Annotated in this window: 102 protein-coding genes and 1 riboswitch (1 of these 103 cut by a window edge); of the genes, 44 read left to right on the plus strand and 58 right to left on the minus strand. The window is 71.5% G+C overall.

Annotated features, from left to right (window positions below; translation table 11 throughout):
• Positions 1–394 precede the first annotated feature (394 nt).
• The 3 genes from ACIQPT_RS16050 to thyX all read right to left on the minus strand — a co-directional run bounded on the left by ACIQPT_RS16050 (position 395) and on the right by thyX (position 4,000).
• On the minus strand, positions 395–2,080 hold the full coding sequence (locus ACIQPT_RS16050) for a ribonuclease J (RefSeq protein WP_032792692.1): 1,686 nt from the start codon (positions 2,078–2,080) through the stop codon (positions 395–397).
• 130 nt (positions 2,081–2,210) lie between these two features.
• On the minus strand, positions 2,211–3,110 hold the full coding sequence (gene dapA / locus ACIQPT_RS16055; protein WP_030589914.1) for a 4-hydroxy-tetrahydrodipicolinate synthase: 900 nt from the start codon (positions 3,108–3,110) through the stop codon (positions 2,211–2,213).
• 152 nt (positions 3,111–3,262) lie between these two features.
• Positions 3,263–4,000 (minus strand): FAD-dependent thymidylate synthase, encoded by a 738-nt coding sequence (thyX, locus tag ACIQPT_RS16060; protein ID WP_401156375.1) that lies wholly within the window; start codon positions 3,998–4,000, stop codon positions 3,263–3,265.
• 196 nt (positions 4,001–4,196) lie between these two features.
• On the opposite strand from thyX, the gene ACIQPT_RS16065 reads away from it, so the two are divergent.
• Together ACIQPT_RS16065 and ACIQPT_RS16070 are read left to right on the plus strand one after the other, a co-directional pair.
• Positions 4,197–4,436: a hypothetical protein gene (locus ACIQPT_RS16065; protein ID WP_401156377.1), complete on the plus strand. Its 240-nt coding sequence runs from the start codon at positions 4,197–4,199 to the stop codon at positions 4,434–4,436.
• 94 nt (positions 4,437–4,530) lie between these two features.
• On the plus strand, positions 4,531–5,082 hold the full coding sequence (locus ACIQPT_RS16070) for a hypothetical protein (RefSeq protein ID WP_401156378.1): 552 nt from the start codon (positions 4,531–4,533) through the stop codon (positions 5,080–5,082).
• Between the two features lie 85 nt (positions 5,083–5,167).
• Here ACIQPT_RS16070 and ACIQPT_RS16075 read toward each other — a convergent pair whose 3' ends face one another.
• From ACIQPT_RS16075 to eccD, 6 genes are all read right to left on the minus strand, one after another.
• Positions 5,168–5,620: a hypothetical protein gene (locus ACIQPT_RS16075; RefSeq protein WP_401156379.1), complete on the minus strand. Its 453-nt coding sequence runs from the start codon at positions 5,618–5,620 to the stop codon at positions 5,168–5,170.
• A gap of 11 nt (positions 5,621–5,631) precedes the next feature.
• The gene (gene dapB / locus ACIQPT_RS16080; protein ID WP_401156380.1) at positions 5,632–6,384 is read right to left on the minus strand and encodes a 4-hydroxy-tetrahydrodipicolinate reductase; all 753 of its coding nucleotides are present in this window, start codon (positions 6,382–6,384) and stop codon (positions 5,632–5,634) included.
• 25 nt (positions 6,385–6,409) lie between these two features.
• Entirely contained in the window at positions 6,410–7,789 is a 1,380-nt protein-coding gene (locus ACIQPT_RS16085; RefSeq protein WP_401156381.1) for a M16 family metallopeptidase, read from the minus strand.
• Complete coding sequence (locus ACIQPT_RS16090) at positions 7,786–9,999, minus strand: polyribonucleotide nucleotidyltransferase (protein ID WP_069756832.1); 2,214 nt, start codon at positions 9,997–9,999, stop codon at positions 7,786–7,788. Before ACIQPT_RS16090 ends, ACIQPT_RS16085 begins: the two co-directional genes overlap by 4 nt.
• A 309-nt stretch (positions 10,000–10,308) precedes the next feature.
• Complete coding sequence (gene rpsO, locus ACIQPT_RS16095; RefSeq protein WP_003965855.1) at positions 10,309–10,599, minus strand: 30S ribosomal protein S15; 291 nt, start codon at positions 10,597–10,599, stop codon at positions 10,309–10,311.
• Between the two features lie 209 nt (positions 10,600–10,808).
• Positions 10,809–12,281: a type VII secretion integral membrane protein EccD gene (gene eccD / locus ACIQPT_RS16100; RefSeq protein ID WP_401156384.1), complete on the minus strand. Its 1,473-nt coding sequence runs from the start codon at positions 12,279–12,281 to the stop codon at positions 10,809–10,811.
• Positions 12,282–12,467: 186 nt separating this feature from the next.
• On the opposite strand from eccD, the gene eccCa reads away from it, so the two are divergent.
• The 6 genes from eccCa to ACIQPT_RS16130 all read left to right on the plus strand — a co-directional run bounded on the left by eccCa (position 12,468) and on the right by ACIQPT_RS16130 (position 19,720).
• Positions 12,468–16,433 (plus strand): type VII secretion protein EccCa, encoded by a 3,966-nt coding sequence (gene eccCa / locus ACIQPT_RS16105; RefSeq protein WP_401156385.1) that lies wholly within the window; start codon positions 12,468–12,470, stop codon positions 16,431–16,433.
• A gap of 115 nt (positions 16,434–16,548) precedes the next feature.
• Complete coding sequence (locus tag ACIQPT_RS16110; RefSeq protein WP_401156386.1) at positions 16,549–17,001, plus strand: hypothetical protein; 453 nt, start codon at positions 16,549–16,551, stop codon at positions 16,999–17,001.
• Between the two features lie 75 nt (positions 17,002–17,076).
• Entirely contained in the window at positions 17,077–17,757 is a 681-nt protein-coding gene (locus tag ACIQPT_RS16115) for a hypothetical protein (protein WP_401156387.1), read from the plus strand.
• A 21-nt stretch (positions 17,758–17,778) separates the two neighbouring features.
• Positions 17,779–18,768 carry a hypothetical protein gene (locus ACIQPT_RS16120; RefSeq protein WP_401156389.1) on the plus strand — a complete coding sequence of 330 codons (990 nt, stop codon included), beginning with the start codon at positions 17,779–17,781 and terminating at the stop codon, positions 18,766–18,768.
• 231 nt (positions 18,769–18,999) lie between these two features.
• Positions 19,000–19,347, plus strand: coding sequence for a hypothetical protein (locus ACIQPT_RS16125; protein WP_401156390.1), 348 nt, complete (start codon positions 19,000–19,002; stop codon positions 19,345–19,347).
• 139 nt (positions 19,348–19,486) lie between these two features.
• Positions 19,487–19,720: a DUF397 domain-containing protein gene (locus ACIQPT_RS16130; RefSeq protein ID WP_401156392.1), complete on the plus strand. Its 234-nt coding sequence runs from the start codon at positions 19,487–19,489 to the stop codon at positions 19,718–19,720.
• Positions 19,721–19,802: 82 nt separating this feature from the next.
• On the opposite strand, the gene ACIQPT_RS16135 is transcribed toward ACIQPT_RS16130, so the two are convergent.
• The 4 genes from ACIQPT_RS16135 to eccB form a co-directional block, all read right to left on the minus strand.
• Positions 19,803–20,111 (minus strand): WXG100 family type VII secretion target, encoded by a 309-nt coding sequence (locus tag ACIQPT_RS16135; RefSeq protein ID WP_401156394.1) that lies wholly within the window; start codon positions 20,109–20,111, stop codon positions 19,803–19,805.
• Positions 20,112–20,156: 45 nt separating this feature from the next.
• Complete coding sequence (locus ACIQPT_RS16140) at positions 20,157–20,495, minus strand: hypothetical protein (RefSeq protein ID WP_401156395.1); 339 nt, start codon at positions 20,493–20,495, stop codon at positions 20,157–20,159.
• Positions 20,496–20,752: 257 nt separating this feature from the next.
• Positions 20,753–21,982, minus strand: coding sequence for a type VII secretion-associated serine protease mycosin (mycP, locus tag ACIQPT_RS16145; protein WP_401156397.1), 1,230 nt, complete (start codon positions 21,980–21,982; stop codon positions 20,753–20,755).
• Positions 21,983–22,038: 56 nt separating this feature from the next.
• Positions 22,039–23,586 (minus strand): type VII secretion protein EccB, encoded by a 1,548-nt coding sequence (eccB, locus tag ACIQPT_RS16150; protein WP_401156399.1) that lies wholly within the window; start codon positions 23,584–23,586, stop codon positions 22,039–22,041.
• A gap of 227 nt (positions 23,587–23,813) precedes the next feature.
• Between eccB and eccE the strand changes: the two genes are divergently transcribed.
• From eccE to ACIQPT_RS16190, 8 genes are all read left to right on the plus strand, one after another.
• Positions 23,814–25,175 (plus strand): type VII secretion protein EccE, encoded by a 1,362-nt coding sequence (eccE, locus tag ACIQPT_RS16155; protein ID WP_401156400.1) that lies wholly within the window; start codon positions 23,814–23,816, stop codon positions 25,173–25,175.
• Between the two features lie 88 nt (positions 25,176–25,263).
• A complete protein-coding gene (locus ACIQPT_RS16160; RefSeq protein ID WP_401156401.1) occupies positions 25,264–26,001 on the plus strand; it encodes a hypothetical protein in 738 nt (245 codons plus the stop codon).
• Between the two features lie 341 nt (positions 26,002–26,342).
• Entirely contained in the window at positions 26,343–29,399 is a 3,057-nt protein-coding gene (locus ACIQPT_RS16165; protein WP_401156402.1) for an SCO5717 family growth-regulating ATPase, read from the plus strand.
• 196 nt (positions 29,400–29,595) lie between these two features.
• Positions 29,596–31,473, plus strand: coding sequence for an ABC transporter substrate-binding protein (locus tag ACIQPT_RS16170; RefSeq protein WP_401156404.1), 1,878 nt, complete (start codon positions 29,596–29,598; stop codon positions 31,471–31,473).
• A gap of 3 nt (positions 31,474–31,476) precedes the next feature.
• Entirely contained in the window at positions 31,477–32,568 is a 1,092-nt protein-coding gene (locus ACIQPT_RS16175; protein ID WP_401156405.1) for an ABC transporter permease, read from the plus strand.
• Positions 32,565–33,506 carry an ABC transporter permease gene (locus tag ACIQPT_RS16180; RefSeq protein ID WP_401156407.1) on the plus strand — a complete coding sequence of 314 codons (942 nt, stop codon included), beginning with the start codon at positions 32,565–32,567 and terminating at the stop codon, positions 33,504–33,506. The genes ACIQPT_RS16175 and ACIQPT_RS16180 overlap by 4 nt, the downstream gene beginning before the upstream one ends.
• On the plus strand, positions 33,503–34,582 hold the full coding sequence (locus ACIQPT_RS16185) for an ABC transporter ATP-binding protein (RefSeq protein ID WP_401156408.1): 1,080 nt from the start codon (positions 33,503–33,505) through the stop codon (positions 34,580–34,582). The genes ACIQPT_RS16180 and ACIQPT_RS16185 overlap by 4 nt, the downstream gene beginning before the upstream one ends.
• Entirely contained in the window at positions 34,579–35,619 is a 1,041-nt protein-coding gene (locus ACIQPT_RS16190) for an oligopeptide/dipeptide ABC transporter ATP-binding protein (protein ID WP_401156409.1), read from the plus strand. The genes ACIQPT_RS16185 and ACIQPT_RS16190 overlap by 4 nt, the downstream gene beginning before the upstream one ends.
• 148 nt (positions 35,620–35,767) lie before the next feature.
• Here ACIQPT_RS16190 and ACIQPT_RS16195 read toward each other — a convergent pair whose 3' ends face one another.
• The 12 genes from ACIQPT_RS16195 to rimP form a co-directional block, all read right to left on the minus strand.
• Positions 35,768–36,505, minus strand: coding sequence for a VOC family protein (locus ACIQPT_RS16195; RefSeq protein WP_401156411.1), 738 nt, complete (start codon positions 36,503–36,505; stop codon positions 35,768–35,770).
• A gap of 32 nt (positions 36,506–36,537) precedes the next feature.
• Complete coding sequence (locus tag ACIQPT_RS16200) at positions 36,538–37,104, minus strand: dihydrofolate reductase family protein (protein ID WP_401156413.1); 567 nt, start codon at positions 37,102–37,104, stop codon at positions 36,538–36,540.
• A gap of 92 nt (positions 37,105–37,196) precedes the next feature.
• Positions 37,197–38,309: an XdhC family protein gene (locus tag ACIQPT_RS16205; RefSeq protein ID WP_401156414.1), complete on the minus strand. Its 1,113-nt coding sequence runs from the start codon at positions 38,307–38,309 to the stop codon at positions 37,197–37,199.
• Positions 38,310–38,390: 81 nt separating this feature from the next.
• Entirely contained in the window at positions 38,391–39,347 is a 957-nt protein-coding gene (locus ACIQPT_RS16210) for a bifunctional riboflavin kinase/FAD synthetase (protein ID WP_401156415.1), read from the minus strand.
• Between the two features lie 43 nt (positions 39,348–39,390).
• On the minus strand, positions 39,391–42,936 hold the full coding sequence (locus ACIQPT_RS16215) for a trypsin-like peptidase domain-containing protein (protein ID WP_401156416.1): 3,546 nt from the start codon (positions 42,934–42,936) through the stop codon (positions 39,391–39,393).
• A gap of 223 nt (positions 42,937–43,159) precedes the next feature.
• Positions 43,160–44,059 (minus strand): tRNA pseudouridine(55) synthase TruB, encoded by a 900-nt coding sequence (truB, locus tag ACIQPT_RS16220; RefSeq protein WP_401156418.1) that lies wholly within the window; start codon positions 44,057–44,059, stop codon positions 43,160–43,162.
• Complete coding sequence (gene rbfA / locus ACIQPT_RS16225) at positions 44,056–44,538, minus strand: 30S ribosome-binding factor RbfA (RefSeq protein ID WP_401156419.1); 483 nt, start codon at positions 44,536–44,538, stop codon at positions 44,056–44,058. The genes truB and rbfA overlap by 4 nt, the downstream gene beginning before the upstream one ends.
• Before the next feature lie 36 nt (positions 44,539–44,574).
• Positions 44,575–44,868: a DUF503 domain-containing protein gene (locus tag ACIQPT_RS16230; RefSeq protein WP_401156420.1), complete on the minus strand. Its 294-nt coding sequence runs from the start codon at positions 44,866–44,868 to the stop codon at positions 44,575–44,577.
• A 184-nt stretch (positions 44,869–45,052) separates the two neighbouring features.
• The gene (infB, locus tag ACIQPT_RS16235; protein ID WP_401156422.1) at positions 45,053–48,199 is read right to left on the minus strand and encodes a translation initiation factor IF-2; all 3,147 of its coding nucleotides are present in this window, start codon (positions 48,197–48,199) and stop codon (positions 45,053–45,055) included.
• 140 nt (positions 48,200–48,339) lie between these two features.
• Positions 48,340–48,627: a YlxR family protein gene (locus ACIQPT_RS16240; protein ID WP_401156424.1), complete on the minus strand. Its 288-nt coding sequence runs from the start codon at positions 48,625–48,627 to the stop codon at positions 48,340–48,342.
• 113 nt (positions 48,628–48,740) lie between these two features.
• Positions 48,741–49,781: a transcription termination factor NusA gene (nusA, locus tag ACIQPT_RS16245; RefSeq protein WP_030629635.1), complete on the minus strand. Its 1,041-nt coding sequence runs from the start codon at positions 49,779–49,781 to the stop codon at positions 48,741–48,743.
• 2 nt (positions 49,782–49,783) lie between these two features.
• Positions 49,784–50,287: a ribosome maturation factor RimP gene (gene rimP, locus ACIQPT_RS16250; RefSeq protein WP_401156426.1), complete on the minus strand. Its 504-nt coding sequence runs from the start codon at positions 50,285–50,287 to the stop codon at positions 49,784–49,786.
• A 176-nt stretch (positions 50,288–50,463) separates the two neighbouring features.
• Between rimP and ACIQPT_RS16255 the strand changes: the two genes are divergently transcribed.
• From ACIQPT_RS16255 to ACIQPT_RS16265, 3 genes are read left to right on the plus strand one after another with little or no spacing between them, the layout of a single operon-like run.
• Complete coding sequence (locus ACIQPT_RS16255; protein ID WP_401156427.1) at positions 50,464–51,024, plus strand: hypothetical protein; 561 nt, start codon at positions 50,464–50,466, stop codon at positions 51,022–51,024.
• Positions 51,021–51,545, plus strand: coding sequence for a ferritin-like domain-containing protein (locus ACIQPT_RS16260; protein WP_401156428.1), 525 nt, complete (start codon positions 51,021–51,023; stop codon positions 51,543–51,545). Before ACIQPT_RS16255 ends, ACIQPT_RS16260 begins: the two co-directional genes overlap by 4 nt.
• A gap of 31 nt (positions 51,546–51,576) precedes the next feature.
• Complete coding sequence (locus tag ACIQPT_RS16265) at positions 51,577–52,491, plus strand: aminoglycoside phosphotransferase family protein (RefSeq protein ID WP_401156430.1); 915 nt, start codon at positions 51,577–51,579, stop codon at positions 52,489–52,491.
• Positions 52,492–52,551: 60 nt separating this feature from the next.
• Here ACIQPT_RS16265 and ACIQPT_RS16270 read toward each other — a convergent pair whose 3' ends face one another.
• From ACIQPT_RS16270 to aroA, 7 genes are all read right to left on the minus strand, one after another.
• Positions 52,552–54,255 carry a proline--tRNA ligase gene (locus ACIQPT_RS16270; RefSeq protein ID WP_401156432.1) on the minus strand — a complete coding sequence of 568 codons (1,704 nt, stop codon included), beginning with the start codon at positions 54,253–54,255 and terminating at the stop codon, positions 52,552–52,554.
• Positions 54,256–54,335: 80 nt separating this feature from the next.
• A complete protein-coding gene (locus ACIQPT_RS16275) occupies positions 54,336–54,905 on the minus strand; it encodes a GNAT family N-acetyltransferase (protein WP_401156434.1) in 570 nt (189 codons plus the stop codon).
• Positions 54,906–54,966: 61 nt separating this feature from the next.
• Positions 54,967–55,809 (minus strand): GNAT family N-acetyltransferase, encoded by an 843-nt coding sequence (locus ACIQPT_RS16280; RefSeq protein ID WP_401156707.1) that lies wholly within the window; start codon positions 55,807–55,809, stop codon positions 54,967–54,969.
• A gap of 155 nt (positions 55,810–55,964) precedes the next feature.
• Positions 55,965–57,122, minus strand: coding sequence for a flavodoxin-dependent (E)-4-hydroxy-3-methylbut-2-enyl-diphosphate synthase (gene ispG, locus ACIQPT_RS16285; protein WP_401156435.1), 1,158 nt, complete (start codon positions 57,120–57,122; stop codon positions 55,965–55,967).
• A 223-nt stretch (positions 57,123–57,345) separates the two neighbouring features.
• A complete protein-coding gene (locus ACIQPT_RS16290) occupies positions 57,346–58,656 on the minus strand; it encodes a M50 family metallopeptidase (protein WP_401156437.1) in 1,311 nt (436 codons plus the stop codon).
• Positions 58,653–59,906 (minus strand): 1-deoxy-D-xylulose-5-phosphate reductoisomerase, encoded by a 1,254-nt coding sequence (gene dxr / locus ACIQPT_RS16295; RefSeq protein WP_401156438.1) that lies wholly within the window; start codon positions 59,904–59,906, stop codon positions 58,653–58,655. Before dxr ends, ACIQPT_RS16290 begins: the two co-directional genes overlap by 4 nt.
• 72 nt (positions 59,907–59,978) lie before the next feature.
• Positions 59,979–61,220, minus strand: coding sequence for a 3-phosphoshikimate 1-carboxyvinyltransferase (gene aroA / locus ACIQPT_RS16300; protein WP_401156440.1), 1,242 nt, complete (start codon positions 61,218–61,220; stop codon positions 59,979–59,981).
• A gap of 183 nt (positions 61,221–61,403) precedes the next feature.
• Between aroA and ACIQPT_RS16305 the strand changes: the two genes are divergently transcribed.
• Positions 61,404–61,970, plus strand: coding sequence for an O-methyltransferase (locus ACIQPT_RS16305; protein WP_401156709.1), 567 nt, complete (start codon positions 61,404–61,406; stop codon positions 61,968–61,970).
• A 150-nt stretch (positions 61,971–62,120) separates the two neighbouring features.
• On the opposite strand, the gene ACIQPT_RS16310 is transcribed toward ACIQPT_RS16305, so the two are convergent.
• The 6 genes from ACIQPT_RS16310 to ACIQPT_RS16335 all read right to left on the minus strand — a co-directional run bounded on the left by ACIQPT_RS16310 (position 62,121) and on the right by ACIQPT_RS16335 (position 71,859).
• Entirely contained in the window at positions 62,121–64,076 is a 1,956-nt protein-coding gene (locus ACIQPT_RS16310; RefSeq protein ID WP_401156442.1) for an acyl-CoA dehydrogenase family protein, read from the minus strand.
• Positions 64,077–64,318: 242 nt separating this feature from the next.
• Positions 64,319–65,764: an aldehyde dehydrogenase family protein gene (locus ACIQPT_RS16315; RefSeq protein WP_401156444.1), complete on the minus strand. Its 1,446-nt coding sequence runs from the start codon at positions 65,762–65,764 to the stop codon at positions 64,319–64,321.
• A 106-nt stretch (positions 65,765–65,870) separates the two neighbouring features.
• On the minus strand, positions 65,871–67,094 hold the full coding sequence (locus ACIQPT_RS16320; RefSeq protein WP_401156446.1) for an MFS transporter: 1,224 nt from the start codon (positions 67,092–67,094) through the stop codon (positions 65,871–65,873).
• Positions 67,095–67,187: 93 nt separating this feature from the next.
• Positions 67,188–67,784 carry a TetR/AcrR family transcriptional regulator gene (locus ACIQPT_RS16325; RefSeq protein WP_401156447.1) on the minus strand — a complete coding sequence of 199 codons (597 nt, stop codon included), beginning with the start codon at positions 67,782–67,784 and terminating at the stop codon, positions 67,188–67,190.
• Between the two features lie 55 nt (positions 67,785–67,839).
• Positions 67,840–69,414, minus strand: coding sequence for a PucR family transcriptional regulator (locus ACIQPT_RS16330; protein WP_401156449.1), 1,575 nt, complete (start codon positions 69,412–69,414; stop codon positions 67,840–67,842).
• A gap of 171 nt (positions 69,415–69,585) precedes the next feature.
• On the minus strand, positions 69,586–71,859 hold the full coding sequence (locus ACIQPT_RS16335; RefSeq protein WP_401156711.1) for an ATP/GTP-binding protein: 2,274 nt from the start codon (positions 71,857–71,859) through the stop codon (positions 69,586–69,588).
• A gap of 945 nt (positions 71,860–72,804) precedes the next feature.
• Between ACIQPT_RS16335 and gabT the strand changes: the two genes are divergently transcribed.
• Both gabT and ACIQPT_RS16345 read left to right on the plus strand, forming a co-directional pair.
• Entirely contained in the window at positions 72,805–74,145 is a 1,341-nt protein-coding gene (gene gabT / locus ACIQPT_RS16340; protein ID WP_401156451.1) for a 4-aminobutyrate--2-oxoglutarate transaminase, read from the plus strand.
• 159 nt (positions 74,146–74,304) lie between these two features.
• Entirely contained in the window at positions 74,305–75,153 is an 849-nt protein-coding gene (locus tag ACIQPT_RS16345; protein WP_401156453.1) for a phosphatase PAP2 family protein, read from the plus strand.
• Here ACIQPT_RS16345 and ACIQPT_RS16350 read toward each other — a convergent pair.
• The 8 genes from ACIQPT_RS16350 to ACIQPT_RS16385 all read right to left on the minus strand — a co-directional run bounded on the left by ACIQPT_RS16350 (position 75,104) and on the right by ACIQPT_RS16385 (position 84,884).
• Positions 75,104–76,930, minus strand: a complete 1,827-nt coding sequence (locus ACIQPT_RS16350) for a chitinase (protein WP_401156455.1) — start codon at positions 76,928–76,930, stop codon at positions 75,104–75,106. The genes ACIQPT_RS16345 and ACIQPT_RS16350 overlap by 50 nt on opposite strands.
• An 89-nt stretch (positions 76,931–77,019) precedes the next feature.
• Complete coding sequence (locus tag ACIQPT_RS16355; protein WP_401156456.1) at positions 77,020–77,493, minus strand: hypothetical protein; 474 nt, start codon at positions 77,491–77,493, stop codon at positions 77,020–77,022.
• Positions 77,494–77,640: 147 nt separating this feature from the next.
• Positions 77,641–79,056, minus strand: coding sequence for an NAD(P)/FAD-dependent oxidoreductase (locus ACIQPT_RS16360; RefSeq protein ID WP_401156458.1), 1,416 nt, complete (start codon positions 79,054–79,056; stop codon positions 77,641–77,643).
• A gap of 23 nt (positions 79,057–79,079) precedes the next feature.
• Positions 79,080–79,883, minus strand: coding sequence for an ABC transporter permease (locus ACIQPT_RS16365; protein ID WP_401156460.1), 804 nt, complete (start codon positions 79,881–79,883; stop codon positions 79,080–79,082).
• On the minus strand, positions 79,883–80,824 hold the full coding sequence (locus ACIQPT_RS16370) for an ABC transporter permease (protein WP_401156461.1): 942 nt from the start codon (positions 80,822–80,824) through the stop codon (positions 79,883–79,885). The genes ACIQPT_RS16365 and ACIQPT_RS16370 overlap by 1 nt, the downstream gene beginning before the upstream one ends.
• A complete protein-coding gene (locus ACIQPT_RS16375; protein ID WP_401156462.1) occupies positions 80,821–81,975 on the minus strand; it encodes an ABC transporter ATP-binding protein in 1,155 nt (384 codons plus the stop codon). The genes ACIQPT_RS16370 and ACIQPT_RS16375 overlap by 4 nt, the downstream gene beginning before the upstream one ends.
• Before the next feature lie 73 nt (positions 81,976–82,048).
• A complete protein-coding gene (locus tag ACIQPT_RS16380) occupies positions 82,049–83,296 on the minus strand; it encodes a PotD/PotF family extracellular solute-binding protein (RefSeq protein WP_401156464.1) in 1,248 nt (415 codons plus the stop codon).
• Positions 83,297–83,369: 73 nt separating this feature from the next.
• Entirely contained in the window at positions 83,370–84,884 is a 1,515-nt protein-coding gene (locus ACIQPT_RS16385; protein ID WP_401156466.1) for a gamma-aminobutyraldehyde dehydrogenase, read from the minus strand.
• A 206-nt stretch (positions 84,885–85,090) separates the two neighbouring features.
• Here ACIQPT_RS16385 and ACIQPT_RS16390 point away from each other — a divergent pair, with 206 nt between their 5' ends.
• Positions 85,091–85,648 (plus strand): NADAR family protein, encoded by a 558-nt coding sequence (locus tag ACIQPT_RS16390; protein WP_401156468.1) that lies wholly within the window; start codon positions 85,091–85,093, stop codon positions 85,646–85,648.
• Between the two features lie 94 nt (positions 85,649–85,742).
• Here the strand turns inward: ACIQPT_RS16390 and ACIQPT_RS16395 are convergent, their stop codons facing one another.
• The gene (locus tag ACIQPT_RS16395; protein WP_401156470.1) at positions 85,743–86,471 is read right to left on the minus strand and encodes a DUF4190 domain-containing protein; all 729 of its coding nucleotides are present in this window, start codon (positions 86,469–86,471) and stop codon (positions 85,743–85,745) included.
• 121 nt (positions 86,472–86,592) lie between these two features.
• Here ACIQPT_RS16395 and ACIQPT_RS16400 point away from each other — a divergent pair, with 121 nt between their 5' ends.
• From ACIQPT_RS16400 to ACIQPT_RS16410, 3 genes are all read left to right on the plus strand, one after another.
• Positions 86,593–87,627 (plus strand): adenosine deaminase, encoded by a 1,035-nt coding sequence (locus ACIQPT_RS16400; RefSeq protein ID WP_401156471.1) that lies wholly within the window; start codon positions 86,593–86,595, stop codon positions 87,625–87,627.
• A gap of 22 nt (positions 87,628–87,649) precedes the next feature.
• Positions 87,650–88,363, plus strand: a complete 714-nt coding sequence (locus ACIQPT_RS16405) for a glycerophosphodiester phosphodiesterase (protein ID WP_401156473.1) — start codon at positions 87,650–87,652, stop codon at positions 88,361–88,363.
• A gap of 83 nt (positions 88,364–88,446) precedes the next feature.
• Positions 88,447–89,244 (plus strand): SAM-dependent methyltransferase, encoded by a 798-nt coding sequence (locus ACIQPT_RS16410; protein WP_401156475.1) that lies wholly within the window; start codon positions 88,447–88,449, stop codon positions 89,242–89,244.
• A 25-nt stretch (positions 89,245–89,269) separates the two neighbouring features.
• Here the strand turns inward: ACIQPT_RS16410 and ACIQPT_RS16415 are convergent, their stop codons facing one another.
• The 3 genes from ACIQPT_RS16415 to ACIQPT_RS16425 form a co-directional block, all read right to left on the minus strand.
• On the minus strand, positions 89,270–89,812 hold the full coding sequence (locus ACIQPT_RS16415) for a hypothetical protein (protein ID WP_401156477.1): 543 nt from the start codon (positions 89,810–89,812) through the stop codon (positions 89,270–89,272).
• Positions 89,813–89,866: 54 nt separating this feature from the next.
• Complete coding sequence (locus tag ACIQPT_RS16420) at positions 89,867–91,030, minus strand: spermidine/putrescine ABC transporter substrate-binding protein (RefSeq protein ID WP_401156478.1); 1,164 nt, start codon at positions 91,028–91,030, stop codon at positions 89,867–89,869.
• Between the two features lie 171 nt (positions 91,031–91,201).
• Positions 91,202–92,641, minus strand: a complete 1,440-nt coding sequence (locus ACIQPT_RS16425; RefSeq protein WP_401156480.1) for a gamma-aminobutyraldehyde dehydrogenase — start codon at positions 92,639–92,641, stop codon at positions 91,202–91,204.
• Positions 92,642–92,818: 177 nt separating this feature from the next.
• On the opposite strand from ACIQPT_RS16425, the gene ACIQPT_RS16430 reads away from it, so the two are divergent.
• From ACIQPT_RS16430 to ACIQPT_RS16445, 4 genes are all read left to right on the plus strand, one after another.
• Positions 92,819–93,310, plus strand: coding sequence for an Lrp/AsnC family transcriptional regulator (locus ACIQPT_RS16430; protein WP_007452460.1), 492 nt, complete (start codon positions 92,819–92,821; stop codon positions 93,308–93,310).
• Positions 93,295–94,674 (plus strand): aspartate aminotransferase family protein, encoded by a 1,380-nt coding sequence (locus tag ACIQPT_RS16435; protein WP_401156483.1) that lies wholly within the window; start codon positions 93,295–93,297, stop codon positions 94,672–94,674. The genes ACIQPT_RS16430 and ACIQPT_RS16435 overlap by 16 nt, the downstream gene beginning before the upstream one ends.
• 215 nt (positions 94,675–94,889) lie before the next feature.
• Positions 94,890–95,627 (plus strand): ABC transporter ATP-binding protein, encoded by a 738-nt coding sequence (locus ACIQPT_RS16440; RefSeq protein WP_401156485.1) that lies wholly within the window; start codon positions 94,890–94,892, stop codon positions 95,625–95,627.
• On the plus strand, positions 95,609–96,766 hold the full coding sequence (locus tag ACIQPT_RS16445) for a hypothetical protein (protein ID WP_401156487.1): 1,158 nt from the start codon (positions 95,609–95,611) through the stop codon (positions 96,764–96,766). The genes ACIQPT_RS16440 and ACIQPT_RS16445 overlap by 19 nt, the downstream gene beginning before the upstream one ends.
• Before the next feature lie 10 nt (positions 96,767–96,776).
• On the opposite strand, the gene ACIQPT_RS16450 is transcribed toward ACIQPT_RS16445, so the two are convergent.
• The 3 genes from ACIQPT_RS16450 to ACIQPT_RS16460 all read right to left on the minus strand — a co-directional run bounded on the left by ACIQPT_RS16450 (position 96,777) and on the right by ACIQPT_RS16460 (position 99,929).
• Positions 96,777–97,232 (minus strand): SRPBCC domain-containing protein, encoded by a 456-nt coding sequence (locus tag ACIQPT_RS16450; protein WP_401156489.1) that lies wholly within the window; start codon positions 97,230–97,232, stop codon positions 96,777–96,779.
• 139 nt (positions 97,233–97,371) lie between these two features.
• On the minus strand, positions 97,372–98,556 hold the full coding sequence (locus ACIQPT_RS16455; RefSeq protein ID WP_401156713.1) for a glycosyltransferase family 4 protein: 1,185 nt from the start codon (positions 98,554–98,556) through the stop codon (positions 97,372–97,374).
• Positions 98,553–99,929 (minus strand): hypothetical protein, encoded by a 1,377-nt coding sequence (locus tag ACIQPT_RS16460; RefSeq protein WP_401156490.1) that lies wholly within the window; start codon positions 99,927–99,929, stop codon positions 98,553–98,555. The genes ACIQPT_RS16455 and ACIQPT_RS16460 overlap by 4 nt, the downstream gene beginning before the upstream one ends.
• Before the next feature lie 142 nt (positions 99,930–100,071).
• On the opposite strand from ACIQPT_RS16460, the gene ACIQPT_RS16465 reads away from it, so the two are divergent.
• Positions 100,072–101,358 (plus strand): sensor histidine kinase, encoded by a 1,287-nt coding sequence (locus ACIQPT_RS16465; RefSeq protein WP_401156492.1) that lies wholly within the window; start codon positions 100,072–100,074, stop codon positions 101,356–101,358.
• Positions 101,352–102,020 (plus strand): response regulator, encoded by a 669-nt coding sequence (locus ACIQPT_RS16470; RefSeq protein WP_401156494.1) that lies wholly within the window; start codon positions 101,352–101,354, stop codon positions 102,018–102,020. Before ACIQPT_RS16465 ends, ACIQPT_RS16470 begins: the two co-directional genes overlap by 7 nt.
• Here the strand turns inward: ACIQPT_RS16470 and ACIQPT_RS16475 are convergent.
• The 5 genes from ACIQPT_RS16475 to ACIQPT_RS16495 all read right to left on the minus strand — a co-directional run bounded on the left by ACIQPT_RS16475 (position 102,009) and on the right by ACIQPT_RS16495 (position 108,288).
• Positions 102,009–103,085, minus strand: coding sequence for an ABC transporter ATP-binding protein (locus tag ACIQPT_RS16475; protein ID WP_401156495.1), 1,077 nt, complete (start codon positions 103,083–103,085; stop codon positions 102,009–102,011). The genes ACIQPT_RS16470 and ACIQPT_RS16475 overlap by 12 nt on opposite strands.
• 23 nt (positions 103,086–103,108) lie before the next feature.
• Positions 103,109–104,725, minus strand: coding sequence for an ABC transporter permease (locus tag ACIQPT_RS16480; RefSeq protein ID WP_401156715.1), 1,617 nt, complete (start codon positions 104,723–104,725; stop codon positions 103,109–103,111).
• Between the two features lie 83 nt (positions 104,726–104,808).
• Positions 104,809–105,906, minus strand: coding sequence for a thiamine ABC transporter substrate binding subunit (locus tag ACIQPT_RS16485; protein ID WP_401156497.1), 1,098 nt, complete (start codon positions 105,904–105,906; stop codon positions 104,809–104,811).
• A gap of 81 nt (positions 105,907–105,987) precedes the next feature.
• Positions 105,988–106,104: riboswitch (TPP riboswitch) on the minus strand.
• Positions 106,105–106,188: 84 nt separating this feature from the next.
• Positions 106,189–107,295 carry a 23S rRNA (adenine(2503)-C(2))-methyltransferase RlmN gene (rlmN, locus tag ACIQPT_RS16490; protein ID WP_401156498.1) on the minus strand — a complete coding sequence of 369 codons (1,107 nt, stop codon included), beginning with the start codon at positions 107,293–107,295 and terminating at the stop codon, positions 106,189–106,191.
• A 171-nt stretch (positions 107,296–107,466) separates the two neighbouring features.
• Entirely contained in the window at positions 107,467–108,288 is an 822-nt protein-coding gene (locus ACIQPT_RS16495) for a class I SAM-dependent methyltransferase (RefSeq protein ID WP_401156500.1), read from the minus strand.
• Positions 108,289–108,344: 56 nt separating this feature from the next.
• On the opposite strand from ACIQPT_RS16495, the gene ACIQPT_RS16500 reads away from it, so the two are divergent.
• The 12 genes from ACIQPT_RS16500 to ACIQPT_RS16555 form a co-directional block, all read left to right on the plus strand.
• The gene (locus ACIQPT_RS16500; RefSeq protein ID WP_401156502.1) at positions 108,345–109,061 is read left to right on the plus strand and encodes a GntR family transcriptional regulator; all 717 of its coding nucleotides are present in this window, start codon (positions 108,345–108,347) and stop codon (positions 109,059–109,061) included.
• Positions 109,062–109,612: 551 nt separating this feature from the next.
• Positions 109,613–110,059 (plus strand): protein kilB, encoded by a 447-nt coding sequence (locus ACIQPT_RS16505; protein WP_401156504.1) that lies wholly within the window; start codon positions 109,613–109,615, stop codon positions 110,057–110,059.
• A 94-nt stretch (positions 110,060–110,153) separates the two neighbouring features.
• On the plus strand, positions 110,154–110,426 hold the full coding sequence (locus tag ACIQPT_RS16510; RefSeq protein WP_401156506.1) for a DUF6284 family protein: 273 nt from the start codon (positions 110,154–110,156) through the stop codon (positions 110,424–110,426).
• Entirely contained in the window at positions 110,426–110,851 is a 426-nt protein-coding gene (locus tag ACIQPT_RS16515; RefSeq protein ID WP_401156508.1) for a hypothetical protein, read from the plus strand. The genes ACIQPT_RS16510 and ACIQPT_RS16515 overlap by 1 nt, the downstream gene beginning before the upstream one ends.
• Complete coding sequence (locus tag ACIQPT_RS16520) at positions 110,848–111,708, plus strand: DUF2637 domain-containing protein (protein WP_401156509.1); 861 nt, start codon at positions 110,848–110,850, stop codon at positions 111,706–111,708. Before ACIQPT_RS16515 ends, ACIQPT_RS16520 begins: the two co-directional genes overlap by 4 nt.
• Positions 111,708–112,031, plus strand: coding sequence for an RRQRL motif-containing zinc-binding protein (locus ACIQPT_RS16525; RefSeq protein WP_401156511.1), 324 nt, complete (start codon positions 111,708–111,710; stop codon positions 112,029–112,031). Before ACIQPT_RS16520 ends, ACIQPT_RS16525 begins: the two co-directional genes overlap by 1 nt.
• Positions 112,032–112,042: 11 nt before the next feature.
• Positions 112,043–112,267: a hypothetical protein gene (locus ACIQPT_RS16530; RefSeq protein WP_401156513.1), complete on the plus strand. Its 225-nt coding sequence runs from the start codon at positions 112,043–112,045 to the stop codon at positions 112,265–112,267.
• 14 nt (positions 112,268–112,281) lie between these two features.
• Positions 112,282–112,632, plus strand: a complete 351-nt coding sequence (locus tag ACIQPT_RS16535; protein ID WP_401156515.1) for a DUF6251 family protein — start codon at positions 112,282–112,284, stop codon at positions 112,630–112,632.
• Between the two features lie 3 nt (positions 112,633–112,635).
• Entirely contained in the window at positions 112,636–112,782 is a 147-nt protein-coding gene (locus ACIQPT_RS16540) for a hypothetical protein (protein WP_401156517.1), read from the plus strand.
• An 8-nt stretch (positions 112,783–112,790) separates the two neighbouring features.
• Positions 112,791–112,979, plus strand: a complete 189-nt coding sequence (locus ACIQPT_RS16545; RefSeq protein ID WP_401156518.1) for a hypothetical protein — start codon at positions 112,791–112,793, stop codon at positions 112,977–112,979.
• Between the two features lie 78 nt (positions 112,980–113,057).
• Positions 113,058–113,402, plus strand: a complete 345-nt coding sequence (locus ACIQPT_RS16550; protein WP_401156520.1) for a hypothetical protein — start codon at positions 113,058–113,060, stop codon at positions 113,400–113,402.
• 117 nt (positions 113,403–113,519) lie between these two features.
• A protein-coding gene (locus ACIQPT_RS16555; protein WP_401156716.1) for an FtsK/SpoIIIE domain-containing protein crosses the window boundary here: on the plus strand, positions 113,520–114,214 show its 5' end (the start). It continues 1,447 nt past the right edge of the window; the window shows 695 of its 2,142 coding nt (coding positions 1–695); the start codon lies at positions 113,520–113,522; its stop codon lies off the right edge, out of view.

The raw sequence follows: 114,214 nt of genomic DNA on the forward strand, positions 1-114,214 counted from the left end.
GTCCCGTTTCACCGGGGCCCTCCGGGCGCTTCCCTTCGTTCTTGCGTTTCCGACTCTATCAGACTCTTTCGTGTCCGATTCCCGGTCGAAGCGGGGTGCTTTCCAGGTTCTTCGCTTTCGCGTTTTCCCTTTCCGGCGGTTCCAACTTTACCAGACTCTTTTTCGTTCCGTTTCCGGTCCGAATTCGATTTCCGGTGGCCTGTGGAGTGGCCTTGCCTTTCGGCGGATCCGACTTTATCAGAGATTCTGAGTCGGAATTCCCGCCCCATCCGGGAGTCTTCAGGCGCACGAGTGCGCGCGGTGCTTCCCGTTCAGGCGGAGACGTAAACGTACTGGAGCGGGGCTCCCCGATGCAAATCGGGGGCCCCGCTCCAGGTCAGGCGGTCGGGAGGGGTCAGACCTCGACGACGACCGGAAGGATCATCGGGCGCCGGCGGTAGGTGTCGGACACCCACTTGCCGACGACGCGGCGAACCATCTGCTGGAGCTGGTGGGGCTCCATCACGCCGTCCTGGGCCGACTTGTCCAGGGCTTCCTGGATCTTCGGCGTGACCGCGACGAAGGCGCTGTCGTCGATGCCGGAGCCCCGGGCCTGGATGTGGGGGCCGCCCACGATCTTGCCGGAGGAGCTGTCGACCACGATGAAGACCGAGATGATGCCCTCGTCGCCGAGAATGCGGCGGTCCTTGAGGGAGGTCTCGGTGACGTCGCCGACGGAGAGGCCGTCGACGTAGACGTAACCCGCCTGGACCTTGCCGACGATCTTGGCCTTGCCGTCGATGAGGTCGACGACCACACCGTCCTCGGCGATGACGATGTGGTCCTTCGGCACGCCGGTGAGGGCGCCCAGTTCGGCGTTGGCGCGCAGGTGGCGCCATTCGCCGTGGACCGGCATCAGGTTCTTCGGCTTGCAGATGTTGTAGAAGTACAGCAGCTCGCCGGCCGAGGCGTGGCCCGAGACGTGGACCTTGGCGTTGCCCTTGTGGACGACGTTGGCGCCCCAGCGGGTCAGGCCGTTGATCACGCGGTAGACCGCGTTCTCGTTGCCGGGGATGAGGGACGACGCCAGGATCACCGTGTCGCCGGGAACGATCCGGATCTGGTGGTCGCGGTTGGCCATCCGGGAGAGGGCGGCCATCGGCTCGCCCTGCGAACCCGTGCAGACCAGCACGACCTCGTCGTCCGGGAGGTCGTCGAGGGTCTTGACGTCGACGACCAGTCCGGCGGGAACCTTCAGGTAGCCCAGGTCACGGGCGATGCCCATGTTGCGGACCATCGAGCGGCCGACGAAGGCGACCCTGCGGCCGTACTCGTGGGCGGCGTCCAGGATCTGCTGGATGCGGTGCACATGGCTGGCGAAGCTCGCCACGATGATGCGCTTCTGGGCGTTCGCGAAGACCGTGCGCAGGACGTTGGAGATGTCCCGCTCCGGCGGTACGAAGCCGGGAACCTCGGCGTTCGTGGAGTCGGAGAGGAGGAGGTCGATGCCCTCCTCGCTCAGCCGGGCGAACGCGTGCAGGTCGGTGAGACGGCCGTCCAGCGGAAGCTGGTCCATCTTGAAGTCACCGGTGGCCACGGCCATGCCCGCAGGGGTGCGGATGGCGACGGCCAGCGCGTCCGGGATCGAGTGGTTGACCGCGATGAACTCGCAGTCGAAGACGCCGATGCGCTCGCGCTGTCCCTCGGTGACCTCGAGGGTGTACGGACGGATCCGGTGCTCCTGGAGCTTCGCCTCGATGAGCGCGAGGGTCAGCTTCGAGCCGATGAGGGGGATGTCCGGCTTCAGGCGCAGCAGGTACGGGACACCACCGATGTGGTCCTCGTGGCCGTGCGTGAGGACGATGCCCTCGATGTCGTCCAGGCGGTCCCGGATCGTGGTGAAGTCCGGCAGGATCAGGTCGATGCCCGGCTGCTCCTCCTCCGGGAAGAGGACGCCACAGTCGACGATGAGCAGGCGGCCGCCGTACTCGAAGACCGTCATGTTGCGGCCGATCTCACCGAGGCCGCCGAGCGGGGTGACCCGCAGGGCGCCCTTCGGGAGCTTCGGCGGGGTACCGAGTTCAGGATGCGGATGACTCAAAAGACTCTCCTTACCACGCACGCCACGTACCGCTGAGGCACGTGGCGCGCATGTCATTCGTGCACTTGCTGTTGTCTTGGGGTGGTGCTCCATGCGAGTCGCCTCGCGTGTTCAGTTGTGAAGTCTGTGCTCAGAGCTGTACCCCGCCGGCGGCGAGATCGATCTTGAGCTGGGCCGTCTCCTGGGCGCTGAGCTCCACCAGCGGCAGGCGCAGCGGTCCGGCCGGGAGGCCCTGGAGGGTCAGGGCGGCCTTCGTGGTGATGACGCCCTGGGTGCGGAACATGCCGGTGAAGACCGGGAGCAGCTTCTGGTGGATCTCGGTGGCCTTCTGGACGTCGCCGCTCAGGTGCGCCTCGATCAGGGCCCGCAGGTCCGGGGTGACCATATGGCCGACCACGGAGACGAAGCCGACCGCGCCGACCGAGAGGAGCGGCAGGTTCAGCATGTCGTCGCCGGAGTACCAGGCGAGGCCCGACTCGGCGATGGCCCAGCTGGCGCGGCCCAGGTCTCCCTTGGCGTCCTTGTTCGCGACGATCCGCGGGTGGTCGGCCAGCCGGACGAGTGTCTCCGTGTCGATCGGCACCCCGCTGCGGCCGGGGATGTCGTACAGCATCACGGGCAGGCCGGTGGAGTCGGCGATGGCCGTGAAGTGCCGGAGCAGGCCCTCCTGCGGCGGCTTGTTGTAGTACGGCGTGACGGCGAGCAGGCCGTGGGCGCCGGTGCGCTCGGCCGTCCGGGCGAGCTCGACGCTGTGGCGGGTGTCGTTGGTGCCGATGCCGGCGACGACGTGCGCCCGGTCGCCGACCGCTTCGAGCACCGCCCGTACGAGCTGGTCCTTCTCCGTGTCACTGGTGGTCGGGGACTCACCGGTGGTGCCGTTGACGATCAGGCCGTCATTGCCTGCGTCCACCAGGTGGGCGGCGAGCCGCTGGGCGCCGTCGAGGTCGAGAGCGCCGTCCGCCGTGAAGGGCGTGACCATAGCGGTGAGGACCCGCCCGAAGGGGGTCTGCGGAGTGGAGATCGGAGCCATGGGTAACACGCTACTCGCTGCTCAGCGCGCGGGGTCCCCTCGGGGGGACGGGGAAGAGGAGCCCGGCACTGCCTGCTCGGGGGTTCAAGCAGTGCCGGGTCCGTTTGATCAGCCTAGATGAACTTCTCGAACCGCCGCAATACGGACACCGCCTACGGGGCTACGCGTCCATTTTTGTTGAAGGCCGCATGAGTGAGTGGCATGAGCCGCTCCCAGTGGGCTTCCATCTGCTCGCCGACCATCTCGATCTCGCGCTGCGGGAAGGACGGGACCGTCGCCAGCTCGTGCTGGGTGCGCAGGCCGAGGAAGTGCATCAGGGAGCGTGCGTTGCAGGTGGCGTACATCGAGGAGAACAGGCCGACCGGCAGGACCGCGCGGGCGACCTCGCGGGCCACGCCCTCCGCCAGCATCTCCTGGTAGGCCGCGTAGGAGGCCCGGTAGGACTCCTCCATGGCGCGGGTGGTGACGTCGTACTGCTCCTCGGTGCCCTCGACGAAGACGTACTTGCCGGGGCGGCCCTGCTGGACCAGCTTGCGGGAGGTCCCGGGGACGTAGAAGACCGGCTCCAGCTCCCTGTAGCGGCCCGATTCCTCGTTGTACGACCAGCCGACGCGGTGCCGCATGAACTCGCGGAACACGAAGATCGGGGCGCTGATGAAGAACGTCATCGAGTTGTGCTCGAACGGGCTGCCGTGCCGGTCCCGCATGAGGTAGTTGATGAGCCCCTTGGAGCGCTCGGGGTCCTTGGTGACCTCTTCGAGCGACTGCTCGCCGGCCGTGGAGACCCGGGCGGCGAACAGCACGTCCGCGTCGCGCGCGTCGCTCTTCACCAGCTCGACGGTGACGTCACTGCGGAAGTGGGGCTTTGCGGGTTCGGGGGTGTCGGTCACCGACAGGGGTCCTTCCAGGGGCTTCGCTCGGGCGGCGACCACTTTACGGGCCGAAGGACCGTGCATGTACGTCGCGGTCCCGGGCAGCCGTTCGTGGAGTTCCCCCAACAAGTACGGCGATTCGGGCACCGATTCGGGCTGTCGTACGTCTGACTCAATAGCAGCACCCGTCATGCAGATCAAGGAGAGTTTCCTCATGTTCCGCCGGCGTGAAGCCGTCCCGTTCTCGTTCGTCGCCGAGTCCGACCGATTCCGCAGTAATGTCACTCCCCCTCCCTCCGCGCGCGTCACCGTTCCCGAGCTGCTGGGGCGGTCCCTCGTCGGGCTGACCGTGGTCGCCGGTCTCGTGGGCTCCCTGCTGCTGGGGCTCCCGGCTCTCGACGCCGAGCAGTCCCCCGCGCACGGCAAGCAGTCCGAAGCGTCGCAGGGCCGCTGACTCGTACGGACCCCCTGGGGTGGTCGGGCCGGTGGCACCCTCGGTAGCCTCACCGGGCACAGCAATCGAGCGTGCTTGTGAGTGAGGATGAGTCGTGCCCCTGCCCTTTCTGACGGCCGACCGCGCATTCGACGCGAGCGCGGAGGACGTCGCGCTGCCGTTCGACGACCACGACAGCTGGCGGCGGCCCTACCGCCCCGGCCCGTGGCGGGTCGCGGCGGCGGCCACCCTGTTGTTGCTGGCCTCGTTCGTTCTGCTCGCGGCCATGATCATCGGTGTGGCCGGAGCGCCTTCGGGCGCCACCGTGTGTCTCGCCCTGGCCGGCGCCGTCATCGCCGCCGCCCTGCGGCTGCTGCGGGTCGGCGCGTGGGTCAGCCGCCACGGTGTGCGGCGCGTCGCCTTCTTCCGGACCACCACGGTGGCCTGGAGCGGCACGTCGGCGGTGCGTACGGTCCAGCAGCCCGTGAAGTGGATGGGCCTTCCCCGTACGGTCCAGGGCCAGGCGCTCGTCGTGGTCCGGCGGAGCGGTGAGACGCTGCCGCCGCTGGCCACCGACCACAACGCGGACTTCCTCGGGCGTGAGGAAGCGTTTGAGCGGGCCACGGATGCGGTGGAGGCCTGGGCGGACGAGTATCGGCAGGGGTGAGTTGCTGCCTGCCGTCGCCTGTACGTGAGTGAGCCCGGACCCATGTGGGTGCCGGGCTCACTTGCGTGCGGGTTGAAAGATGTCCTCAAACGCCGGACGGGCTTGATTGGTGCAGGGCGATTGCCCTCTGCATCGCCTTGCGGGCTCTCGGGGTGTCTCTCGCGTCCTGGTAGGCGACCGCCAGCCTGAACCAGGTGCGCCAGTCGTCCGGGGCGTCCTCGGTCTCCTCGCGGCGCTGGGTGAAGACCGCGTCGGCGGCGTCCCGGTCGATTCGGCCGGACGGCGTGCGGGCCAGGTCGTCGACCGGCAGGCCGCCCTCCGCGTCCAGCTCGGCCGCCAGCGCGTTGGCGCGGCGGACGAACTGGGTGTTCTTCCAGAGGAACCAGACGCCGATCACCGGCAGGATCAGCACGGCGACGCCGAACGTGACGGTGATCAGCGTGCCGTGCCGGATGAGCATCAGTCCTCGGCTGCCGACCAGGACGAAGTAGAAGACCAGGACGGCGGCCGTGACGAAGTAGGTGATCTTTGCGCGCATGGTGGGCTCAGTCAGTTCAGGTCGAGGAAGTGTTCCAGGCCGAACGTGAGGCCGGGAGTGGTCACCACGCGGCGGACCCCGAGCAGGATGCCCGGCATGAAGCTGCTGTGGTGGAGGGAGTCGTGGCGGATGGTGAGGGTCTCGCCCTCGCCGCCGAGGAGCACTTCCTGGTGGGCCAGCAGGCCGCGGAGGCGGATCGCGTGGACCGGGACGCCGTCGACGTCCGCGCCGCGCGCGCCGTCCAGGGCGGTGGTGGTGGCGTCCGGCTGGGGTGCGCTGCCCGCCTTGGCGCGGGCCGCCGCGATGAGCTGGGCGGTGCGGGTGGCGGTGCCGGAGGGGGCGTCGACCTTGTTGGGGTGGTGCAGTTCGACGACCTCGACGGACTCGAAGTAGCGGGCGGCCTGTTCCGCGAACTTCATGGTCAGGACGGCGCCGATGGAGAAGTTCGGGGCGATCAGGACGCCCGTCCCCGGGGAGTCGTCCAGCCAGGTGGTCAGCTGCGCGAGCCGTTCGTCGGTCCAGCCCGTGGTGCCGACGACGGCGTGGATGCCGTGCCGGACGCAGAAGTCGAGGTTGTCCATCACCGATGCGGGAGTGGTCAGCTCGACGACGGCCTGGGCGCCCGCGTCGGTGAGGGTCTCCAGCTGGTCTCCCCGGCCCAGGGCCGCCACCAGCTCCAGGTCGTCGGCGGCCTCGATCGCCCGTACGGCCTCGGAGCCGATGCGGCCCTTCGCACCGAGAACGGCTACGCGCAGCTTGCTCATTGTGATTCCTTGAGGGATTAAGGGATTAGGAGACCGCTTCGTCGAGGCGGTCCGCCTGCTTGTCCTTGAGCGGGCCGATGACCGAGAGCGAGGGGCGGTGGGTGAGGAGTTCGCCCGCCACCTCCCGTACGTCGTCGGGGGTGACCTCCGCGATGCGGGCCAGCATGTCGTCGACCGACATCTGCTCGCCCCAGCACAGCTCGCTCTTGCCGATACGGTTCATCAGCGCGCCGGTGTCCTCCAGGCCGAGGACGGTGGACCCGGAGAGCTGCCCGATGGCGCGGGCGACCTCGTCGTCGTCCAGACCGTGGGTGGCGACCCGGTCCAGTTCGTCGCGGCAGATCTTCAGGACGTCGTGGACCTGGCTGGGCCGGCAGCCCGCGTACACCCCGAAGAGGCCGCAGTCGGCGAAGCCGGAGGTGTACGAGTACACGCTGTAGGCCAGGCCGCGCTTCTCCCGGACCTCCTGGAAGAGGCGGGAGCTCATACCGCCGCCGAGGGCCGTGTTGAGGACGCCGAGGGCCCAGCGGCGCTCATCCGTGCGGGCGAGGCCGGGCATGCCGAGGACCACATGGGCCTGCTCGGTCTTGCGGTTCAGCAGCTCCACCTTGCCCGCGGTGCGCAGGGTGCGGGAGCCCTCGCGGGGCGCCATGGGCACCGCGTCCGTACGGGAGAGGGCGCCGGCCTTCTCGAAGGCCTTGCGGACCTGGCGTACGACCGTGGCGTGGTCGACGTTGCCCGCGGCGGCGACGACCAGGTGCGTGGGGTCGTAGTGCTTCTTGTAGAAGCGGGCGATCTGGCCCCGGTTCAGTGCGTTGATCGTGTCGACGGTGCCGAGGACCGGGCGGCCGAGGGGGGTGTCGCCGAGCATGGTGTGCGCGAACAGGTCGTGCACGCAGTCGCCCGGGTCGTCCTCGGTCATCGCGATCTCTTCGAGGATGACGCCGCGCTCGGCGTCGACGTCCTCGGAGGCGATCAGCGAGCCGGTCAGCATGTCGCAGACGACGTCGATGGCCAGCGGCAGGTCGGTGTCCAGGACCCGCGCGTAGTAGCAGGTGTACTCCTTCGCCGTGAAGGCGTTCATCTCGCCGCCGACCGCGTCGATCGCGGAGGAGATGTCGAGGGCGGTGCGCTTCGCGGTGCCCTTGAAGAGGAGGTGTTCGAGGTAGTGGGTCGCGCCGTTCAGGGTGGGCGTCTCGTCGCGGGAACCGACGTTGGCCCAGATGCCGAAGGTGGCGGACCGGACGGAGGGCAGGGTCTCGGTGACGATCCGCAGACCGCCGGGGAGGACGGTCCGGCGGACCGTTCCGATGCCGTTGCTGCCCTTGAGAAGCGTTTGGGTACGGGCGACGGCCCGCGCCTCCGAGGAGGTGCGGGCCGTCGTCGCGGAACTACGGGACGTCACTTGTCGGTGTCGTCCTTCTTCTCGTCCTCTTCACCCTCGACGACCGGGATCAGGGAGAGCTTGCCGCGGGAGTCGATCTCGGCGATCTCGACCTGGACCTTGGCGCCGACCGCGAGCACGTCCTCGACGTTCTCCACGCGCTTGCCACCGGCGAGCTTGCGGATCTGCGAGATGTGCAGCAGGCCGTCCTTGCCCGGCATGAGCGAGACGAACGCACCGAAGGTGGTGGTCTTGACGACCGTACCCAGGTAGCGCTCGCCGACCTCCGGCATGGTCGGGTTGGCGATCGCGTTGATCGTGGCGCGGGCTGCCTCGGCCTGCGAACCCTGCTGGGCACCGATGTAGATGGTGCCGTCGTCCTCGATCGTGATGTCGGCGCCGGTGTCCTCCTGGATCTGGTTGATCATCTTGCCCTTGGGGCCGATGACCTCACCGATCTTGTCCACCGGGATCTTGACGGTGATGATCCGCGGGGCGTTCGGGGACATCTCGTCCGGGACGTCGATGGCCTCGTTCATGACGTCCAGGATGTGCAGACGCGCGTCACGGGCCTGCTTCAGCGCGGCGGCCAGGACCGAGGCGGGGATGCCGTCGAGCTTGGTGTCGAGCTGGAGCGCGGTCACGAACTGCTTCGTGCCGGCGACCTTGAAGTCCATGTCGCCGAAGGCGTCCTCCGCACCGAGGATGTCGGTGAGGGCGACGTAGTGGGTCTTGCCGTCGATCTCCTGCGAGATCAGGCCCATGGCGATACCGGCGACGGCGGCCTTGAGGGGCACACCGGCGTTCAGCAGCGACATGGTGGAGGCGCAGACCGAGCCCATGGACGTCGAGCCGTTGGAGCCCAGCGCCTCGGAGACCTGGCGGATCGCGTAGGGGAACTCCTCGCGCGACGGCAGCACCGGCACGATGGCGCGCTCGGCGAGCGCTCCGTGGCCGATCTCGCGGCGCTTGGGCGAGCCCACGCGGCCGGTCTCGCCGACGGAGTACGGCGGGAAGTTGTAGTTGTGCATGTAGCGCTTGCGGGTCACCGGGGAGAGGGTGTCCAGCTGCTGCTCCATCCGGAGCATGTTGAGGGTGGTGACGCCCAGGATCTGGGTCTCGCCACGCTCGAACAGCGCCGAGCCGTGCACGCGCGGGATGGCCTCGACCTCGGCGGCGAGCGTACGGATGTCCGTGACGCCACGGCCGTCGATGCGGACCTTGTCCTTGATGACGCGCTCGCGGACCAGCTTCTTGGTCAGCGCGCGGTACGCGGCGGAGATTTCCTTCTCGCGGCCCTCGAAGGCCGGGAGCAGCTTCTCGGCGGCGATCTCCTTGACGCGGTCCAGCTCGGCCTCGCGGTCCTGCTTGCCGGCGATGGTGAGCGCCTGCGTCAGCTCGGAGGTGACGGCCTTGGAGAGCGCCTCGAAGACGTCGTCCTGGTAGTCCAGGAAGACCGGGAACTCGCCGACCGGCTTGGCGGCCTTGGAGGCGAGGTCGGACTGGGCCTTGCAGAGCGCCTTGATGAAGGGCTTCGCGGCGTCCAGACCAGCGGCGACGATCTCCTCGGTGGGAGCCTCGGCGCCGTCCTTGACGAGCTGGATGGTCTTCTCGGTGGCCTCGGCCTCGACCATCATGATCGCGACGTCGCCGTCCTCCAGGACGCGACCGGCGACGACCATGTCGAAGACGGCGTCCTCGAGCTCGGTGTGCGTCGGGAACGCGACCCACTGGCCCTTGATCAGGGCGACGCGGGTGGCGCCGATCGGGCCGGAGAAGGGCAGGCCCGCCAGGATGGTGGAGCAGGAGGCGGCGTTGATCGCGACCACGTCGTACAGGTGGTCGGGGTTGAGCGCCATGATCGTCTCGACGATCTGGATCTCGTTGCGCAGGCCCTTCTTGAAGGAGGGGCGCAGCGGGCGGTCGATCAGGCGGCAGGTGAGGATCGCGTCCTCGGAGGGCCGGCCCTCACGACGGAAGAAGGAGCCGGGGATCTTGCCGGCCGCGTACTGCCGCTCCTCGACGTCCACCGTGAGGGGGAAGAAGTCGAGGTTGTCCTTGGGCCGCTTGGAAGCGGTGGTGGCCGACAGCACCATGGTGTCGTCGTCCAGATACGCGACGGCGGAGCCGGCGGCCTGCTTGGCCAGGCGGCCCGTCTCGAAGCGGATGGTGCGGGTGCCGAAGGTTCCGTTGTCGATAACGGCCTCGGCGTAGTGGGTCTCGTTCTCCACTAGTGATTTCTCCATACTCGTCGTCTTTCGTCCTCCCGCCCGTGTGGCGGGGGACGGTGCGGGAGAGGCGCACCGTGGATGCGGGCCGGTCTTCGATCGAAGCTCCCGGGCATGTTCCCGGGGGCCACTACCGAGGACCGGCGGCGGCGTCGTCGCGCCTCTCCCTCGTCCTGCGTGTCGTGCGTGTTCGTCGCACTGGTCGTGCGGGTGTCGCTACACCCAGGTTACTGAGCTTGACACCGGTCGTGCACGTACGGCAAAGGGAGCGGTCCCCTCAAACGCGGGAACCGCTCCCTTTCCACAGCGTTCTTACTTGGCGCCGCCGGCCGCGCCACGGCGGATGCCGAGGCGGTCGACGAGCGCACGGAAGCGCTGGATGTCCTTCTTGGCCAGGTACTGCAGGAGGCGGCGACGCTGGCCGACCAGGATCAGCAGACCACGACGGGAGTGGTGGTCGTGCTTGTGCGTCTTGAGGTGCTCCGTCAGGTCCGAGATCCGGCGGGAGAGCATGGCGACCTGGACCTCGGGGGATCCGGTGTCACCCTCCTTCTGGGCGAACTCGGACATGATCTGCTTCTTCGTAGCGGCGTCGAGCGGCACGCGTACTCCTCTTGATGTTCGAAGCGCCCACAAGTGCCCCTGGTCTTGATCTCAGGGGAGCTTCCGTGACTCGGAGGCGAAGGTCCGATGAGCGCAGCCCCCAGGATGATCCGAGGACGCGTACACAAACGGCCACTGGACAGAGTACCAGCCATTCGGGTCACGCCCCGCCGGTGGCCGGGCGTGACGGGCCGGCGATCCGGCGACGGTCAGCTGGTGAGGGCGCGGGCCCGGACGAAGACGTCGAGGACCGCCAGGCAGAGCGGGACCAGCGAGAGCAGCACCACGCTCTCGGTCAGGTCGAGGAGGCGGCCCCAGAACGGCGAGAGCCCCTTGCGCGGGATGACCAGGCCGATCGCGGTGAGCAGGGCGGCTCCGGCGGCGACGGCGGCGGAGAGCCAGATCGTACGGATGTCCAGGGCGCCGCGGTCGCCGTAGCGGACCAGCTCGTGGACGAGGTCGGTCGGCGGGTTCAGGGAGAGGCCGAGGACGAGGAGTCCGATGGCCCCGATGCCGGCCACCAGGACGCAGGCGACCTGGGAGGTGTAGCGGAAGAGCCGGGCGCGCAGCAGCATGGCGAGGCCCGCGGTCAGGGCGAGGACCTGGCCCCAGATGTTGTCGGAGAAGCCGAGGACGGCGGCCGAGCCGACGACCACGGCCGCGCAGCCGCCGACGAGGCCGAGGAGCATCTCGTGGCCGCGGCGGGCCTGGGCGGCGATGCGGTCGGCGTCGACGGGCTCCGGGTCGCCCTCGGGCGTGTCCGGGGCGGTGTCGTCGTAGCCGGCCGGAGCGGTGCGCGGCGAGGCGTAGCCGATGGGCAGGCGCGCGAAGCGTGCGGAGAGGCCGGGCAGGAAGGCGACGAGGCCGAGGGCGACGGGCGCGCAGACGGCGGCGGCCTCGGTGGCGGAGGCCTCGGTGAGGATCGCGACGAAGGTGGCGAGCGTGCCGACGGTGGCCAGGAAGGTGGTCGCGACGAAGGGCGCGTCGCCGCTGGGGGTCAGGGCGACCAGGACCACCGAGGCGATGAGCACGGCGACGCAGCCGAGCAGGAACTGCAGGCGGCCGGGCCCCTGGCCGGCGTCCGGGCCGATGATTCCGGAGCCGGCGATGAGGACGAGCGGGAGGGCGCCGAGGCCGAGGGCGACGGCGGTGGAGCGGTCGCCGTAGACCCGGGCGCGCACTCCGGCGAAGGCGGTGAGGAGCAGCCCGGCGGATCCCGCGATGATGCCGGGCAGGCTGTGCATGTCGTGGCGCACCGGGTCGGCGAACCAGATCACGAAGGCCATCAGGACGAGCAGCAGGACGCCGCCGACCAGGCCCGCGCCGCGCAGGAGTTCGTCGCTCCACAGGTGGCGGTCGCGGGTGACGGCGGAGGCGACGGCGTCGGAGACGTCGTCGAAGACCGCGGGCGGCAGCGACTGGGCGAAGGGGCGCAGGCTGAGGATCTCGCCGTCGAGGACCTGCTGGGCGCCGAGGGTGCGGGCGCTGTCGAGGACCGTGCCGTCGCGGCGGACGAGGTGGTAGCCGGTCGGTGTTCCGGCGGCCTGGGTCTGGCCCGTGAGACGCAGGATCTCGGGGTAGACGTCGGCGACGGCGATGTCCTCGGGCAGGGCGACGTCGATCCGGCTGTCGGGTGCCACGACGGTGACGCGGCAGAAGCCCGTCGCTGCGGTCGTACTCACGTGTCTGGTCCCCCTGATTCGCGGTTGCGCACGGTGCGCGCGCCACCCTACCGGGAGGGGGCCGGACGACCTGCAAGTAGGATCGCCGTCGCGCGCACGGAAGTTGTGCGCGCACGCAGCCACGGGGGCGTCGGTGCGGATCAAGACCGGCCTTCCGCCCGTCCGTATCGAGGGATTGATGTTCCGGTGAGCCAGATCGTCGTGAAACGACCTCCGCGGTCCCTGCCGCCGGAAGTACCGGCGGACGAGTTGACGTTGGAGGCCCCTCCGGAGCTGCCGCGCGGGCAGCAGGAGGGCATGCTGATGCAGATCCTGCCGGTGCTCGGCATGGGTTCGTCGGTGGTCTTCTTCTTCTCGCCGCAGGCCCCTCCGTTCATGCGGATCATGGGTGTTCTGATGCTCGTCTCGACGGTCGGCATGGTGGTCGCCCAGCTTGTCCGGTATCGCCGCGGTACGCAGGGGCAAATGGCAGATGTCCGCCGTGACTACCTCAAGTACCTGGCGCAGACGCGGCGCACGGTCCGGCGGACGGCGCGCAAGCAGCGCGATGTGCAGTTGTATCTGCATCCGTCCCCGGAGCAGTTGTGGTCGGTGGTGGCGGAGGGCTCGCGGCTCTGGGAGCGGCGCGTGGGCGACAAGGACTTCGCTCAGGTGCGGATCGGCCTCGGTGCGCAGCAGTTGTCGACGCCGCTGATCGCTCCGGACACCGCGCCGGTGGACGAGCTGGAGCCGATGTGCGCCGGTGCGATGCAGAAGTTCCTGGCGGTGAACGGTTCGCTGGACGGGCTGCCGATGGCGGTCTCGATGCGGGCCTTCTACCACGTGACGGTCTCCGGTCATCCGGAGGCGGCGCAGTCCACGGCGCGTTCGATGGTGGCGCAGCTGGTGACGCTGCACTCCCCCGAAGACCTGATGGTCGCGGTGGTGGCGGCCCCGGGTGCGGTGGATCGCTGGGACTGGACGAAGTGGCTGCCGCACACGCAGGTGCCGGGACAGATCGACGGGGCCGGTACGAAGCGGCTGTTCGGCGACGACCTCGGCGAGCTGGAGCAGCTGCTGGCGGGCCGTCTGGAGGGCCGGCCGCGGTTCGGGCGGGAGAGTCAGCCGGTGCTGGACCAGCCGCACGTCGTGGTGGTCCTGGACGGCGGGATGGTGCCGCCGGACTCGCTGTTCGCGGCGGCCGAGGGGCTGCAGGGCGTGACCATCGTCGAGGTGGTCTCCGGGGATCTGGACGAGCAGCGCGGCGGTCTGTCGGTGGTGGTGCGGCCGGGGCTGCTGCGACTGGAGTCGGGGGCGGGTCTGGCGTACGAGGGAGTGCCGGACACGATGTCGCTGCCGGCCGCCGAGGCTCTGGCGAGGCAGTTGGCGCCGCTGCGGACGGGCGGGGGCGACGACGACGAACCGCTGCTGGCGAACCTGGACTTCACGGATCTGCTGAATCTGGGTGATGCCGGTTCGGTCGATGTGGCGCGTACCTGGCGGCCCCGGTCGGTGTCGGAGCGGCTGCGGGTGCCGATCGGGGTCGGCGAGGGCGGTGCGCCGGTGATGCTGGACCTCAAGGAGGCCGCGCAGGAGGGCATGGGGCCGCACGGGCTGTGTGTCGGCGCGACGGGTTCCGGCAAGTCGGAGCTGCTGCGGACGCTGGTGCTGGGTCTCGCGGTGACGCACTCGTCGGAGACGCTGAACTTCGTGCTCGCGGACTTCAAGGGTGGTGCGACGTTCGCCGGGATGTCGCAGATGCCGCACGTGGCGGCGGTCATCACGAACCTGGCGGACGACCTGACGCTGGTGGACCGGATGGGCGACGCGATCCGCGGTGAGCTCCAGCGGCGGCAGGAGCTGCTGCGGTCGGCGGGCAACTACGCCAACATCCACGACTACGAGAAGGCGCGGGCCGCGGGTGCGGCGCTGGAGCCGCTGGCCTCGCTGGTGCTGGTGATCGACGAGTTCTCCGAGCTCCTCACCGCCAAGCCGGACTTCATCGACATGTTCATCCAGATCGGCCGGATCGGCCGTTCGCTGGGGGTGCATCTGCTGCTGGCCTCGCAGCGTCTGGAGGAGGGCAAGCTGCGCGGTCTGGACACCTATCTGTCGTACCGGATCGGTCTGCGGACCTTCTCGGCGTCGGAGTCGCGTACGGCGCTGGGTGTGCCGGACGCGTACCACCTGCCGTCGGTGCCGGGCTCGGGCTATCTCAAGTTCGGTACGGACGAGATGACCCGCTTCAAGGCGGCGTACGTGTCGGGGACGTACCGCACGGGCGGTGCGGACCTGTCGGTGGGGCAGCTGTCGGTCGACCGGCGGCCCGCGGTGTTCTCGGCCGCGCCGGTCCCGGTGGTGTACCGGGCGCCGGATCCCGAGCTGCTTGCCGCGGAGGCGGCGCGGGCGCAGGCGGAGGACGACGCGCTGGCGGACACGGTGCTCGATGTGATCGTGCGGCGGCTGGAGGGCCAGGGGGTGCCGGCGCATCAGGTGTGGCTGCCGCCGCTGGACCGGGCGCCGACCCTGGACCAGCTGCTGCCGGGGCTCGCGCCGACGGCGGACCGCGGGTTCACCTCGACCGAGTACGCGCGTCCGGGCGGGCTGGTCGTGCCGATGGGCCTGATCGACAAGCCGTTCGAGCAGCGGCGTGAGGTGCTGTACCGGGACTTCTCCGGTGCGGCCGGTCATCTGCTGATCGTGGGTGGTCCGCAGTCCGGCAAGTCGACGCTGACGCGGGCGCTGATCTCGTCGTTCGCGCTCACGCACACCTCGGACGAGGTGCAGTTCTACGGGCTGGACTTCGGTGGTGGCGGCATGGTCTCGCTGGAAGGGCTGCCGCATGTCGGCGGGATGGCCTCGCGGCTGGATCCGGAGCGGGTGCGGCGTACGGTCGCCGAGGTCGTCGGGATCCTGAACCGGCGTGAGGAGTTCTTCCGCGCCAACTCCATCGACTCCATGACCACCTACCGGCGCAGGCGTGCGCGCGGCGAGCTGCCCGGCGAGGCGTGGGGCGACGTCTTCCTGGTGATCGACGGCTGGAGCGCGTTCAAGACCGAGTACGAGATGCTGGAGGAGGTCGTCACCGATCTCGCCTCGCGCGGACTCGGTTACGGCATCCACCTGGTCGTCACGGCCGCCCGGTACATGGAGATGCGTGCGGCGCTGAAGGACCAGATGCTGGGCCGGCTGGAGCTGCGTCTCGGTGACACCATGGACTCCGAGTTCGACCGCAAGGTCGCGGCGAACGTCCCGGCCGGTGTGCCGGGCCGCGGTCAGGTGGCGGAGAAGCTGCACTTCATGGGTGCGCTGCCGCGCATCGACTCGGTGAGCGATGTGGCGGACCTCTCGGACGGTACGGCGGCGTTCGTCTCCACGGTGCAGTCCGCCTGGTCGGGTCCGTCGGCGCCGGCCGTACGGCTGCTGCCGCGCAGGCTGGACGCGGACCAGTTGCCGAAGGGGTTCGAGTTCCCGGAGCGGGGCATCGCGATCGGCATCGACGAGACGGCGCTGGAGCCGGTGTTCGTCGACTTCGAGACGGATCCGTTCTTCCTGATCTTCGGCGACAGCGAGTCGGGGAAGACGAACCTGCTGCGGCTGATCGCCAAGCAGATCGCGGAGCGCTACTCCCCCGACGAGGCGAAGCTGGTCGTCGGCGACTACCGCCGGGCGTTGCTGGGCGCGCTGCCGGAGCAGTATCTGCTGGAGTACGCGCCGATGGCGAGCTCGATGCAGATGCACATGGAGGCGCTGGCGGGGGTGTTCTCCCGGCGGCAGCCGCCCACGGACGTGACGCCGCAGCAGCTGCGCGACCGCAGCTGGTGGACCGGTCCGCAGATCTTCATCATCGTGGACGACTACGACCTGGTGGCGACGAACGCGGGCAACCCGCTGGCGGCGCTCGCGGAGTATCTGCCGTTCGCCCGGGACACCGGGGTGCGGTTCATCATCGCGCGCAGCTCCGCGGGTGCGTCGCGAGCGATGTACGAGGGGTTCATGCAGCGCATCAAGGAGCTGGGGGCGCAGGGCGTGGTGCTGTCCGGCGACCCGAACGAGGGCGAGCTCATCGGCCCGGTCCGCGGCCACGTGATGCCGCCGGGGCGCGGGTACTTCGTCTCGCGGCGGCGCGGGGCGCCGATGGTGCAGATCGGGCGGCTTCCGGAACAGCACTGAGACAACACCGAGACCTCGGGCCGTACACCGAAGCGATGTACTGGTGCCCGAAGGATGATCCATCGGTGCGTACGAAGGGCCGCACCGGCCATGATCGGCGGATACGGGGAATGTGATGGGTTTCGACGAGGAGTGGGCGCAGCTGCGGGCCGAGGCCACGCAGCGGCAGGCGACGAGCATGCAGCTCAACGGGGTTCCGGACGATTCCGGTCCCGGCGGGAACAACGTCCTGGCTTCGACGCCGCGGGAGAAGGCCGCGGCGGCCAAAACGATCCGCGAGGATCTGTTGGGCGACACCTCCGAGGCCATGAACAAGGCGGACGAGTCGTCGAAGGCGGCAGCCAGGGAGTTCGCCGACTGGGCCACGGGGCCGGCCATCAAGAAGCTGGACGAGACCTGGGACAAGCAGGTGACGACCTTGATGAACCGGCTCCGGGGCGAGAGCGACGGTCTGAGCGGGACGGCGAAGAACTTCGCCGGGCTCGAACTGGACATCAAGTCCCAGTTCTCTCCGCTGCTCATATCCCGGTACGGCGCGGGAACTTCGGTCGGCGACGGACAGAACTAGGTACCAGGGGCGCGATGCCGCTGCCCCTTCGCCCTCTCCTCCCCGTACGCGCAGGACGAAAGGTCCCACCCAGCCATGGAACGAACACGACTCCGGCGCGGCGGCACGCTGAGTGTGCTGCTCGCGGCGGCTCTGCTGACCGGTTGCCAGCAGGACGGCAGCGACGATGCATCCGGCGCGGCGGCGGACGGGACCGTGAGCGTGTCCGCTCTGCGAGCGGCGACCGACGAGGTCGGGCCGGACGGAGCGGACAAGTGTCCTCTGCCGTACGACATCTCCGAGGCGGCGAAGAAGGCCGGACTGTCCGGAAAGGCCGGCGTCGGCGCCGCTCCCGGCGAGGAGTCGGACGACCCCGCTGTCACCGCCGAGTCCAAGTGGGCCGTGGACGGGCCGGCCGGCTTCGCGAACCATCCCGGAGCGCTGGTCAGCTGTCGGTTCCATGTCGGCGGCGAGACCGTCGAGGTCCATACGGTCGCCACGGAGTCACGGTCGGCCGAGACCGTGCTGATGCCGGTGATGATGGCCGCCGGCAAGCTCTCGCTCGACGACAGCACGTCGTACCTGGAACGGACGACGTCCGCCGCGCCGGGTGAGGCGGTGGCCACCGAGAACGGCGGCTGCGTGACCGTACGCGTGGATCCGGCCGACGACGGCGATGCCTCGCTGGTGGTGACGGCCGGCGAAGGCGACAGCGCCGGGCCCGGCCGCGAGAAGCTCACCGGCCTCGCGCTGGCTCTGCACGCTCAGCTCGGCTGAACTCGCATGTCCGGAGCGGCCATGAAACCTTCGCTCAGTCGCAGACGCATCCACACCGTGCTCGCCGGTCTCACCGCCCTTGTGCTGGCGACGGGTGTATGGCGTCTCGTCGAAGGTGGTGACGCCACCTCGGACTGCGGGTCCCTGGCCCGGAGCCCAGCCATGGTCTCCGCACTCGGACCGGGCCACTCCGGGGATATGACGTGCCCGGAGTTGGGCGACGCGGTGAAGTCGGCCACTACGGGTGACAGCTCCGGGCCTCGGCCCGAAGAGCGGGCCAATGCTATGAAGAAGGTCTTCAACGCGGTCAGCGACAGCGTTGAGGTCGGCCGTGGTCTTCCCGCTGAAATTCGTCGGCCCCTCGCCGAAGCCCTGGCGGGCTATACGGATGACCTCCAAGAAGTCCTGGACGGTACGAACTCGCGCTACCACGACGCCGGGGGCCCCTCCGGGGCCGTGTGGAAGGGAACGGACGGGTTCCACGTCTCCGTGTACAAGACGTCGCTGGTCCCCGTACTGCGAGCTCTGTCGGAAAGCCCCGAGGCGTACGCCGTGCTGCGCAATGCCCAGACCGACTGGGGAGCACGCACGCTCGCAGCGGCCCCGGCGGATTCGTCCGATGCCGCTCTGATGACGCTTGTCACGGTGAACGCCGCCGCGCTGGGCACGTATGACGGCATCGCGGCGGACATCGTCCGGGCGAAGAAGGGAACGTCGGGCGAGGAGTGGGCGGACACCGTCTACGGGTCCCTGCGCGAGCCGTCGCGCTTCCTGCCCCGTGCCGTGCCGTCCACCGCGGTGTCCGACGAGATCACCAGGGGCTGGCGCGAGACTCTCTCCACCGTCCCGGACAACGAACGGATCGATCACCTGAAGAAGCAGGGCACCCACACGTGCGGGGCGTGGAGCGACGCCCACGAGTTCACGGCGGAGAAGCGGGCCGCTTGTGTCTCCGACTGCCGTGGGCGGGCGGAGGGCTCCTACCAGGACGTGGTTCGGAGTCTGTCCTGACAACCGCTGTCGGGCCGATGGCCGACAGGACACGAGCGGGCAGGACAGGGAACGGGTGAAGGAATGGGGTTCTTGAACCGCTCAAGGAGGCAATCGCATCCCAGGATCTTCGTCGCCGGGTGTGCGGTACTGGCCGTGGCGGCAGGCGGGCTCTGGTTGTTCCTCGACCGGGGGCTCGGCGGTGACGCGTCCGGCTGTGGGGAGTTGGGCCGGGCGACGAAGGAGCCGGCCGTGCCTGCCTCCTCCGGGGACGGGCACACCCGGGAAGCCGCCGCCGCGATGAAGAACATCCTGCTGGCCGTGGACGACGACATCCGGCGCAGGGAGCAGCTGGGTGTCGACGCGGCCTTGCGTCAGCCCCTGGCGGAGTCGCTCGCCGCGTACGGGGACGTCAACGTGATGCTCACCAATCCGACGGACTCCGTCCATGTGCGGGAGAGTCTCTCCTCCCGCGGGCCGTGGGAAGCGGAGGACGGCTTTCACGTGGCGGTGAACGACGACTCGCTCGTGCGGGTGATCAGGGCCGTGTCCGTGGACCCTGCGGCGTACGCGACGGTCCGCACCGCGCAGACCTCCTGAGTGCTGCGCGCGGTGTGACCTGCCGTACGGGGCCCGGCCGGCCGGGCGATGGCTGATCCCCACCCCCGCGCGCCGGGGACGGAGATAATCTGCAACGGGGCGATGAGCACGTTCCCGCAGCGCGAGAGAGAGGCAACTGATGGGCACCCAGCAGGAGAAGGACGAGCTGTACGCACTCGACATCTCGGGGGTGGAGTGGCTGAGCGCCCCCGGGACGGAAGAGGCGGAGGAGCGGGTGGAGATCGCTCATCTGCCGGGTGGTGCCGTGGCGATGCGGTCCTCGCTGGATCCGGACACCGTGCTGCGCTACACGGAGGCCGAGTGGACCGCCTTCGTGCTGGGGGCGCGGGACGGGGAGTTCGACCTGACGTAGCCCGTGCGGCACGCGAGAGGGGCACGCTCACGGTGGAGCGTGCCCCTCTCTGCCGTCCGCACGCGGTGGTGCGAAGGGTGGTTCAGAACGCCTCGGTGAACAGGCGCGAGGACTTGACGTCCGTGGAGCGGTAGCTGTCCTTGCCGCTCTCGACGATCTGGGCGACCATCTTCAGGCGCCTGTGCATGTCGTCGGCACGCTTCCTGTACTTGCCCTGGAGGATGACGTACTCGGCGTGTGCCTCACCGTCCCAGGTGCTGGTGACGACCTTGAGGGCGGCATCCATCGCGTCCAGGTCCTTGCCGATGTTGCCCGAGACTAGGCGGATGCGGTTCGCCATCTCCTGGACGGTGTCGTACCTGACCTTCGTGTTGCCCGGGTCTCCGGCCATCAGTGATCTCCCGTGTGTGAAGTGGTATGGGTGTGGTGGGACGGCTCAGATGCCGTTGAGCGCGGAGCTGTTCTTGGCCTTGTTGAACGCCGCGTAGACCTCTTCGTCATTGGCGTTGCTGAGGTTCTTGGTCTGGCTCACGGCCTCCAGGAGCACCTTGAGAAGGCGCCGGATGACGTCGTGGTCCTCGTTGAGCTGGATCTGCGCGGACGCGAATCCCGCGGCTCCGACACCCGTCCAGCCCGCACTGACGGTGGCGAGGATGTCGGCGAGTTCCCGTGACTGCCGGGACACGGCGGTGGCCGTCTCGATGATCGAGTTCTTCGCCGAGATGATCTTGTCGTCGGCCAGTCCGAAGTTGGCCGAGGGGTTGGGCGTGCTCATCCGAGGTCCTCTCTCTCACTTTCCGGACCTGTCCGCGCGACGCGGGCAGGTTCTCTGTCCCCCGTGTGATCCGGATCAGGAGTGGGGTTCAGGCAGGTCCCTGAGGTGCGTGGCGGTGTTCCCACGCCCTGGACTTCGGACTCGGCCACTTCTCGTTCCCCCATCACACACGTGAAGTCTGCTACCACCCTAGCCACTTCGGCATCTCACCCCAACTGCGGTTTATCGGGAGAGAGCTTCCTCACCCGTCGCCCTTCTCAGCGCACGGCGCGTCGTCGCCGGACATCACGGATGACGGTCGCGGTGCCCGCGACGACGGAGACGAGGACGGCCGCGAGGGCGAGCGCGTAGGTGGCGTAGCGCTCGCTGCGCTCCTGCGAGGTCTCGGACATCGCCAGGTGGGCGGGCTCGGGGGCCGGGGCCTTCGGCATGGGCGGATCGGGCTTCGGCGCGGGCTGCGGGACGTCGTCCTTGCCGCCCGCGAGGGCGCGGACCGGGTCGACGACGCCCCATCCGACGAACGCGTCATGGCCGGTGATGGAGCGTTCGGCGGTCTGCTCGATCCGCGCGATGATCTCGGCGGGCTTCCAGGCCGGGTACTTGGCGACGAGGAGGGCGGCGACCCCGGCGACGTACGGGGCGGAGAAGCTGGTGCCGTTGTCGCTGCACTGTCCGAAGCCCGGGACGGTGGAGATGATGTCGACGCCCGGTGCGGCGACCCCGACGAACTCGCCGGCCTGCGAGAAGGCCGCCCGCTCGTTGTTGCGGTCGGAGGAGGCGACGGCGAGGACCCCGTCGAAGGCCGCCGGATAGGTGTTCTTCCGCTTGCCGTCCATGCCGTCGTTGCCCGCGGACGCGACGACCACGATGCCGGCCTGGATCGCCCGTGCCACGGCCCTGCCGAGCGCGGAGTCGGGGGTCAGCGGTTTGGTGGTGTCCTGGGAGATGTTGATGACGTCGGCCTTCTTGGCGATCGCGTGGTCGATCGCGGTGGCCATGGTGGTGTCCTTGCCGCTGTTCTTCTCGTCGTTCTGCCGGATCGGGATGATGGTGGCCTCGGGGGCCAGGCCCACGAATCCGGTGCCCTTGGCGGGGCGTGCGGCGATGATGCCGGCGACCTTCGTGCCGTGGCCGATCGCGTCGCCCGTGCCGTCCGCCTTGCCGCCCTTGAGGAGGTTGCGTCCGGCGCTGGTGTCGACGGCGGGCTTGAGCTGCGGATTGGTGTTGTCCACGCCGGTGTCGATGACGGCGACCCGGACGCCCTTGCCCTTGGTGTCCTGCCACAGTTCGTCGAGCAGGACGCGCTGGAGCGACCAGGGGCGTCCCTCGAACTGCTTCTTCATGGGAAAGGTGCACTCGCCGCTGCCGTTGATCCCGAGGTCCCCGGAACCGGGCCCTTCGGCGGCGTAGGCGGCGTGCGGCACGGCCAGGACCGCCAGTGCGGCGGCCGCCACCACCGGCAGCCGTGCGGTCTTCCGGTCCAACATCTGTTCCTCTCCCCCGGGTTGTACGGTCTCGCGCATCGGGCCGGCCGGACGGCCGGTCAGGATCCCTGCGGCTGGCGGGCGCTGTTGGTGTCGAGCCGGGGGCCCTTGGACAGCCAGTCGGACCACTCGATCGGTACGAGCGAGGGCGTCACCTTCTCGTAGCCGAGCCGGATCTGGGCCTGGCTGGGCTCGGGCCGGCCGTCCTGGGTCTTCTGGCCTCCGGTGCCGATGTCGGAGCGCTCGGCGTCGCTGTCGCCGTTGGCCTGCACGGCGTACCGCAGCCCGGTGTCGGTGACCAGGAACAGCGAGCCGTCCGGGCGGGTCTGCCCGGTCCGCATCTGGGTGTAGAGGAGTCCGCTGCCGGGGGTGACGTAGGTGCTGGTGCCGCCGGCGCTGATGTCGGCGGGGTACGTCGCGCCCGCCCAGGTGGTGAGCGTGGTGCGCCCCCGGTCGTCCACCTTGGTGAGGACGTTGCAGACCGTGTCCCGGCTGCCGTTGCCCCCGGTCGAGTTGACCTGGGTCGCCTTCCGCTCGGGCCAGCGCTCGCCCTGCCCGGCGAACGGCTGCCCGTCGGGGATGAAGTCCTGGAGGCCCACGGCGCGGGCCTCGCTGTTCAGGTTCAGCTCGGCGGTCTGCGGCGAGTTGATGAGCAGCCAGGCGGTGAACTCGGAGATGGGCTGGGCCTTGTCCTCCAGGACCACGTAGTGCTGGGTACCTTCTCCGGTACGGGTCTTCAGCACCATGCCGACCTTGTTCTCGTCGGCGGAGAGCTGCCCCTGGACACCCGCGGGCACACCGACCGTGCCGGGGATCCGCGGGAAGGCGACGGGGCTGCCCTCGTGGAGCGTCGCGAGCCAGTCGTCGGTGACGGGCTGCGGCGTGCGGCTGCCGACCAGCGCGTTGGTGAGCATGCCGTTGTCGGCTGCGGTCTCGTTCACCAGATACTTGGTGCCGGTCGCGTCGACGAGGTAGCGGGCCTTGCCCTTCTGCCCCTGGACGTACAGCACCTGACCGCCGCTGAGCTGCTTCGTGCCTTCGGTGAGCTTGTTGTCGCGGCCCGCGAGGACGAAGGCCGCCTTCTGCACGGTGTTGCCCTTGCCGCCCGGCTGTACGCAGACGGCCCAGCGCTTGCCGGTGCCGGCGTCGGTCGACTCCGGCAGCCGGTCCGGCGCGTACGGAATGCCGAGGATCGGGCCGCGCGGCGGCTTGCCGGCGTCCAGGATGTTGTCGGCGACCTGGATGACGCCGAACTCCTGCGGGGTGAGCAGAAGCCGGGCCGAGGCGAGGTTGAGCACGGGGTGGAGGAGGTTCTTGCGGTCCTTGCCCTTGCCGGTGGGGAGCACCACGTAACGGGTGGTGGAGTCCTTGCCGACGATCACCTTGGAGCCGGGCTTGTCCCAGTCCTTGGGAGCGGTGGGCTTGAACATGCCCCAGGCGCCGAATCCCGCCAGCACCAGCGCACCGACGATCAGGCTGGGAACGACGGCCCGCAGCGGCCGGGGAGCGCCCTCCTCGGTACCGGTGGCCGACGGTTGGAGGAATGCGGCGACCGTGCGCTTCTTCGCAAAGGTGTACGCGTTGAGCTCATCCCGCCGTGATGCCATGAGTCTGTCTGTCTCCCGTGTCTCCCCGCGCGGCCCGGGAGCGGGCGATGCCTGCGCTCCCGTGCCGGACCCCGGATGCCGGATCCTGCTGCCGGACCGGCCCCCTACTATGCCTGCTGACGCCGGGCCCCGGTGGGCCGGGTAGGGTGATCCAGCCCCCAAGCCCCCGGCGGGGCAGGGGCGATCGGGTTGACTTGGGGCCTTACGAACGGGGGAATGCCGGAATGATGGCTTCCGCAACGCGGACACGTCAGGCCGGGCACGGGGCCTCCTCGGGGGTCCGGGGAGCAGGGGGGCCACCGGCGCGACGCCGGGGTTCCCGCTCCGCCGCCCGGGGCCCGTCGGGTACTCCGGCCCGGACCGGCGGACCGGCCGCCCCCCGGCTGAACGGACGTGCCGGACAGTTCGGTTCGTTCCGATTGCAACAGCTCGTACTCATCGAAATCGCCGCCGGTCTGCTGCTCACCGCCTGGGTGATCGATCCGCTGCTGCTCGCCCCGGCCGGGGTGATCGCGGCGGTGCTGGTGCTGCTGGCCGTGGTCCGCAGGCACCGCCGGTCGCTGCCGGAGTGGCTGAGCACGGTCATCGCGCTGCGGGCCCGCACCCGCCGGGCGGCCGGGTCGACGCTGCCTCCGGACACCGAGCCGGGGCTCGCGCCGGCCGTCGAGTGCGATCCGGCGCTGCGCACGCGTTCCTTCAGCGACGGCGACCGGCGGCCGGTCGGGATCGTCGGCGACGGTACGTTCGTCACGACGGTCGTGCAGGTCGAGTCGGACGCCACCGCTCTGCGGCCCGACCGCTCGGCCCATCCCCTGCCGTTGACGCTGATCCGGGACGTGCTGGAGGTCGACGGCATCCGGCTGGAGTCCGCACAGATCGTCCAGCACACCCAGCCCGCCCCCGCACCGCACCTCCCGCCGCAGTCCGTCGCGGCGCGCAACTACGCGCCGTTGCAGGCCCAGACCGGTTCCCCGGCGCTGCGGATCACCTGGATCGCCCTGAAGGTCGACCCGGAGCTCTGCCCGGAGGCCGTGGCGGCACGCGGCGGGGGCATCGTCGGCGCTCAGAAGTGCGCGGTACGGGTGGCGGACCAGCTGGCGAGCCGGCTCACCGGCGCGGGGTTCCGGGCGACGGTGCTCACCGAGCAGGAGCTGACGTCCGCCATCGCCACGTCGGCCTGCGTCAGCCCGATGGCGATGACGCATGCCAGCCGCGCCGAGACGCCCGGCCGGCGGACCCAGGAGACGGCGCGCACCTGGCGCTGCGACGACCGGCGGCACACCACCTACTGGGTGGCGCGCTGGCCGCAGTTGGGCGGCGGCGGTGCGTCGATGCCGCAGCTCGTGGCGCTGCTCACCTCACTCCCGGCGCTGGCCACCACCTTCAGCCTGACGCTCGCGCAGGGCGACCGCTCCGAGGTCTCGGTCACCGGTCACGTCCGGATCACCGGCCGCAGCGACGAGGAACTCCTGGCCGCACGCCATGAGTTGGAGCGCACCGCACGCGGCGTGAAGACGGCCCTGGTGCGGCTGGACCGCGAACAGCTGCCCGGCGTCCTCGCCACGCTGCCGCTGGGCGGAACCCGCTGATGCCGGCGGAGAAGCAGCCGGAGAGGCACGCGGAGAAGACGGAGAAGCACGCGGTCATGGTCACCGGGACGTACGGGAGCAGGTACTGATGTCCACTCCGACGAGGCCCGCCCAGCCGGGCAGCCGTGCCCGGCGCGGTTTCGGGCTGATCGGCCCCCGCCGCGGCCGCCACACGATCTCCCTCGACGAGCTGGCCTCGCTGGGGCTGCCGGTCGGCGACGACGGCACGGTGATCGGGGTCGACGCCGAGGGCCGCCCCGCGGTCCTCGGTATCAACCGGCCCACCCCGTACGAGGTGACCCTGATCGGCGGCATGTGGACCGCGCAGGTCCTGGCGCTGCGCGCCGCCGCGACCGGGGCCCGGATCGCGGTGGAGACGGGCCGGGCCCAGGCCTGGACCTCGCTCGCGCAGGCGGCGGGCGGCGGGCAGCCGTGCATCTCGCTGCACGACGTCGGCCGGGTGCCGCCGCAGGGTGCGTCCGCCGGTTCGCCGGTGGTCGTCGTCCGCGACTGCGGGATGCGACCGCCGCGCGGCCGGGTGGTGTCGGGGCCGTGGCAGTCCGTGGTGACGCTGCTCCCCTATCTCAGCCCGGTGGCTCCGCGGCTGATGAAGAAGTCGGCGCTGGTCGGCATCCAGCGGGTGTCACCGGACGAGGCGGCGCAGATCGGCCGCATCATGAACCTCTCGCCCGCCGAGGCCCAGGCGCTGTCCACCCTGGCCGACGGCGTCACCCTGTGGTGCACGGACCGGGACCGCCAGTTCGTGATGACCGAGGCCACGGACGCCGAATCAGGGCTGCTGGGCACCGCACGCCGGATGGACTGAGCGGGCGCGCGCCTCCGATCCGGCCCGGAGGCACTCATCCCCGACCTGATCGACTTGTGCGGGTCCTGTGGGGAACTTTGCGCACACGTGCCGCTCTTGGCCCGTTCTCGTACCGCTCCCTGTTCGCTCCTGGTCGGCCGGTGACGTAACGGACAGGTTGAGCGATGCCGAACGCCCTGCCTGAGTTCCCCGGATGGCGATTAGGGTGGGTGGGGCGCGGCACAGGAACCTGCGAGCAGGTGATGCGCGTCGCAAGGGGGAGAGCCGGGCGGACCGGACATCGGGAACGGTCGCCCCCACCCACCACGGCACAAGGGTGCTCGACCACACCAGGAGGCAAAGTGAACGGCGATCGGGACGAGATCCGCGGCGGATGGGACCTGCCCGTCGACGAGTCGTCCGACGCGGATCCCGCCGAGATGACGGGTGAGTTCACCATCGACTACACCCCTCCCGCCTGGTACACGCAGAACGCGGCGGGGGACTCGTCGGGGGGAGCGGGCTCGCACCTCGCGCCCCCTCCGCCGCCGGTCGGGGCGCCCGTCTCCGCGCCGGACCTGTCGGCGGCGCCCGGCGGCTTCGACCCCAACTGGGCGCCGGCACCGGCCGAGCCCGCCGCCCCCGCGGCTCCGGAGGCTCCGGCCTCCCCCGCCGGGCCGGAGACGCCGCACGCGCAGACGCCGCACGCGCAGACTTCGGCCGCGCAGACCCCGGACGCTCCGGCCGCTCCGGCCGCTCCTGTCGCCGAGACCGGGGACGCCGGTCCGTTCGGCGGCGGCGATGTGGAGAGCGGCGCGACGATGCGGTTCTCGCCCGCCGCGCTCAAGCGGGAGATCGCGGAGCGCGAGGCGGAAGCCGCAGAGGGATCCGGGGCCGCTTCCGGATCCGGATCCGAATCCGGGGCTGCCGCGGAAGGCGCATCCGATGCCGCGGTGAAGGACAAGGACGACGAGAAGGCCGATGCCTCCGTCTCCGGGACGGACTCCGAGGACGCGTCCCCGTCCGGTGCGTCCGGTACATCCGGTACGCCCTCCGAGTCGCCTGCCGCTCTTCCCTCGCCCAGCGACACGGACTCCGCGGACGACGGGGCGAGCACCGCCGAGGCCCCGGGCCCCGTTGACGTACCCGCCGTCGACGCCGTCGCGGACGCGGGTCCCCAGGGCGCCACGCCCCAGGACGCGCCGCCGCCCACCGCCGACGCCCCGCAGGCCGCCGCCGCACCGGTGCCGTGGTCGCCGCCCGCACAGGGTGGCGCGCTGCCGCCGCTGCCGCCCGCCTTCCAGCCGGCCGCCCCGGCGCCTTCCGCGCCGCAGCCCGCGGCGCAGTGGCCCGGCTCCGCCCCGGCCGACGAGGCGCCCGGCGGCTACGGCTTCCCGCAGGCGGCCCAAGCGCCTCAGGCACCTCAGCCGCCCCAGGCCCCCCAGCCGCCGCACCAGCAGCAGCCGTACCCCGGTCAGCCCGGTCAGCAGCCCGGCCCCGGCGCACCGCTGCCGCCGCAGGCCCACCCCCAGGCCCCCCAGGGCGCGGGCGGTTACGGCTTCCCGCCGCAGGGCGGCTACGGCTTCCCGCAGACCGGCCGGCCGGGGCAGCCGGGGCAGCCGGGGCAGGTCCCCCACCAGCCGGGGCAGGCCCCCAACGCGCCCCAGCCCAACGCGCCCTTCCCGGCCCAGGGCACCCCGAACCTCCCCGCCCCCGTCGCCCCGCAGCAGCCGGAGGCGTACGGGCAGCAGCAGCCCCAGGCCCAGCCCCAGGCCCAGCCACCGCACCAGCAACCCCCGCAGCATGCTGTCGACCCGCGTACGGGCGGAGCCTGGCCCACCCCGGTCGCGCACGACCAGCGCGAGCGGTCGGTGCCCGGTGCCCCGCTCGGGTACACCGCGGCCGTCGAGCTCTCCTCCGACCGGCTCGTGCGGGGCAAGCAGAAGGCCAAGAGCAGCCGTAACCCCTCCGCCGCCTCCCGGTTCAAGCTGGGCGGCAAGAAGGAGGAGGCCGAGCGGCTGCGCAAGCTGGAGCTGATCCGCACCCCGGTGCTCTCCTGCTACCGGATCGCCGTCATCAGCCTCAAGGGCGGTGTCGGCAAGACCACCACGACGACCGCGCTGGGTTCGACGCTGGCCACCGAGCGGCAGGACAAGATCCTCGCCATCGACGCCAACCCGGACGCGGGCACGCTGGGCCGGCGGGTGCGCCGCGAGACCGGGGCGACCATCCGCGACCTGGTCCAGGCGATCCCGTACCTCAACTCGTACATGGACATCCGGCGGTTCACCTCGCAGGCGTCCTCCGGTCTGGAGATCATCGCCAACGACGTGGACCCGGCGGTCTCCACGACGTTCAACGACGAGGACTACCGGCGCGCGATCGAGGTGCTCGGGAAGCAGTACCCGATCATCCTCACCGACTCGGGCACCGGGCTGCTCTACAGCGCGATGCGCGGGGTCCTAGACCTCGCCGACCAGCTGATCATCATCTCGACGCCCTCGGTCGACGGCGCGTCCAGCGCCTCCACGACGCTGGACTGGCTCTCGGCGCACGGGTACGCGGACCTGGTGCAGCGTTCGCTCACCGTCATCTCCGGCGTCCGCGAGACCGGCAAGATGATCAAGGTGGACGACATCGTCCAGCACTTCGAGACGCGGTGCCGCGGCGTCGTCGTCGTGCCGTTCGACGAGCACCTGGCGGCGGGCGCCGAGGTCGACCTCGACATGATGCGGCCCAAGACCCGTGAGGCGTACTTCCACCTCTCGGCGCTGGTGGCCGAGGACTTCGCGCGGGCCCAGCAGCAGCAGGGGCTGTGGACGGCGGACGGCCAGAACCCGCCTCCGCAGTACGCCCCGCCGATGCCCGGTCAGCAGGGATACCCGGGACCGGGCCAGCAGGCGCCGGGCCAGCCGATGCCGGGACAGCCGGCGCAGGGACAGCCCGGCGGCCCCGGTCAGCCCGGAGCAGGACAGCAGGCTCCCGGTCAGCAGATCCCCGGACAGCCGATGCCCGGTCAGCAGCCGTACGCACCCCAGCAGCCCGGCCCCGGCCAGCCCTATCCGCCGCAGCAGCACCCCGGCCAGCCGCAGTCGTACGCCCAGCAGCCCCACGGGGGACAGCAGCCCTACGGCGGACAGCCGCCGTACGGGGGATATCAGGCGGCCGGTCAGCCGGGTGCTCCGCAGGCCCCCTACCCCCCGCAGGCGGCCCCGGGCGGACCGCAGAACGGGTGGCAGCAGGCTCCGCCGCCGCAGGCCGGGCCGGGTGCGCCCGGGGGCGGTGCGCCGCAGCAGGGGCAGCCGGAACAGCAGGGCGGGCAGGGCAACCCGGCAGGCCAGCCCGATCTGCACGGGCCGGTGCCTCCGGCCGGCTGGCAGCAGACGCCTCCGCAGCCGCCGCCGGCACCTCAGCAGTAGGACATAAGAGGTTTAGACCAATGAGGGCTCGCACCGTTCAGGCGGTGCGAGCCCTTCCGTATTCCCGCAGCCCACACACGGTTTGACACACCGTTGACGAGCCTCGACCACCGCTGATAAACCTTCGCTTCACCAACTGGCGAACCAGAGATCTACCCGCCTTCTCCCAGCGAGTGATGACGTGAGGTCCCCGTCCATGGTCACAAGAGTCCCCACCCGCTCCTCCCGGCCACGCCGACGTCTGCGCCTCCTGCTGGCCTCCGGCGCCGCCGCCCTGGCGCTCACCGCCGGGTCCGTCGTGCCCGGCAACCTGCTCGCGCCCGCGCCCTCCGAGGCCCGCGCCGACGACGGGAAGACGACGCTCACGGTCGCCGTCGCGCAGAGCGTCGACTCGCTCAGCCCGTTCCTCGCGCAGCGGCTGGTCAGCACGAGCATCCACCGGCTGATGTACGACTACCTCACCAACTACGACGCCAAGGACAACAAGGCGATCCCGGGCCTCGCCACCGCGTGGGAGCCCTCCGCCGACAAGCTGACATGGACGTACACGATCCGGTCGGACTCGAAGTGGTCCGACGGGCAGCAGGCCACCGCCGAGGACGCGGCCTGGACGTTCAACACGATGATGACCGACGAGGGCGCCGCGACCTCCAACGGCAGCTTCGTCGGCAACTTCGAGACGGTGACCGCGCCCAGCAAGGACAAGCTGGTCATCAAGCTCAAGGAGCCGCAGGCCACGATGGCCGCGCTCGATGTGCCGATCGTCCCGAAGCACCTCTGGGACAAGGTCGACGACTTCTCGAAGTTCAACAACGACAAGGAGTTCCCCATCGTGGGGAACGGTCCGTTCATCCTGACGGACTACAAGGTCGACAGCTATGTGAAGCTCAAGGCCAACAAGGACTTCTGGCGCGGGTCGCCCAAGTTCGACGAGCTGGTCTTCCGCTACTACAAGGACCAGGACGCGGCCGTGGCCGCCCTGCGCAAGGGTGAGGTCTCCTTCGTCGCGGGCAGTCCCAGCCTGACCCCGGCCCAGTCCGCCTCGCTGCGGAGCGCCCCGGACATCAAGGTCAACGACGCCCCGGGCCGCCGCTTCTTCGCGCTCGCCGTCAACCCCGGAGCCCGTACCAAGGACGGACAGGAGTTCGGCGACGGCCACCCGGCGCTGCGGGACCAGAAGGTGCGGCACGCGCTGTTCAAGACGGTCGACCGCAAGACCATCATCGACAAGGTCTTCCAGGGGCACGCCGTGGAGGGCGAGGGCTACATCCCACCGCGCTTCGGCGACTACTTCTGGAAGCCGTCGGCGGACCAGAAGCTCTCCTACGACCCGAAGGCCGCCGGGGCCCTGCTGGACGAGGCCGGGTACAAGAAGAACGGCCAGGGCAAGCGCGTCGGCAAGGACGGCAAGCCGCTCGACTTCCGTATCCTCTGCCACGCCACCGACCCCAACGACAAGGCGATCGGCAAGTACCTCCAGGAGTGGTGGGGCGCGCAGGGCATCGGACTGAAGGTCGACTGCCTCGACAACGTCTCCGACCCCTGGTTCGCGGGTGAGTACGACCTCGCCTTCGACGGCTGGTCCGTCAACCCCGACCCCGACTTCGTCCTCTCCATCCACACCTGCGCCGCCCTGCCGTCCAAGGCGAAGGAGTCGGCCACGACCGACAACTTCATCTGCGACAAGCAGTACGACGAGCTCTACAAGAAGCAACTGGCGGAGTACGACCCCGCCAAGCGGGCGGATCTGGTCAAGCAACTGGAGTCGCGGCTGTACGACACCGGGTACATGAACGTCATGGCGTACCCGAATGCCGTCGAGGCCTACCGCACCGACCACATCGAGTCCATCACCACCATGCCGTCGGCCGCGGGCAACATCTACGGCCAGGACGGCTACTGGAGCTGGTGGTCGGCGGTCCCGGCCGCCGGGGCCTCCTCGTCCGGTTCCTCCGACTCCGGTGGCTCCTCCACCGGGGTGCTGATCGGGGTCGGGATCGCCGTCGTCGTCCTCGCCGGTGGCGGACTCCTGTTCGCCATGCGTCGCCGCTCCACCGCGGAAGACCGTGAATAGTCCATGAGCTCAGAAAGCACTCCCGCGCTGCGACAAGGCGCGGCAGGCGTGGAGAGCACAGAATCCGGCGGCCCGGCTCCGGCCGGGCCGTCGGCCCGCTCCCCGCGCTCCCGCAGTACGGCCGCCTACGCCCGCTACGCGGCGGGCAAGATCGCCGGTGCGGCCGTCTCCCTCTTCGCCGTCCTCGTCACCAGCTTCTTCCTCTTCCGGCTGATCCCCGGCGACCCGGTCAAGCAGATGACCGGCGGCCGCCAGGTGTCGGCCGAACAGATCGCGGCGATGCGCCGCGAGTTCGGGCTCGACCTGCCGCTGTGGCAGCAGTTCACCCAGTACTGCGGCAAGGCGCTGACCGGCGACTTCGGTACGTCGTACCAGTTCCGCGCCCCGGTCGTCGACAAGATCGCCGAGGCGCTGCCCGCCACCCTGCTGCTGACCGGCACCGCCTTCGTGATCTACACGCTGCTCGGCATCTGGCTGGGCGCCCGCTCCGCGTGGCGCAACGGCAGCGCCGGGGACCGGACCAACACGGCGTTCGCGCTGACGCTGTACTCGGTGCCCTCGTTCTGGCTCGGGCTGCTCCTCATCATCACCCTGTCGGTGGGCATCGGCCCGATCCCCGGGCTCTTCCCGACCGGCGGCATGGAGTCCGGCAACACCGAGGGCTTCGACCGGGTGCTGGACATCGCCCACCACATGGTGCTGCCCGTCATCACCCTCGTCGCCGTGGAGTACGCGCGCACCCTGCTGGTGATGCGCTCCTCGCTGCTGGACGAGATGGGCAGCGACTATCTGACGACCGCCCGCGCCAAGGGGCTGCGCGACGACCTCGTCCGCCGCAAGCACGCCGTGCCGAACGCGATGCTGCCGACGGTGACCCTGCTCTTCGTGAACCTCGGTACGACGGTGGCCGGGGCGATCCTGGTGGAGACGGTGTTCTCCTGGCCGGGGCTCGGCGGGCTGTTCTACCAGGCGCTGAGCGTGCCCGACCTGCCGTTGGTGCAGGCGTTGTTCTTCGTGTTCGCCGCCGCGGTGATCCTGATGAACACGCTGGCCGATGTGATCTATCCGCTGCTCGATCCCCGGGTGGGCCGATGACGACGTCGATGGACAAGCCCTCCGGGACCCCCAAGGACGTACGGGGACCGAGCCCACGCGCCCTGACCCGGGCCCGGCGGCGGCAGGCCGTGAGCCGCTTCTGGCGGCAGTACCGCACGCACCGGGCCGGGCTCGTCGGCCTCGCCGTGCTGGCGGTGATCGCCCTGCTCGCGCTGACCGCCCCCCTGCTGGTGGGGGCCGACTCGCAGAGCGTGACCAACGCCCCGGGCGGTCCGATGGAGGCGCCGAGCGGTGAATTCCCCCTCGGCACCGACCAGTTCGGCCGCAGCCTGCTGGCCCTGATGCTCTGGGGCACCCGGGTCTCCCTGACGGTGGGCCTGCTGGCCGCCTTCCTCTCCGTGGCCATCGGTACCCTCATCGGGATCACCGCGGGCCACTTCAAGGGCTGGTACGCCACCGTCATCATGCGGGTCACCGACTGGTTCCTGGTAATGCCGACCCTGGTGCTCGCCATCGCGCTGGCCACGGTCCTGTCCCGGTCGGTCTGGACGACGATCCTGGCGATCGGCGTGACGACCTGGCCGACGACCGCCCGGCTGGTCCGGGCCCAGACGCTGTCCGTCGAGTCCCGCCCGTACATCGAACGCTCCCGGGCGCTCGGCGGCGGGCACCGCCACATCATGTCGCGTCATGTGCTGCCCAATGTGATGCCGCTGGTGCTGGCCCAGACCACGCTCGTGATCTCCACCGCCATCCTCACCGAGGCGACCCTCGCCTTCCTCGGGCTCAGCGATCCCACGGTCGTCTCCTGGGGCGGTCTGCTCCAGGACGCCCGCGAGGCCGGCGCGGTCAGCTCCGGCAATTGGTGGTACCTCGCTCCGCCCGGACTCGCCATCGCCGTCGTCGCCCTCGCCTTCACGCTGTGCGGCCGCGCCATCGAGTCCGTGCTCAACCCCAAGCTGGGGGTGTCCCGTTGACCGCGACGACCACGACCACCACGCCGAACCCGGACCCGTCCGGCTCGCCCGGCGCGACGAAGCCGGTCGGCGACCCGCCGCTCCTGGAGGTGCGGAATCTGACCGTCACCTACGGCAGCGGGAGCGACGCCGTCCCCGCCGTACGGGGCGTCGATCTGCGGGTGGAGGCCGGGCAGAAGCTCGGCATCGCCGGGGAGTCCGGCTGCGGCAAGTCGACGCTCGCCCTCGCGCTGCTGCGGCTGCTGCCCACGACGGCCACGCTGTCCGGCGAGATCCTCCTCGACGGCGAGGACATCCTGACCATGAAGTGGGGGCGGCTGCGGGCGGTCCGCTGGGCCGGGGCGTCGATCGTCTTCCAGGGCGCGATGCACTCGCTGAACGCCGTGCACCGGGTCGGGGACCAGATCGCCGAGCCGATCCTGCTGCACAGCAGGGCCACGCCAGCCGCCGCCCGCAAGCGGGCCGGTGAGCTGCTGGAGCAGGTGGGGCTGCCCGCCGCCCGCGCCCAGGCCTATCCGCACGAGCTGTCCGGCGGGCAGCGCCAGCGCGTGATGATCGCCATGGCGCTGGCCTGCGATCCGCGTCTGATCGTCGCGGACGAGCCGACGACGGCCCTCGACGTGATGATCCAGGCCCAGATCCTGCGCCTGATCGAACAGCTGGTGGCCGACCAGGACGTCGGGCTGATCATGATCAGCCATGACCTCGCGGTGCTCGCCGACACCTGCGACCGACTCTCGGTGATGTACGCGGGCCGGGTCGTCGAGGAGGGCCCCGCCCGGCAGGTGTACACGGACGCCCGCCACCCGTACGGCAAGGCGCTCTCCGCCGCCTTCCCGAAGATCGGGGACCTCTCCTCCCGGCACGCCCCGCGCGGCCTGCCGGGCGATCCGCCGGACCCGGCGGCGCTGCCGGGCGGCTGTACGTTCCATCCGCGCTGCCCGGTCGCCCTGGACTCCTGCGCCACCGAGGACCAGGAGCTGCGGGAGGCCGGGGGCGAGCGCCGGGCTGCCTGCGTCCTGGTGGACGCGGGCCGCACAGGGCCCGGAGCCGACGACAAGAGGAGCACGACATGAGCACCACCCCTCCCGTCGGCACCGTCCCTCCTGTCGGCACCGCTTCCCTCGGCACCGCTCCCCTCCTCAGTGCCGAGGAGCTGAAGGTCGCCTTCCCCGGCCGGCGCGGAGCCGCCACCGCCCGCGCCGTGGACGGCGTCGACCTCGACATCCGGCCCGGCGAGATCGTCGCCCTGGTGGGTGAGTCCGGCTGCGGCAAGACGACGCTCGCCCGGTCGCTGCTCGGCCTGGTCCCGCCCACCTCGGGACGGGTCACGTTCGGCGGCGCCCCGCTCGACTACTCGGGCCGGGCGCTCAAGGCGTACCGGAAACGCGTGCAGTTGGTCCTCCAGGACCCGAGCGGCTCGCTCAACCCCCGGCACACGGTGTACGACGCGGTGGCCGAGGGGCTGCGCATCCACGGGTACGCCGGGGACGAGCGGGCGGCCGTCTCCGGGGCCCTGTCCCGGGCCGGACTGCGGCCGCCCGAGCGGTTCTTCCTGCGCTTCCCGCACGAGCTGTCGGGCGGTCAGCGCCAGCGGGTCGTGATCGCCGGGGCGTTGGTGCTGGATCCGGAGCTGATCGTGGCCGACGAGCCGGTGGCCTCGCTGGACGCGTCGGTACGGGGCGAGATCCTGGCCCTGCTCCTGCGCCTGAGGGACGAGCTGGGGCTCTCGGCGCTGGTCGTCACCCATGATCTGGGGCTCGCCTGGAACATCGCGGACCGGGTGGCGGTGATGTATCTGGGCCGGATCGTCGAGACGGGCCCGGTCGAGCAGTTGCTCACGGCCCCCCAGCACCCGTACACCCGGGCCCTGTTGTCCGTGCTCCCGGAGGCGGAGGGCGAACCGGTCGTGCTGGCCGGGGAGCCGCCGGACCCCTCGAAGGTGCCCTCCGGCTGCCGGTTCCACGTCCGCTGCCAGGTGCTGGCCTCGGGCGAGGCGGAGCGGGCGGGGGTGGCGGAGGCGTGCCGCACGGTGGATCTGCCGGTGCTGAACGGGAGCGGGGACACCCAGGTGGCGTGCCACTGGGCGGCGGCCTGCGGTGAGAAGGCCTAAGGGGCTTCCCGCGTCCGAGGGTCGTCCCGCACAGGGTCTTCGACACGGATGCCGTCGGGCGGTGGTGCCCCCGCCCGACGGCTCGCCCGCTCCGGCACGAGAGGCACGAGAGACACAAGGGTCACGAGGGAGCGGACGGGGTTCCGCGTCAGCCCCGGCCGAGAACGCAGAACTCGTTGCCCTCCGGGTCGGCCAGGACGACCCAGGAGACATCGCCCTGGCCCACGTCGGCCCGTGTCGCGCCGAGACCTTCGAGCCGGGCGATCTCCTTCGCCTGATCCTCGACCGGGTCGGACATCACATCGAGATGGACGCGGGTCCACACGACCTCGTCGTCCGGCGTGCGGCGGAACTCCAGGTACGGCCCGACGCCCTTGACGGAGCGCAGCAGGGCGCGGTCGTCGGTCAGTTCGTGGACGGTCCAGTCGATCGCCTCGCCCCAGAACCGGACCATGGCCCGCGGGTCGGCGCAGGCGACGACCACGGCGGCTATCGGCCCGGTGTCCCGGTGGAGCTCCCGGGGCTCCAGGACGCTGAACGCGTTGCCTTCCGGGTCGGCCATCACCGTCCACGGCACGTCGCCCCGGCCCGCGTCGGCGGTCGTCGCCCCGAGCTCCTCCAGACGGGCGACCAGCTCCGCCCGCTGGGCCTCGGAGGTGGTGGCGAGCTCGATGTGCACGCGGTACCTCACCGTCTCCGGGTCCGGGACGCGGACGAGGTCGACGCAGACGGCGGTCGGGTCCGGCCAGGCGAAGCCCACGGGTTCCAGGTTGGTGACTCCGGGCCCTTCGGTGGCGGCAGCCCAGCCGAGCGCCTCCGCCCAGAAGTCGCCGAGCGCCGAGTCGTCCCGGGCCTTGAAGTTCACCTGAACAAGTTGCAGCGTCATGCCGGACACCCTAAAGGCCGTGCCGGCCGGGCTCAGCGGTCTTCGGGGGCCCGGTAGCGCGCGTAGATCAGTCCGCTGTCGAAGGCACGCTCCTCGACCAGTTCGAGGTCGAGGCGCACCCCGTCGGGGAAGAACCGCTTGCCGCCGCCGACCACGCTCGTGGTGATGAACAGGTGGTATTCGTCCACCAGACCGGCCCTGATCGCCTGGGCCGCGAGGTTCGGGCCGTCGACGGTGAGGTCGTGATCGGCTTCGGCCTTGAGCCTGCGCACCGCGTCCGGATCGAAGGTCCGCTCGATCCTGGTCCTCGCGCTGGACACCGAGTCCAGCGTCGTGGAGTACACGACCTTCTCCGCGGCCTTCCAGTCGCGGGCGTACTGCAGGATGTGCGGCGGCTGGTCGGGCTCGGTGTGCGCGGTCTCCCAGTAGACCATCGTCTCGTACATCCGCCGGCCGTAGAGATACGTGCCGACGGGGCGGAAGAGGTCGTTGACGAAGGTGTGCACCTCCGGGTCCTCGGCCCCGGTGCCGAGACCGCCCTCCGCCGCCTCGGCGTAGCCGTCGAGCGAGGTGATCATCGAGTAGATGAGCTTGGCCATGGGGTTCCTCCGGCTACGAACGCGTGGGTCCCCGGGTGCTTCCGGGGTTCTGCGGGTGCTTCCGGGGTGGTGACCTGCGGACGGCCCGGAACTCATCGGTCCCGGTGGATCGCGCCCGTCAGGTCGCCGAGCGGGCGGCCCGTGCCGCCCCAGCGGTGCTGGATGATCTCGGCGGCGATGGAGACCGCCGTCTCCTCCGGCGTACGGGCTCCGAGATCGAGGCCGACCGGTGAGGCGAGGCGCGCGAGGTGTGCCTCGTCCACCCCGGCCTCCCGCAGCCGGGCCAGCCGGTCGCGGTGGGTGCGGCGGCTGCCCATCACCCCGATGTACGCGGCGGGCGTGCGCAGGGCCGCGACGAGCAGGGGCACGTCGAACCTGGGGTCGTGGGTGAGCACGCAGATCGCGGTGCGGGCGTCGACCTCGGTGGACTCCAGGTAGGTGTGCGGCCAGGCCCGGACGACCTCGTCCGCCGTGGGGAAGCGTTCCCCGGTGGCGAAGGCGGGGCGGGCGTCGCAGACGGTGACCCGGTAGCCGAGGAAGGAGCCGATGCGGGCGGTGGCCGCCGCGTGGTCGATCGCGCCGAAGACGAGCATGCGGGGCGGCGGGGCGTACGTCCGCACGAAGACGGCGACCTCCTGCATCCGGCGCTGGCCGTGCGCCCCGTACCACTGGATGCCGGTGAGCCCCTGGGCCAGCAGGCCTCGGGCGTCGTCGGTGACGGCCGCGTCGAGCCCCTCGTTCCCCAGGGTGCCGGTGGTGGGCCCGGTGTCGGCGGGCCGGACGGTCAGGCGGGCCCCGGTCTCCGCGTCGCCGGACAGGACCGTGGCCTCGGCGACCGGCCGGTCGGCGGCGATCAGATCCAGCAGAGCCGCGAGATCCGTCAGCTCACCTTCCGAAACGTACGCGCGCACCAGGATCTCGATGGTGCCGCCGCAGGTCAGCCCGACGCCGAACGCCTCGTCGTCGCTGATCCCGTACGACACCACGCGCGGCCCCGCCCCGGCAAGCACCTCACGGGCCACCTCGTACACATCGCTCTCGACACAGCCGCCGGAGACGCTGCCGAGGACCGTTCCCGCCGCGTCGACGGCCATGACCGCGCCGGGGTCGCGGGGCGCGCTGCCGTGCACGGCGACGACGGTCGCCAGGGCGAGGGGAATGCCGTCGGCGCACCGGGCACGGAGGGCGGGCAGGATGTCGCGCACCCTGTCAGCATCCGCCGTCCCGGGGCGGGGCGCACGGCCGGGAGGTACGTCAGTGGGGCGGTACGTCAGTGGGGCGGTACGTCAGTGGGCGCGGTCGTACGCGGCGATCAGCTCGCTGGAGCGCTTCACATCAGCGGCCATGGCGACCAGGAGGTCGTCGATCGAGTCGAACTTCAGCATGCCGCGGACGTACGCGAGGAACTCGACGGCCACGTGCAGCCCGTACAGGTCCAGGTCGACCCGGTCGATGGCGTACGCCTCGACCGTCCGCTCGGTGCCGTCGAACTGCGGGTTCGTGCCGACCGAGATCGCGGCGGGCATCGACTCGCCGTCCACCTCCAGCCAGCCGGCGTAGACGCCGTCGGCGGGGATCGCGGTGTGCGGCAGGGTCTCCACGTTGGCCGTCGGGAAGCCCAGCTCACGGCCGCGCTGCGCGCCGCGCACCACGATGCCCTCGACCCGGTGCGGGCGGCCGAGGATCTCGGCGGCGCCGGCGACGTCGCCCTCGGCGATCAGCCGGCGGGTGAGGGTGGAGGAGAACGGCTGTCCGCCGCCCGCCTCGCCGGTGACGTACAGGTCGATGACCTCGACGGTGTAGTCGTAGGTGGCGCCCAGCTCGGTCAGGAGCGCGACGTTCCCCGCGGCCCGGTGGCCGAAGCGGAAGTTGGGGCCCTCGATGACGGCCTTGGCGTGCAGCCGGTCGACGAGGACCTTCGCGATGAAGTCGGCGGGCGACAGCTTCGAGAACTCGGTGGTGAACGGCAGGATCAGCAGGGCGTCCACGCCCAGCCCCGCCATCAGCTCCGCGCGGCGGTGGTGCGGGGCGAGCAGCGGCGGGTGGCTGCCGGGGCGGACGACCTCGCTGGGGTGCGGGTCGAAGGTGACGACGACGGACGGAACGCCCAGCTCACGGGCGCGCTCGACGGCCCGGCCGATGATCAGCTGGTGTCCGCGGTGCACGCCGTCGTAGGAGCCGATGGTGACGACGCTGCGTCCCCAGTCCTGGGGGATGTCCTCCAAGCCACGCCAGCGCTGCACTGTGACCGCTCCTCGCCCGAACCTGTGTACGTGTGTATGTCGATTACGCAGGTCTAAGACTGCCATGCTCACGTCCCGCCGCCTGCATCGGCATCGGCATCGGAGGACGTGATGTCTCCAACGCCTCGACGGTGCGCCGGGCGCTCGGGCCCACGACCGCCGCCCACTCCTGCGGGGCGTCGGCCAGCCAGCGGGTGACGAGGGCGGCGAATCCGGGTACGTCACGGGCGAGTTCGACCAGGCCGCGGTCGAAGCGGGCGGCGCCCTCGGGGGTGCGGACGAGCAGCATCCCGGTGCGGTGGACAAGGGCGCGCGTACGGATCTCCGGGCGGCGCTCCGAGCCCTCGGCTGCGGCCCGGAGCAGGGCCTCCAGCACGTCCGGGTCCCGGCCGGTGACCTGCTCGAACTCCAGCAGCACCTCCAGCAGCTCGGCCCGCAGCGGCCGGGACGCGGGGCTCCCGGCCCCGGCGAGGACCCGGGCGAGCGCGGCCCGCACGGGCGGCGGTGCGGGGCGGTCCCGCAGCAGCCCGGTGACCAGGGGCAGCAGGAGCGCCCGGGCGGCGGGGCCGTGCTCCAGGCGGAGGTCGACGTACTCGGCGGCGTGCGTGCCGTCCTGGGGGTGGGCGTCGATGTACTCCCGTACGAGTCCGGCGACGTGCAGCGCGAGCGCGGGCGTGTCGAGGCCGGCCAGCGCCCGCAGCACCGCTCCCCCGCCGTCGCCGGGGCGGGCCAGGCGGGCGCGGAGGGCGGCGAGGACCGGCTCCGGGTGGGCCGGGAACACCTCGGCGAGCAGCTCGACGGAGAGCCGGGGGTCTCCGGCGGCGAACGCGCGCAGGGCCGCCGGGAGGTGGCGCTTCCTGGCCCCGGGGTCGCGGACGAGGAGGGTGAGGGCCGCGGCGTGCAGGTCGGCGTCCTCGGGCCGGTCCAGCAGTACGAGGGCGGCGGAGCGCAGCAGGGCCCGGTCGCCCTCGGCGGTGACCCGCTGCTGGAGGAGTCCGGCGTACCGGGCGGCGGCGGAGCGGCGGGCCGGGCGGTCCTCGTCACGGGCCCAGCGCTCGACGGCCCGGCAGAGCGCGGTGGGCTCGTCCTCCGCGAGGGCCAGCAGCAGTTCCCCGGCCCGCTGGTGCGGGGTGGCGATCAGCGCGTCGGTCAGATCGTCGAGGGCGAGGTCGCGGCGGGCGTAGAGCAGGGCCTGCGCGGCGGCGGCGACGGTGGGGCGCAGCGGGACGTCCGGCGCGTCGGGGCCCACGAGCAGCGGGCGTTCGTCGGTGAACCAGCGGCACAGCAGCGGCTGCACGGCGGGCGGGTCGAGGGTGAGGCGGCGGGCGACCGCGTCCAGATACCGTTCGTCGCCGTCGGTGCGGGGCAGCCCGTCGGCGGGCACGAGGCGGCGGAGCAGATCGATCCGGTCCTCCTCGGGCAGCCGCAGCCGCCGCCAGAACCAGGGCCCGAACTCCCCGTACGCCCCGAGGTCGCCGGGTCCGTCGGGGGCGGCGGAGCGGCGGGTGATACGTCCGGCGAGGACCCGCAGGACGCCCAGATACGGGCGGGCGTCGGGGACCCGCAGCAGGCTGCCGTTCAGCAGATGGGCGGCCCACCAGGCGGCGTCCTCGTCGCGCGGGCCCTCGTCGGTCCAGAGCCGGTCCAGCGCCTCGATCAGGTCGGCCATGCGGTGGGCGAGCGCGGCCGTGCCCTGGCGGCGGCCGAGGAGCACCATCGCCTGGATCACGGGGCCGATGCGGTGCCGGGGCACGGGCAGGCTGCGGGGCTCGCCGCCACTGTGCGGGTGCGGGGCGGGGCCCGTACTCCCCCGGTGCCAGCGGTGCACCAGGGAACGCAGGGCTGCGTCCAGGTCGAGATGGGCGCCCTGCACCCAGTCGCCGAGCTCCTCGTGGGCGAAGCGGTAGCCCGCCCCGGCGGGGACGAGGAGGCCCTCGGTGAGCACGGCGGAGGCCCAGCCGGTGCGCCAGGGGAAGATCTCCTCGAACGCCGCCCGGTCCAGCTCGCCCTGGCCCGGGCCCAGACAGCGGCGGGCCGCCTCGTGGACCTGGCCGGCGACCCGGGCGGCGAGCCGGCGCACGGCGGCACCGCGTGGCTGTTCGTCGGCGGCGGCCGCGATCCGGACCGCGACGCGCACGCACAGCAGGTCGAGGTGGGCGCCGAAGACGTCCTCGGTGTCGGGGCGGCCCGGCACCCCGGGCGGCAGCGCCGCGCGGACCTCGGCGAGGAGCCGCAGGGTGAGTGGGTGCCGGTCGTGGCCGGGGGCGAGGGCGGTGGCCGGGATGCCGTACGCCTCCTTGGCCCGCTCGGCCTGCTCGGGGGTGAGGTCGCCCAGCCGCAGGGCGGGCGGCAGCCTGCGGGCGGGGCGGTGCGGGCGGTGCAGGGCGTGCGGCGGGTAGAGGGCGCCCGCGGTCTCCCAGTGCTCGGGGCGACAGGCGACGACGAGCCGGACGCCCTGCTCGCGCAGCCAGACGGCGGTGCCGGCCGTCCAGTCGGCGAGCCGGTGCGCCAGCAGCGGCGGCATCTCCTCGGGGCCGTCGAGGACCACCAGGAGCGGATGCCCGGCGTCGGCGGCGAGCCGGGCGACCCGCTCCGGGGTGGCCGTGCTCATGTCGCCGCGGGCCCCCGCCGCCGTGACGATCCGGGCGGAGCGGGTGAGCGTACGGCTCGCGGCGTCCGCGACGGAGGTGTCGTCGGCCAGCAGATCCGCGCCGCGCAGCCAGAGGGTGGGGGCGGGCGCGCGTCCTTCGGCGCGGCGGGCGGCGAGGGCGGCCAGCTCGGTGGTGCGGCCGGTGCCGGGTGCGCCGACGAGGCCGAGGACCAGGCCCGTACCGGCGGCGAAGGCGGTGAGCTCGGCGTGGACGTCGTCGCGCTCGACCGGCGCGGTGCGGGCCTTCGGGCCGTCCGCCGAGCCGACGGAGGTGGCGGTGAGCTGGAGGGCCCCGGCGAGGTTGAGGTCGGGTCCGTAGGCGGGGGCGGCGGTGGCGTTGCGGCGCAGCAGGGCGTCCAGCGTGTCGTCCATGCCCCGGACGATCGGCAGGGCGAGGCCGGCCGCCTCGTGCGGGGCGGTGAGGGCGGTGCAGAGGATGCCGACGACCGCGCCGGTGGCCGGGTCGGTGACGGGCCCGCCGATGGCCGCGCCCCCGGAGCGCAGGGCGTCGCGCCCGTCGGTGCCGAGGGCCAGCTCCAGGGCGGCGGGGACCGGGTGGGCGGTGCCGTCCGGTGCGGTGCAGGTGGCGGGGGTGGTGCCGAGGACCCGGGCCTCGCGGCGGCCGTGGGCGGCGATGTCCACGTAGCCGCCGGGTTCGGCGCGGTCGCGTCCGGCGATGGGCAGGGGTTCCGCGTCGAGGGCGTCGGGGCCGCCGGTGCGCAGGAGGGCGAGGCCGAGGGCGGGCAGCGCGGTGATGTCCTCGGGGGCGACGGAGCAGGTGCGGCCGTCGGTGCCGTGGAGGAGGAGCGGGCCCGGGGAGGCGACGGCCTGGTGGGCGGTGACGACCGTGCCGCGGTCGTCCGCGACGAATCCCGTCCCTCGCGGCCGGCCGGCCTGATCGCAGATTCTTACCAGCTTCGACCGGTCCCCACTGCCCATGGTCCGACGTTAGGCCGCCGGTGATCTCCCGGAGGGCGCGGACGGGGAAAGCGCCCCCCGCGCCCCCGGTATTCACTCCGAGCGCCCGCCCAATGGGGTGAATAGGCGTGTCCCCCGGGGAGCAGGAATGGTGCCGGGGAGGGGAACGTGGAGCGGGCACCGGTTGGGGGGTGGTGCCCGCTCCACAACAAGCAGTCGGCGCGTCCGCCGGACATGCACCGGCTCAGGCGAAGACGGCGAGGCTCTTGGCCTTGCCCTTCTCCTCCTCGACGAGCACGAGGAACGTGCCGTCGGGCCCGAAGACCGCGACCGGCCCCCGCGGATGGGCGGGCATGTCCAGCCGTACGCCGTTGAGGAGCAGCTTGGCGCGCTTCTCGTCCACGTCCCAGCGGGCGAACGCGGAGGCGGCCGCCTCGGCGACCGGCATCACGGTCAGCTTCTCCTGGTGCTGGTCGAGCGTCCGGGCCGCATCCAGTCCGTACGGGCCGACCCGGGTGCGGCGCAGCGCCGTCAGATGGCCGCCGACGCCGAGCCCGGCGCCGAGGTCGCGGGCCAGGGCCCGGATGTACGTCCCCGAGGAGCAGACGACGGAGACGACCAGGTCCACCACGGGGGTGCCGTCCTCGGCGACGGCCTCGCGGACGTCGTAGACGCGGAAGGAGGAGACGGTCACCGGGCGGGCCGGGATCTCGAACTCCTCGCCGCCGCGCACCCGCGCGTAGGACCGCTTGCCGTCGATCTTGATGGCGCTGACCTTGGAGGGCACCTGCATGATCGCGCCGGTCAGGGCGGCCACGCCCGCGTCGATGCCTTCACGCGTCACGCCGGAGGCGTCCGTGGACGAGGTGATCTCGCCCTCGGCGTCGTCGGTGACGGTGTCCTGGCCGAGCCGGATCGTGCCGAGATACTCCTTCTCGGTCAGGGCGAGGTGGCCGAGCAGCTTGGTGGCCCGCTGGACGCCGAGCACGAGGACTCCGGTCGCCATCGGGTCCAGGGTGCCGGCGTGGCCGACGCGCCGGGTGCGGGCGATGCCGCGCATCTTGGCGACGACGTCGTGCGAAGTGAAGCCGGACGGCTTGTCGACGATGACAAGGCCGTCCGGCGTGGTGGTCTGCTCGGTCATGCGGAGGCGGGGCCCTCGTTCTTGTCGGTCGAGCCGGTGGTGTCCGCCTCGTCGTCCTCGTCCTCGGGCTTGCGGTACGGGTCGGCGTCGCCGGCGTACTGCGCGCCCGTGGACACCTGGCGCACCTCCGCGTCCTTGGCCCGCGCCTTGTCGAGGAGGTCCTCGATGGTGCGGGCGTTGTCCGGGAGGGCGTCCGGGACGAAGGCCAGGCTCGGCGTGAACCGGACCCCGGTCTGCCGTCCGACCTCGGTACGGAGGACGCCCTTGGCGCTCTCCAGCGCCGCGGCGGAGGCCGCGCGCTCCTCGTCGTCGCCGTAGACCGTGTAGAAGACCGTGGCCTCCCGCAGGTCGCCGGTGACCCGGGCGTCCGTGATCGTCACGAATCCCAGCCGCGGATCCTTGATTCGCCGGTCCAGGGTCTCCGCGACCACGACCTGGATGCGATCGGCCAGCTTGCGGGCCCGCGCGTTGTCGGTCACCGGTCCGTCACTCTTCCTTCTGATTTCGCTCGACTGTCAGTCTTCGTCACTGTGCAGCCGCCGTCTCACCGACAGCAGCTCCACCTCGGGACGCCCCGCGACCAGCCGCTCGCAGCGGTCCAGCACGTCCGTGAGGTGTCCGGTCTCACCGGAGACCACGGCAAGGCCGATCTCGGCCCTGCGGTGGAGATTCTGTCCGCCTGTCTCGGCCACGCTCACCGCGTACTTGCGCTGGAGCTCGGCGACGATCGGGCGGACGACGGAACGCTTCTCCTTCAACGACCGTACGTCGCCGAGGAGCAGATCGAAGGACAGGGTCCCCACATACATGTGTGTCCGGATGTCCCGCCGGTTCGGGTTCGTGCCCCGCCAGAGCTTGCCGGGGACATCAGAACCGTACCGGAACGGCCGGAGCCGATCGACGGAAATACGACCCGTCGACCGGCCCCGACCGTGGTGGAGGGGGAAGGGGGCCGGGAGCGAACTCCCGGGACCCCGCCCCCGTCCTTGCGGATCAGCCTCGCGGCTTCTCGCGCATCTCGTACGTCGCGATGACGTCGTCGATCTTGATGTCGTTGAAGTTTCCGAGGTTGATACCGCCCTCGTAGCCTTCGCGGATCTCGGTGACGTCGTCCTTGAAGCGGCGCAGACCGGAGATGTTGAGGCTCTCCGCGATGACCTTGCCATCGCGCAGCAGGCGCGCCTTGGTGTTGCGCTTGACCTCGCCGGAGCGGACCAGCACACCGGCGATGTTGCCCAGCTTGGACGAGCGGAAGATCTCGCGGATCTCCGCCGTGCCGAGCTCGACCTCTTCGTACTCCGGCTTGAGCATGCCCTTGAGGGCCGCTTCGATCTCTTCGATCGCCTGGTAGATGACCGAGTAGTACCGGACGTCCACGCCTTCGCGCTCGGCCATCTGCTCGGCACGCCCTGCGGCGCGCACGTTGAAGCCGATCACGATGGCGTCGGAGCCGGTCGCCAGGTTGATGTCCGACTCGGTGACCGCACCCACACCGCGGTGCAGGATCCGGATGTCGACCTCTTCACCGACGTCGAGCTGGAGCAGCGAGGACTCGAGAGCCTCCACCGAACCGGACGCGTCGCCCTTGATGATGAGGTTGAGCTCCTGGACCAGACCGGCCTTGAGCGCCTCGTCCAGGTTCTCCAGGGAGAACCGGACACCCTTGCGGGCGAAGTTGGCGTTGCGCTCACGAGCGGCACGCTTCTCGGCGATCTGGCGGGCCGTACGGTCCTCGTCGACCACCAGGAGGTTGTCGCCGGCACCCGGGACGTTGGTGAGACCCAGGACCAGGACGGGGGTCGACGGACCCGCTTCCTGGACGTTCTGACCGTTGTCGTCGAGCATCGCCCGGACTCGGCCGTACGCGTCGCCGACGACCACCGTGTCACCGATGCGCAGCGTTCCGCGCTGGACCAGGACGGTCGAGACGGCACCGCGGCCGCGGTCGAGGTGGGACTCGATCGCAATACCCTGCGCGTCCTGCTCCGGGTTGGCCCGCAGGTCGAGCGAGGCGTCGGCGGTGAGGACGACGGCCTCCAGAAGAGCCTCGATGTTGAGGCCCTGCTTGGCGGAGATGTCGACGAACATCGTGTCGCCGCCGTACTCCTCGGCCACCAGACCGAACTCGGTGAGCTGACCGCGCACCTTGGTCGGGTCGGCACCCTCGACGTCGATCTTGTTGACCGCGACCACGATCGGCACCTCGGCCGCCTTGGCGTGGTTCAGCGCCTCGATCGTCTGGGGCATCACACCGTCGTTCGCCGCCACCACGAGGATCGCGATGTCGGTGGACTTCGCACCACGGGCACGCATGGCGGTGAACGCCTCGTGACCCGGGGTGTCGATGAAGGTGATACGGCGGTCCTCGCCGTTGACCTCCGCGCCGACCTGGTAGGCACCGATGTGCTGCGTGATGCCGCCGGCCTCGCCCGCGACGACGTTCGTCTTGCGGATCGCGTCCAGCAGTCGGGTCTTACCGTGGTCGACGTGACCCATGACGGTCACGACCGGCGGACGGGAGACCAGGGCCTCTTCGCCGCCCTCGTCCTCGCCGAACTCGATGTCGAAGGACTCGAGCAGCTCGCGGTCCTCCTCCTCGGGGCTGACGATCTCCAGGACGAAGTTCATCTCGTCCGCGAGCAGCCGAAGCGTCTCGTCGGGGACGGACTGCGTCGCGGTGACCATCTCGCCGAGGTTCATCATCACGCCGACGAGCGACGCCGGGTTCGCGTTGATCTTCTCCGCGAAGTCCGTGAGGGAAGCACCGCGGGAGAGCCGGACAGCCTGCCCGTTGCCGCGGGGCAGCATGACGCCGCCGACCGACGGGGCCTGCATGGACTCGTACTCCTGGCGCCTCTGCCGCTTCGACTTGCGGCCACGACGCGCCGGACCGCCGGGACGGCCGAACGCACCCTGTGTGCCACCGCGGCCACCGGGACCACCGGGACGGCCACCGAAGCCGGGACGACCGCCGAAGCCGCCGCCGCCACCGGGACGACCGGCACCGCCGCCGCCACCGGGACCGGCCGGACGGCCGGCGAAGCCGCCACCGCCACCACCGGGACGACCGGCGAAGCCGCCGCCGCCACCGGGACGACCGCCGCCGCCACCGGCACCGCCGGGACGACCGCCGCCACCGCCGCCGGGACCACGGCCACCGCCGGGGCCACCACCGGGACGCGGGCCCGCAGCGGGACGCTGCGGCATCATGCCCGGGTTCGGACGGTTACCGGCGGGACCGCCGCCGGGACGCGGAGCCTGCGGGCGGGGCATGCCGCCCGGAGTGGGACGGGCACCGCCCTGACCCTGACCACCCTGCGGACGCGGGGCGCCGCCGGGGCCACTGCCCTGGGGACGCGGGGCGCCGGGGCGCTCCGAGCCGCCACCGGGGCGCGGGGCACCACCCGGACGGGGCGCGCCGGGGCGCGCCATGCCGGTGGAACCGCCGGAGGTGAAGGGGTTGTTGCCCGGACGGGGACCGGCCGGACGGGCGCCGCCGGGGCGCGGGGCGCCCTGACCCGCGGGACGTGCGGGGCGGTCGCCGCCACGCTCGCCACCACGGCCGCCGTCACGCTGACCACCATCGCGCTGGCCACCGTCACGCTGTCCGCCGGCCGGAGCCGGACGGGCGGGGGCGGGACGGGGACCCGGGGTGGCACCCGCGGGACGCGGGGCCTGGGGCTGCTGCGGGGCAGCCGGCTGGGCCGGAGCCGGAGCCGAGAACTCGGCGGCCGGGACCGGGGTCACCGGGGCCGCCTTCGGCGCGGGCTTCGGGCCCGGACGGGGGCCCGCCGACGGCGCGGAAGGCGCCGCGGGGGTGCTGGTCTCCGGGGCCTCGGCAGCGGCCGGCTTGGCAGCCGGTACGCCGGGCTTCGGGGCAGCGGGACGTGCCGCAGCGGCCGGGGAGGGCGCTGCGGGCTTCACGGGCGCCGCCTTGCGGGGCGCACCAGGCTTGGCAGCGGACTTGCCGGCGTTGCCGCCGGGCCCCTGCAGTGCGTCGGTCAACTTACGTACAACCGGCGCCTCGATCGTCGAGGACGCCGAACGGACGAATTCACCGAGTTCTTGGAGCTTGGCCATGACGACCTTGCTCTCGACGCCGAACTCCTTGGCGAGTTCGTATACCCGGACCTTAGCCACTTCGCTCCTTTTAGGTCCGGGTTACCGCCGGACCGTCGCTACTTCATGGGCGTACTCATCGCGTACTCATCGAGTGCTCATCGCAATCTCGACCTACTTCCAACTCGCGAGGTACCTGACCGCACGGGGACCCGTGCCGTTCACTTTTCTTGCGGTGTCACCCGCTCGACGAACCGCGTCAGTGCCGCGGTGTCGAACGGCCCCTTGGCCTTGAAGGCCCGGGGGAACGCCCGGCGGCGAACCGCCAGGTCGAGACAGACAGAGACAGGGTGCACGTAAGCACCCCGGCCGGGCAGCGTACCGCGTGGATCAGGGGCGCAGGCGCCCTCGTCCACCACGATGCGCAGCAGCTCGCTCTTGGCCGCTCGCTCCCGGCATCCCACACAGGTTCGCTCGGGGCAAGCGCGGGCTTGCGTCCGGCCAGACACGTTTAAGTCTACCTCCCCGTACCGACCTCACCCCTTTGGGGCAAAAATCGAACGGATGTTGTCGTGATCTCAGCGGCGTACCACCCAGATCTATTCCCTGGACCCGCTCCGGGTCAACGCCTTTCCGAGCGCTCGCGGGCCCGCTCGGCCCGCTCGCGGTCGGCGTTCTCGCGCTCTTCGTCCGTCTCGGTGTCGGGGCGGATGTCGATGCGCCAGCCGGTGAGACGGGCGGCGAGGCGGGCGTTCTGGCCCTCCTTGCCGATCGCCAGCGACAGCTGGTAGTCCGGCACGGTGACGCGGGCGGAGCGGGCGCCGAGGTCGACGACCTCGACCTCGCTCACCCGGGCGGGCGAGAGGGCGTTGGCGACCATCTCGGCCGGGTCGTCGGACCAGTCCACGATGTCGATCTTCTCACCGTGCAGTTCGGCCATGACATTGCGCACCCGGCTGCCCATCGGGCCGATGCAGGCGCCCTTGGGGTTCAGGCCGGCGCGGGTGGAGCGCACGGCGATCTTGGTGCGGTGACCGGCCTCGCGGGCGATGGCCTCGATGACCACCGAGCCGTCCGCGATCTCCGGGACCTCCAGCGCGAAGAGCTTCTTCACCAGGTTGGGGTGGGTGCGCGAGAGCGTCACCGACGGACCGCGCACGCCCTTGGCTACCCGTACGACATACGTACGAAGGCGCAGACCGTGGGTGTACTCCTCGCCCGGGACCTGCTCCTGGACCGGCAGCATGGCTTCCATCTTGCCGATGTCGACCAGGACGTTCTTGGGGTCCTTGCCCTGCTGGACGACGCCCGTGACGACATCGCCCTCGTGGCCCGCGTACTCCCCGAAGGTGCGGTCGTCCTCGGCGTCGCGCAGCCGCTGCAGGATGACCTGCTTGGCGGTGGTCGCGGCGATCCGGCCGAATCCGGACGGGGTGTCGTCGAACTCCTTGGGCTCCTGGCCCTCTTCGAGGTCGGCCGGGTCCTCCTTGGCCCACACCGTCACGTGGCCGTTCTCGTCGAGCTTCACGCGCGCCCGGCGGTGGCTGCCGTCGGTGCGGTGGTACGCGATGAGGAGGGCCGACTCGATCGCCCCGACGAGCACGTCGAAGGGGATCTCCTTGTCCTGCGCCAAGCCCTTCAAAAGCTTCACATCGATGTCCACGGCTACGCCTCCTCTTCCTTCTTGTCCTTGCGGTTGAATTCGATCTCCACGCGCGCCTTGGCGATCTCGTCGAAGGCGAGGCGGCGGGCGGTGGGCTTGCGGCCCTTGACGCCGGGCACTTCGAGGTCCAGCCCGTCCTCGTCGACGGCGAGGATGCGGGCGACCAGTTCACCGGATCCGTCGCCGGCCAGGTGGAACCTGGCCAGCCGGCCGATGGCGCGTACGTAGTGGCGGTGCTCGGTCAGCGGGCGGTCCGCGCCGGGGGAGCTGACTTCGAGGACGTACTCGCCCTCGCCCATCGCGTCGGTCTCGTCCAGCTTCTCGGAGATCGCGCGGCTCAGCTCCGCGCAGGCGTCCAGCTCCACGCCCTCTTCGGAGTCCACGATGACCCGCAGCACTCCACGTCGGCCGGCCCGGGACACCTCGATCTCCTCGAGGTCCAGCTGCTGCGCGCTGACGAGCGGTTCCAGCAACCCGCGCAGCCTCTCGCTCTGGGTGGTGCTCATCCGGGTGACTCCTCGGCCGCGTGTGCTGTTGTGGGGATCGTCGTGCGTCAGGTCAAAGGGTATCCGGTCGCCAGGGGTGTTGCCGTCCGCCTGCCGCTCGGCCGCGGGTACGCTCGCCTGCGGTGATCACATCAGGACAGATCCGGTCAGGACCGGTCCAGGCCCGAAGGAGAAACGTGCGGCGCACGGGGACGACGCGCAGGGGGGCGCTCACCGCGACGGGAGCCCTCGCCCTGGGTGCGGTGCTGACCGGCTGCGGGGGCGGCGACGGGGCGACAGGGAGCGGCAGGCCGGCGCACTCCGGCGCGCGGGCCACCGCAGCGAAGGCCGAGAGGACCCTGCGCGAGAAGGCGGTGCGCGACGGCGCCCTCCTGCTCGCCCGGTACGACCTGGTGGCCGAGGCGCATCCGGCGACGGCGGCGGGCCTGGCGCCCCTGCGGGCGGCCGTGAAGGAGCACGGGAAGGCGCTGGCGCCGACGCGCGCGAAGGACAGCCCGAAGAGCGCCCCGAAGAGCGGCCCCGGGAAGACCCCTCCCGCCGACCCCGGCCCGGTGTCCGCCGAGCCGAAGGCCGCGCTGAAGGAGCTGGCCGCCGCCGAGCGCCGCCGGGCCGACGCGTACGCCGATGCCCTGCTGAACGCCGGGCCGGAGCTGGCCCGGCTGCTGGCCTCGGTGGCGTCGGCCGCGGCCGCGCACGCCTACCTGCTGACCGAACTGGCCGAGGAGAGAGCCGCATGAGCACCCGTTCCGTCCGGCCCTCCGATAACGACGCCGACGCCGACTCCCCCGAGCTGACCGCCGTCCAGGCGGCGCTGGCCGCCGAGCACGCCGCGGTGTACGGCTACGGGGTGCTGGGCGGCCGCCTCGACGGGAAGCGGGGCGCCGAGGCCCGGGCCGCGTACGACGGGCACCGGGCCCGCCGGGACGCGCTGGCGCGCACGGCCCGGGACCTGGGCGGGCGGCCGGTGGCCTCGGACGCCGCGTACGCTCTGCCGTTCGCCGTCGCGGACTCCCCGTCGGCCGTGCGGCTGGCCGCGGTGCTGGAGGACCGGATCGCGGGCGCGTACGCCGATCTCGTACGGGCCACCGAGGGCCCGCGCCGCGCGGAGGCCGCGGGCGCGCTGCGGGAGGCCGCGGTGCGGTCGGCCCGGTGGCGGGGCGGCAACGTAGCCTTTCCGGGGCTCGCCGAGCGGGCCGCCGGTGCGGATCCGGCCGCGACGGGCCCGGTGGAGGCCGCCGGCGCGGACGGCACGCGCTGATCCGAAGGACCGGAAAGGGAACACACGACGTATGGGTTTCGAACCGCCGCCGCGCCTGGTGCGCGCGCTCGGTGAGATGTACGGGGACGGCACGGCGGCCGACTGGCTGGCCGGGCTCCCCGCGCTGACCGAACGGGCGCTCACCGCCGGGGACGACCTCACCGTGGAGCGGGTGGCCGCCCCCGGCGGGCGCAGCTCCCTGGTGGTTCTGGTGCGGCGGGCCGACGGGACCCCGGCCGCGCTGAAGCTGGCCCCGCCGGTCGCCGGGCCGGAGCTGGAACGGGCGGCGCTGGAGCACTGGAACGGCTGGGGCGCGGTGAAGCCGCTGCCCGCCCCGGAGCTCGACGCGTCCGGCGCGATGCTGCTGGAGCGGCTGCACCACGAGGTGTCGCTGCGCTCGCTGCCGGAGGCGAAGGCCCTGCTGGAGGCGGCGGGCACGCTGCGCCGGCTGTGGGTGGAGCCGCCCGCCGGGCACGCCTTCGAGGGGGTGTCCGAGCGGACCGGGCGGCAGAGCGCCGGAATGCGGGCGGCCGCCGAGGCCGACCCGGAGCTGGCCCCGCTGGTGGACGCCGCGCTCGCGGCACGGGCGGAGTTGGTCGAGGGATCGCCCGAACTCCTGCTGCTGCACGGCAACTTCCGGCAGAGCAAGGTGCTGTCCGGGGAGCGGGCGCCGTGGCTGACTGTGGGTCCCGAGCCGCTGGTGGGCGAGCGCGCCTATGACCTGGCGCGGCTGGTGCGGGACCGGGTGGAGGATCTGATCGCCTCCCCCGGCGGCCCGGTGACGGCCCGGCGGCGGGTCAAGAAGCTGGCGGAGTCGCTGGAGGTGGAGCAGGCGCGGCTGCACGGCTGGACGCTGTTCCGGGCGGTGGAGTCGGGCACCCGCGCACTGGCCGAGGGGCGGCGGCAGATGGGCGAGGTCACCCTGGAGTTCGCGGGCTGGCTGTAGTCCCTCCCGTACGACGAAGGCCCCCGCGCGATCCTGCGCGGGGGCCTTCTCAGCGGTTGGTCAGGCCAGGTCGGCCGTCAGACGGGCGATGGCCTCGTCGACGGTCAGTTCCTCGCGCTCGCCGGTGCGGCGGTCCTTGAGCTCCAGGACACCGTCGGCGGAGCGGCGGCCCGCGACGAGGATCTTGGGCACGCCGATCAGCTCGGAGTCGGTGAACTTCACGCCGGGCGAGACGCCGGGGCGGTCGTCGACCAGGACGCGCAGACCGGCCGCGTTGAGCTTCTCGGAGACGTCGAGGGCCAGCTCCGTCTGGAGGGCCTTGCCCGCGGCGACGACGTGGACGTCGGCCGGGGCGATCTCACGGGGCCAGCACAGGCCCTTGTCGTCGGCGGTCTGCTCGGTGAGGGCCGCCACGGCGCGGGAGACGCCGATGCCGTACGAGCCCATCGTGACGCGGACGGGCTTGCCCTGCTGGCCGAGCACGTCGAGCTGGAAGGTGTCGGCGTACTTGCGGCCGAGCTGGAAGATGTGGCCGATCTCGATGGCGCGGTCCAGGGTGAGGCCGGTGCCGCAGGCGGGGCAGGGGTCGCCCTCCTCGACGACGACGACGTCGACGTAACTGTCGACCTCGAAGTCGCGGCCCGCGACCACGTTCTTCGCGTGCTTGCCCTCCTTGTTGGCGCCGGTGATCCAGGAGGTGCCGGGGGCGACGCGGGGGTCGGCGAGGTAGCGGACCTTCTCCAGGCCCTGGGGGCCGACGTAGCCGCGTACGAGGTCGTCACGGCCGACGAAGTCCTCGGCGGTGACGAGCTCGACGACGGCGGGCGCGAGGTGCTCGCCGAGCTTGCCGAGGTCGACCTCGCGGTGGCCGGGGACGCCGACGGCGACGATCTCGCCGTCCACCTTGACCAGCAGGTTCTTCAGGGTGGCGGAGGCGGGGACGCCCAGGTGCGCGGCGAGCGTCTCGATGGTCGGGGTGTCGGGGGTGTCCAGCTCCTCGACCGCGCCGTGCGCCGAGCCGTCGACCGGGGCCAGCGCGAAGGTCACGGCCTCGGTGTTGGCGGCGTAGTCACAGTTCGGGCAGTCCGCGAAGGTGTCCTCACCGGCGGCGGCGGGCGCCAGGAACTCCTCGGAGGCCGAGCCGCCCATCGCGCCGGAGACGGCGGAGACGATGCGGTGGTCCAGGCCGAGGCGCTCGAAGATCTTGATGTACGCGGCCCGGTGCAGGGCGTAGGAGTGCTCGAGGCCCTCGTCGGTGGTGTCGAAGCTGTACGAGTCCTTCATCTGGAACTCGCGGCCGCGGAGCACGCCGGAGCGGGGGCGGGCCTCGTCGCGGTACTTCGTCTGGATCTGGTAGAGCATCACCGGCAGGTCCTTGTAGGACGTGCACTGGTCCTTGACGGTCTGGGTGAAGATCTCCTCGTGGGTGGGGCCGAGGAGATAGTCGCCGCCCTTGCGGTCCTTGAGGCGGAAGAGCAGGTCGCCGTACTCCTCCCAGCGGCCGGACGCCTCGTAGGGCTCCTTGGGCAGCAGGGCGGGGAGCAGGACCTCCTGGGCGCCGATGGCGTCCATCTCCTCGCGGACGACGCCTGAGATGTTGTCCAGGACCTTCTTGCCGAGCGGCAGCCAGGACCAGATGCCGGCCGCGTTGCGGCGGACGTACCCGGCGCGGACCAGCAGCTTGTGGCTGAGCGTCTCGGCGTCCGCCGGGTCGTCGCGCAGTGTCTTGATCATCAATCGGGACATGCGCTGGACCTGGGCCATGATGAACTCCTGCTCGCAAGGGTGGTGGGCCCGAGGTTAGCCGGGCGGTGCGGGCTGGCGGAAATCGATTCGGTCCCGCCTCAGTCCCGGCGCAGCAGCGGCAGGGGCGCGCCCATGACCGCGTACGGCTGCGGGGCGCTCGGGAAGACGACCTGGCGGGCCAGGTCGCGGTAGCCCAGCGAGCGGTACAGGGTGCGGGCCGGGCTGTCCTTGTCGATCGCCGAGAGGATCGACCGGGGGTGGCCGACGGCGTCGGTGATGGCGGTGATCAGGGTGCGGCCGATGCCGCGCTGCTGGTGGCCCGGGTGGACGTGGAGTTCGGTGATGACGAAGGAGTCGTCGAGCCAGCCGTCGGAGCCGGTGGCCCGCAGATAGGGCTCGACGACGGTGGACCACCACTGGGCGCGGTCGTTGGGCAGCCCGTAGACGAAGCCGACGAGCCGTCCGTCGGGGGCGAGGGCGCCGAGGGCGCGGGCGTGAGGGTGTTCCAGATGTCTGAGGACGATGTGGCGGCGTACGTCGATCTCGTCCTGGCTCAGTCCGAAGGCGGCCGCCTGGACGTGCAGGGCTTCGTCGACGCGGGCGGCCAGGTCGACGGGGCCGATCTCGACGTCGGGTGCTGCGGGGCCTTCTCCGGGGGCTGCTGCCATGCGGGAACCCTACTGGCCGGGGCGGATACCTGGGTACGCGCGGCGGCTCAGAACAGGACGCTCAGAACAGGACGCTCATGAACGCGCCGACCTCGCGGAAGCCGACGCGGCGGTAGGCCTTGCGGGCGGGGGTGTTGTAGTCGTTCACGTACAGGCTGACGACGGGGGCGACGTCGGCCAGGGCGTAGCGCAGGACGGCGGCCATGCCCGTCTCGGAGAGGCCTTTGCCGCGGTGTTCGGGGGCGACCCAGACGCCCTGGATCTGGCAGGCCCGGGAGGTGGCCGCGCCGATCTCCGCCTTGAAGACGACCTTGCCGTCGTCGATACGGGCGAAGGAGCGGCCGGTGCCGATGAGTTCGGCGACCCGGGCCTGGTAGAGGAGTCCGCCGTCGCCGGCGAGCGGGGAGATGCCGACCTCCTCGGTGAACATCGCCACGCAGGCCGGCATCAGGATCTCGGTCTCGTCCTTGCGGACGCGGCGGACGAGCGGGTCGGGCGTGACGTCGGCGGAGAGGCTCTCGGTGACCATGAGGGGCTGGTTGCCGCGGACCTCGCGGGCGGGTCCCCAGCTGGGTTCGAGGAGCCGCCACAGCTGGGTGGTGGGTTCGGCGGGGCCGACGATGGAGGAGCAGCGGCGGCCGGCCCGGCGGGCCCGGTCGGCGAAGGCGCGGACGGCCTCGGGGCCGGCGCAGATGGGGACGAGGTTGGCGCCGGAGTAGCACAGGGAGCGGAGCCTGCCGTCGGCGTACCAGCCCCACATCTCACCGCCGAGGCGCCACGGATCGAGTCCCGCGACCTGCACGCGGGACGTCACGAAGGCGTTGGCCACGGGCTCGCTCTCCAGGATGGCGAGCGCGGCGCCGAGGTCGCTGGGTTCGAGGACCCGGGTGGTGGTCTGCGTCAACACGAGGGGGCCTCACCATGCGGTCTGCTGATTTCCGCACTGTACCCAACACGGCCCTCGAACGCCGCTCGAGTCCGGGAGCGGGCTTTCCGATACACCACCGCCCCGCCGGGCGCGGGGCCCGGCGGGGCGGTGATGACGTGGAACGTCGCAGGTCAGGCGCCGATGGAGACCTGAGGTTCGCCGGACGCGATGCCGTCCTGCTCCATCTGCTCGGCGATCTTCATGGCCTCTTCGATGAGAGTCTCGACGATCTTCGACTCGGGGACGGTCTTGATGACCTCGCCCTTGACGAAGATCTGGCCCTTGCCGTTGCCGGAGGCGACGCCGAGGTCGGCCTCGCGGGCCTCGCCGGGGCCGTTGACGACACAGCCCATGACCGCGACGCGGAGCGGGACCTCCATGCCCTCCAGGCCGGCGCTGACCTGGTCGGCGAGCTTGTAGACGTCGACCTGGGCGCGGCCGCAGGACGGGCAGGAGACGATCTCCAGGCGGCGCTGCTTGAGGTTCAGCGCCTCCAGGATCTGCAGGCCCACCTTGACCTCCTCGGCCGGCGGGGCCGAGAGGGAGACGCGGATGGTGTCGCCGATGCCCTCGGAGAGCAGGGCGCCGAAGGCGACGGCCGACTTGATGGTGCCCTGGAACGCCGGTCCGGCCTCGGTGACGCCGAGGTGCAGCGGGTAGTCGCTCTGGGCGGCGAGCTGGCGGTAGGCGTTGACCATGACGACCGGGTCGTTGTGCTTGACCGAGATCTTGATGTCGCCGAAGCCGTGCTCCTCGAAGAGGGACGCCTCCCACAGGGCCGACTCGACCAGGGCCTCGGGGGTGGCCTTGCCGTACTTCTTCAGGAGCCGCGCGTCCAGGGAGCCGGCGTTGACGCCGATCCGGATCGGGGTGCGGGTCTCGGAGGCCGCCTTGGCGATCTCCTTGACCTTGTCGTCGAACTGCTTGATGTTGCCCGGGTTCACCCGGACCGCCGCGCAGCCCGCGTCGATGGCGGCGAAGACGTACTTCGGCTGGAAGTGGATGTCGGCGATCACCGGGATCTGTGACTTCCGGGCGATCGTGGCCAGCGCGTCGGCGTCGTCCTGCGTCGGGCACGCGACCCGGACGATCTGGCAGCCGGACGCCGTCAGCTCGGCGATCTGCTGGAGCGTCGCGCCGATGTCCGACGTACGTGTCGTCGTCATCGACTGCACGGAAACGGGCGCGTCGCCGCCGACCGCGACCGTGCCGACCTGGATCTGTCGGCTGACCCTTCGGTCGGCGAGCTTGGTCGGAACGGCCGGCATTCCGAGAGAAATCGCAGTCATGCGCTGTGCATCCCCAAGGTGTGGATCAAGGTCCCGAGATCGGCGGGCTCCAGCCTTCGAGGTTACGGCACCGGAGCCAGGACGGACGCACCGTGTCGACATGTCCACCCGTTGGTGAGCGGCCGGACACAACCTGTGTGCCCGGCCGCTACCTGTGGGACGGATGGGACGGGAGGGACGATCAGGGGAGGGCGGTCGGGAGAGGACGGTCGGGAGAGGACGGTCAGGTGATCTTGACGGGGTTCACGATGTCGGCCACCAGGACCAGCAGCGTGAAGCAGATGAAGAGTCCGGCGACCACATAGGCGACCGGCATCAGCCGGGCCACGTCGAACGGTCCCGGATCGGGGCGCCGGAAGACCTTGGCCACATTGCGCCGCAGCGACTCCCAGAGCGCGCCCGCGATGTGCCCGCCGTCCAGCGGGAGCAGCGGCAGCATGTTGAACAGGAACAGCGAGAGGTTGAAGCCCGCGAGCAGGAACAGCATCATCGCGACCTGGTTCTGCGCCGGGATGTCGAGGTTCATCACCTCGCCGCCGATCCGGGCCGCGCCCACCACGCCGACCGGCGAGTCGTCGCCGCGTTCGCCGTCGCTGAAGGCCGCGTCCCAGAGCGCCGGGATCTTGCCGGGCAGGGCGATGATCGAGTCGACGCCGTTCTCGATCATGTCGCCCATGCGGACGACGGAGTCGCCGAAGCCGAGCGGCACGATCTCGGTCTGCGCGGCGAAGCCGAGGTAGCCCGCCGTGACGAACTCCTTCGGGATGACCTCGCCGTTGCCGTCCTTCTTCGCGACGAGGTTCTCGCGCAGGACGGCGTTGAGCGTGACTTCCTTGCCGTCGCGCTCGACGACGATGGTGGCGGGGCCGATGGTCTCGCGGATGCGGTCGGAGAGCGTCGCCCAGTCGTCGACCTCCCTGCCGTCGAAGGCGACGATCCTGTCGCCCTCCCGGAGCCCGGCGGCCTTGGCGGGCGAGGCGTCGTCACCGGCCTTGCAGGTCTGGCGCTTCTCGCTCTGGGAGATCACGCACTGCTGGACGCCGGCGACCTCGGTGGTCTGGGTCTGGAAGCCGAAGGTCATCGCGACGCCCATGAAGATGGCGACCGCGAGGATCAGGTTCATGAAGGGGCCGGCGAACATCACGATGACGCGCTTCCACGGCTTGCGCGTGTAGAAGAGCCGCTTCTCGTCGCCCGGCTCCAGCTCCTCGAAGGCGGCGGAGCGGGCGTCCTCGATCATGCCGCGCCACGGTGAGGTGGAGCGGGCTTCGAGCCGGCCGTCGGGTCCGGGCGGGAACATCCCGATCATGCGGATGTAGCCGCCGGCCGGAATGGCCTTGATGCCGTACTCCGTGTCGCCCTTCTTCTTCGACCAGAGCGTCGGGCCGAAGCCGACCATGTACTGCGGCACCCGGATGCCGAACATCTTGGCCGTGGAGAGGTGGCCCAGCTCGTGCCAGGCGATGGAGAAGAGCAGGCCCACGACGAAGACGGCGATCCCCAGGACCGTCAGCAGGATCGAGGTCAGACTCATGCGCGCGCCTCCGCTGTCGCTTTCGCCGAGAGTTCCCGGGCCCGTGCGCGGGCCCACGTTTCCGCTTCGAGGACGTCCGCGACGCTGAGCGAGGTTCCCGGGGCGGGGGTGCCGTGTTCGGACACCACAGCCGTGACCGTATCCATGATTCCGTTGAAGGGCAGCTGTCCGGCGAGGAATGCGTCGACGCATTCCTCGTTCGCCGCGTTGAACACGGCCGGCGCGGTGCCGCCGAGCCCGCCGACGTGCCGGGCGAGGCCGACCGACGGGAAGGCCTCGGTGTCGAGCGGGAAGAACTCCCAGCTGGAGGCCTTCGTCCAGTCGAAGGCGGGGGCGGCGTCCGGGACGCGCTCGGGCCAGCCGAGGCCGATGGCGATGGGTCCGCCCATGTCCGGCGGGGTGGCCTGGGCGAGCGTGGAGCCGTCGCTGAACTCGACCATGGAGTGCACGTAGGACTGCGGGTGGACCACCACCTCGATCCGGTCGAACGGGATGTCGTAGAGGAGGTGCGCCTCGATGACCTCCAGGCCCTTGTTGACCAGGGTCGCGGAGTTGATGGTGATCACCGGGCCCATCGCCCAGGTCGGGTGGGCGAGCGCCTGCTCCCGGGTGACGTCGGCCAGTTCGGCGCGCGTACGGCCCCGGAAGGGTCCGCCGGATGCGGTGACGACGAGCTTGCGGACATCGGCGCGGGTGCCCGCGGCCAGCGCCTGGAAGAGCGCGGCGTGCTCGGAGTCGACCGGGATGATCTGGCCGGGGGCGGCGAGCGCCTTCACCAGCGGGCCGCCGACGATCAGCGACTCCTTGTTGGCGAGGGCGAGCGTGCGGCCCGCCTTCAGCGCGGCCAGCGTGGGGGCGAGCCCGATGGAGCCGGTGATGCCGTTGAGCACGGTGTGGCAGGCGCTCGCGGCGAGGGTGGTGGCCGCGTCGGGTCCGGCCAGGATCTCCGGGAGCGGCTCGCCGGGGCCGTACTGCGCGCGCAGCGCCTCGCGCAGGGCGGGGACCGTGTCCTCGGCGGCCACGGCGACCGTGCCGACCCGCAGCCGGCGGGCCTGCTCGGCCAGCAGCGCGACCCGGCCGCCGGCGGCCGAGAGGGCACTGACCCGGAAGCGGTCGGGGTTGCGCAGGACCAGGTCGATGGCCTGGGTGCCGATGGACCCGGTGGAGCCGAGGATCACGAGATCCCGGCGGCCGTCCGCAGCGTCGAAGACGAGATGCGGATCGGCGAGGGGGGCGGGGCTGTCGCTCATGCCCCCCATTGTTGCCGCTCCGGCTGTGCGCGGGGACAGCGCGTCCCGTGCGGGTCGTGCCGCCCCCTCCTGTCAGGGCGCCACGAGGCCGTCCGCGAAGTCCTGGAACACCTCGTGGAAGCGCGGGAACGTCTTGCGTACGCAGCCGGGATCGTCGTACGTCAGGCCCGGTGTGCGCAGTCCGGCGACGGCGAAGGACATCACGATGCGGTGGTCGCCGTGGGTGGCGATCCCGGTGGGTTTCGGCGTTCCGGGGTGGATCTCGATCCAGTCGGGCCCGGTGTGCACGGTGATGCCCATGGCCCGCAGGTTCTGGGCGCACGCCTCCAGCCGGTCGCACTCCTTGACCCGGGTGTTGGCGACGTCCTCGATCCGTACGGGACCGTCCGCGTAGGGGGCGATGGCGGCGAGGGTCGGCATGGTGTCGGAGATGTCGCGCATGTTGACGGTGAGGCCGCGCAGCCGGCCGGTGGAGCGGACGGTGGTGGCGTCGGCGCCCACCGCCACCTCGGCGCCCATGTCCCGCAGTACGTCGACGAAGCGCAGGTCGCCCTGGAGCGCGCCGGTGCCGAGGCCGGGGACGGTCACCTCGCGGCCGGTGAGGGCGGCGGCGGCGAAGAAGTAGCTCGCGGTGGAGGCGTCGGGCTCGACGGCGTAGGCGGTGGCCCGGTAGCCGCCGGGAGGCACGGTGAAGGTGTTCCCCTCCCGCTCCACCTCCACGCCGAAATCGCGCATCATCGCGAGGGTGATCTCGACGTACGGCGCGGAGACCAGCTCGGTGACCTCGATCCGCAGCCCCTGCGCGGTGAGCGGTCCGAGCATCAGCAGCGCGGTGAGGTACTGGGACGACTCCCCCGCGTCCAGGGCGAGTTCGCCGCCCTTGATCCCGGCGGCCCGGACGGTCAGCGGATGATGCCCTTCCGCTTCCCCGTGGCGCAGGTCGACGCCGAGGGCGGTGAGGGCGCGGGTGAGCGGGGCGAGCGGGCGGCGGCGCATCTGGGCGGAGGCGTCGAAGCGGTAGGTGCCGGAGGCGGCGGCCGCGACGAGCGTGGGCAGGAAGCGGGCGGTGGTCGCGCCGTCGCGGCAGTAGACGTCGGCCTCGGGGACGGCGGGCCCGCCGGGGCGGCCCTCGACGCGCCAGCGGTCGGCCTCCTGCTCGACCGCGTACCCGAGGCTCTTCAGGCCTTCGGCGAAGCCCTCGGTGTCGTCCGAGCGCAGCGGCCGCAGCAGGGTGGTGGTGCCGTCCGCGGCGGCGGCCAGGAAGAGGGCGCGGGCGGTGACGGACTTGGAGCCGGGGATGTCGATGACGGTCACGGCCCTCATCCTGCCCTGTGGCGGGCGGGGCGTACGGGGTGCGTCCGGTGCGTGGACGTCCCCGTACGGGCGCACCTGGCGCTGTGACCGCATAGGTTCGCCGGATATGGACGGGCGAAATTCCGTACAGGCGTCTCTGTCGGCGGATAGCGTCGTGTTCACGGCAAAGGGGGATTCGTGATCATGGCAGAGCGTTCGGTTCCGCCTCGCGTGGTGGCCGCGGAGCGTGGCGCCTCCGAGGCGGGTTTCAAGAAGAGTTGCATCCCTGAGGTGGGCAGGTTGCTGAGGCTGGCCGCTGCTGCGAAGCCCCACGGAGTCATTGCGGAGAGTGGCACGGGCTCGGGCGTGGGTACCGCCTGGCTGCACAGTGGGCTTGGCGCCGGTGCCCGCCTGGTCACGGTGGAGCGTGACCAGGCGCTGGCCTGTCGAGCGGCCCGGGTGTTCGCGGACGACGACCGCGTCAGTGTCCTCACCGGGGACTGGCGGCTGCTTGAGCAGCACGCACCCTTCGATGTCTTCTTCTGCGACGGCGGAGGCAAGCGTGACGACCCCGAGGGGGTGGTCGAGCTGCTTGCTCCTGGTGGCCTTCTCATCCTGGACGACTTCACCCCATCGCCCGATTGGCCGCCTCGTTTCGGCGGCGAAGTGGACGAGCTCCGCCTGTTCTACCTCACTCATTCAGCCCTCGACGCCACGGAAATACTCACAACACCAGGCAGTTCAGCGGTTGTTGCGGCACGCCGCCTGTAGCCAGGAGAGCGTGAACAGTTCTCCATCACGACGCGAGGGCTGGTCTGCCGCACAGGTTCAGCCACCACACCTCCAGCGGTCGGGACGGACGCGTCACCGCCTGCTCCGACAGCCCCAACCTCCAACCCGCCGAACCTATGCGGCACAGAACTAGCGCACCGGCCGGTGCTGGTTCTCCTGGACGGAGGGTCCCGGGGTGGCGTCCGCGATCCAGGGGCCTTCGCCGCTGGGGTCGACGACGCCCTCCTCCAGCCAGGTGTACGTCCCCGACAGGACGCCGTCGACGACGCGCCGGTCGAGGTCGTCGGTGTTGGACCACAGCCGGGTGAACAGCTCCTCGGCCCGGACGCGGGCCTGATGGCAGAAGGCATCCGCGAGCTGGTAGGCCTCACGCCCGTGCTCGCCGGTCCCGCGCAGGTGCTCGGCGCGGACGCAGGCGGCGCTCATCGCGAAGAGTTCCGCACCGATGTCGACGATCCGGCCGAGGAAGCCCTGCTTGGTCTCCATCCGCCCCTGCCAGCGGGACATGGCGTAGAAGGTCGACCGGGCGAGCTTGCGCGAGCACCGCTCGACGTACCGGAGGTGCCCGGAGAGGTCGCGGTGCCCGGCGGGGTGGAACTCACCGTACGTACGCGGGAGCTGCCCGGCGCCCGTGACCAGCTGGGGCAGCCAGCGGGCGTAGAACCCGGCGGCGTTCGCGCCCGCCTTCGCCTTGGCGGAGAGCGGCTTGTCGGGGTCGATGATGTCGCCCGCGACCTTGAGGTGGGCGTCGACGGCCTCGCGGGCGATCAGCAGGTGCATGATCTCGGTGGAGCCCTCGAAGATCCGGTTGATGCGCATGTCGCGGAGCATCTGCTCGGCCGGGACGGCCCGCTCCCCACGGGCGGCCAGCGACGCGGCGGTCTCGAAGCCGCGGCCGCCGCGGATCTGGACCAGTTCGTCGGCGATCAGCCAGCCCATCTCGGAGCCGTACAGCTTGGCGAGGGCGGCCTCGATGCGGATGTCGTTGCGATCCTCGTCGGCCATCTGCGAGGAGAGGTCGACGATGGCCTCCAGGGCGAAGGTGGTGGCCGCGATGAAGGAGATCTTCGCGCCGACCGCCTCGTGCTGGGCGACGGGCCGGCCCCACTGCTCGCGTACGGCGGACCACTCGCGGGCGATCTTCAGGGACCACTTGCCCACGCCCACGCACATCGCGGGCAGCGAGAGCCGGCCGGTGTTGAGGGTGGTCAGGGCGATCTTCAGCCCGGCCCCCTCGGGCCCGATCCGGCAGGCCCCGGGGACCCGGACCCGGTGGAAGCGGGTGACGCCGTTCTCGATGCCGCGCAGGCCCATGAAGGCGTTGCGGTGCTCCACCGTGACACCGGGGGCGTCGGCCTCGACGACGAACGCGGTGATGCCGCCGGGATGGCCCTCGGAGGCGGGCACCCGGGCCATGACCACGAGCAGATCGGCGACGACCCCGTTGGTGGTCCAGAGTTTTACGCCGTCCAGGACATAGTCCGGCCCGTCGGGCACGGCCGAGGTGGCGAGGCGGGCCGGGTCGGAGCCGACGTCGGGCTCGGTCAGCAGGAAGGCGGAGATGTCGGTGGTGGCCAGCCGGGGCAGGAAGACGTCCTTCTGCTCCTGGGTGCCGAAGATCTTCAGGGGCTGCGGTACGCCGATCGACTGATGGGCGGAGAGCAGCGCGCCGATCGCGGGGCTGGCGGAGCCGACGAGAGCGAGCGCCTTGTTGTAGTACACCTGGGTGAGCCCGAGCCCGCCGTACTTGGTCTCGATCTTCATCCCGAGCGCGCCCAGCTCCTTGAGCCCGCTGATCACCTCATCGGGGATCCTCGCCTCGCGCTCGATCCGCGCACTGTCGATGTGCGTCTCGCAGAAGGCCCGCAGCCGCGCCAGGAACTCCTCGCCGCGCCGGATGTCGTCGGGCGGCGGCAGGGGGTGCGGGTGGATCAGGTCGAGCCGGAAGCGCCCGAGGAACAGCTCCTTGGCGAAGCTGGGCTTGCGCCAGTCCTGCTCCCGGGCGGCCTCGGCGACCCGCCGCGCTTCGCGTTCGGTGACCTTGGGGGCGTTGGGGACCTGGGGGATGTTGTGTGGTGCGGACATGAGGGACCTCACCTCGCCGCGCGTGAACCAGGAGGGGTGGGCACCTGGACGCGCGGACTGCTAGTCGCTGCTTACTGGTCCGTATGTAACCCGTGTACCCGTGGTTCGGCACCCGCACCAGTCCCCGCGCAGGAACACGCGGACGGCCCGAACCCCCGCACAGTGGGTTCGGGCCGTCCTTTTCGCGCGCCCCGCCCGCGCTCGCTGTCCAGGCGGGGGCGCGGGTGGGGTCGTCCGGGGTGTTACAGGGCGAGGCCGGTGAGGACCAGGACGCGCTCGTAGGTGTAGTCGTCCATGGCGTAGCGGACGCCCTCGCGGCCTACGCCGGACTGCTTGGCGCCGCCGTACGGCATCTGGTCGGCGCGGTACGAGGGGACGTCGCCGATGATCACGCCGCCGACCTCGAGCGCACGGTGGGCGCGGAAGGCGGTCTGGAGGTCGTGGGTGAAGACGCCTGCCTGGAGGCCGTACTGGGAGGAGTTGACGGCGGCGAACGCCTCGGCCTCGCCGTCGACCTTCTGGAGCGACATGACCGGGCCGAAGACCTCTTCGCAGGAGAGCTTCACGTCGTCGGGGAGGCCCGCGAGGACGGTCGGGGCGTAGGTGGCGCCGTCGCGCTTGCCGCCGGTGAGGATTTCCGCGCCGCCCTGGACGGCCTCGTCGACCCAGGACTCGACGCGCTTGGCGGCGTCCTCGCTGACGAGCGGGCCGACGTCGGTGGTGGCGTCGGCCGGGTCGCCGGTGACCAGGGCCTCGACGGCGGCGACGATCTTCGGGACGAGCCGGTCGTAGACCGAGGCGTCGGCGATGACGCGCTGCACCGAGATGCAGGACTGGCCGCCCTGGTAGTTGGAGAAGGTGGCGATCCGGGTGGCCGCCCAGTCGAGGTCCGCCTCCGAGGCGTAGTCGCCGAGGACGACCGCCGCGCCGTTGCCGCCGAGCTCCAGGGTGCAGTGCTTGCGGGGCACCGACTCCATGATCGCGTAGCCGACCGGGCCCGAGCCGGTGAAGGAGATGACCGGCAGCCGCTCGTCCTGGACGAGGGCGGGCATCTTGTCGTTCGGGACCGTCAGGACGGACCAGGAGCCCGCCGGGAGGTCGGTCTCGGCCAGCAGCTCGCCCAGGATGAGCGAGGAGATCGGGGTGGCCGGGGCCGGCTTCAGGATGATCGGTGCGCCGACGGCGATGGCCGGGGCGACCTTGTGGGCGCTGAGGTTGAGGGGGAAGTTGAAGGGCGCGATGCCGAGGACCGCCCCGCGCGGGAAGCGGCGGGTCAGGCCGAGGCGGCCGGTGCCGCCGAGGTCGGTGTCGAGGCGCTGGGCCTCGCCGCCGTTGAAGCGGCGGGCCTCCTCTGCCGCGAACCGGAACACGGACACGGCCCGGCCGACCTCGCCGCGGGCCCACTTGATCGGCTTGCCGTTCTCGGCCGAGATCAGCTGGGCGATCTCCTCGGTGCGCTCCGTCAGCCGTCGTACGACGTGGTCGAGCGCGGCGGCCCGTACGTGCGCCGGGGTCGCGGCGAACTCGTCGCGTACGGCGTGGGCGGCGGCGACGGCCTCCTCGACCTGGGCGTCGGTCGGCACGCTGACGGTGCCGACGAGGCGTCCGTCGTACGGGTTGGTGACGTCGAAGCTGTCGGCACCGGTGGCCTGGCGGCCGGCCACCCAGAAGGCGTGGGGCGAAGTCATGGAGGTTCCGGCCCTTCGGAGGTCGTGAGGAGGTGGTGAGGTCGTTACGGAGGTGATGCGGCCCGGAGGCTCTCCTCTGTGGTCCCACGGTAGGGCGGGGAGGCGCTCAGGTCGTTTGTCCGGCGTGGAGCGGAGCGGGGGCCGGGTGCTCCGAATTGGCGGAGGTCCCGCCCGGTCCGACCGCGCCGGGCTTCTCCGTACGCCGGAGCAGATCCGGTACGAGGGTGAGCAGGCCGGTCACCGCGAGGCCCGCGCCGAGCCAGAGCGGGGCCCGCAGGCCGAAGCGGTCGAGGCCCAGACCGCCCAGCGCGGAGCCGAGGACCACGCCGAAGGTGATGAAGGAGCTGTGCACGGTGTTGACGAGCGGGCGGGCGTTGCCGGTCCGCTGCACCCGGGTGACCAGGGCCGGGTTCATGGTGACCCCGACGAGGCCGATGCCCAGCATGCAGAGCACCGCCCAGACGTCGAACCGGGCCAGCAGGGCGAATCCGGCCAGGAACACCGCGTTGAGCGACAGACCGCCGAGCAGGACGGGGAGGGTGTGCCGGTCGGCGAGCCGGCCGACGACGGTGTTGCCGATGACGGTGGCGGCGCCGTACGCCAGGAGCAGCAGCGGGACCGTGCCCGGGGAGAAGCCGGTGACCCGGGTGAGGATCGGGTTGAGGTAGCTGAAGGCGGAGAAGGTCGCGCCGATGACCATGGTGCTGGTCAGCAGGGTCAGCCAGAGCCGGGGAGCGCGGAAGGCGGTCAGCTCGGAGCGAAAGGTGCCGCTGCCCTCCGGCCGGTCTGTCCGGCGTACGCCGATCGCGGTGCACAGGGCGGCGGCGACCGTGAGCGCGGAGATGGCCCAGAACGCGGCGCGCCAGCCGTACCGTTCGCCGGTCAGGGTGGCCAGCGGCAGCCCCAGCAGGGTGCCGAGCATCAGTCCGTTGAGGATGACCGCCACGGCCCGGCCGCGTATCTCGGGGCGGGTGAGCTGGGAGCCGAGCGAGATCGCGACGCCGAAGAAGGCCTGGGAGGCGACTCCGGTGATCACCCGGGCGACCACCATGGCCGGGTAGCCGGACGCGGTGGCAGCCAGCACGTTGCCGGCCAGGAAGACCGGGAAGAGGACCATGAGCGCGGTCTTCGGCGGGAGCCGCAGCAGGGCGACGGAGAGCAGCGGGCCGCCGAGCGCCATGGAGAGGGCGAAGACGGTGATCAGGTAGCCGATGTGCGGGACGGTGACGCCGAGGCCTTCGGCCATCTGCGGCATCAGTCCGGCGACGACGAATTCGCTGGTGACCATGGCGAAGATGCCGAAGGCCAGGACGTGGACGGCACGAGGCACGGTGGGTTCCCCCTGTGGGCGTTGTTTTGTAACGAGCAGTTCAGAACGTGGACATGGGTGAGCCGCGCGTCTGGCGCGGTGATACGGAAGAGCTCAGCGGATCAGGGCGTCCAGCGCGGTGTCGGCGACGGCTTGGACGGCCGCGCGGTCGGCTCCGCCCTGGGCGGTGACGCGCATACCGCCGATGACGGCGTTGACGTACCGGGCGAGGGCGTCGGAGCCCCGCGCGGAGGCGATGGAGCCGTCGCGCTGCCCGGCGGCGATGACGGCGGACAGGGTCCGCAGCCGGCGGGCGGCGTCGCGGTCCAGGAGCCGGGCGGCCTCGGGGTCGCGGGCGGCGAGCTCCACCGTGCTGTTGACCCCCAGGCAGCCGAGGCTGCGACCGCTGGGGCGGTGGTCGAACTCGTCGGCCACGATCTTGTCGAGCAGGGCGCGGATCCGCTCGGCGGGCGGGCGGGAGGCATCCTCCAGCATGGCGTCCTGGGCGTCGGCCATGGTGTCCAGGTAGCGGGCGAGCGAGCGCCCGAACAGCTCGCGCTTGCTGCTGAAGGTGTTGTAGATGCTGCTGCGCCCCAGACCCGTGGCGGCGCACAGGTCCTGGGTGGAGGTGGCCTCGTAGCCGTACTCCCAGAAGGCGCGCATCGCGGCGTCCAGGGCCCGTTCCTCGTCGAACTGTCTCGGTCGGGCCATGGCAGCACTCTAGGGTTTTGGACTGTGCGTTGCAATACCGGCCCGGTGCGGCGGCTCACTCCTCGGCGGGTGTCGCCGCCTCGGTCGTCTTCAGTGCGAGCCACAGCTCCATACGGACGTCCGGGTCGTCCAGCGAGCGGCCCAGGATCTCCTCCACGCGGCGCATCCGGTAGCGCAGGGTGTGCCGGTGCACTCCGAGGTCGGCGGCGGCGGCGTCCCACTGGCCGTGACGGGAGAGCCAGGCGCGCAGGGAGGCCACGAGGTCGCCGCGGCCCTTGGCGTCGTGTTCGTACAGCGCGCGGAGCATGCCGTCGGCGAAGGCCCGTACGGCGTCGTCGGCGAGCAGTGGCAGGACGGATCCGGCGGCCAGCTCCTCGTGCTCGACGAGCGCCCGGCCCCGGCGGCGGGCGACGGAGAGGGCCTGTTCGGCCTGCTTGTACGCGGCGGCGACGGCGATCGGGCCGGAGGGGGCGGAGAGCCCCACCACGACGTCGCTGTCCTCGGCGCCGCCCTCGCGCGGGGCGCGGTCGTCCTGGGCCTCGGCGTAGGAGGCGCAGGCGGCGACGGCGGTGCCGCCGTCCGCGGCGAGCACGACGACGCGCTCGCCCTCGGGGACCATGAGCAGCGCCTCGCCGGAGCGGGCGGCGGCGGCTTCCATGGTCTCGGTGAGCAGCTCGGCCCCGGCGGGTACGGCCGTCTCGGCGATCAGCAGCCGGAACGGGGCGTCGAGCAGCCCGCCGTAGAGGTCCCCGGCGACGGCCCGCGCATGGTCGGGCTGCCCGGCGAGCAGCATGCGCAGGACGGCGGCGCCCAGGCGCTGTTCGGCGCCCTGGAGGGAGCGGGAGCGGGCGGTGGTCAGGGTGAGCAGGGCGACGGCGGAGTGCACGGCGTACCGCTCGGCGGTGCCCAGCGCGGCTCCGGTGCCGACGGCCAGCGCGCCGCGGGCCCGGCGGCCGGTGCCCAGCGACTGGAGCTCGACCCGGTCCTCGTTGTCGCCGACGACGACGCTGGCGGGGGCGGTGCGGTCCCGGAGGCGTTCGACGTCGGGGGTGAGGCGGGCGGCGCGGCGGGCGGCCCAGTCGGGGGCGGCGGCCAGCACGGCGCCGGAGGTGTCGTACAGGGCGGCCCAGCCGTCGATGTGGGCGGCGAGCCGGGCGAGGAGATCGGCGGGCCCGTCCCCGGCGAGCGCGGCCTTCGTCAGCTCGCGCTGAGCCTCGAAGCCGGCGGTGACCGCGCGGTACTGGTCGGCGGCGATGGCGGCGGAGACGGCCTTGCTGATGGCGATGAACGGGGTGCGGCGGGGGACTTCGAGGAGCGTCAGCCCGGCTTCCTCGGCGGCGTCCACGAGGGCGGCCGGGATGTCCTCGTAGTTGACGCCGACCCCGAATCCGACCCCGGCGACCCCGGCTCCGGCCAGCCGCCGCACGTACCGCCGCATGGCCTCGGCGTTCTCGGCGTCGAGGTTGGTGGCGGTCACGAGGAGGAGTTCGCCGCCGTCCATGTATGGGACGGGGTCGGCAAGCTCGCTGGCGTGGGCCCAGCGCACGGGCGTGTCGAGCCGGTCCGCGCCCGCCCGCACGGTGAGCTTGAGCGCCGAGTGCTGGACGAGCGAGGCGAGCGTGGGGGGCATGGGCCGGGAACCCTCAAGGTCGGGGACGAGGTCGCGGCGCCGCCGTACGGACGGCCGGATCGCCGGCCGGCTCGATGGCACCGATTGCGCCGTCCCGTATGAACGGCTGCCTCCGATTCTGCCAGGGCGGCAGGGTGCGGGTAACCGCGCCCGGGCTCCGGCCCCCGCCGTTCAGCCGTCGAGGTGGACGAGGAGCGGGGGGGCGTGTTCGCCCTGGACAGTGGTCACCCGGATGACGGCATGCCCCGCCGGGACCGCGTAGGCCAGTTCGGACGCCGACCAGCGCTCCTTCTCCACCTGCCGTACGGTCACCGCGTCCGTGGTCACGGCCTTGCCGGTGACGAGCTTGCGCAGGGCGTGCAGGGCGCGGGTGAACGGCTGGTCGGCGAAGACGGTGTGCTGGGCGACCTCGCGGGTCTCGACCCATTCCTTGCCCCAGGCCTCGGCGAAGCGCTTGCCGTCCCAGGTGGTGATGCCGGAGAAGGCCGCCGTGCAGCCGACCGCGCCGAGCAGCGGGGTGTGCAGGGCTTCGGGGACGTCGTCGACGGTCCGCAGGGCGAGCACCGCCCCGGCGTTGACCGAGCGCAGCCGGCGGATACCGCGGACGGTCTCGGCGGTCACGGCGTGGGTGGCGTCGTCCAGGACGAGGCAGACGAAGAGCGTGGTGTCGGTGCGGGCCGCAGCGATCGCGGTGAACTGGGCCAGGAGCAGCCGGGTGAGCAGCCGGGACGCCTCCGCGTGGCCGCGCTCCGGCAAGTCCACACGGACCCGCAGCGGGTACTGGCCGAGCGCCCGCAGCGAGAACGGGCGGGCGTCCGGGCCGGTGGCGAAGAACTCGGTGAACGCGGGCCGGTCCAGCAGGGCGACCCGGTCGGCGAGGGCCGGTGCGGGGTCGCCCGGGCCGCCCGCCTGCCGGGACCGCGCGTCCAGCTCGCGGAGCATCGCGTGGTGGCCGGCGGCTTCGAGGGAGGCGCGGAGGTCGGCAAGTGCGGCCGGTGTGCCGTCGAGGAGTTCACGCAGTTCGGGCACGGAGGGGAAGTGGCCGTGGGCGGCGCGGTAGGGGCCGAGCAGCTGGGCCAGGACGGTGGCGGCGCGGCGGCTGTCGAGGCTGCCGACATCGCCGACGAGACCTTCGGCGAGGACGGCCGCCGCCTCGTCGGGGTCGGTGGTGCCGCCGTAGAGGTCGAGGTCGTGGGCGGAGCCGGGGTGGCCGATGCGGACGACGACGTCGAAGGCGTCGTCCGGCCCGAGCTGCGCACCCGCCCCGCCGACGGCGAGGACCGCGGCCTGTCCGGCCAGTGCGCGCAGCGCGAGGGCCTCGACGACCGGCCGGATCAGCCGGGCGGACTTCCCGACGCCGGGCGGACCGACAGCGAGCAGGGAGGTGCCGAGCAGCGTTGGTTCCAGGGCGAGACCCGTACCCCGGCGGTCGTAGGGGTTGTGCGGGTCGTCCGTGCACCGACCGATCCTGACCTGGCCGGTGAGCACGTCGTGGCGAGCAGTGCGGCGGGGCAGGTCGCGATGGCCGGAGGGGTGCGGGGCGGCGGCCCCGCCGGTACGCAGCACGGCCTCTGCGAGGGGAGCGAGCTGGTCGGACCGCTGGGTGGCGAGTGTCCAGGCGTGGCGCAGCCGGGCCACGTCCACGTCGTTCATGCGCCCGATGCGGACCTCGGCGGTGAGAGTGTCGGCGGCGTCGGTCCAGCCCGCGGCGCGCAGGTCGGGCCACTGGTCAGCGGAGGTCGCGGTGGCGGGGCCGGCATCGTCGGCCGGGGCCGGGGCGGCGCCCCCCCGGCGGGCGGCGATCAGTTCGCGCCAGCGGCCGAGGCGGGCGAAGGGCCAGAGAACGAGTACGGTGATCAGCGCGTAGATCACGTTGACGACCGTCTGGCTCTGGTAGATCTCGCCGCCTGCCACGGAGGCGATGAGGACCAGGATCGGACGGACGACGGGAAGCATCTCCTTCCAGACGAGCAGCTGGACTAGGCCCGCCGCCGCGGCCGCCGAGAGGGCGAGGAAGGGCTGCCCGCGCTCGGCGACACGGCGGCGGAACAGCTCGGCGAAGTTGCCGATCCGGCCGCACCCGTAGGCCAGCAAGCCGAAAAGGATCCCCTCGTACACGGTGAGGGCGTCCCTGCCCTCGATGGTGCGGGGGCCTCCGGAGATACCCGCGTACCACCACTCCCCCGGGGTGAAAAGCTTGAGCGGGACCAAGCGGTAGGGAAGGTAGCCGTTGAGCCACAGTGACCACAGCAGCAGGGCGGAGAGCAGCGAGATCAGCGCACCGACCAGCAGCGGCCGGTCCGAGACGCTTTCGGACGTCTCGGGATTGGCCTCGGGAGAGGTGGCGACGGGGCTGGGCTTCCGGAGAAACTCCAGCCATCCGCCCGTCCGAGCGAACGGCCACAGCAGAGCCGCCCCGATCAGAACGTAGACGGCCACGCCCATCACGGCAGCCGTCTCCGGATCGCCTCGGAACACGGACACCGGCACCAACGCGTGAAGGACGGCGTAGAAGAATGGAAGCAGGCGCGTGCCCAGGACGATCCACACCACCAGGAAACCCGCGAGCGCGGCAGCAAGCGCCCTGGCGGGTTGGGGCCGGTCCACGACCAGCCTCCGGTACAGCGCCGGCCAGTTGCCGAGCCGCCCGCAGAAGTAGATCAGCAAGGCCGCGAAGAGACTGTTGTACACGGCGCTGGCAGTCCGCGCCGACTGCCCGGGGTCACCGCGCCACCATTCGGAGGGGGTGAACAGCTTCAGCGGAAACCGCTGCACCGCGATGTAGTCGGTGCGCCAGACCGCCCACGCGAAAATCCCGCAGGCGAGGGAGACGAGCACGCCCACGACCAGGGCGCGCGTGGGCACCTCGTCGGTGTCCGCGACCGCCTTCGGCCGGTGCCCGTACCGCCAGAGCCCCGGTTCGGGGTCGGCTCGATGAGCCCGGAGCCAGTTCCGTACGTCAAAGCCTTCCGCAGATGCCCGGGGTGGCATTAGAGGCATGGGGGGCGGGGCCGAGGCGGGCCGGGGCACTCGGGTGCTCTCGGCGCCGTTCCCGTGGCGGTGATCGAGCCACCGCGCACTGGCGTCGCCCGCACCCTGCCCGCCTTGCTCACGCTGCGAGTCGTACGTGCCCTCGGCGCCCATTGCCACTGCTCCTCTGATGTTCCGAGGCGGTATCTCGGTGCAGCGCTCAATCTAGTACGCGGGTCCGCCGCCCCATGGCCATTCCCGGTACCCAGGTCACTTCATCCGGTCATCTGTCCGCCAAGGACAAGGACACACCCCCACCACTCCCGATCGGAGCATGCCCGCACCCCTCCCCCACCCCTAGCCTGCAGAAAGAAAAGCGTCCGCATCGAAGCGCGTCCGAAACACCCCCAGGAGCCCCTCATGACCGCAATCCCGCAGGAGCGCCGCGTCGTCACTGCCATCCCCGGCCCGAAGTCGGTCGAGCTGCAGGCTCGCCGTGTCGCGGCCGTCGCCGCAGGTGTGGGCTCCACCCTGCCGGTGTTCACCGCCCGTGCGGGCGGCGGGATCATCGAGGACGTGGACGGCAACCGGCTGATCGACTTCGGGTCCGGGATCGCCGTGACCTCCGTGGGCGCGTCCGCCGAGGCCGTCGTGCGGCGGGCCTCCGCGCAGCTCGCGGACTTCACCCACACCTGTTTCATGGTCACGCCGTACGAGGGGTACGTCGAGGTCTGTGAGCAGCTCGCCGAGCTGACGCCGGGCGACCACGCGAAGAAGTCCGCGCTGTTCAACTCGGGCGCCGAGGCCGTCGAGAACGCGGTGAAGATCGCCCGCGCCCACACCAAGCGCACCGCCGTCGTCGTCTTCGACCACGGCTACCACGGCCGCACCAACCTCACCATGGGCATGACGGCGAAGAACATGCCGTACAAGCAGGGCTTCGGCCCGTTCGCGCCCGAGGTCTATCGCGTCCCGGTCGCCTACGGCTACCGCTGGCCGACCGGTGCCGAGAACGCCGGCGCCGAGGCGTCCGCGCAGGCCATCGACGAGATCACCAAGCAGATCGGCGCGGAGAACGTCGCCGCGATCATCATCGAGCCGGTGCTCGGCGAGGGTGGCTTCATCGAGCCCGCCAAGGGCTTCCTCCCGGCGATCGCGCAGTTCGCCAAGGACAACGGCATCGTGTTCGTCGCGGACGAGATCCAGTCCGGCTTCTGCCGTACCGGCCAGTGGTTCGCCTGTGAGGACGAGGGCATCGTCCCGGACCTGATCACCACCGCCAAGGGCATCGCGGGCGGTCTGCCGCTGTCCGCCGTGACCGGCCGCGCCGAGATCATGGACGCCGCGCACGCGGGCGGCCTGGGCGGTACGTACGGCGGAAACCCGGTGGCCTGCGCCGGCGCGCTCGGGGCCATCGAGACGATGCGCGAGCTGGACCTGAACGGGAAGGCCAAGCGGGTCGAGGAGGTCATGAAGGGCCGCCTCGCGGAGATGCGGGCGAAGCTCCCGAACGGCGACATCATCGGTGACATCCGCGGCCGCGGCGCGATGATCGCGATCGAGCTGGTGAAGTCCGGCACGAAGGACCCGAACCCGGAGGCGGCCGGCGCGCTCGCGAAGGCCTGCCACGCCGAGGGGCTGCTCGTCCTGACCTGCGGTACGTACGGCAACGTCCTGCGCTTCCTGCCGCCGCTGGTGATCGGTGAGGACCTCCTCAACGAGGGCCTCGACCTGATCGAGCAGGCTTTCGGCCGGCTCTGATCCGTCGCTCATCCCAGCGAACCGGAATGCGGACGGAGCGGGCTTTCGCCGCTTCCGTCCGGCATCCGGGTGAGGGCCTGTGAAGAACGTGTGCGGGGGCGATGGCGGGAGGCGGTGGCGACTGTCCGCCGCCCCTCCGCTGCCGTACGGTTTCTGCAGATGAGAGAAACACCTCGGTCGCGGGAAACCTCGGCCGACTCCGGGCCGGGGCTTCCCCAGCACCGCCCGGGGCGTGCGTTCGCGCATGCCGGAGCCGATGGCTCCGGGACTCCTCACCGATCGGACGGCCGCCCGCCCCACACCCCCCGGGGCGCGCGGCGAACCGATCTCGCCGGCCATCCCGGAACAACCCCCCCTGTTCCCGGGTGGCCGGCCCCTCTCGTTTCCGGCGTCCTCGGCCTCCTCGCGGTCCTCTTCGCGCTGATCACCTGGCAGGTCGCCGTCGACGGTCCGCTCCTGCGGCTGGACGAGCGCGTGGGGGCGAAGCTCTTCGAGCGCGGGCCGGGCGCGCTGACCCAGGTTCTCTCCGATCTCGGCGGGACGGCGGTGGCGCTTCCCGTGTTGACCGCCGTGATCGGGTACGCGCTGTGGCGTCGTGCCCTGCGGCTCGCCGTGTACGCGGCCCTCACCATGGCGGCGGTGCCCGCGCTGGTGATTCCGCTGAAGGTGGCGACCGCCCGGCAGGGCCCGCTGACCGAGGCGGTCAACTACTACCCGTCCGGTCATACGGCGACGGCCGCCGTGGCGTACGGGGCTTCGGCCCTGGTGCTGCTGGCCCTCCCCCGGCCGGGACGGCTGCGGGAGGCGTCCTGGCCCCGGGGGTGGATGATGCCCGTCGCCGCGATCCTGCTGACCACGGCGACGGGCATCGGTCTGGTGCTGCACGGCTACCACTGGCCGCTCGATGTGCTGGCCAGTTGGTGCCTGGGGCCGTTGGTGCTGGCGCCCCTGGGGTGGGTCAGTTGCCGAAGTAGGCGTCGAAGTTCTTCGAGAACTCCCAGTTGTTGAAGCGGTCCCAGTTGATGGACCAGGTCATCAGGCCGCGCAGGTCGGACCAGGTGCCGTGGGTCTGGTAGGAGCCGCAGTCGGTCTTCTTGATCAGGCAGTTGAGCGCCTTGTTGACCTCGGCCGGTGAGGTGTGACCATTGCCCGCCTGGGTGGAGGCCGGCAGGCCGATGGCGACCTGGTCGGGGCGCAGGCCCGGGAAGACCTTGCTCGTGTCGCCCGCCACCGGGAAGCCCGCGAGCAGCATGTCGGTCATCGCGATGTGGAAGTCCGCGCCGCCCATCGAGTGGTACTGGTTGTCCAGGCCCATGATCGGGCCCGAGTTGTAGTCCTGGACGTGCAGCAGGGTCAGGTCGTCGCGCAGCGCGTGGATGACCGGCAGATAGGAGCCGGCGCGCGGGTCCTGGCCGCCCCAGGGGCCGGAGCCGTAGAACTGGTAGCCGAGCTGCACGAAGAAGGTCTCGGGCGCCATCGTGAGGACGAAGTCCGGGCCGTACTTCGCCTTGAGGGTCTTCACCGCGGAGATCAGATTGACGATCACCGGTGAGGTGGGGCTGCGGAAGTCGGTGTCGCCGGTGTCCAGGGAGAGCGAGTGGCCCTCGAAGTCGATGTCCAGGCCGTCCAGGCCGTAGGTGTCGATGATCTTCGAGACCGAGGTGACGAAGGCGTCCCGGGCCGCGGTGGAGCCGAGCTGCACCTGTCCGTTCTGGCCGCCGATCGAGATCAGCACCTTCTTGCCCGCCGCCTGCTTGGCCTGGATCGCGGCCTTGAACTCCGCCTCGGACTCGACGTTCGGGCACTCGGAGGCCGGGCAGAGCGCGAAGCGGATGTCGCCGGAGGTGACGGAGGTGGGCTCGCCGAAGGCGAGGTTGATGACGTCCCAGGAGTCGGGCACGTCCGCCATCCGGGTGTAGCCGGAGCCATTGGCGAAGCTGGAGTGGAGGTAGCCGACGAGCGCCCGGGCCGGGAGCTCGGTGTCGCCGCCTCCGCCGCCGCCCGCCGTGGTGGTCGCCGTGATCGCCGTCGACTTCGCGGACTCGCCGGCCGCGTTGGTGGCGGTGACCTGGAAGCTGTACGCGGTGGAGGGCGTCAGGCCCGTCACGGTGGCGGACGGGCCGGTGGCCGTGGCCACCTTCGTACCGCCTCGGTAGACGTTGTAGCCGGCCGCGCCGGAGACGGCGGTCCAGGAGAGCGCCACCGAGGAGGAGGTGAGCGCGGTGGTCTTCAGGCCGCCGGGGGCGGCCGGGATCACGACGGGCTCGCCGCCGGGGCCGACGAGGCTGAGGTCGTCGACGTAGTGGTCCGGGGTGCCGTACCAACCGTGGGTGTAGACGCTCACGGAGGTGGTGGAGGGGCCGGTGGTGAAGGTGGTGGTGAGCTGCTTCCACGCCTCGGGGGACTGCGTCCAGGTGGAGACGTCGGTGGTGCCGGTGCCGGACGCGCCGAGGTAGACATGACTGCCCTGCACCCAGGCGCTCAGGGTGTACGAGGAGTTGGGCTGGACGGTGACGGTCTGGGAGCACTTGGCGTGGTCGCTGCCGGCCGGGGTCGCCTTGAGCGCGGAGGCGCCGCTGCGCTTGGGCGCGGTGACCGCCGCCCCGCTGGAGTTCGCGCAGCTCCAGCCGTCCAGGCCCGCCTCGAAGCCGCCGTTGCGCACCAGGTCCGCGTCGGCGGCGCCCACCGCCGGGGCCGAGGCGACCAGGCCGCCGGCGGCGATCAGGGTGGCCGAGCAGACGGCCAGAAGTCTGGAGAATCTGACGGTTGGTCCGGTGCGTTCCACAACAGCCTCCGCGCAGGGGGAAATTGGGGTGTGGCGTGCGCACAACATGGTCCAGACCAATCGGGTTGTCAAGACCTCTGGCAGCCGGCTCAGCCCTCCGGACGCTCCTCGCGGGCGTCCCGGGCGGCGGCGCCCGCCGCCTCGTGCATGGCGAGTTCGAGGATTCCGGCGTCGGTGAGGGTCCCCGAGCCGTCCGGCGGGATCAGCCAGCGCACTCCCCCGGTGGCCCGCCCCGGATACGGGACGACGATCCAGGTGCCCTGGCCGCAGCCCCTGATCCCGGTGCCGATCCAGCGGGAGACGGTGCCCGGCGGGACGAAGAAGCCCATGCGGGACTCGCCGAAGTCGGCGAGGACGGGGCCGGGGCGGTCGATCAACCGGGTGAGGACGTCGAGCGTCGGATAGCCCAGCTCGCCCGGGAGGATCAGGACGTCCCAGCGCCTGCCGGCGGGAAGGAGCGCGATCCCCTGGGGGTTGCGCTCCCACTCCCACCGGCAGGCGGCCGGGTCCGGTGCCACCGATGTGAGCCACTCGACCGCGGCCTTCGTTTCCGAGCCAGTCATGGCCAGCCTCCCGTTGACGTGAGCACCGGCAGGGTTCCGCCGGTGCGTACACGTGCGAGAGAGCGATCGGCCCCGACTATGACGCGGGTTGGGGCTCCTTGTTGGCAGTGAAGTGGGTCACAGCACCTGCTTCGCCCTGGGCGCAGGTCAGCTGTCGAAGCCGAGCCCCAGCTTGTCCATGGTCTTCAGCCACAGATTGCGGTGCCCGCCGTTACTGTCGGCGTGGGCCAGGGACCGCTTGGTGATCTCGATCCCGGCCCAGGCGAAGGGCTCCGGCGGGAAGGGCATCGGCTTCGAGCGGACCATTTCCAGGCGGGTTCGCTCGGTCTCCTCGCCGGAGAGGAGGTCGAGCATCACATCGGCCCCGAACCGGGTGGATCCGACGCCGAGTCCGGTGAATCCGGCGGCGTACGCGACCCGCCCCTGGTGAGCCGTGCCGAAAAAGGCCGTGAAGCGGGAACAGGTGTCGATCGCGCCGCCCCAGGCATGCGTGAAATTCAGTCCGGAAAGCTGCGGGAAGCACGTGAAGAACTGTTCCGCGAGTTTCAGGAACGTCTCCGGGCGCTGGTCGAGATCGGCGCTGAGCCGGCCCCCGTACGGATAGATCGCGTCGTATCCGCCCCAGAGAATCCGGTGGTCCGCGGAAAGCCGGAAGTAGTGGAACTGGTTGGCGCTGTCGCCGAGTCCCTGGCGGCCCTTCCAGCCGATGGAATCGAGCTGTTCGGGGGTGAGCGGTTCGGTCATCAGCGCATAGTCGTAGACCGGCACGGTGTACGGCCTGACCCGCTTGACGAGCGACGGGAAGATGTTGGTGCCGAGCGCGACGCGGCGGGCGAAGACCCGGCCGTACGGGGTGCGGACCGCCATCCCGGTGCCGGAGCGGACCAGGTCCAGCCCGCGCGTGTGCTCGTGGATCCGTACGCCGAGCTCCAGACAGGCCCGCTTCAGGCCCCAGGCGAGCTTCGCCGGGTGCAGCATCGCGACGCCGCGCCGGTCCCAGAGCCCGCCGAGGAAGGTGGGCGAGTCGACCTCGGCGCGCAGGGCCTCACGGTCCAGGAAGTCCACGCCGGTGATGCCGAGCCGCTGGATCTCCTCGTGCCATTCCCGCAGCTCTTCGAGCTGGTGGGGCTCGGTGGCGACATCGATCTCGCCGGTCCGCTCGAACTCGCAGTCGATGCCGTAGCGGGCGACGGCGGCCTCGATGGCGTCGAGGTTCCGCTCCCCCAGCTCCTCCAGCTTCGCGATCTCGTCGGGCCAGCGCTCCACACCGTTGGCCAGGCCGTGGGTGAGGGAGGCGGCGCAGAAGCCGCCGTTGCGGCCCGAGGCGGCCCAGCCCACCTCGTGCCCCTCGATGAGGACGACGTCCCGGTCCGGGTCGCGCTCCTTGGCGATGAGCGCGGTCCACAGTCCGCTGTAGCCGCCGCCGACGACCAGCAGGTCGGTGTGCTCGTCGCCGGTGAGGGCGGGAAGCGCGTCGGGTTTGGCCGGGTCGTCGAGCCAGTAGGAGACCGGCTTGGCGCCGGCGATCGATTGTGCGGCAGTACGCATGGCAGCTGGGGCCATGGTTTCCAACTCCTTCAGGAATTTCAGGGTCGAGCGTTGTTCTTGCGCCGGTTGGCTATGAGCTGGCCGGCGAGAACCACCGTTACCGCAATGATGAACATCGCGGTGCCGATGACGTTGATCTGCACGGGCGTGCCGCGCTGTGCCGAACCCCAGACGAACATGGGGAACGTGACGGTGGAGCCCGCGTTGAAATTCGTGATGATGAAATCGTCGAACGAGAGCGCGAAGGCGAGCAGTGCGCCCGCCGCGATTCCCGGTGCGGCGATCGGAAGGGTCACCCGTACGAAGGTCTGCACGGGTCCCGCGTACAGGTCGCGGGCGGCTTCCTCCAGTCGCGGGTCCATCGACATGACGCGCGCCTTGACGGCCGTCACCACGAAGCTGAGGCAGAACATGATGTGCGCGATCAGCACGGTCCAGAAGCCGAGCTGGGCGCCCATGTTCAGGAACAGCGTGAGCAGGGAAGCGGCCATGACGACCTCGGGCATCGCCATCGGCAGGAAGATCAGCGAGCTGATCGCGCCGCGCGCCCGGAAGCGGTAGCGGACCAGCGCGAAGGCGACCGCCGTGCCGAGCGCGGTCGCCCCGAGCGTCGCCCAGAAGGCGATCTGGAGCGAGAGGGAGAGCGAGCCGCAGAGGTCGGCGACGCCGCACGGGTCCTTCCAGGCGTCCAGCGAGAACCGCTGCCAGGCGTAGTTGAAGCGCCCGTTGGGCTTGTTGAACGAGAACACCATCACGACGATGTTCGGAAGGATCATGTACGCGAGGGTCACCAGACCCGCGATGACGATCAGGTTCCGGCGTATCCAGCGCAGTACGGGCATCAGACCAGGTCCTCCGTCCCGGAGCGGCGGATGTAGAAGGTGACCGCCAGCAGGACGATCGCCATGAGGATGAACGAGAGCGCGGCGGCCGTCGGATAGTCCAGGACCCGCAGGAACTGGCTCTGGATGACGCTGCCGACCATCTTGGTGTCGGTGGAGCCGAGGAGTTCCGCGTTCACGTAGTCGCCGCTGGCCGGGATGAAGGTCAGCAGGGTGCCGGAGACGACGCCGGGCATGGAGAGCGGGAACGTCACCTTGCGGAAGGTGGTGGCGGGGGTGGCGTAGAGGTCGCCCGCCGCCTCGTGCAGCCGGCCGTCGATCCGCTCCAGCGAGGTGTAGAGCGGCAGGATCATGAACGGCAGGAAGTTGTACGTGAGGCCGCAGACGACGGCCATCGGCGTGGCCAGGACCCGGTTGGACTCGGTCCAGCCGAGCCAGCTCGTGACGTCCAGGACATGGAGCGTGTTGAGCACGTCCACGACCGCGCCGCCGTCGGCGAGGATCGTCTTCCACGCCAGCGTACGGATGAGGAAGCTGGTGAAGAACGGGGCGATGACCAGCACGAGGACCAGATTGCGCCAGCGGCCCGCCTTGAACGCGATGAGGTAGGCGAGCGGGTACCCCAGCAGCAGGCACAGGAGCGTGGCGGTGCCCGCGTACAGCAGGGACCGGATGAACTGCGGGTAGTACTCGCGCAGCGCGTCCACGTACGTCTGGAAGTGCCAGGTGACCTCGAAGCCCTGCTCCAGCGAGCCGGTCTGTACGGAGGTGGAGGCCTGGTAGACGAGCGGCAGGGCGAAGAAGACGAGCAGCCAGAGGATGCCGGGGAGCAGCAGCCAGTACGGGACGAGCCGTTTGCGCGTGGAGGGCTTGCGGAGCACCGGCCCCTTCGGCTCCTGGGGTTCGGCGGGGGGCGCGGGCGGCGCTTCGGTGAGGCTCACTCCGCGTCCTCCACGCTCGTCGCGCCCGCGTCGATGTCCTGGTCGGCGTCGAGTCCGAAGGTGTGGGCCGGGTTCCAGTGCAGGACGACCTCGGCGCCGGGGACCAGGCGGGTGTCGCGTTCGATGTTCTGCTCGTAGACCTGGAGGGCCGTTCCGGCCGGGCTCTCGACCACGTACTGGGTGGAGACGCCGATGAAGCTGGAGTCGGTGATGCGGCCGGTGACGCGGTTGCGGCCGGCGGCGATGGTGTCCGCGTCGTCCGCGTGGGCCAGGGATATCTTCTCGGGCCGGATGCCGAGGAGCAGCCGGCCGCCGCCGGTGGTGGGGGCCGAACATCGCTCCCGGGGCAGCGTGAGCTTTCCGCCGCCCGCGGCCACCACCAGATCGCCGCCCGTGGACACGACCTCGCCCTCGATGAGGTTGGAGGTGCCGAGGAAGTTGGCGACGAACGTGGTGCGCGGGTTCTCGTAGAGGTCGGCGGGCGCGCCGAGCTGCTCGACCCGGCCGCCGTTCATCACCGCGACGGTGTCGGCCATGGTCATGGCCTCCTCCTGGTCGTGGGTGACGTGCACGAAGGTGATGCCGACCTCGGTCTGGATCCGCTTGAGCTCCAGCTGCATCTGGCGGCGGAGCTTGAGGTCGAGGGCGCCGAGCGGTTCGTCGAGCAGCAGGACCTGCGGGTGGTTGATGAGCGCGCGGGCGACGGCGACGCGCTGCTGCTGGCCGCCGGAGAGCTGGTGCGGTTTACGGCGGGCGAAGTCGCCGAGCTGGACCAGCTCCAGCATCTCCGCGACCTGCTTCTTCACCGACTTGATGCCGCGCCGCCGGAGCCCGAACGCGACGTTCTCGGCGACGTCCAGGTGCGGGAAGAGCGCATAGCTCTGGAAGACGGTGTTGACCGGCCGCTTGTACGGGGGCAGGTCGGTGATGTCCTTGTCCCCGAGGAAGACCGTGCCGGTGGTGGCCTCCTCCAGGCCCGCGATCATCCGCAGGGTGGTGGTCTTGCCGCAGCCGGAGGCGCCGAGCAGGGCGAAGAAGGACCCCTGGGGCACGGTCAGGTCGAGCGGATGTACGGCGGTGAAGGAGCCGTAGGTCTTGCTGATCCCGGCGAGGCGGACATCGCCGCCCGCGGTCTGCTGCTGCTGTGTCATGGGTCGCAGTCCCAGTGTGTTCGGGGGGAGTTCGGGGAGGGCAGGGCCGGTGGGGGTACCGGTGGATGTCCGGTCAGGCGCCGATGAGCTTGGCGAACTTCTCTTCGTACGCGGTCTCTTCCTCCGTGCTCAGGGAGCGGAAGGAGCGGGACTTCGCCGCCATCTCCTTGTCGGGGAGGATCAGCGTGTTGGAGGCCATCGACTTGTCGATCTTCGCGAGTTCGTCGCGTACGCCGTCGACCGGGCAGACGTAGTTGATGTACGCGGCGAGCTGGGCGGCGACCGGCGGCTCGTAGTAGTAGTCGATGAGCTTCTCGGCGTTGGTCTTGTGCCGGGCCTGCGCGGGGACCAGGAGGCTGTCGCTGGAGGTGATGTATCCGGCGGCCGGGATGGCGTACTCGATGTCCGGGTTGTCGGCCTGGAGCTGGATGATGTCCCCGGCCCAGCCGATGCAGGCGGCGATGTCGCCCTTACTGAGGTCGGCGGTGTAGTCGTTGCCGGTGAAGCGGCGGATCTGCTTCTTGTCGACGGCCTTCTGGAGGCGGCCGATCGCGCCGTCGAAGTCGGCGTCGGTGAACTTCCCCGGGTCCTTGCCCTGGTCGAGCAGGGTCATGCCGATGGAGTCGCGCATCTCGGAGAGGAAGGAGACCCGGCCCTTGAGCTTCGGGTCGTCGAGGAGCTGGGTGACGGAGTCGACCTTGCGGCCGCCGGTCGCCTTCTTGTTGTACGCGATCACCGTCGGGATGCCGGTCCACGGGTAGGAGTAGGCACGGCCGGGGTCCCAGTCGGGGCTGCGGAACTGGGCGGACACGTTCGCGAAGGCGTGCGGGAGGTTCGACGGGTCGAGCTTCTGCGCCCAGCCGAGCCGGATGATGCGGGCGGCGAGCCAGTCGGTGACGCAGATGAGGTCGCGCCCGGTGTTCTGGCCGGCCGCGAGCTGCGGCTTGATCTTCCCGAAGAACTCGACGTTGTCGTTGATGTCCTCGGTGTACTTGACCCTGATCCCGGTGCGCTTGGTGAACGCGGCGAGGGTGGGGCGGGTCTTCTCGTCGTCGCTGACGTCCATGTACTCGGTCCAGTTGGAGAAGGTGACTTCCTTCTCCTTCTCCGAGTGGTCGTCAGCGGCGGCCGTTCCCTCGGCGCGTCCGGCGGGCGGAATGCCGCAGGCGCCGAGGGTGCCTATGCCGCCCAGTGCGAGCGCGCCCATGCCGGAGGCGCGCAGCAGGGACCGGCGGGTGAGGGCTCCCCTGCCGTTGTTCAAGGACCGCCTCATGGCCGCCAGTTGGACCGGCGAGAGGCGCTCGGGCTCGTAACTCTCCATACGCGTTTGCCCTTTCGGGTGGGAGGCCGCCGGGGCCCGTCGTCGTGGACGGGCCCCGATCGTGCGGCAGCTGCTATCGGTCCCCGAAGATCGTGCGGTGCCAGTCCTTGCGGGCGACCGCGGTGTTGTCGTACATGACGTGCTTGACCTGCGTGTACTCCTCGAAGGAGTACGCCGACATGTCCTTGCCGAAGCCGCTGGCCTTGTATCCGCCGTGCGGCATCTCGGAGAGGATCGGGATGTGGTCGTTCACCCACACACAGCCCGCCTGGATCTCGCGGGTGGCGCGGTTCGCGCGGTACAGGTCGCGGGTCCAGGCGGAGGCGGCCAGTCCGTACGGGGTGTCGTTGGCGAGCGCGATGCCCTCGTCGTCGGTATCGAAGGGCAGGACGACCAGGACGGGTCCGAAGATCTCCGACTGGACGATCTCGCTGTCCTGGGCGGCGTCCGCGACGAGGGTCGGCCGGTAGTACGCGCCGTCGGCGAGGTCGCCGCCGGGGGCCTCGCCGCCGGTGACGACCCGGGCGTAGCCGCGGGCGCGCTCGACGAAGGCGGCGACTCGGTCGCGCTGGGCGTGGCTGATCAGCGGCCCGAGGTCGGTGGACGCGTCGAAGGGGTCGCCGAGCCGGACGGTCTCCATGAGCGCGGCGACGTCCCGGACGAAGGCGTCGTAGAGGGGGCGCTGGACGTAGGCGCGGGTGGCGGCGGTGCAGTCCTGGCCGGTGTTGATGAGGGAGCCGGCGACCGCGCCGTGGACGGCGGCCTCCAGGTCGGCGTCGTCGAAGACCACGAAGGGGGCCTTGCCGCCGAGCTCCAGGTGGAGGCGCTTGACGGTGGCGGTGGCGATCTCGGCGACGCGCTTGCCGACGGCGGTGGAGCCGGTGAAGGAGGTCATCACGACGTCGGGGTGGCCGACGAGGTGCTCGCCGGCGTCCTTGCCCGCGCCGGTGACGATGTTGATGACGCCGTCGGGGATCCCCGCCTCGGTCGCGGCCTGGGCGAACATCAGCGAGGTGAGCGGGGTCAGCTCGGCGGGCTTGAGGACGATGGTGTTGCCCGCGGCGACGGCCGGGAGGACCTTCCAGGCGGCCATCTGGAGCGGGTAGTTCCAGGGGGCGATGGAGCCGACGACGCCGATCGCCTCGCGGCGTACGTAGGAGGTGTGGTCGCCGTCGTACTCGGCGGCGGCCTTGCCCTCCAGGTGGCGTGCCGCGCCCGCGAAGAAGGCGGCGTTGTCCACGGTGCCGGGGACGTCGAACTCGGTGGAGAGCTTGATCGGCTTGCCGCACTGGAGGGACTCGGCGTACGCGAAGTCGTCGGCCTGCTCGGCGAGGACGGCGGCGAAGCGGTGCATCGCCTCGGAGCGTTCGCCGGGGGTCGCGCCGGACCAGCCGGGGAAGGCGGCGCGGGCGGCGGCGACGGCCGCGTCCACGTCGTCGGCGCCCGCCAGCTCGTAGCGGAGCACGGTCTCGCCGGTGGCGGGGTTCACCACCTCGTGGTGGTTGCCGGATGTCCCGGGGAGCAGCTTGCCGCCGATGTACTGCGCACCTTCCGCGAAGCGGTCCTGAACCTGGAAGCCGTTGCTCATGACGCTCTCCTCCGCCGCTGTACCCGCTGGGCGGGGTCGGCGTAGCTTCTTCGTGAATTGAGTGCCGATCCTGACAGAGGGGTCCGAGCCCAACAAGTGATTCCGTTGTTTCCTTTTGGTTACGCGACGGAATCTGTCGACCATGTGTCGTGTCGGTGCGGAAATCCCCGTACGGAGTGTCAGTGGCGGATGCCACACTCACATGCATGGGACCGATCGATGAGCTTCTGGCCGACGTGGCGCGGGGCAGGCGAGTGAAATATCTGCCGTTCTGGGGCCACCGGCCGCGCCCGGACGGGCGGATCGGCGCGAGTTGCCTGAGCCAGTGGTGGCCGTCGCCGTTCACGGTGGACGGGGTGACGTACGCGAGCGCGGAGCACTGGATGATGGCGGGCAAGGCGCGGCTCTTCGGCGACCCGGAGGCGGAGCGGGCGGCGGTGTCGGCGAAGAGCCCGGCCGCGGCGAAGAAGGCGGGACGCCTGGTGCGCGGCTTCGACGAGGACGTGTGGATACGGGAGCGGCTCCCCCTCGTCGTGGCGGGCAGCGTGCACAAGTTCGGGCAGGACCCGGAGCTGGGCGGCTATCTCCTGGGCACCGGGGACCGGGTGCTGGTGGAGGCCTCGCCGCTGGACCGGATCTGGGGCATCGGGCTCGCGGCGGACGACGAGCGGGTGGAGCGGCCGCAGGAGTGGCGGGGGCTGAATCTGCTGGGCTTCGCGCTGATGGAGGCGCGGGAGCGGTTGCGGGCGGGCGCGGCGGGCTGAGGCCTCTTCGTACGGACGCCGCTACGACGTCCGGCCGGGCGGGGAGTGGCCCCTGCCCGGCCGGGATCGACAAGACGCCCCTGGTATCTCCGCGCTAGCGGCGGTCCTCGACGACCAGCGACGTGGCGAACGGGTCGTCGTAGCTGTCGTCGTAGTCGCTGTCGCGGTCACGGTCCGAGCTCGAGGCGGCGAAGTAGATGAGCGCGCCCAGGATCACGGAACCGACGACGATGCCGACGGAGCCGAGGATGACCCCGGCGAGCGCCATGCCCCGGTTGGTGGCCTCACCGCGCTTGGCACGGCCGAGGCCGATGATGCCGAAGATCAGCGCGAGGATGCCGAGGATGATGTTGACGCCGTACATGCAGAAGCCGACCACCGAGATGATGCCGATCACCATCGCGGCCGTGCCCAGACCGTTGTTGGGCGCCGGCCCCCAGGCGGCCGGTCCCATGCCGTAGGCGCCGTAGCCCGGGTAGCCGCCGTACGGCTGCGCGGGCGGGGCCGGGTAGCCGTAGTGCGCGGCGGGCGGCGGGGTCGCGTAGCCGGGGCCGTTCGGGCCGATCGGCGGCGGCGGTACGTCCGAGGGCGCGGGCCCGAAGCCGCCGGGCCGGGGTATCGGCCCGGTGCCGTCCCCCGCGGCCGGTCCGGCGCTCGGCATCGACGTCACGGTCGGCTGGTCGTGGACCGCGGGCGGCGTGTGCGCGGCGGGGGGCGGCGTGTGCGCACCCGGCTTGCCCAGTTCCACCTTGCCGCTGTCCGGCGGTGCCCACGGATCGCGCGGTGCGGCCCCGCCCCCGGGCTGCTCTGTGTTGTCTGACATGGGCCTCCCCCATCGTGGTCACGTCATGCTACGGCCCGGCCCGACGGCCCCGGACCCCGCCTACGATGATCGGTGCGGCCGGTACGCCCGGCCGACGTCACGCCGAACCGGGAGATTTCCGATGACCGATCCGCATCCCTTCATCGCCGGGCTGCCCAAGGCCGAGCTTCACGTCCACCATGTCGGGTCGGCCTCGCCCCGGATCGTCGCGGAGCTGGCCGCCCGCCACCCGGACTCCAAGGTCCCCACGGACCCGGAGGCGCTGGCCGACTACTTCACCTTCACCGACTTCGCGCACTTCATCGAGGTCTACCTCTCGGTGGTCGACCTGGTCCGTACCCCCGAGGACGTCCGGCTGCTCACCTTCGAGGTGGCGCGGGACATGGCCCGGCAGAACATCCGGTACGCGGAGCTGACCGTCACCCCGTACAGCTCGACCCGCCGGGGCATCCCCGAGGTCGGGTTCATGGAGGCCATAGAGGATGCCCGCAAGGCGGCCGAGGCGGAGTTGGGCGTCGTCCTGCGCTGGTGCTTCGACATTCCGGGCGAGGCCGGGCTCCAGGCGGCCGAGGAGACCGCCCGGCTCGCGGTGGAGCGGCGGCCCGAGGGGCTCGTCTCCTTCGGCCTCGGCGGGCCGGAGATCGGGGTGGAGCGCCCGCAGTTCAAGCCCTACTTCGACCGGGCCATCGCCGAGGGTCTGCACTCGGTGCCGCACGCCGGGGAGACCACCGGACCGCAGACGGTCTGGGACGCGCTGACCTCGCTGCGCGCCGAGCGCATCGGGCACGGCACCAGCTCCGTCCAGGACCCGAAGCTGCTGGAGCACCTCGCCGAGCACCGCATCGCCCTGGAGGTCTGCCCGACGTCGAACATCGCCACCCGCGCGGTCACCGACATCGAGCTTCACCCGATCCGCGAGATGGTCCGGGCCGGGGTGCTGGTGACCGTCAACAGCGACGACCCGCCGATGTTCGGCACCGACCTCAACAACGAGTACGCGGTGGCCGCCCGGCTGCTGGAGCTCGACGAGCGCGGCATCGCGGACCTCGCGAAGAACGCCGTGGAGGCCTCGTTCCTCGACCCGGCGGGCAAGCGGAAGCTGGCCGAGGAGATCGACACGTACACGACGAACTGGCTCCGGGCCCCCGGCCGCTGACCCGGTCGTCGACAATGACCCCATGGCCAACACCGTCACCCCTGTCACCGCCGTGGGGCATCGCGGCGATCCGTATCTCGCCCGCGAGAACACCCTGCCCTCGATCCGCTCCGCCCTCGAACGGGGGGCGGACGCGGTCGAGATCGATGTGCGGGTGACCCGCGACGGGGTGCCCGTGCTGCTGCACGACGCGACGCTGGAGCGGCTGTGGGGCCACGACCGGCGCCTGGACCGGCTGGACCACGCGGAGCTGAAGGAGCTGACGGGCGGCGGGGTGCCCACGCTCCGTGAGGCGCTGCTCGCCGTCGGGGCGCACCGGGTGATGGTGGATCTGCCCGGCTCCACGGACGCCTCGGTGCGGAAGATCGTGGGGACGGTCCGGGAGTGCGGGGCGGGCGACCGGGCGTACTACTGCGCGAGCGCGGACGCGATGCTGCGGGTGCGGGCCGCCGACCCGTCCGCCGAGATCGCCCTGACCTGGACCACGCTTGCCCCGCCGCGTCCGGAGCTGCTGGCCGCGGTGAAGCCGCGCTGGCTGAACTACCGCTTCGGCCTGGTGAGCCGGGAGCTGACGGACCGGGCGCACCGGGACGGGCTGCTCGTCTCCGCGTGGACGGCCGACACGAAGCGCACGATGCGCCGGCTGATCGAGCGGGGCGTCGACTCGATCACCACCAACCGGATCGGCACGCTCCACCGACTGCTCGCCAACTCCCCCGCACACAGGGGTTCTTGATCGGTCCGGCATGATGGAGGCCCCGCACCGCCCGCCGCCGACCCCGGTGGCGGCGGGCCCCTCCGGTACCGAGGAGCAGACGTATGGACCGCCGACCGCAGGCCGCCCCCGCCCGGATACGTTCCGACGTCGCGCACAACGCCCGGGTGTGGAACTACTGGCTGGGCGGCAAGGACAACTACCCGGTGGACCGGGCGGTGGGCGACCAGGTCACCGGGATGTACCCGAGCATCGGCGAGGTGGCGCGCGCGGACCGGGCGTTCCTCGGCCGGGTGGTGCGCCATCTGGCGGGCGACGCGGGCGTCGACCAGTTCCTCGACATCGGCACCGGGCTGCCGACCGGGAACAACACCCATGAGATCGCCCAGCACACCGCGCCGCACGCGCGCATCGTGTACGTGGACAACGATCCGATCGTGCTGGCCCACGCCCGCGCCCTGCTGACCAGTTCGCTGGAGGGCGCGACCGAGTACATCGACGCGGACGCGCGCCGCCCGGAGCAGATCCTGCGGGCCGCCGAGCCCACCCTGGACCTGGGCCGCCCGGTCGCGGTGATGATGCTCGGCATCCTGAACTTCGTGCTGGACACGGACGAGGCGCGGTCCGTCGTGCGGACGCTGATGGCGACCGTGCCGTCGGGCAGCCACCTGGTGCTGACCCACCCGACGCTGGAGCTGGGCGGCGAGGGCAACGAGGCGGCGATGCGTTTCTGGAACGAGAACGCCACCCCGCCGATCACCGCCCGCAGCCGGGAGGAGTTCGCCTCGTTCGTGGACGGTCTGGAGATCCTGGAGCCGGGGATCGTCTCCTGCTCCCGCTGGCGGACGAACCCGCGGGAGCCGGAGGTCGCCCAGTTCGGTGTGGTGGCCAGGAAGGCCTGAGGCTCAGACAGTCACCGGAAGGGGCTCAGGCGCTCGCCGGGACCGGATCCGGGCTCGCGGCCCCCGCCTGCTCCAGCCCTTCAAGGCGCTTGATCATGCGGCGGACGATCAGCAGCGGAATGACGCCGAAGACCCCGAAGGACATGTCGATGACGCTCCACCAGAACGGGATGCCGCGGAGCGGCCCGCAGATCAGGGCGAGCGGGATGATCCCGGCGCAGGCGATCATGCCGAACTCGATGACCCAGATGTTGCGGACCGGGTCGCGGTAGGGGCCGTAGAAGGCGACCGCGATGACCAGGTGGGCGAAGGCCAGCCAGTCGGTGCCGTACAGCATGAAGGGCGTGTCGCGCTCGATGGTGTCGAGCCCTTCGCTGACCCGGGTGATCCACTCCATCAGGCCCGGAAGGTGCTCGGGGACCGGGGAGGCGGAGGCGCTCAGCAGGTCCTCGGCCCAGCGGAGTTCGGTGACGAGCGGGAAGGCCGTGAGCCCGCTCAGCACCAGACAGACGATGAAGAAGACCAACCACCTGCGTATACGCCGCGTGAGGGCGTGTCGCTCGCTCATATCCGCAGCGTACGCCCGCCTTTACGCTCCCTTCACGTCACCCCTGTTAGGGGTTCACAAGCCGACGATGGAGTTCCACTTCTTGGCGAAGTCCATCCGCTCCTCGGAGGTGATGTCGCGGGCGATGGCGAGCCGTTCGCGCATCGTGTCGTCGGGGAAGATCAGCGGATCCTCGGCGAGCGCGGCCGTCTCCTCGTCCTTGGAGGAGGCCAGGACGTCCCGGGCGGCGGGGACCGGGCAGACGTAGTTGACCCAGGTGGCGAGTTCGGCGGCGACCTCGGGGTCGTAGTAGTGGTCGATCAGCCGCTCGGCGTTGCGCTTGTGGCGGGCGAGGTTGGGGATCATCAGGGACTCCGCCCACAGTTCGGCGCCCTCCTCGGGGACGACGAACTCGATGTCGGGGTTGTCGGCCTGGAGCTGGATGACGTCGCCGGAGTAGGCCTGGCAGGCGAGCACATCGCCGGTGGCGAGGTCCTTGATGTAGTCGTTGCCGGTGAAGCGGCGGATGTGCTTCGAGCGGACCCGTCGCTCCGTCTGCTCGCAGATCTCGTGAAAGTCGTCGGCCGTCCAGCGGGTGATGTCGACGCCGTTGCCCTGCATCAGCAGCGCGAACGACTCGTCCAGACCGGAGAGCAGGGTGATCCGGCCGCGCAGGTCGTCCGCCCACAGATCGTCGGTGGACCGGATCTCGCGGCCGAGCTTCTTGCGGTTGTAGGCGATGCCGGTGATGCCGGACTGCCAGGGGACGCTGTGCAGCCGCCCCTCGTCGAAGGCGGGGGTGCGCAGTTGGGGGTCGAGGTACTTGGCGACGTTGGGCTGCTTCGCGCGGTCCATCTCCTGGACCCAGCCGAGCCGGACGAACCGGGCGGCCATCCAGTCGCTGATGACGATCAGGTCCCGGCCGGTCTGCTGGTGGTTCATCAGCGCGGGGCTGATCTTCCCGAAGAACTCGTCGTTGTCGTTGATCTCCTCGGTGTACGTGACGGAGATCCCGGTCCGTTTCGAGAAGGCGTCCAGGGTGGGCCGCTTCGACTCGTTGTCGTCGTCGGTGTCGATGTAGAGCGGCCAGTTGGCGAAGTGCAGCGTGTGGTCGGTGGCGGAGCTGTCGTGTCCGGCCCGGTCCCCCGGCTCGACGAAGGCCGCGGGCACCCCGCAGCCGGCCAGGGTGGCGCCGGCCGCTCCCGCCCCGAGGGCGCGCAGCAGGGAACGGCGGGACATGGGGTTCTTCCTGATCGCTCGCACCCGCGCAGAATGCCCGTCGGCGGGCGCGCGGACAATGGACCAAGCGTCCAGCGGGACGGGGCCGCCCCGCACACCTTGTACAGCGGGGACACGGATACGGCCCCGGGCCGGAGCCCGGGGCCGTACAACCGCGACGACGCGCGTCGATCAGTCCTCGATGGACGTCATGACGTGCTTGATGCGGGTGTAGTCCTCGAAGCCGTACGCGGAGAGGTCCTTGCCGTAGCCGGACTTCTTGAACCCGCCGTGCGGCATCTCGGCGACCAGCGGGATGTGGGTGTTGATCCACACACAGCCGAAGTCGAGGTTCTTGGACATGCGCATGGCGCGGGAGTGGTTCTGCGTCCAGACCGAGGAGGCGAGCGCGTACTCGACGCCGTTGGCGTACGCGACGGCCTGCTCCTCGTCGGTGAAGGACTGGACGGTGATGACGGGTCCGAAGACCTCGTTCTGGATGATCTCGTCGTCCTGCTTCAGGCCGGAGACGACGGTCGGGGCGTAGAAGTAGCCCTTGTCGCCGACCCGGTGGCCGCCCGCCTCGACCTTGGCGTGGGCGGGGAGGCGCTCGATGAAGCCGGTGACCTGCTTCAGCTGGTTGGCGTTGTTGAGCGGGCCGTACGCCACGTCCTCGTCGTCCGGCTGCCCGGTCTTCGTGTCGGCGGCGGCCTTGGCGAGCGCGGTCACGAACTCGTCGTGGATCGACTCGTGGACCAGGACGCGGGTAGCGGCCGTACAGTCCTGGCCCGCGTTGAAGAAGCCCGCCTCGGAGACGCCCGAGACCGTCTTGGCGATGTCGGCGTCGTCGAAGACCACGACGGGCGCCTTGCCGCCGAGCTCCAGGTGGACGCGCTTGACGTCCTTGGCGGCGGACTCGGCGACCTGCATGCCGGCCCGTACCGAACCGGTGATGGAGGCCATCGCCGGGGTCGGGTGCTCGACCATGGCGCGGCCGGTGTCCCGGTCGCCGCACAGGACGTTGAAGACGCCCTTGGGCAGGATCTGGCCGATGATCTCGGCCATGAGGACCGTCGACGCCGGGGTGGTGTCGGACGGCTTGATGACGACGGTGTTGCCCGCGGCGAGCGCCGGGGCGAACTTCCACACGGCCATCATCATCGGGTAGTTCCACGGCGCCACCTGGGCGCAGACGCCGACCGGCTCGCGGCGGATGATGGAGGTCAGGCCCTCCATGTACTCGCCGGCCGAGCGGCCCTCCAGCAGCCGGGCGGCCCCCGCGAAGAAGCGGATCTGGTCCACCATCGGCGGGATCTCTTCGCTGCGGGTGAGACCGATCGGCTTGCCGGTGTTCTCCGACTCGGCGGCGATCAGGTCCTCGGCCCGCTCCTCGAAGGCGTCCGCGATCTTCAGCAGGGCCTTCTGGCGCTCGGCGGGCGTGGTGTCGCGCCAGGCGGGGAAGGCCGCCGCGGCGGCCTCCATGGCGGCATCGACGTCGGCCTGGCCGGAGAGCGGCGAGGTCGCGTAGACCTCTTCCGTCACCGGGCTGACCACATCAATGGTCCGCCCGTCCGCGGCGTCCCGGAACTCTCCGTTGATGTAGTTGCGCAGACGGCGCACCTCGGTGGTCACAACCACCCCTCCTGTCGGCTGTCCGATGGGTGAGATGTCCACCCTAATCGTTCCGGTGACGCTTTCGACATACCCACCCGCCCCCAACTTCGGATTCAGTCAGATCCAAGCACCCAAACAACGAATTTCATCGATCTGGGGTTGCGAGACAGACGAGGAGCGGTGCATGGTGGATCCGTGGCCAGTCGCAGCGCAGACTCCAGGACCGGGAACGGATCACCGCCAGCGGTCGATGCCGTCTCCCTCGCAATCATCGAGCAGCTCCAGGAGGACGGGCGGCGTCCGTACGCCGCGATCGGCAAGGCCGTCGGCCTCTCCGAAGCGGCCGTGCGCCAGCGCGTCCAGAAGCTGCTCGACCAGGGCGTGATGCAGATCGTCGCCGTCACGGACCCGCTCACCGTGGGATTCCGGCGCCAGGCGATGGTCGGCATCAATGTCGAGGGCGACCTCGACCCGGTGGCCGAAGCCCTGTCGGCCATGGCCGAGTGCGAGTACGTGGTCATGACCGCGGGCTCCTTCGACCTGATGGTGGAGATCGTCTGCGAGGACGACGACCACCTGCTGGAAATGATCAACAAACGCATCCGGACCCTTCCCGGCGTGCGCTCCACCGAGAGCTTCGTCTACCTCAAGCTCAAGAAGCAGACCTATATGTGGGGAACCCGATAGCCGTGAGCAAGGACCTCAGCCGAACCGCGTACGACCACCTGTGGATGCACTTCACCCGCATGTCGGACTACGAGAACGCGCCCGTTCCCACCATCGTCCGTGGCGAGGGAACGCACATCTTCGACGACAAGGGCAAGCGCTACCTGGACGGCCTCTCCGGCCTGTTCGTGGTCAACGCCGGTCACGGTCGTCACGAGCTCGCCGAGGCGGCCTACAAGCAGGCCCAGGAGCTCGCCTTCTTCCCGGTGTGGTCCTACGCCCACCCGAAGGCCGTCGAGCTCGCGGAGCGGCTCGCGGACTACGCCCCGGGCGACCTCAACAAGGTCTTCTTCACCACCGGTGGCGGCGAGGCCGTGGAGACCGCCTGGAAGCTGGCCAAGCAGTACTTCAAGCTGCAGGGCAAGCCGACCAAGTACAAGGTCATCTCGCGTGCCGTCGCCTACCACGGCACCCCGCAGGGCGCGCTGTCCATCACCGGCCTCCCGGCCCTCAAGGCCCCCTTCGAGCCGCTGGTCCCCGGCGCGCACAAGGTGCCGAACACCAACATCTACCGCGCCCCGCTCTTCGGCGACGACCCGGTGGCCTTCGGCCGCTGGGCCGCCGACCAGATCGAGCAGGAGATCCTCTTCGAGGGCCCCGAGACCGTCGCGGCCGTCTTCCTGGAGCCCGTGCAGAACGCGGGCGGCTGCTTCCCGCCGCCGCCCGGCTACTTCCAGCGGGTCCGCGAGATCTGCGACAAGTACGACGTGCTGCTCGTCTCCGACGAGGTCATCTGCGCGTTCGGCCGACTCGGCACGATCTTCGCCTGCGACAAGTTCGACTACGTGCCGGACATGATCACCTGCGCGAAGGGCATGACCTCGGGCTACTCCCCGATCGGCGCCTGCATCGTCTCGGACCGGATCGCGGAGCCGTTCTACCAGGGCGGCAACACCTTCCTGCACGGCTACACCTTCGGTGGTCACCCGGTCTCCGCCGCGGTGGGCCTCGCCAACCTCGACATCTTCGAGCGCGAGAACCTCACCCAGCACGTCCTCGACAACGAGAACGCCTTCCTGACGACGCTGCAGAAGCTCCACGACCTGCCGATCGTCGGCGACGTCCGCGGCAACGGGTACTTCTACGGCATCGAGCTGGTGAAGGACAAGGTCACCAAGGAGACCTTCACCGACGAGGAGACCGAGCGCGTCCTGTACGGCTTCCTCTCCAAGGCGCTGTACGAGAACGGTCTGTACTGCCGGGCCGACGACCGCGGCGACCCGGTCGTCCAGCTCGCCCCGCCGCTGATCTCCGACCAGTCGACGTTCGACGAGATCGAGGGCATCCTGCGGGCCGTGCTCACGGAGGCCTGGACGAAGCTCTGACCGTCACCAGGTCCCCCGGCTGATCGCCGCCCGGCGGTCATTTCATACGGTTCCCCGGCCCGGATACACCCCTTCGAGTGACAAGGGGGGTATCCGGGCCGCGTGCTGTGCGCTCACACCGGTCCGACTATCTACGGTGCCGAGTGACCGATCGGCCGCGTCTTCGTTCCCCCGTACGGGGGACGGGAAATCTGACCTGAACCGAGGTGTACGCCATGGTGGCCCCGCCGGACAACGACGTGATCTGGGCGCGTTCCCTGCACCACTCCCACAACGGATCGCCCGGTCTCGGCGGTGTCTCCATCGGTGTCCGGGACGCCGAGATCCTCGCCGTGACCGGCCCGCGCGGCAGCGGGAAGACCACGCTGCTGCACTGTCTCTCGGGCCGGCTGGTGCCCCAGGAGGGCGAGGTCTGGTTCAACAGCGTCCCCGTCCACACCATGGCCCCCCGGGTCCGCGAACAGCTGCGCCGGGAGCGCTTCGGCTGGATCGCGTCGGACCCGGAGCTGGTCCCGGAGCTGACCGTCTGGGAGAACGCCGCACTGCCCCTGCTGCTGCGCGGCGTCTCGCACCGGGCCGCCAGGAAGGCCGCCACCGAGTGGCTGGAGCGCCTGGACATCGCCGCCTTCGCCAAGAAGCGGCCGCACGCCCTGCTCCAGGCGCAGCGCCAGCGGATCTCCGTAGCGCGGGCCCTGGCCGCACAGCCGACCGTGATCTTCGCGGACGAGCCGACCGCGACCCTGCACCGCGCGGACCGCACCCAGGTGCTGCGCACCCTGACCACGGCGGCCCGCTCGCACGGCATCACCGTGGTGCTGGCCACGCACGACGCCGAGGTCGCCGCGCTCGCCGACCGGACGGTGGCGCTGCTGGACGGCCGTCGCGTCGCCACGGTCACCCTGCCCGCGGAACCGGAAGCGGAGGGCCGCGCGGCGTGCTCGCTCTCCGTCTAGCCCGCGGTTCGCATCCCCTCGTCCTGGTCCGGCGGCTGCTGGTGGCCGCCGCGTCGGCCGGCGTCGGATTCCTCCTCCTGTGCTCCCTCGGGTACGCCGCCGCGCACCCCGCGTCCGCCGGTTCGGTGCTGCGGCTGCTGTGGTGCTTCGTTCCGCTGGCCGCCACCGTGCAGTTCGCCGTGGCGGTGGCCCGCACCGACCCGAGCACCCGGCCCCGGCCGGGCCTCTCCTCCGTGGGCCTCGGCCCGGTCCGGCTCTCCGCGCTGGCCGCGGTCTCCACGGCCGTCTCCACCACGCTGGGCTCCATGGTGGCCCTGCTCTTCTTCCTGCATCTGCGCGGCGATCTGACCGGGATGCCGTTCGACGGGGGCGCGGCGGAGTTCCTCGGCGCGGGCACTCCGCTGCCCCTGGCCGCCGCGCTGATGCTGCTGGTACTCGTCCCGGTGGCCGCCTCGACGGCGAGCGCGCTGGCGCTGCGGTCGCGGCCCGACCCGGCCCGGGACGCCTTCGGCTCCGAGGAGCTGCCGGAGCCCGCACCGGCTCCGGCCGGGCTGCCCTGGGGCGTGGCGCTGACGGCGGCCGGGCTCGCGGTGGAGGCGTACGCGTCGCGGGGGACGGCGGGCAACGCGTTCCCGCTGCCCGGCCGGTTCGACGCCACGCCGGTGGCGGTACTGATCGGGTGGACGCTCACGGCGGTCGGCCTGGCGATGGCCGGCCCGAGCCTGACCTATCTGTGCGGACGGGCGCTCCAGGCGGTGCGCCCCGGGGCCGTACGGCTGCTGGCCGGGCGGGTCCTGATGAACGAGGCGCGCCGGATCGGCCGCCCGCTCGGGGTCGTCTGCGCGGTGCTGTCGGCGGTGATCGCCGCGTCGGCGCTGTACGGGGGCGACGAGCGCCCGTACGGCCCGCTCACCGCACTCGGCGCGGTGCTGGTCCTCGGCTGTACGACGGCGACGCTGCTGACCTCGGCGCTGGAGTCCAAGCAGGCCCGCGCCCACACGGTCGAGGCGCTGCTCAGGATGGGCGCTCCGGCCGCCACGCTGCGCAGGGCGACGGCGCTGCGGGCGGGTGCGCTGCTGGCGCTGTTCGCCCCGCTGACCTGGGTGATCGCCCAGCTGGCGGCGCTCCCGCTGGCGTAGGGGACCCGCGTCAGGGGTGGGTGGCGAGGCGGGCGGCCAGGGCGTCGAAGAACGCTTCCCAGCCGTCCTCCGCCGCCGCGTACTGCTCGGCGGTGAGATGGCCGCCGCGCTGCTGGAAGGCCAGCTCCGTGGTCCCGTCGCCGAGGTCGCTGAAGGTCACGGTGACGGTCTCGCCCTCGGTGTCCTCGGGCGCGGAGGCGTCCAGCAGCGTGAAGACGAGACCGTCGGGCTCGCTCACCTCGCGGTAGACGCCGCGGAAGGGCATCTCGACGCCCGGCATCACGATGACCAGGCTCCACGCGCCGCCGGGCCGCACGTCCATCGCCACCCGGTCCAGGGGGACGTCCGCTTCGCCCCCGTACCAGGCGGCGAAGTCCTCCGGTGAGGTCCAGGCGGCGAAGACGCGCTGCTGCGGGGCGTGCAGAACGCGGGTGAGGTCGATGCCCTCGCGGGTGCCACCGGTCATGATCACGGTCCTTGTCCGATCCGGCCGTCCCCGCGGAGCCGGACGGCCGACCGCGGGATGGTCCGCTTCCAGCTTGCCCGGACCGCCGCCCCCGTGCCATGCCGCGAGCAGGGGCGGCGGCCCGTTGTCGCGATGCGGGTCAGGGCGTCAGCAGGCCGGCGAGGGTGTCGTACGTCCGCTCCCACCCCCACGCCTCCCGGACCCACGCCCGGCCCTTCTCCCCCATCGCCGCGGCCGCCGCCCGGTCCCGCAGCAGCGCGACGAGCCGGTCCGCGACGGCCACGACGTCGCGGCCGTCGACCACGTGACCCGTCTCCCCGTCCCGTACGGTGTCCGGCGCGCCGCCCGAGTCGCCGACGAGAACCGGGAGCCCCGCGGCGGCGGCCTCCAGGAAGACGATGCCGAGCCCCTCCACCTCCAGGCCCCGCCTGCGGGTGCGGCACGGCATGGCGAAGACGTCGCAGGCCGCGTAGTGCTCCGGCATCGCCGCGTGCGGCTGCCCGCCGGCCAGGACCACCGCGTCCGCGACCCCGGTGCGGGCGGCGAGCCGGCGCAGGGCCCCGGCGTACGGTCCGTCCCCGGTCAGCAGGAGCATGGCGTCGGGCACCGCGCGCCGCACGGCGGGCAGGGCGCGGATCAGGGTGTCCTGGCCCTTGCGCGGGACGAGCCGCGCCGCGCAGAGGATCACCGGCCGCCCGCCCAGGCCGTACCGCTCGCGGACACCGCCCGCCGGGCTCCGTACGCCGTCGCGCGCCCCTTCCGGTACCGCCTCCCGTTCCCCGTCCCGTACGCGGAACGCCTCCGCGTCCACCCCCGGCGTCAGCCGCACCATGCGGCGGGCGGCGGCCGGGCCGAGTGCGGCGGCGATGGGCGCGCGGGTGGCCGCGCCCAGGTAGGTCACCGTGTCGGTACGGTCGCCGATGCGCCGGAGCAGGGCCCGGGCCCCTGGCGTGCGGGCCCACCACACCTCATGGCCGTGCGTCGTGGCGACCGCCCGCCGTATCCCGGTCTCCCGGCGCAGCCGGTCCGCCATGAGCCCGAGCGGTGCGGCGGCCCCGAACCAGACGCTGTCGCAGCCGTGGCGGCGGGCGAGCTCGACCGCGCGGGCGGCGACGCGCGGGGTCGGCAGCAGCATCCGGGCCGGGTCGCGGACCACGGGGTGGGGCAGGGCGGCGTCATGGGCGGCCGCCCCGGGCTCGGCGGAGGTGTAGACGACGACGGAGTCCGCGGGGAACCGGCCGGTCATCGCGTGGACGAAGGTCTCGATGCCGCCCTGGCGCGGCGGGAAGTCGTTGGTCACGACGAGGGTGCGGCGGGTCATCAGGAGGCCTGCTTCCGTTCGCGTACGAGGTCGCGTACGAATTCGCGTACGCGGAGGGGATGAACGGGGTGGACGGGTGCGTGCCACGCGAGGGCGCACACCGCGAGGACCAGCGGGTGCACGAGATAGCCGAACCGGGTCGCGGGCATGAACGCGATGGCCAGGAGCAGCCCGAGCGCGAGCCGCGCGGCGGCGGCCGCCGTGGTCGCCGGGGGCCGGACGAGCAGGGAACCGGCGAGGAGCAGGGCGCTCACCCCGAGCAGGAGCAGCGCCAGGGTTCGGCCGCCGGGGACCTGGGTGGCGAGCAGGTGGCCGGGGAGCGGGCTCGCGGCGGACGAGACCGCGTCGGTCAGCCCGAGGGGGAAGTCGACGACATGCGTCCGGAAGGCTGCCGGGTCGCGCAGTGCGGCGGGCAGGACGAGCGCGGCGGCGGTGAGCAGGGTGACGAGCGCACAGCGGAGGGCGCCACCGTCTCCTCGACGGCCGCCGCCCCGGAAGGCGGCACGGCTCCCCCGGTGTCCGTCGCCGCCGAAAGCGACACGGCTCCAGGGGCGATGGCCGTCACGCACGGAGACGGCGCGCTTCCCTTCGCCGCCGTCACACCCGAAGGCGGCGCGCTTCCCATCGCGGCCGTCGCCCCCGGAGGCCGTGGCGAGCAGCGCGAGGGCCACCGGCACCGCCGGCCACGCGGTCCACTTGAGGGCGGCGGCCAGGCCGAGCGCCAGTCCGGCCGCTCCGGCTCTCCCCTGCCCCGCCCGGGCCAGCCCCAGACACATCAGCCCCGCCACCGGCAGATCCACGCCCCCGACCGCGAGCGGCAGGGCCACCAGCGGGCAGGCCGCGAGCCACCGGGGCAGCTCGCGGCGGGACTTCGCCGGAAGCGCGAGGGCCAGCGTGCCGAGGAAGGCCGCGCCCATCCACAGCCGCGGGTCCGTCAACGGCCCGGGCCCGGCCACCGCCTCCGGGATCCCGAAGGCCGCCATGCCCGGGAGGTACGGGTTGAAGTCCTTAGGCGCGGCGGGCCGTTCGGCGTACGGCGTCCCCTCGGAGAGCAGGAGTCCCGCCGAGCGGGCCACGACGTCGACCTCCAACTGCGCCCGGTCCACGGCGAGAAGCAGCAGCAGGGGCAGCAGCACCGCGCCGGTGGCGGCGACCGCCCCGGCCGTACGGGGGCTCCGCCCGAGGGCGGCGAGCACCGCGGCGGCCGTGTAGCCGAGCGCTGCGGCCACGCCCCAGACCCGGTGCGGGCCGAGCGAGGAGAGGGCTCCGAGCGCCAGGGCGGCGGCCGCGCAGCACGCCCACCAGACGGCGTCGCCGGGCAGGGCGGGGCGGTCCCGGTACCGGCCGGGAAAGGTGGGAAGCGTGAACGTGGCCATGGATCCGAGGCTAGGAACGGACCGCGCACGGAACGTCACACCACCGTCCGGTCCTTCGGGTCAACCCGTGGCATGAGACGGCACCGCGAATTCCACCCGTGCTCCGATGCGCCCACCCCCCGGAGTAACGAAGAATCTCCGTATGACGCGCACCATCACGGCGGCCGGCCCGGCCACCGGACCCACCGCCCCGCCACCGCCGGACCGCGGCATACGGCGACGCCTGCGGCACTGGACGGCGGAGCCCGCCTACGCCTGGCTGACCGGGGCCGCGCTGACGCTCTTCGCGGTCGTGGAGCTGGCCGTCGTACCGGGTTCGGCGGTCACGGTGTTCGGGGTGCTGGTCTGCACGTCCTCGCTCGCGCTGCGGGCGGCCTGGCCCGCCGTCGGGTTCCTGACCGTGGGCGCGGCGCTCCTGAGCTTCGCGACCGACGGCAACATGGCGTACGCGACCATCGCCGGCTCCCTGATCGGCTGCTACACGCTGGGGCGGCACCGGGTGCAGCATCCGGCGGTGCTGGTCCTGGCCGGTTCGCTGGGCGCGCTGACCGTCAATCTGGTGCACATCGACCGGTGGGCCCGGGACGGCTCGCCCGGCCTGCCCATGCTCCAGGGCACCGACCGGTTCAGCCTCGGGCTCTACGCCGAGACGCTGGTGCTGACGGTGATGATCCTGGGCGCGGTGAGCACGGGCGACGCGGTGCGGGCGCGCGAGGAGACCCGGAACACTCGGGCCGCCGCCCAGTCGCGGCTGCTGGCGATGGAGCGGCGACAGGCGGCCGAGGAGGAACGGGCCGCGATAGCGCGGGAGTTGCACGACATGATCGCGCACTCGGTGTCGGTGATCGCGGTGCTGGCCGAGAGCGCCACGTACACGACTCCGGACCTCTCGCCCCCGGCGCGGGACGCCTTCCAGGAGATCGCGGGCACGGCACGGTCCTCGATGGCGGAGCTGCGGCGGCTGCTCGGGGTGCTGCGGACGGGCGACGGCGCCGAAACGGCTCCGCTCACCGCCCCGCAGCCTTCGCTGGCCGGCCTCGACGACCTCCTCGACCAGCACCGGGCGGTGGGCGGGGCGGCGGAGCTTCGTGTCACCGGCGAGCGGACACCGCTGCAGGCGTCGTGGGAGCTGTCGGCGTACCGGATCGTCCAGGAGGCCCTGACGAACGCCCGGCGGCACGCCCCGGGCGCGCACGCGGTGGTGGAACTCCACTACGGACCGCGTCTGTTGACGGTCCGTGTGACCGACGACGGGCCGGGCCCCGGTCCATCGGGCGGCTCGGGCGGCTCCGGTGACTCCGGTGACTCCGAGCGGCCGGGGCACGGGCTGGTGGGCATGGCGGAACGGGCCGCGCTGCTCGGCGGGGCGCTCACCACCGGCCGGGGTCCGGCCGGTGGCTTTCTCGTGGAGGCGGAGCTGCCGTGGTGATCCGGGTGCTGGTGGCCGACGACCAGGCGGTCGTCCGGACGGCGTTCTCCGGTCTGCTGAACACCCAGGACGACATCGATGTGGTCGGGGAGGCGGAGGACGGCGAACAGGCGGTGTGGCAGGCGGCCGAACTCCGTCCCGATGTGGCGTTGTTGGACATCCGGATGCCCCGGCTCGGCGGCATCGACGCGGCGCGCGAGATCGTCGCGGCGTCGGGCGGGGCGACCAGGGCGCTGATGCTGACGACGTTCGGCCTGGACGAGTACGTGTACGACGCGCTCACCGCCGGAGCCAGCGGCTTCCTGCTCAAGGACGCGACCTTTCCCGAACTGCTGCACGCGGTACGGGTGGTGGCGGACGGCCATGCCCTGCTGGCCCCCGAGATCACCGGGCGGCTCATCGCGGAGTTCGCCCGGCAGCGGGTCGGCACTCCCCCGCCGCGCTCGATCGACGGGCTGACCGCGCGCGAGGCCGAGGTGCTCGTCCTGATCGCCCGTGGCCTGTCCAACGCGGACATCGCCGACCGGCTGACCATCACCGACCACACAGTGAAGACCCATATCAACCGGCTGTTCGCGAAGATGGGGCTGCGGGACCGGGCGCAGGCGGTGATCCTGGCGTACGAGCTGGGTCTGGTGGTGGCGGGGAGCTCAGGCCCCTGAAGGCATCCCGGACCCTGAAGGCGCCCCGGCCCCTGGAGGCGTCCCGGACCCTGCCAGCACCACCGTCTCCGCCGCGTCGAAGCGGACGCCGACGAACGCGCCCTCGTCCGGGGTGTCCCGCAGGGCGCATTCGGCCTCCAGCACCGGCGCGTTCTCGGGCGTCAGCCGTACGGTCACGTGGTTGCCCCGGAAGGTGCGAACGCCGACCGTGCAGCGCAGGCCGTCCTCGGGGGCGCCGATCAGGACCCCGGCGGGGCGGACCAGCAGATCGACCTCGCCCTGCGGGGAGCCCTCGGGCACCGGGACCTTGCCCCAGGCGGTGGCGGCGGCCTGTCCGGTCACGGTCGCCGCGGTGACGTTGTCGAAGCCGAGGAACCGGGCGACGAACGCGGAGGCGGGGCGCTGCCAGACGTCCAGCGGGCTGCCCTCCTGCGCGATCCGGCCGTCCCGCATCACGACGACCCGGTCGGCGAGCGCGAACGCCTCACCCTGGTCGTGCGTCACGGCCAGCACGGTGGTCCCCAACTCCTGGAAGAGCGTGCGCAGTTCGACGACGAGCCGTTCACGGAGGCTGCGGTCGAGCTGGCCGAGCGGCTCGTCCAGCATCAGGAGCTTCGGGCGCGGGGCGAGGGCCCGGGCCAGGGCGACGCGCTGCTGTTCGCCGCCGGAGAGGGCGGCGACCGCGCGGCGTTCCGCGCCGGGCAGGCCGACCAGCTCCAGCAGTTCACGGACCCGGGCGTTCGCCTCGGCCCGTCCGACGCCGTGCATCCGGAGGCCGAAGGCGACATTGGCGCCGACATCGCGGTGCGGGAAGAGCTGATGGTCCTGGAACATCAGGCCGAGGCCGCGCCGGTGGACGGGGACGCCCGCCTGGTCCCGGCCGGCCAGCAGGACCCGGCCGCCGTCCATGGGCTGGAGTCCGGCGACGGCCCGCAGCAGGGTGGACTTCCCGCTGCCGCTGGGTCCGAGGACGCAGACGATCCGGTGGTCGGCGACCTCCAGGTCGACCGCGTCCAGCGCGGCCCGCTTACCGAACCGTACGGTGGCGGCCTCCAGGCTCAGCATGTGCGGAACTCCCCTGCCATCGTTCAGAACTCCCCGGATCGGTCGGTGCGGATACGTTCGAGGAGCAGCAGCGACACCGCGCACACCAGCATCAGGATCGTGCTGAGGGCCATCGCCTGCCCGTAGTTGAGCTCCCCCGACCGGCCCAGCAGCCGGGCCACGGCCACCGGCAGGGTCGGGTTGTCGGGCCGCGCGATGAAGACCGTCGCGCCGAACTCCCCAAGGGAGACGGCGAAGGCGAAGCCCGCCGCGACCAGCACCGCCCGCCGCACCAGCGGCAGATCGACCTCGCGCCAGGCCCGCAGCGGCGAGGCCCCCAGCACGGCGGCGGCCTCCCGCAGCCGGTCGTCGACCGCGCGCAGCACGGGCAGCATGGTCCGTACGACGAAGGGGACGCCGACCAGCGCCTGGGCCAGCGGGACCAGGATCCAGGAGGTCCGCAGATCGAGCGGCGGCTTGTCCAGGGTGATGAGGAAACCGAAGCCGACGGTGACGGCGGACACCCCGAGCGGCAGCATCAGCAGCGCGTCGAAGCCCCGGACCAACCGCCCGGCCCGCCGGGTCAGGGCCGCCGCCGCGAGCCCGCCGACGACGAGGGCGATGAGCGTCGCGACGAGCGCGTACCGCAGGGAGTTGCCGACGGCCTCCAGCGGCGGGACCAGGAAGGTGGAGGAGGCGCCGGACCCGGCCGACTGGAGGGCCCGGTAGTAGCCGAAGCCGTAACCGCCGGGCCCGTCGAACGACCGTTCCACCAGCACGCCGAGCGGCAGCAGGATCAGCAGCAGCGCGGTGAGCAGGACACCGCCGAGCAGCGCCCACTGTCCGGGTCCGCGCGGCCGGCGGGAGGTCTGGGCCGGGTCGACGAGCTTCAGCGCCCGCTCCCGGCGGCGTACGGTCGCGGCGTGCACGGCGAGGATCCCGCCTACCGCGGCGAATTGCACCAGGGTCAGCACGGCGGCCGTCGGCAGGTCGAGGAGTTGCGCGGTCTGCCGGTAGATCTCCACCTCCAGGGTGGAGTACGCCGGTCCACCGAGGATCTGCACGACGCCGAAGGAGGTGAAGGTGAAGAGGAAGACCATCAGCGCGGCGGCGGCGACGGCCGGGGCGAGCGCGGGCAGCGTCACCCGGCGGAAGGCGGCGAACCGTCCGGCGCCGAGCACCCGGGCGGCCTCCTCCTGCCGGGGGTCCAGCTGGGACCAGAGCCCGCCCACCGTGCGGACGACCACGGCGTAGTTGAAGAAGACGTGGGCCAGGAGGATCGCCCACACGGTGGTGTCGAGGCGGACGCCCCACAGTTCGTCGAGGAGCCCGCCGCGTCCGAGCAGCGCCAGGAACGCGGTGCCGACGACGACGGTCGGCAGCACGAACGGCACGGTGACGACCGCCCGCAGCACCTGTTTGCCGGGGAAGTCGAACCGCGCGAAGACATACGCCCCGGGCAGCGCGATCAGCAGGGTGAGCGCGGTCGAGGCGAGGGCCTGCCAGGTGGTGAACCACAGGACGTCGAGGATGTCCGGGCGGGACAGCACCTCGCCGATCCGCCCGAACTGCCAGTCGCCGCCCGCGTTGAGGCCGCGGCCGACGATCGCGGTCACGGGGTAGGCGAAGAACACCGCGAAGAACGCGACGGGCACGGCCATCAGGCCGAGCCGCACCGCGGTTCCGCGCCGCCCGGACCCGCCACCGGCGGGCCGGACGGCCTCGGCGGTCTTCGCCCCGGGCTCTACTTCAGGACCAGCGACTGCCACGACTTGATCCACTGCTCACGGTTGGCGGCGATCTTCTCGGGCGTGACGGTGGGAGGCGTGTCGACCTTCTCGCCGTGCTTCGTGAACAGCTCCGGCAGCTTCGCGTCCTTCACGACCGGGTTCACGAACATGTTCAGCGGCATGTCCTCCTGGAACGTCTTGCTGATCAGGAAGTCCAGCAGAGCCTTGCCGCCCGCCTCGTTCTTCGCGCCGGTCAGCAGTCCGGCGTACTCGGTCTGCCGGAAGCAGGTGCCGGTGGCGACCCCGGTGGGGGCCTCCTTCGGCTGGGGGTCGGCGTAGAGCACCTCGACGGGCGGACTGGAGGCGTAGGAGACGACGAGCGGCCGGTCCGCGTTGGCCTTCTTGCCGCCCGCGGAGCCGGAGAACTCCTCGTTGTACGCCTGCTCCCAGCCGTCGACGACCTTGACGCCGTTGGCCTTGAGCTTCTTCCAGTACGTCTCGTAGCCGTCCTCGCCCTGGGTGGCGATGGTGCCGAGGAGGAAGCCGAGACCGGGCGAGGAGCTGGCCGCGTTCTCCGTGACGAGGAGGTTCTTGTACGCGGGCTTGAGCAGGTCCTCGAAGGTCTTCGGCGGCGCGAGCTTCTTGTCGGCGAAGTACTTCTTGTCGTAGTTGACGCAGATGTCGCCGGTGTCGACGGGGGTGACCCGGTGCTTCTCGTCCGTCTGCGTGTCCGCCGCGACCGTGTCCAGGCCCTTGGCCTCGTACGCGGTGAACAGACCGTTGTCGAGGGCGCGGGAGAGCAGGGTGTTGTCGACGCCGAAGAAGACGTCGCCGCGCGGGGAGCCCTTGGTCAGGATCTCCTGGTTGAGCGCGGCCCCGGCGTCGCCGCTCTTGAGGACCTCGACGGTGTAGCCGCTCTCCTTCGTGAACGCCTTCAGCACCTTGTCCGAGACGTTGAAGGAGTCGTGGCTGACCAGGGTGACGGTCTTGGAACCGCTGCCCTTGGACGCCCCGGAGCCCGACGGGCCGTCGTCGCTGCCGCAGCCCGCGAGCACGGTGACGCCGAGAGCGGCGGCGAGCGCGGTCGCCGCGTACTTCGTGGTGGTGTTCATGTGATTCCTCCTGGAGGTGACCAGGAAGAGACGCGGCCCCGCCCGCTGTCCGGCGGGCCGGAAGCGGGCAGGGCGCAACAGCTTGAGTAAGGTCCGAACTTCCTACCCGGAATGACCCGGGCGAGGTTCAGAGGGTCTGCGGCCAACCTGTCCTTGGTGCCGCACTCTCAGCGCTGTGGCGCTCCCCTGTCGGAATATGAAGTTGATTTCGGCCCAGGCTACACCGACGGTTTTCGGCCGCCCGCCCGGGAGCGGCCAGCGCTCGGACCGGCCCGGGAAAGGCTAGCGCTCGGAGGCCGCCAGCTGACCGCAGGCCCCGTCGATCTCCTGGCCACGGGTGTCCCGGACGGTGACGGGCACGCCGTGGGCCGCGATGGCCTCGACGAACGCCTTCTCGTCCTCGGGCCGCGAGGCGGTCCACTTGGAGCCGGGCGTGGGGTTCAGCGGGATCAGGTTGACGTGCACCCGCTTGCCCTTGAGCAGCCGGCCGAGGAGGTCGCCGCGCCAGGCCTGGTCGTTGATGTCCCGGATCAGGGCGTACTCGATGGAGATCCGGCGGCCGGACTTCTCCGCGTACTCCCAGGCGGCGTCCAGCACCTCGCGGACGTTCCACCGGGTGTTGACGGGGACCAGGGTGTCGCGCAGCTCGTCGTCCGGGGCGTGCAGCGAGACGGCGAGACGGCACTTGAAGCCCTCGTCGGAGAAGCGCAGCATCGCCGGGACGAGACCCACGGTGGAGACGGTGATCCCGCGCTGCGAGAGGCCGAGGCCGTCCGGCTCCGGGTCGGTGAGCCGGCGGATCGCGCCGACGACGCGGTTGTAGTTGGCGAGCGGCTCGCCCATGCCCATGAAGACGATGTTGGACAGCCGCGCGGGACCGCCGGGCACCTCGCCGTCGCGCAGGGCGCGCATGCCGTCGACGATCTGGTGCACGATCTCCGCGGTCGACAGGTTGCGGTCGAGGCCGGCCTGTCCGGTGGCGCAGAAGGGGCAGTTCATGCCGCAGCCGGCCTGCGAGGAGATGCACATCGTGACGCGGTCCGGGTAGCGCATCAGGACGGACTCGACGAGCGTCCCGTCGTGCAGCTTCCACAGGGTCTTGCGCGTGGTGTCGTCGTCGCAGCTGATGTGCCGGATCACGGACATCAGATCGGGGAACAGCGCCTCGGCGAGCTTCTCCCGCGACGACGCCGGGATGTTGGTCCACTCGGCCGGGTCGTGCGCGTACCGCGCGAAGTAGTGCTGCGAGAGCTGCTGGGCGCGGAACGGCTTCTCACCGGTCGCGGCAACCGCTTCCTTGCGCTCGGCGGGCGTGAGGTCGGCGAGGTGCCGCGGCGGCTTCTTGGCTCCGCGGGGCGCGACGAAAGTGAGTTCTCCGGGCTTAGGCATGGTTCATCCAGTGTGGCAGACACGCCGAGGTGCCCCGGGTCGTCACCCAGTTCAGCGACGACCCGGGCCGGACGGTGCCGGTCGTTGATGGTGGTTGTGGGTCGTCGTCGGCGGCCCTCCGACGGCCCACAGACGGCCCGGCCCCGTGACCCCGTCCGCAGGTCAGGGCAGTCAGTCGGCACTGCCACCGGGAACCGTGCCGACGGCCAGGAGGTGCGAGCTGGCGGCGAGGAGTTCCGGGTACGGCTCTGCCATGCGTGCCGCGTCCATGGCTGAGGCGATCAGCTCATCCGTGGGACCTTCGCCCGGCTGCTGCTCCGCCGCCTTCACCAGCGACCAGGCGGGGCCCTCGATGCCGAAGACCTGCACATCCTCCAGTCCGGAGGCGACCAGCTCCGCCACCAGCTCTTCGGCCCGGTGGAAGTACGACAGGGTGAACCCGCGCGCTCCGTCGTAGACCGCCGTCTCCAGAATCTTGGAGACGGAGTTGTGAATCCGTTCGGTGTGCAGGTGGGCGTACGTGACGTGCTCGAAGAGCGACGCATAGCGATTGATCGCGGCTGCGACGACCAGCCCGCCGGGCCTAGCCACGCGGGCGGCTTCCGCGAGCGCCCGTTGCCGGTCCGCCGGGTCGGGCAGATGGTAGAGCGGCCCGAGGAGCTGAACGACATCAAAGGTGTCGTCCGGCTCGGGCAGATCGCGCGCGTCACCGACAACCGCCGCGCACACCGCCGACGCGGCCTCAACGTGACGCGGCACCGGGTCCACCAGGGCGACGTCGTAGCCGTCCTTCACCAGCCATTCAGCGTGAATCCCGGTCCCCCCGCCCACGTCGAGCACACGCGCCGGCGCGGGGGGCAGAAAGCGTCGGAGGAGTTCCTGAGTTCTGACCAGTTCCATCCGACCGTCTGCCGAGCTGCGCAGGCGGCTGTCCTCGTTGACCGTCTCGCCATAGAACCGCATCACGGAGGGTGCCAATTCGAGATTCGACATGGTCGCAGTATCGTGTGTACCGGTGGACCAGTCCAGCGCAGGAAATAGGGGAAGCCATGGCAGTCCTGAAGTACGAAGAGATCGCAGAGTTCCTGCGCGCCCGCATCGCCGCTGGTGAGATCGCTCCCGGGGCCACAATTCCATCCGGCCGCGAGTTGGCCGAGCAGTGGGATGTGTCACGAGCCACCGCCATCAAGGCCGTCGATGTGCTGCGAAACGATGGCGTGGTCGTAGCCAAGCAGGGAACCGGGTTCGTCGTCACGGAGACGCCCGTCGCACGCCCCGCCGGGGCTCGCCGTGCGGGGTCGGCGCGCATCCTGGGCGGGATGCCGTTCCTGCGCGTCGGTGAGCCTGATTGGGCGGAACCCCCCGCCCGCGTCGCCGCCGCTCTAGGACTCACCTCCGGGACGACGGCGCTTCGGCGTGTTCGGGTCCTCCAGCTCCCGGACGGCACGCCGAACAGTTGCGTTGAGGCGTGGTTCCCCCCGGAGGTCGCGGAGGTGTCACCTCGCCTTGCCGACACTCACCCGATCGCCGAAGGCACGACGCGCTACATCCGGCGCCAGACCGGGCGGGCCCCGTCCGAAGGCGTGGACGTCACCACGGTGCGCGGCGCATCGGAGACGGAGGCGGAACGCTTGGGGGTGCCGCAGGGCGCACCCGTAGCAGTGCTGCTGCACACGGCGTACGACGAGCAAGGGAAGCCGCTGGTCTGCGAGGAGGGCGTCACGCCGTCGTCGCTCTTCGAGCAGGTGGACACCTACGCCATGTAGGCACGGAGCAGCAGAGACAGCTGGACCGGTCCACCGGTTCAGCTTTTTTTGTCGCCCGAAAACACCTCTCCACCTGCACTTTCCCTCACGGCGGGGAAGTGGCACGCAGACTTGCCGCTTGACTGGACCGGTCCACCGGTCCAGTCTCTTGTTGTGGCCACCGCCCGATCCGGAACTTCCGGAAGGGGGCGGTAGCCCACGCAGAAGGGGCCTTCTTTGGGCTGCTTCGACCTGCACGACCGGGCGTCACGTCTTCGGGCGAGACGCCAAGGGGCCCGGGACAAATCGGGCCGAGGTGCACCGGCGCCTTGTCATTAACCGGATGGCTTAGACCGCAAGGTCACGTCTCCATACGCCTACAACGCGGGGCACGCAGCGCTACCTGGTACGGGCGCTGCACTCGCGAAGGAGACATCGCACCACCCCACCCTCCGCAGCTCACGCTGCGGCCGGTTGCCTCCCCCGCCCGTCCAGACCGCTTCACGCGGTGCTGTACGGGCGGGGCTGAGGGGAGCCGGACACCCGGATTCATTCAACGAGAGGGGCTCACCATGTGGATCAGTGTCATCGCGGTACTGGGAACCCTGCTGGGTTCGGTCACCACCTACATGCTCCAGCAGCGCACCGCCCGCCGGGACCGTGCCGAGGTTCGTGGGTATGAGGAGCGGCGGGACCGGATCGCCGCCGTCACCGCGCTCACGGTGGCGCTGGCCGATCACCGCCGGTCGATGTGGGTCCGCGAGGACCTGCGGCTGTCCGGCGCTTCGGACGCCGACTACCAGGCCGCCCGCGCGGCCAGTCACAACACCCGCTCCGCTCTGACCGCCCCGCTCACCACGCTGGCGATCCTGGCCCCCGACCTCGCCGGGGTCGCTCAGGGCGCGGCCGGCGCGACGTACGCCCTGCGGAACACCGAGAATCGCGAACTCCTCGACTTCTACCGCGAGGCCGCGATCGAGGCCGCCGACGAACTCGTCCGCGCCGCCGCCACCGCCTGACACCCCAACGCCATTCACGACACAGCGCGGCCCCGGTGCAGGAACACCGGGGCCGCTGTCGAGCCGCACCACCTTCACAGGGAGAGAACGACTCATGAAGACCATCGCAGCACTTCAGGCGGCCGTTACCGCCGTTCCATTCGAGGGTGAGCCGTCGGACGCCGAGCTGGACGCGATCGAGACGGAGATGCCCGCCGTCCTGGCGGACGTCGTCCTGCTGGACGCGCAGATCATGACCATCGACCGCACGCCGACGGAGCTGGACGAGCGGCGTATCCGCCGGGCCCGCCGGCGGGTGCTGGCGGCTCGCCGGGAGCTGGCCAACCGGTCGGCCGCCGTCGTGAGCCTGTCGGGGGGTGCGGCCTGATGAGTCGCTTCGATCTCACCGCGTACGACCGCAGCCGCATCCTCGCCGCCCGGCAGGCCCTGGCGGACGCGCAGTCCGTGAGTCTGCTGGATGTGTCCGCTATGGCCCGGATGATCGGCCGCCTTGAGGTGACCGTGGAACAGCTGGTCGAGATGGTCGGCGGCCCGCCCGTCGGCACTCCGGTGCAGTGCCCGGCCGCGCACCCGGAGGACGCGACGCCGTGCGGGGGCCCGGTCGTCGTGACCGTCATCGACGCGGAGAACGCGGGTGCCGACGGGTGCGAGCACCACGCGGCCCGCATGCTGGCCTCGATCAGCGGCGCTCGCCCGGTCGCCAAGCCCGATGCCCCCGCCGGGGCGGGCGTACGAGTCTTCCGCACGGCCCACCACACCCGCCCCTTCCCGTGGCGGGGAGACCAGTCATGAACCGCTTCGGCAAGGGCCTGCTGATCGCCGCTCTCGTCGGTGTGGTCGCCATGGCGTTCCGGGTCTCCTGGAACGCCCTGCGCGACGTCGCCACCGCCACCGGAGCCGACCCCACCGCCGCGACCCTCTACCCCTTTGTCGTCGACGGGCTGATGGCCCTCGCCCTCGTCGCGACCCTCGTCCTGACCGGCGACGCCCGCCGGTTCGCCCTGCGGGTGCTGGCCGCCTACACCCTGGCCTCACTCGTCCTCAACTACGTCCACGGACTCGTCCCGCAGCTTCACGACGAGGTGGTCGACTGGGGTCGACTGGCCGACTGGGACCCCGCCAACTGGGCCCTGGTCCTGCTCGCCACATCGCTGCCGGTCGGGTCGATCTACTTCGGCTCCGACCTCGTCGCCAAGGTCCTGCACCACCGACCGACCGAGCACGCGGCCACCACACCAAATCATGATGAATCGGCTGAGACATATGTAAATCGGTCTACGGCTGACCTGGGAGTATCGGCCCCCGCGCCGATCACCCCGGCCCCGGCGGCGTTCCCGGCGGCTCCGGCGGTGTCGCTGGTGAAGTCGACCGATCGGGCCCCGGTTGGCGCGGTGGCCGCCGAGACGACCCGCCCGCGCCGGGCAACCGGACGCGTGCCCGAAGCGGCCCGATCGAGTCGACCGGCCCGCACCGCCGACCAGCTGCTGACCGAGGCCCGTACGGCTACCGCCGCATGGGCCGATCGGGAGCTGACCGCCGAGGGCATCCGCAAGGCGGTCCACACGTCCCCGGCCAAGGCCCGCGTCCTGCGCGACACCCTGCGCGCCGAGCGCGAGCAGGCGGCCGGTCCGGGTGAGGCGGCGGCCTGATGGCCGACGTCTACCTGTGGCACCTCGCCCCGGACGGGTTGGCCACCCGCCGTCAGCTCCGCGCGCTGGGGTTGCGGCCGGGTGGTCAGGACGTCGTTGCGGAACTCCACCGGCCCCGCCGCCGGCGGGGCCCGCTGGTCGCCTACCTCTACCGCATCGACCACGCCCGCCCCGTACGCCCCATGACCCCGGGCCGTGCCGCCGCGCTCGCTGCGGCGATGCGGGCCCGCCGCACCTGCCCCAACTGCCGTACTGACGTGGGCTATTGCGTCCCCCGGTCGCTTGGCATGTGCGTCACCTGCCACGACACTCCGTCGTCCTGAAAGGGCAACTCATGACCTTCCGCTTCACCGTCGACCCCCTTGACGGGCCGTCGCTGACCGCCGAGGCCGTCACCATCCGCCCCGACACCGACCGCGCCCAGCCCGTGGTCGCCATCCGTACGAGCCCCGGCAGGAAGGGGCCGAGCCCCACCCTGTACGTCCCCCTCGACCGCATCGACGAGCTGCTGGACGGCATCAGGGACATCGCCCGCCAGGCCGCCGAGTCGGCCAACTGACCGGGAGGCACCCCATGGACCACCTGCCCGCACCCCGCACCCCGTCCGTCGTAAAGCTCCCGGACGGCACCCCCGCCTACACCGACCACCTCCCCACCACCTACCAGCCCACCAACACGGCACCGCAGGTCATCCACGTCCACCAGGCACCCCCCGACCGCACCGTTCAGCGCCTCGCTCTCGGCTCCGGCATGGGCGCCGGGGCCGTCGCCGCCGGCGTCTACTTCGGCCCGCTCCTCGTCGGCGTCCTTACCGCCATCGCCGCGAACCTCGCCCTGCTCGCCCTAGTCGCCGCCGTGTGCGCCTGGGGCGTCGTGGCCGTCGTGAAGTCCGTGAGCGACACCAAGACCCGTAAGAGGCGGTAGCCGATGCCCCGTATCCCCTGGCCCGCCAAGGGCCGCCGCCACGCCTGCGAGAACCACTGCCCGCAGGAACTGGACCACGAGAAGTACTTCTCCCGGGGGCTCCCCGCCCCGTGCGGATGCACCCCCATCGACCCGCGCAAGCGCTCCTAGGAGACGGCATGTTTCAGGCAGGCCAAGAGGTGCTGATCGTCTCCTGTGACGACGACCCGCGTGCGGCCGGGCGTACCGGCCGGATCGTCGACGAGACCCCTCCGGGGCCCCTCACCGGTGGCCGCTGGACGGTGCACCGCGTCGGGCTGCTGATCGGCCCCTTCCTGTGCCACACCCACGAGTTGCGGCTCACCTGACGACTGCCCGCGCCGCCCCGGCTCCCGGGGCGGCAAGGGGAGCCGGGCAGTCCGGCCCCACCCTTCTGGGAGGTCCCCGTGTCCAGCAACAACCCCACGGTCTACAGCTACACCCGTGCCGAGTCCCGGGAGCGCGCGAAGCTGTTCCGCAAGGGCTTCCGTCAGGCCCTCGCGGACTGCGTCGACCCGGACATCAAGCGGAAGATCGAGCGCATCGACCAGTCCGCCGCCGCCCGGGGCACACAGGAACTGGCCGCGCTCCACAAGGTCCAGGCCGACGCCCGCCAGGACCTCGCCGCAGCCAAGGCCGTCGAGCGCACCGCCCCCCGCGCCGACAGGGCCGCCGCCCGTGAGGCCCGCAAGCAGGCAGAGCAGCGCGTGAAGCTCGCGGAGCGGGCCGTCCACAAGGCCGAACAGTCCTGAACCGGTGGCGGCCGGACCCGGCCAAGGAAACCGGCCGCCCCCATCACACCCCGTCCCATTGCACTGAGCAGGAGAGGCACGTTCATCATGACCGAACCCGCCAGCACGGCCCCCGTCATGGGGACCGTGCACCACCTCGACGACCACCGCCCCACCACCCCCGACACCACCACCGAACCGGTGGTGAGCCTGGTCAAGGACCCCACCACCGACCCGACCACCTCCGACGCCCCGCCGACTGCTCGCCGCGTGTCGCGGGTGGTCCGTACCGCCCGCATGGTCCGCAGGGCCGCGACGCATGAGCGGACCCGTTCGGCGGGCCGGTTCACGGTCCGGCACGGCATGTACGTGATCGGCGGCGGCCGGATCGTGGCCCGCCGGGCGTGGGAGGGCCGCACCGCCGCCCGCTACGAGCGGATGCTCAGGGCGGCGGAAGCCGCGGGGAACCTCGACCTCGCCACCGAGTGGGAAGAGCGCGGCCAGCGGTTCCGCGCGGCCCGTCACCAGCGGCGCATGGACTTGCTGTCGGCTCCGGTGAAGGCGGCCAAGGGGGCGGCGGCCGGGCTCGGCATCACCGCCGGTGGCCTGCTCTTGCTCGGGATCATCCTCGCCGTGGCGAACGAGAACTTCGCCGACCTCGCCGCCCCCACCCTGGCCCTGATCGAGCTGGTCCGGTGGATCGTTGTCATCATCACCGTGGTGTGGGGGCCACTGGTCGCCCTCGGGCCGTGGGCGGCGCTGCTGGCCCTGTGGGGTGTGGGGCGGCATCAGCAGGCCGCCCCGCAGTGGGTTCTCCCGGCCCGTGCTGCGGA

Source organism: Streptomyces sp. NPDC091289 (assembly GCF_044757365.1).
In the GTDB taxonomy this organism is placed as follows: Bacteria; Actinomycetota; Actinomycetes; order Streptomycetales; family Streptomycetaceae; genus Streptomyces.

Coding starts and splice junctions, on each gene's coding strand:
- dapA (WP_030589914.1), bottom strand. CDS start 3,110: ATGGCTCCGATCTCCACTCCGCAGACCCCCTTCGGGCGGGTCCTCACC.
- ACIQPT_RS16065 (WP_401156377.1), top strand. CDS start 4,197: ATGTTCCGCCGGCGTGAAGCCGTCCCGTTCTCGTTCGTCGCCGAGTCC.
- ACIQPT_RS16075 (WP_401156379.1), bottom strand. CDS start 5,620: ATGCGCGCAAAGATCACCTACTTCGTCACGGCCGCCGTCCTGGTCTTC.
- dapB (WP_401156380.1), bottom strand. CDS start 6,384: ATGAGCAAGCTGCGCGTAGCCGTTCTCGGTGCGAAGGGCCGCATCGGC.
- ACIQPT_RS16110 (WP_401156386.1), top strand. CDS start 16,549: ATGGGTTTCGACGAGGAGTGGGCGCAGCTGCGGGCCGAGGCCACGCAG.
- ACIQPT_RS16115 (WP_401156387.1), top strand. CDS start 17,077: ATGGAACGAACACGACTCCGGCGCGGCGGCACGCTGAGTGTGCTGCTC.
- ACIQPT_RS16120 (WP_401156389.1), top strand. CDS start 17,779: ATGAAACCTTCGCTCAGTCGCAGACGCATCCACACCGTGCTCGCCGGT.
- ACIQPT_RS16130 (WP_401156392.1), top strand. CDS start 19,487: ATGGGCACCCAGCAGGAGAAGGACGAGCTGTACGCACTCGACATCTCG.
- ACIQPT_RS16135 (WP_401156394.1), bottom strand. CDS start 20,111: ATGGCCGGAGACCCGGGCAACACGAAGGTCAGGTACGACACCGTCCAG.
- ACIQPT_RS16140 (WP_401156395.1), bottom strand. CDS start 20,495: ATGAGCACGCCCAACCCCTCGGCCAACTTCGGACTGGCCGACGACAAG.
- mycP (WP_401156397.1), bottom strand. CDS start 21,982: ATGTTGGACCGGAAGACCGCACGGCTGCCGGTGGTGGCGGCCGCCGCA.
- eccB (WP_401156399.1), bottom strand. CDS start 23,586: ATGGCATCACGGCGGGATGAGCTCAACGCGTACACCTTTGCGAAGAAG.
- eccE (WP_401156400.1), top strand. CDS start 23,814: ATGGCTTCCGCAACGCGGACACGTCAGGCCGGGCACGGGGCCTCCTCG.
- ACIQPT_RS16160 (WP_401156401.1), top strand. CDS start 25,264: ATGTCCACTCCGACGAGGCCCGCCCAGCCGGGCAGCCGTGCCCGGCGC.
- ACIQPT_RS16170 (WP_401156404.1), top strand. CDS start 29,596: ATGGTCACAAGAGTCCCCACCCGCTCCTCCCGGCCACGCCGACGTCTG.
- ACIQPT_RS16175 (WP_401156405.1), top strand. CDS start 31,477: ATGAGCTCAGAAAGCACTCCCGCGCTGCGACAAGGCGCGGCAGGCGTG.
- ACIQPT_RS16180 (WP_401156407.1), top strand. CDS start 32,565: ATGACGACGTCGATGGACAAGCCCTCCGGGACCCCCAAGGACGTACGG.
- ACIQPT_RS16190 (WP_401156409.1), top strand. CDS start 34,579: ATGAGCACCACCCCTCCCGTCGGCACCGTCCCTCCTGTCGGCACCGCT.
- ACIQPT_RS16195 (WP_401156411.1), bottom strand. CDS start 36,505: ATGACGCTGCAACTTGTTCAGGTGAACTTCAAGGCCCGGGACGACTCG.
- ACIQPT_RS16200 (WP_401156413.1), bottom strand. CDS start 37,104: ATGGCCAAGCTCATCTACTCGATGATCACCTCGCTCGACGGCTACGCC.
- ACIQPT_RS16215 (WP_401156416.1), bottom strand. CDS start 42,936: ATGGGCAGTGGGGACCGGTCGAAGCTGGTAAGAATCTGCGATCAGGCC.
- truB (WP_401156418.1), bottom strand. CDS start 44,059: ATGACCGAGCAGACCACCACGCCGGACGGCCTTGTCATCGTCGACAAG.
- ACIQPT_RS16230 (WP_401156420.1), bottom strand. CDS start 44,868: ATGTATGTGGGGACCCTGTCCTTCGATCTGCTCCTCGGCGACGTACGG.
- rimP (WP_401156426.1), bottom strand. CDS start 50,287: ATGAGCACCACCCAGAGCGAGAGGCTGCGCGGGTTGCTGGAACCGCTC.
- ACIQPT_RS16260 (WP_401156428.1), top strand. CDS start 51,021: ATGAGCACCCGTTCCGTCCGGCCCTCCGATAACGACGCCGACGCCGAC.
- ACIQPT_RS16265 (WP_401156430.1), top strand. CDS start 51,577: ATGGGTTTCGAACCGCCGCCGCGCCTGGTGCGCGCGCTCGGTGAGATG.
- ACIQPT_RS16270 (WP_401156432.1), bottom strand. CDS start 54,255: ATGGCCCAGGTCCAGCGCATGTCCCGATTGATGATCAAGACACTGCGC.
- ACIQPT_RS16275 (WP_401156434.1), bottom strand. CDS start 54,905: ATGGCAGCAGCCCCCGGAGAAGGCCCCGCAGCACCCGACGTCGAGATC.
- ispG (WP_401156435.1), bottom strand. CDS start 57,122: ATGACTGCGATTTCTCTCGGAATGCCGGCCGTTCCGACCAAGCTCGCC.
- ACIQPT_RS16290 (WP_401156437.1), bottom strand. CDS start 58,656: ATGAGTCTGACCTCGATCCTGCTGACGGTCCTGGGGATCGCCGTCTTC.
- dxr (WP_401156438.1), bottom strand. CDS start 59,906: ATGAGCGACAGCCCCGCCCCCCTCGCCGATCCGCATCTCGTCTTCGAC.
- ACIQPT_RS16305 (WP_401156709.1), top strand. CDS start 61,404: ATGGCAGAGCGTTCGGTTCCGCCTCGCGTGGTGGCCGCGGAGCGTGGC.
- ACIQPT_RS16310 (WP_401156442.1), bottom strand. CDS start 64,076: ATGTCCGCACCACACAACATCCCCCAGGTCCCCAACGCCCCCAAGGTC.
- ACIQPT_RS16315 (WP_401156444.1), bottom strand. CDS start 65,764: ATGACTTCGCCCCACGCCTTCTGGGTGGCCGGCCGCCAGGCCACCGGT.
- ACIQPT_RS16325 (WP_401156447.1), bottom strand. CDS start 67,784: ATGGCCCGACCGAGACAGTTCGACGAGGAACGGGCCCTGGACGCCGCG.
- ACIQPT_RS16330 (WP_401156449.1), bottom strand. CDS start 69,414: ATGCCCCCCACGCTCGCCTCGCTCGTCCAGCACTCGGCGCTCAAGCTC.
- ACIQPT_RS16335 (WP_401156711.1), bottom strand. CDS start 71,859: ATGGGCGTGGCCGTCTACGTTCTGATCGGGGCGGCTCTGCTGTGGCCG.
- gabT (WP_401156451.1), top strand. CDS start 72,805: ATGACCGCAATCCCGCAGGAGCGCCGCGTCGTCACTGCCATCCCCGGC.
- ACIQPT_RS16345 (WP_401156453.1), top strand. CDS start 74,305: ATGAGAGAAACACCTCGGTCGCGGGAAACCTCGGCCGACTCCGGGCCG.
- ACIQPT_RS16355 (WP_401156456.1), bottom strand. CDS start 77,493: ATGACTGGCTCGGAAACGAAGGCCGCGGTCGAGTGGCTCACATCGGTG.
- ACIQPT_RS16360 (WP_401156458.1), bottom strand. CDS start 79,056: ATGGCCCCAGCTGCCATGCGTACTGCCGCACAATCGATCGCCGGCGCC.
- ACIQPT_RS16365 (WP_401156460.1), bottom strand. CDS start 79,883: ATGCCCGTACTGCGCTGGATACGCCGGAACCTGATCGTCATCGCGGGT.
- ACIQPT_RS16375 (WP_401156462.1), bottom strand. CDS start 81,975: ATGACACAGCAGCAGCAGACCGCGGGCGGCGATGTCCGCCTCGCCGGG.
- ACIQPT_RS16380 (WP_401156464.1), bottom strand. CDS start 83,296: ATGGAGAGTTACGAGCCCGAGCGCCTCTCGCCGGTCCAACTGGCGGCC.
- ACIQPT_RS16385 (WP_401156466.1), bottom strand. CDS start 84,884: ATGAGCAACGGCTTCCAGGTTCAGGACCGCTTCGCGGAAGGTGCGCAG.
- ACIQPT_RS16390 (WP_401156468.1), top strand. CDS start 85,091: ATGGGACCGATCGATGAGCTTCTGGCCGACGTGGCGCGGGGCAGGCGA.
- ACIQPT_RS16395 (WP_401156470.1), bottom strand. CDS start 86,471: ATGTCAGACAACACAGAGCAGCCCGGGGGCGGGGCCGCACCGCGCGAT.
- ACIQPT_RS16400 (WP_401156471.1), top strand. CDS start 86,593: ATGACCGATCCGCATCCCTTCATCGCCGGGCTGCCCAAGGCCGAGCTT.
- ACIQPT_RS16405 (WP_401156473.1), top strand. CDS start 87,650: ATGGCCAACACCGTCACCCCTGTCACCGCCGTGGGGCATCGCGGCGAT.
- ACIQPT_RS16410 (WP_401156475.1), top strand. CDS start 88,447: ATGGACCGCCGACCGCAGGCCGCCCCCGCCCGGATACGTTCCGACGTC.
- ACIQPT_RS16415 (WP_401156477.1), bottom strand. CDS start 89,812: ATGAGCGAGCGACACGCCCTCACGCGGCGTATACGCAGGTGGTTGGTC.
- ACIQPT_RS16420 (WP_401156478.1), bottom strand. CDS start 91,030: ATGTCCCGCCGTTCCCTGCTGCGCGCCCTCGGGGCGGGAGCGGCCGGC.
- ACIQPT_RS16440 (WP_401156485.1), top strand. CDS start 94,890: ATGGTGGCCCCGCCGGACAACGACGTGATCTGGGCGCGTTCCCTGCAC.
- ACIQPT_RS16450 (WP_401156489.1), bottom strand. CDS start 97,232: ATGACCGGTGGCACCCGCGAGGGCATCGACCTCACCCGCGTTCTGCAC.
- ACIQPT_RS16460 (WP_401156490.1), bottom strand. CDS start 99,929: ATGGCCACGTTCACGCTTCCCACCTTTCCCGGCCGGTACCGGGACCGC.
- ACIQPT_RS16465 (WP_401156492.1), top strand. CDS start 100,072: ATGACGCGCACCATCACGGCGGCCGGCCCGGCCACCGGACCCACCGCC.
- ACIQPT_RS16475 (WP_401156495.1), bottom strand. CDS start 103,085: ATGCTGAGCCTGGAGGCCGCCACCGTACGGTTCGGTAAGCGGGCCGCG.
- ACIQPT_RS16480 (WP_401156715.1), bottom strand. CDS start 104,725: ATGGCCGTGCCCGTCGCGTTCTTCGCGGTGTTCTTCGCCTACCCCGTG.
- ACIQPT_RS16485 (WP_401156497.1), bottom strand. CDS start 105,906: ATGAACACCACCACGAAGTACGCGGCGACCGCGCTCGCCGCCGCTCTC.
- rlmN (WP_401156498.1), bottom strand. CDS start 107,295: ATGCCTAAGCCCGGAGAACTCACTTTCGTCGCGCCCCGCGGAGCCAAG.
- ACIQPT_RS16495 (WP_401156500.1), bottom strand. CDS start 108,288: ATGTCGAATCTCGAATTGGCACCCTCCGTGATGCGGTTCTATGGCGAG.
- ACIQPT_RS16500 (WP_401156502.1), top strand. CDS start 108,345: ATGGCAGTCCTGAAGTACGAAGAGATCGCAGAGTTCCTGCGCGCCCGC.
- ACIQPT_RS16505 (WP_401156504.1), top strand. CDS start 109,613: ATGTGGATCAGTGTCATCGCGGTACTGGGAACCCTGCTGGGTTCGGTC.
- ACIQPT_RS16510 (WP_401156506.1), top strand. CDS start 110,154: ATGAAGACCATCGCAGCACTTCAGGCGGCCGTTACCGCCGTTCCATTC.
- ACIQPT_RS16515 (WP_401156508.1), top strand. CDS start 110,426: ATGAGTCGCTTCGATCTCACCGCGTACGACCGCAGCCGCATCCTCGCC.
- ACIQPT_RS16520 (WP_401156509.1), top strand. CDS start 110,848: ATGAACCGCTTCGGCAAGGGCCTGCTGATCGCCGCTCTCGTCGGTGTG.
- ACIQPT_RS16525 (WP_401156511.1), top strand. CDS start 111,708: ATGGCCGACGTCTACCTGTGGCACCTCGCCCCGGACGGGTTGGCCACC.
- ACIQPT_RS16530 (WP_401156513.1), top strand. CDS start 112,043: ATGACCTTCCGCTTCACCGTCGACCCCCTTGACGGGCCGTCGCTGACC.
- ACIQPT_RS16535 (WP_401156515.1), top strand. CDS start 112,282: ATGGACCACCTGCCCGCACCCCGCACCCCGTCCGTCGTAAAGCTCCCG.
- ACIQPT_RS16540 (WP_401156517.1), top strand. CDS start 112,636: ATGCCCCGTATCCCCTGGCCCGCCAAGGGCCGCCGCCACGCCTGCGAG.
- ACIQPT_RS16545 (WP_401156518.1), top strand. CDS start 112,791: ATGTTTCAGGCAGGCCAAGAGGTGCTGATCGTCTCCTGTGACGACGAC.